Genomic DNA, 115,343 nt, shown 5'->3' on the forward strand with positions numbered 1-115,343 from the left:
GTCGATGTTCGGCGTGATGTGCGTCGTGCCGTTGCCGCCTTCCTCGCCGACCGGCACGCCGTCAATCGTCGTGTTCTTGTTCAGCGAGTTGCCGCCGTTGATGCTCAGGTAGCGGCCGGAGTCCCACGCTGCGTAGTCGCGGCTCGCCTTGGAGTCGATGACGCCCGGCAGGATCTTCATCATGCCGAAGATGTCGCGCCCCTTGACCTGCACCGAGACGAGCGTGTCGCCCGTGATGTTCTTGGTGAGCTGGCTCGTCGCCGTCTGCACCGGCGTCACTTCCGCCGTGATGGTCACCGATTCCGAGACGCCGCCGGCCGACATGGCCAGCTTGCCGAGGTCGCGGATTTCGTTCGCGAGCAGGTTGAACTCCGCGATCGTCAGCGGGCGGAATCCATCCATCTCCACCTTCACCGTGTAGCGGCCAGGCGGCAGGGCGGGAATACGGAACACGCCCTGGTCGTTCGTCACACCCGTGCGGACCACGTTGGTCTGCGCTTGGGTGGCAGTCACGGTTGCACCCGGGACGACGCCGACGTTGTCGGCGACCGTGCCGGTCAGTGTGGCACTCCCGGTCTGCGCGGACGCGATGCCCGTGCCGACGACGAGGAGCAATGCGGAAACGCAGGCCCAGACCCGCGCTCCCATCCTCAACCTTCCATCCATTTGCGGCTCCTTCTCCGGTGGTTTCCCACCGCAGAGTGAAACGATCAGCCCCCAGCTAATCCGGTACTGGCCTTAGATTGGCGACAGATCGCGGCCACTCTAGCACCGAAACGCCAGTATGCAAAGGCCACAGAAGACAGTAGGACATCTTGAGATGCTCGGGGGCATCAGCCGGGGGCCTCGACGGTAGCGCCAGGCAGCAGATCACGGGCACGGTTGGCCAGAATTGCCGCAGAAAACCGGCGGGCCGCGTGCGGATTGACAGCCAGGTGCACGCGCGGCTATGGTCGACCCGAACCGCGGGCAGTCCGGACCGCCGCCGCTCCCCCAACGGCAGGCGCCCGTGACGGCGCGCGAGGAGCCGTCCGAGCCTCACGAATTCCGGCTCGAGCGGGTCCGCGTCGCGCTACACTGTTCTGGGTTCGCTTTCCTCACCCTCTGGATTCATTGGTTCGAGGTGGACGCCGCCGCGTCTGCCGGGAGTCTGGTCCATGCCCGTCATGGTGCCGCCACGCGTCTCTACATCGCGCCGGGTTGCCGCCCGGCATCTCGTTCCGTTTCTGACGATCGCGCTCGGCTTGGTGGCCGTGGCCGCGCCGCAGGACACCGTCTTCCGGTCGGCCGTCGATCTCATCGCGGTGGACGTGCAGGTCGTCGATCGCGACGGCATCCCCGTGGGAGAGATCGGCCCGGAGTCGTTCACCGTCTCGATCAACGGCGCGCCCAGGCGCGTCATCTCCGCGCAATTCGTCCGCCAGGCGGAGTCGAGCACCGTCGGCCTGAAGGGCGCGAAGGCTATGCCGCGCGCGGCGGTCGACGTGGCGCCCGTCTCGGAAACGGGCCGCACCTTCATCCTCGCGGTGGACAACAGCAGCTTCGCACCGGGCACCACGGGGCCGGCGATGGAAGCCGCACAGCACTTCATCGACGCGCTGGATCCGCACGACAAGATCGGGCTCTACGTCTATCCCTCCGGGCCGCGGCTCGAGCCGACGACCGAGCGCGCCAGGATCCGCTCGGACCTGGCCCGGGTGACGGGCGAGAAGTGGATGCCGCACAGCCGGTTCAACCTCGCGCCCTCCGAGGTCATCGACATGACGGCGGCGCTCGGGATGGGGATCCAGACCCGCCAGAACGTCATTGCGCTCGACGGCACCATCCCGGGTGCACCGGGGTCGGGTCAGCAGAGCACGCTCATCCCGCCGGACTGGGACACCGTCGTCCGCGTCATGCGCCGGGAATGCCCCGGCCAGGCCGACTGCGCGTCGAACATCCTCAACGACGTGGCGTCGCTCGCGCCGCACCTCGAGAACCAGGCGGCGACGAGCCTCAACGGCCTGGGCGCGCTCTTGCGCGGCCTTGCCGAGATGCCAGGACGCAAGGCGGTGGTGCTCGTGAGCGCCGGCGTGCTCGTCAGCGACCGCAAGGATGGTCGTCCTGACGTCGGCGACATGTCGCGCGTGCTGGGGCAGATCGCCGCCATGGCCAACGCGACCGTGTATTCCGTCCAGGTGGAGAGCGCGAGCTCGATGTCGATCGCGTCGACGCGCCTGGCGACGTCGGCCAACAACCGCGACCGGTTGCTCTACGGCAACTGGCTCGACGAGTTCTCGGCCGCGGCGGGCGGCACGCGAATCTACGTCCCGGTCGGCGCGGGCGGGTTCGCGTTCGACCGCGTGCTCCGCGAGACGTCCGCCCACTACCTCTTGGGCGTCCAGCCCGAGGAATCCGACCGCGACGGCCGCCCCCGCCAGTTGAAGGTGAAGGTCGCGCGTCCCGGCGTGAACGTCCAGAGCCGGCAGTGGGTGGTGATCCCGGCGAAGAACCGGGCCGACTGACCGCAGCGCCGCTCAGGGGCCGGCCGTCCGGCCGCTCCTGGTATCCCCCGCGACGGCAAGACGGTAAGGGCTGAAGAAGGGGACTCCCACTCCGATGTCGTATGGAGTAGGATTCACGCCACCGGATCACCCCGATGACCGTTGTTGGCGGCCCGTCCACTGCTGCCCGAGACGCGGGCACACCTCTCTGGCGACGACGCCCGACCATCCTGTCGGTGCTCGTCGTTGCCATGATGTTGACGCTGGGCGGCTGGCTCTTCACCGGCTACTCGTTCCTCCAGCGGGTCCGTTTCCTCGAAGGCGAAGCCGAGGCCGTCACCGCCAGGTACGCGGCGGCAGAGGCCCTGCTGACCGACGTCCGGCATGATCTCGACCGCGCCGCCATCACGCTTCGCGACGCGCTGATCGATACGCGCCCGGGCCTTCAGCACTACCGCACCCAGGTCGATGCCGCGCTCGAGACGGCCGACGGGCGGCTCGCGGCGTACGAGCCGGTCCTTGGCTCGAACGCCGAGCGCGAGCACATCGGCCGGCTGCGCACCGGCATCCAGCAACTGCGGCGCGCCAACCATGACTTCCTGGCGATCGACGCCGGACAGTGGGGCTCGACGACGGCCGCCGAGCTGCTCGATCGGGTGACGCCGAAGCGCGACGCCGCGATCCGCGTCTCCAACGATCTCCAGCGCCTCAATCGCGACGCCTATCTCGCGCACCAGGCCGAGATGGCGCGTCTGCACGGCGCGATGCAGCAGCGCTCCTGGCAGGCGCTCGTGTTCGGCGCGCTCGTCGGCATCGTCATCGGCCTCGTCGCGACGGTGCGCGTCGGCCGCCTCGAGCGCCAGCTCCGCGCGCGGCAGCAGCAGGACGCGGCGACCGCCGCCGCGCTCCAGGATCTGTCGGCGCGGCTCGTCAACGCGCAGGAAGAGGAGCGCCAGCACATCGCCCGCGAGCTTCACGACGGCGTCGGTCAACTGCTGACCGCGCTGAAGCTCGAGTTGGGGCAGGCGGAGCGCCGCGGCGCGGGTGCCGTCTCGCTCGGCGACGCGCGCGCCCTCGCTGAGGAGGCGCTCACCGCGGTCCGCGACGTGTCGCACCTGCTCCATCCGCCGGAGCTCGACCAGCTCGGCCTGATCGACGCCATTCGCGCGTACGTACAGGCGATCGCGCGGCGCCAGGAGATCGCGATCGAGTTCACCTCTCTGCCCTTGGGACAGCGGCTTCTGCCGCCGACCGAGCTGGCGGTCTATCGCATCGTGCAGGAAGCCGTGACGAACGTCCTGCGTCACGCGTCCGCCACTCGCTGCGGCGTGTCGCTCTCGCCATCGGGAGAGAACGCCGTGCTCACGGTCTCCGACGATGGCGTGGGGTTCCAGCCGGATGCTGGTCCGGACGGCCCGCGCTCGGGTCTCGGCCTCACGGGCATCCGCGAGCGCGTAATCCAGGCGGGCGGCGTGTTCACCGTCAAGAGCGCTCCCGGCTGCGGCACGATGTTGATCGCGGAGCTCCCGCTTCCCGGCGCTCAGCCCGACGCTACGGTCGGGAGCGCGCCCGTGCTCGCTCCCGTTCAGACCGGCTAGCCGTATGTCGAAGAAGCTCAAGATCCTCATTGGCGACGATCACACGCTGGTGCGCCAGGGCATCAGGAAGATCCTCGAGGAACGACAGGAGTGGTCGGTCGTTGGAGAAGCGCGCGACGGGCGCGAGGCCGTGCGGATGGCCGTCGACCTGCAGCCGGACGTGGCCATCGTCGACGTCTCGATGCCCGAGATGAACGGCATCGACGCGGCCGCGCAGATCACCCGCAAGGCTCCCGGCACGAACGTGCTGATGCTCAGCATGCACGCCGACGAAGGGTCGATCATCCGCGCGCTCCGCGCGGGCGCGCGCGGCTACCTCGTGAAGGACTCCGCCGACACCGATCTCATCCGGGCCGTGCTGGCCGTGTCGGCCGGCGAGTCGTTCTTCAGCCCCGCGGTGGCGAGCATCATGCTCGACGACTACGTGCGGCACCTCGCCGAGAAGGGGGCCGGTGACCGCTACGAGGCGCTGTCGGAGCGTGAGCGCGAGATCTTCCAGCTCGTGGCCGAAGGCAAGAGCAACAAACGCATCGCGGAGCTGCTCTGCATCAGCCCGACCACGGTCGAGACCCATCGCTCGCACATCCTGCAGAAGCTCGATCTCCACAGCACGGCGGAGCTGGTGTTGTACGCCGTGCGGCGAGGCGTGATCTCCTGATCGCGCCGCGTCGCCGGGCCCACGGCTGGCCGGCCGCCGCAGCCGGCCGAGGCTCAGGCGGGCTATAGTTTCCAGCAGCCGTGCGACAGCACGCGAGGAGGGGCCGGCGGCTCACCGTGGAGCCGGCCCGCTTTTGACGCAGGAGGGGTCGTGAAACTCAAGGGCAAAGTGGCGCTGGTGACAGGAGCCAGCCGCGGGATCGGCCGTGGCATCGCCGAGGTGTTCGCCGAGGAAGGCGCCGACGTGGCAGTGAACTACTTCGCGACGCCGGGCGGCGCGGAGGACGTCGCCAGTTACGTCCGGAGCAAGGGGCGTCGCGCGATGACGGTCAAGGCCGACGTCGCCAATCGCCAGCAGGCCGAAGCGATGTTCGAGGCCGTGACGAAGGAGTTCGGCCACATCGACATCCTCGTCAACAACGCGGGCATCGAGACGATCACGCCGTTCCTCGAGCTGACCGACGATCAGTGGACGCGGCTCGTGGACATCAACCTCCGCGCGTGCTGGCTGAACGCCCAGATCTTCTGCCGCCGCAACATCGCGGCGGGCCGGCCCGGCAACATCGTCCACATCGGATCGGTGCAGGCGCACAAGTCGCTGCCCGGGCGGACGCACTACGCGCCCACGAAGCTCGGCCTCGAGGCGCTCACGCGCAACATGTCCCTCGAGGTGGCGGCGCACGGGATCCGGGTGAACTGCGTGCATCCGGGGTTGATCGAGACCGACATGACCGACTGGGTGATGAAGTCGGCCGAGATCCTGCCGCAGGTGCTCGCGCAGATCTCGCTCGCCCGCGCCGGCCAGCCCCGCGAAGTGGCGACGGTCGTGGCCTTCTTCGCCTCCGACGAGTCTCAGTACGTCACCGGCCAGTCGCTGCTGGTGGACGGCGGCTTCGCCGGCAAGTAGCCCCTCGGCGGCCTGCGGCGCCGGGCCCTCGCACGACGTGCGGGCGGTTCGGCGCCGCGGCTACCTCGCGTGCATGCCGAGGTAATCGAGCGCCAGGCTGGCCATCGCGCGGACGCCGGTCGGCAGCGCGCCCTCGTCCACGAAGAAGAGCGGCGAGTGATTCTCGGCGACGCTGGCCGCAGCGGCGCCCGGCCGGTTCACACCCAGGTAGAAGAACAAGCCCGGCACCTTCTGCTGGAACTTCGCGAAGTCCTCGGCGAGCGTCCGCGGCTTGGCCGTGAAGAAGCGGTTGCCCGAGACGCGGCGGAGCGTGGGTGTCATCAGATCCGTGAGCGCCGCGTCGTTGTAGAGCACCGGCGCGGTGTTGATCTCGAGCTCGACCTCGGCGCGGGCGCCCGCGCTCTCCGCGACCAGTTCGGCGGTGCGCTTGACTCGTGCGTGGATGTCGCGCTGCACGTTCGGATCGAGCGCGCGGATGGTGCCTTCCATCTCGACGGTGTCGGGGATGATGTTGAACCGCACGCCGCCCGTGATCCTGCCGATCGTCACGACGGCCGGCGCCTCCGTGAGATCGATCTGCCGGCTCACGATCGTCTGCAGCGCCGTGACGATCTGCGCGCTGACGGTGATCGGATCGACGCCGCCCCACGGCGCCGCGCCGTGCGTCTGCTTGCCGTGGACGACGATGCGCACGCGGTCGGAGCTGGCCATCAGGCCGCCGGCTCGCGACCAGAGCGTGCCCTGTTCCAGCGGCATCACGTGCAGGCCGAAGATCGCATCGACCGGCGGCTCGTCGAGCACGCCCTCGGCGACCATGTCGCCCGCGCCGCCGGTCTCCCCGGCGGGCGGCCCTTCCTCCGCCGGCTGGAAGATGAACTTCACCGTGCCGGGCAGCCGATCTTTCATCGACGTGAGCACTTCGGCGACGCCCATCAGCATCGCCACGTGCGCGTCATGACCGCACGCGTGCATCACGCCGACGGTCTGTCCGTTGTACGTCGCCGTCTCGACGGACTTGAACGGCAGGTCGCCGACTTCGGCGACCGGCAGCGCGTCCATGTCGGCGCGCAGCGCGACCACCTTGCCCGGCCGCCCGCCCCGGAGAATCCCGACGACGCCCGTCTTCGCCACGCCCGTGCGAACGTCCAGGCCCAGCGCGCGCAGGTGAGCGGCCACGAGGCCGGCCGTCCTCACCTCGCGGTTCGACAGCTCCGGATGCTGATGGATGTCGCGACGCCACGCGATCACCTTGGGCATCACCGCCTGGATTCTGGCGTCGATCTCCGCGGACTGCTCCTGCGCCGGCGTGCTGCCGGACGCGACGACGACCAGGGCGAGCACTACGCCACTCCATCTCATGTCGAACCTCGCTGTCGTGGGACGCTCACACGGCGGTCCCGCTGCGTCGCACCGTGCTCAGTGTAGTATTCGTCTGCCGAACGGGTGCCTGCCGCCCATTGTTGGCCCAAGGAGTCGACGATGAAATTGCAGTTCTACGCAATGACGCTGTTTCTGGGAGTGGTGTTGACGGTGCATCTGGCCATGAACGGCATGGTCGGCGCCGCTATCGGCAATCCGCGAGTCGCGAACGCGTTGTTCTGGTGCATCGGCGCGGTCACCGCGGTCGTCGTCGGGATCACGGGCTGGAAGCCCGGAGCGTTGAGCGGTCTCGGCCAGGTCAACCCGCTCCTCTTGACGGCCGGCGTGGCGGGCGCGCTGCTCGTCTTCGCAATCGCCAAGACCGTGCCGGAAGTCGGCGCCGGTCCGTTCTTCGTGCTGCTGCTCGCCGGCCAGGTGCTGTCGGCGATGGTCATCTCCCACTTCGGCTGGTTCGGATCGCCCGTGCAGACCATCTCGCCGATGCACGCCGTCGGCGCCGTCGTGATGGTGGTCGGCGTGTACCTCACCACGAAATAGGATCGCGCTGAGAATCTGCAGTCGTCCTGGCTGCAGATTCTCAGCGCCGGTCGTCCGCGTCGAACAGCACGGCCGCGCGGTGCCGATCCTCGACCGGCACCAGCGGAAACCCTTCCAGCACCACCGCGAATTCCTCCCTCGCCACGCCGTACATCCGGGCCACCTGCGCCTGAATCGCCGCGTTCAGCCGCGGATCGCTGGTCCTCCGCCGCCGGCGGGCGAGCCGCGCGATCCGCCGGTACCGCCGATCTCGGCCATCCGGCACCGGCAGATGTTCGACGAGTGACGTCGTCAGATGGCTGCCCATCAGCATCCGAACAATCGCGTTGATGACGTACGAGTTGAACACGGCGCAGAGGAAGTGCAGCGCTTCGTCCGAGAGCGCCGTGCGAAGACAGAAGAGCGTGTGCGTGGTGACGACGTCGGCGGGCACGATCGCGGCGATGAGCGACTGGCGGTTGCCGTGTCCGGAGACGTCGCGGTACGCGAGCCGCTGCCGCTCGAACCGGCCGTCCGGCATCAGCGTCAGGGCCGCGTCGCGGCCGATGCGCGTCGTGGACTCCGTCTCGCGCGTGCGGAACGGCTCGATGTGCTTGCCCTCGATCACGGGCAGGCCGGCCGGGCCGAATGCCTGACGGTCCTCGGTGGCGTTCAGCTCCCGGCCGAAGCGGCCGTTCCAGGCACCACCGCCGAACGGCGGGAACTGCGCGGCGAGCCGATCCGCCATCGCGAGCTCGGCGCGCCGCTGCACGAACGGAATCCGGAGGGAAGCGCCGCCGACGCGCGCCACCTGCACCGCGGACAGCCGCACGTCGTCGTCGCGTGACGGCTCGCCGGATCGGTCGCGGGCGAGGAGCTGATCGATCTGTCCGGGCGTGCGGAGGCCGAAGCTCGCGCGGACGTCGGTGGTGGCGCCGCCGACGCTCGCGGTCAGGGCGAGGAAGCGCACGCCTCGATGGATCGGGAACAGCCCTTGTCCGTTGTCGAATCCGACGAGCGTCCGGATTCGGCAATTGCGGAACAGGCGCTGACGCAGCCGCGCAGAGCCGTCGTCCACCGCGACGCCCCACGGAAGGATCAGGCCGACGTGGCCACCCGGCCGGCAGAGCCCGAGCGCGCGCTCCAGGAACGGCTGGTACAGGTTGAGGTGCCCGCCCGCGCTGTCTGCGTAGATGCCGGAATCGCGGATGAACCGCAGGAGATGGCGCGTGTGTTCGTGCGTTCGGCGCTCGCGGTCCTCTGCCGGATCACGGCGCAGCATTTCCCATGGCGGATTGCCGAGCACGGCATCGAACCCCGCACCGGCACGCGCGGCGCCGGGCTGGTCCGAAAAGACGTCGCTGAACTCGAGCGGCCAATGAAAGAACGCGTGCATCTTCGCGGCCGCGGAGGCCTGGGCGAGACGGCGCGCGACACGTTCCTGCGGCAGCGTTCGATCGCCGTTGAGCGCAGCGGCGAGGACCGCGCGAACTTCGGCGGGCGACGGCACACCGTCGCCGTCGTCGGGCCAGAACCACTGCGCGCACCAGAGATCGGCCGCGCGACGCCATGGATGCAGCGACGAGCACTCGCCGTTGAGCGCTGTCCAGAGCCGCTCCTTCGCGCGAACGTCGGCGACGCCGTCGTCGGACCGCGTCCGGAGCACGGCGAGCGTGGCGAGCGCGTCCCGCGTGGCCAGATCGAAGTCGTGCTGGTCGAAGAGCGGCAGGACGGGTGCCGCCGAGCGGCGCCGGTTGGGGAACCTGGAGAGGTCGCCGGGCGACGCGCCGACCAGGCTGTTGCCGACCCGCAGCCGGTGATCGAGGAAGCCGAGCGGCTTGCCGCGCGTGAGCGTGGTCAGCCACAGCGACAGGCGCGCGAGCTGCACGGCGACCGGGTTGACGTCCACGCCCGCGAGGCAGCGTTCCGCGACCAGACGCCGGATGCCGGCGCGCTCGTCTTCGTCGAGATCGACGGGCGAGGCCCGCCCCTCGTCGAGCAGGGCACGCTCGTACGCGGCGGCGAGGTACCGGCACGCACAGACCAGGAAGGCCCCGCTGCCCATGGCCGGATCGACGATCCGCAGTGTGAGGATCTCGTCGGCGCGGCGGCCGGCGACGAGCGGTGCCAGCGTGCGCGCGACGAGGAATTCCGTGAGGGCCTGCGGCGTGTAGAACGTGCCGGTCCGTTTGCGCGCATCGCTGTGCCGCCGAGCCGCGCGCTCGCGGCGCGCCGTCGAGGACGGTCGGCCATCAGCCAGCTCATCGGGCGCGAAGTCGAGCACGCGTTCGTACACCGAGCCGAGCTCTTCGACCCCGAGATCGCCGAAGCTGAGCTCCTCCCTCCCGTTCGCCGTCTGGCGCGTCCCGAGCGACAGCAGCGCAGCGCGGATCGCGGCATCTCGCCGCGCGGAGGCCGCATTCGGACGAGCCGGATGCCGGCGTTCGAGCGCCGGTGCGGACGATCGCCGGAACAGCTCGCCGTTGAACGGCGGAAGGATCAGGCTCGCGGTTCGACAGCCTCGACGCGAAAGCCGCGTCGCCGCCGCGAGCCCGTCCCACAGGCCACGGGCATCCTCGCGCAGCGCCTCGCGGCAGAGTCCCGTCATCGAGTAGCTCTGCGCGTACAGCGGGTGGTCCACCGGCACGAGGTCGCGGGACTCGACGAACTTCAGGAAGAGCACACGATAAACGAGCGTGAGGGCCTGCGCGACGCGCTCGTCGGCGCGCCGGCCTTCGAGGACGCCGCCCATCGCCTGCAGCGCGCGGACGACGCCTCGCCGCAGATCGCCGCGGACGCGGTCCTGTCGCCGCATCGCCTCGGCGAGCAAGCCGTCGATTGGCGCGGGCGCCTGGCCATCCGGTGCGTCGAAGCTGGCCGCTCCGGCCAGCAGCCGGAACACCGGGGCTGCACTGCCCGGCAGCGCTTCAGAAAGGTCGAACTCGACGCTGCGGCGCACGACGTGGCCGCGCGTATCGACGAGCGAGAGGAACGGCGGCGCCAGCACGAAGCACCAGCGCGAGCCGGCGGCTTCCGCTGTCAGCCAGACGTCCCGCCAGGCCGTCGACGGCCGGGTCGCCCACGGCAGCACCATCAACCCGACGGTACGGCCGCCGCGGGTGCGCAGCATCGCCTGCGCGCGGTGGCGTTCGAACCGCGCATCGTGCGCGCTGAAGCCGAGAATGCCGAAGAGCGGCATCGCGGCGACGTCGAACAGCAGGCGGAGTGCCGACGCCGGGCTACACCTGGCGGTGACTCGCGGCCACCATCGTCGCAAGTGGGCGCCAGCGGCATCAGCGGGACGATTCGACTGGAGCGCGCACGCACGCGCCGCGACGTCACGCAGGAACCATTCAGGGAAGAGCGTGCTGGAGATGCCCGGAAGCGACGTCACCGGATCGGTCTCAGCACGAGCTCGATCCGTGCCGCCGCCACGCCGAGAGCAAGGGCCCGCCGCAGCAGATCCAGACGTGCGGCGACGTCGGCCTGCTGCGCGTGCTGCCGGCGGCGGTCGTCCTCGAATGCGCGTTCGCCGGCGCGATCGAAGAGGCTCAGCGCGAAGGGCGCGTGCGTGCGCGCCCGGGCGGACTCGGCGGCGATCGCGAGCTCGGTGCCCACCTCGCGTGCGGCGACTTCGCGCGTGAGGCGCTCGAGCCTTCGTATTCGCGCCCGCACGCGGCGTGCGTACAGGGGCATCAGATCGACACCCGACCGGAGCAGAAGATCCGGGGGGGTCGAGTTGTCGCCGTCGAACCTCAACGGCACGAGCAGTTGTTCGACCTCCGCGCCGGTATCGTCGAGGAGCGAGACCGACACGAGAAGCAGCGCGTTCCGGTGATCCGACGGACGCGAGGCGATCCACGGCCTGCCGATGATCGGCTGCGGCGCGCGCCAGTGCGCCATCAGCACGCGGCGCCGCGAGAGCACGCGGCTCACCGCGCGCGCCGCTCGCATCCACCGGAGGCCGCTGTCGCGAAGGGCGTCCGGCGGCGACGGGTGGAGCGGCTCGCCTGCGATCAGGGCGGCGGCCACGGCCGCTTCGCTGGGCGGGATCGCACGCGCCAGCGCCTGGTCGCCCAGCGACCGGCGTGCCGTCAGAACCCGCCGGAGCACGTGCGAGAGCAGCCGTTCCTCCGCGGGATGGCGTGCGAGCAGCAGCGTCAGATGTACGCGTCGCCGCTGGCCGATCCGTTCGACGCGGCCGATGCGCTGCTCGAGCTTCAGCGGATTCCACGGCAGGTCGACGCTCACGACCCAGCGCGCCGCGTGCTGCAGGTTGAGGCCTTGCCCGGCGACGTCGGTCGCGAGCAGCACCGTGGCTCGGCCCGAGACGAAGCGGGCGAGCGCCTCGGCGTGTTCCGCGGGAGATTGGCCGCCGTGCATTGCCGCGAGGACGCGGCATCCGGAGAGCTGCCTCTCCAGCGCTTCGAGCGAATGACGGAACTCGGTGAAGATGACGACCGGCTCGCGCGTTCGCGAGAGCAACCGCCGTACGTGCGACACCCGGCTGTCGACGGCGACGAGCGCGAGCCGTCGCAGCCGCTCGAGCCACCGACGCTCGTGGTCTCGCGGCAGCCCGCTGTCGGCCTCGAGCGCGTGCTCGTCCTCGCCGACGTCATCGGCTGAAAACGGCAGCGGCGCCTGGCGCCAGGGGTCGAGCGCGTCAGTGCCCGCGCGGTCGAGGATCGCCAGGCGGCGCGCGAGCGTCGCTGCCAGCGCGCTCATCGTCGACAACGCGCGCTTCCGAAACACCGACAGCAGGAGAATCGCGGCGTGGCCCGATGGCTCGGCGCGGCGCAGCACCTGGGCTTCGAACGCCAGCAACGCGTCGAGCACGCGCCTGTGCGTCGGCGTGAGCGCCAACCGCCGCCAGCACGTCCGCCGGCCGAGGTCGAGGCCGGCGTCCTGCTGTGTGCGCCGGAATACGAGCAGATCGTCCTTCTCGGACGGCAATCGGCCCAGGCACGTCAGCCGATCGAAGCGCGCCTCGTCGCCCGAGTGTGGCGTGGCGGTGAGGAGCACGAGCCGGCGGGCGCGCCGGCCCATGGCGTCGCACGCCTCGTGGCGATCCGTATCGCCGCAGACGTCGTGCGCTTCGTCGACCACGACGAGGTCCCATGGCCGCTCGGGAATCGTGGCCAGCACGTGCGCCTGCTTGAGGTAGTCGATCGAGACGAGCCAGATGCCCGGCCGCATCCACGGCGACTCCCGGAGGGCGCCCGCTCGCGCGTGCCCGGCGAGCGACTGGCGATCGATGCTGGCCGTGCCGAGGCGGAATCGACGGCCGAGCTCGTCCGCCCATTGGGCCTGGAGCGTCTTCGGCACGACGAGCAGCACGCGGGCGCCGCCGTCACGTCGCACCAGTTCCGCGACCAGCATCGCCGCCTGGATGGTCTTGCCCAGACCGACATCGTCGGCGACGAGCAGTCGTCGCCAGCCGGCCAGCGACGCCAGCGCCGGAGCGATCTGATACGGAAGCAGGCCGATCCTCGCGTCGAGCAGCGCGACCGGCAGGCGGAAGGACGATCGGCGCGCGACGAGCCAGGCGCAGCGGGCACACGCGCGTCGGAGGCGCACGCGTTTCGCCCGCCGGCGCGGGTCGGGCGCCTGTGCCCGGTCGAATGGCAGGAGAAACGCGCGGCGTTCATGACGGCCGGCCACGTCGACGCGGATGATGCCGCGTTCGAGGCTGATCTGCTCGACGATCCATCGTTGCTGACGGATCCACAGGATGGCACCAGGGCGAAGCCCGGGGCCCGCCAGGCAGGATTCGCGATCCGGATCGCCGGCCGGCGCTGCAGAATCTGCGACGTCGGGCTGAGAAGTCTCTCGAGAATCGAGCACGGGGCAACGCGGAGCAAGCGGGATGCCACGCGGCCGGCAGACAGCGGGAATTCAGATCATTTGGCGGCCGGTTCGATCAGCCGGGCGATGGTCGCGCCGAGATGAGAGTGCCTGTCGTCCTCGAACTCGGCTACGAGCGGATGGCGCTCGAGCGCGGCCTGCACGATGCCGCGCTGGATGCCGCGCCCTCTCCCGTGGACCAGCCTCACCTCGCGAAGGCCTGCCTCGTGCGCCTGCGTCAGGTACGCGTCGACCGCGTCCGGGATGTCGCGCGGCGCGAAGGCGTGGAGGTCCAGCTCCGGCTCGAGCGGCACGATGTGGACGTCGTCCACGATGCCGAGGCGGGCTCAGGACGGATGGGCGGCGTCGAACGTCGCCACGACCGTCGTCGTGATGCCGCCGCGAGCGGTGAAGGCGCCCGTCACGCGCATCCGCCGCGGCCGGCAGGCGGCGACCAGATCGTCCAGGATGCGATTGGTGGCCGCTTCGTAGAAAATGCCCTGATTCCGGTAGGCGAGCAGGTAGTACTTGAGCGACTTCAGCTCGATACACGCCGAGTCCGGCACGTAGACGATGGCGATCTCGCCGAAATCCGGGAGCCCGGTCTTCGGACACATCGAGGTGAATTCCGGACAGCGGATCTGGATCTCGTAGTCCCGTTCGGGCCTCGGATTGGGAAACGTCTCGAGCGTCGCCGCCATCGCTGTCATTCTAGTCTTCGATTCCATCGGATCTTTCATTGACATCGTTTCCGGCACAGGGCTACGATGACCCCCGATTTTATTGGGTTTGCTGTCGGACCGTTGCGCGCGCGGTTCTGAAGACAGTCTCCTGAAACGCGCGCCCTAGCCAGGGAGAAGAAGGCATGGCAGACGCCCGGCGCATGGGCAAGATGGAACTGTTCGCGCACTTCGCGGACAAGTTCGAGATGAAGCGAACGCAAGTCCGTGATCTGTTCGACGAACTGAACCGGTTGTCCGAAAAGGAACTGAAGCGTTCCGGCGAGTTCGTTCTTCCGGGGATCGCCAAGCTGGTCGTCCAGAAGCGCAAGGCTCGTGAAGGCCGCAACCCGGCCACCGGCGAGCCGATCAAGATTCCGGCCAAGACCGTGGTCAAGGCGCGGATCGCGAAGCAGCTCAAGGACGCCGTTCTTCCCCGCAAGTAGCGTTGGAGCAGGCGGCGGGTCGAGCCCGCCGCCTGCGTCGGTCCGTCCCCTCACGCCGTTCCCACCCTTGCTCGCAGTACACTGAACGCCGCCCGCATGCCGGCGCGCGACGTCGTGACGCCCGCCATGCGTGCCGGGAGTGCTTCGGTGGCCGAAGGCTACGATCTCGTCGTCATCGGGTCTGGTACGGGTGGCTACGTCACGGCCATTCGTGCGGCCCAGCTCGGGTTGAAGACTGCGCTCGTCGAACGTCAGCCGGCGCTCGGCGGCACGTGCCTGAACCTGGGCTGCATTCCGACCAAGGCGCTCGTGGAGCACGCGCACGCGTTCACGCGGGCTCGGCATGCCGCCGATTGGGGGATCCGCTTCGGCGGCGGCACGGGCGAGCCGTCGATCGACCTCGGCCGCGTGCACGAGCGGAAGAACGCGATCGTCGCCGGGCTGACGAAGGGCGTCGAGTACCTGTGCCGCAAGCACAGGATCGACGTCGTGCGCGGAACCGGCCGGTTCGCGGCGCCGGGTCTGATCGAAGTCGCCGGCGACGCGCCGCGCGAGCTGTCGGCGCGCGAGGTCGTCATCGCCACGGGATCGGCCCCGCGGCCGCTTCCCGGCATCGAGATCGATCGCCGGATCGTCATTACGAGCGACGAGGCCATTCATCTCTCGGCGGTGCCGTCGTCTGTGGCGATCGTCGGCAGCGGCGCCGTGGGCGTGGAGTTCGCGTCGATCTTCCGTCAGCTCGGCAGCGACGTGACGCTCATCGAGCTGCAGCCGCGCCTCGTGCCGGGAGAGGACGAGGCGGTGTCGGCGCTGTTGGAGCGCGCGTTCAGAAAGCGCGGCATCGGGGTGCGCACGTCCACCACGATCGAGTCGGCGCGGGTGGAGGCCGATCGCGCGCATCTCCAGTTGAAGGACGCCGCGGGCGCGATCGTCACGCTCACCGTGGAGACGCTCCTCGTCGCGGCCGGGCGCCGGCCGGTCACCGACGGGTTGGGCGCTGAAGCGGTCGGGATCGCCCTGGAGGACGGGTTCATTCCCGTCGACGAGTGGTATCGCACCGCCGTGCCTGGCGTCTCGGCGATCGGCGACGTGATCGCGATTCGCGGCCGGCGGCACCCGCAGCTCGCGCACGTGGCCTCGGCCGAGGGGATTCTCGTCGCGGAACGCCTCGCCGGGCGCGAGCCGCAGCCGCTCGACTACGATCAGGTGCCGGTGACCACCTACTGCGATCCGGAAATCGGCAGTGTCGGTCTCTCCGAAGCCGAAGCGGCCGCGCGCGGCCGCGAAGTCAGGGTGGGGACCTTCCCCTTCTCCGCCCTCGGCCGGGCGAAGCTCGCCGGCGAGACGGACGGCTTCGTGAAGATCGTCGCCGACGCGGAGTACGATCAGGTCCTTGGCGTGCACATCGTCGGTCCCCGCGCGACGGAGCTGATTGGCGAGGCGGTTGTCGCCATCCGCCTCGAGTCCACCGCCGAGGAGCTCACCCGGGTCGTGCACGCGCATCCGACGATGTCGGAGGCCATCGGCGAAGCCGCGTACGCGCTGCACGGCGGCGCCATTCACCTGTGAGGCCGCACGTGCCCGGAGCCGCGAACGTCCTGATGCCGCAGATGGGCGAATCGGTCGCCGAAGGAACGATCGTCCGCTGGATCAAGCGGGTCGGCGATGCCGTCGAGAAGGACGAACCGCTCTTCGAGATCTCGACCGACAAGGTGGATGCCGAGATCCCCTCGCCCGACGCCGGCGTCGTCCTGGAAATCCGCGTGGCGGAGGGCGAGACGGTGCCGGTCCACTCCGTCGTCGCCGTGATCGGGACGGAGGGGCAACGCGTGCCGCCCGCGATGAGCACGGCGCCGGGTGCGCGCTCTGCGCCAGTGCCGCCGCCGGCCGAGACGTCCGGCGCGGGGGCCGGAGCGCCTGGCGCGACGGTCTCGCTGCTCACGGCAGCGCCGCTCCGAGCCGTCTCTGCCGATGACCGGCTCCGAACCCGATCGTCGCCCGTCGTCCGGAAGATTGCGCAGGCGCGCGGGATCGACATCGGTCAGCTCACCGGGACCGGCATCAGGGGACGCGTGACCCGGCGCGACATCGAGGCGTACATCGAGCGCGGTCGCACCCGAGCCCGTCCGTCGCTGCCGCCGGCCTACCAGCCTGGCGACAACGTCCGGCTGGAGAAGATGTCGGTGATGCGGCGGAAGATCGCCGAGCACATGCTGGCGAGCGTGCAGACGGCTCCTCATGTGTACTCGGCGTTCGAGGTCGATTTCAGCCGGGTCGACGCGCTTCGCGCGGCGCGCCGGGCCGAGTACGAGTCGGCGGGCACGCGGCTGACCTACACGGCCTTCATCGCGCGCGCGACCGTCGAGGCGCTTCGCGAGTGCCCGTGGGCGAACGCGTCGGTGGACGGCGAGACCATCGTCTACAAGCACGACATCCATCTCGGCATCGCCGTCGCGCTCGAACAGGGGCTGATCGTGCCGGTCATCCGGCACGCGGATCGGCTGTCGATGATGGAACTGTGCCGGGCGATCCAGGATCTGGCCGCCCGCGCCCGCGCGAAGCAGCTCAAGGTGGACGACGTGCAGAATGGCACGTTCACGATCACCAATCCCGGCGTGTTCGGCGCGGTGTTCGGTCTGCCGATCATCAACCAGCCGCAAGTCGCGATCCTCGGCGTCGGCACCGTCGACAAGCGCGCCGTCGTCGTGGACGATGCCGTGGCCGTGCGGCCGATGTGCTATCTCACGCTCGGCCACGACCACCGGCTCATCGACGGCGCGGAGGGCGCCAGGTTCCTTCAGACGATCAAGAGCCGGATCGAAGGCTTCGACGCGTCACAGCTCTAACGCGGCGTGGAAGAGCACCGCTCGCTCGACGTTCGCCGGCTGGGCCTCCTGCCTTACGACGAAGCGCTCGTCCTCCAGCGCCAGCTCGTGGAGGCACGGCGGTCGGGCACGATCGGCGACACGCTGCTGCTCGTCGAGCACCCTCCGGTGATCACCCTGGGCGCCAGGAACCGGACGGGCCCCCAACACATCACGGCGTCGCCCGAGCGGCTGGCCGAGCTCGGCGTCGTGGTCGCCGACGCAGGCCGGGGCGGGGACGTCACCTACCACGGGCCCGGGCAGCTCGTCGGATATCCGATTCTCGATCTCCGGCCGGATCGCTGCGACGTCCATCGCTATGTGCGCGATCTCGAAGAAGCGCTGATCATCGCGCTGGGTGCATTCGCCGTGGCGGGCGGGCGCGTTCAGGGGCGAAGCGGCGTGTGGGTCGGACCGGCGGGACAGGAAGCCAAGATCGCGGCCATCGGCGTGCGGATCAGCCGCTGGATCACCTCGCACGGCTTCGCGCTCAACGTCGCCACCGACCTGCAGCACTTCGACCTGATCGTGCCGTGCGGCATCACGGATCGGGGCGTGACGTCGCTCGAGCGCGTGCTCGGCCGTCAGGTGGAGATGGCCGACGTCGAGCGCGCGATCGTGGACGGCATGCAGCGCGTGTTCACGTAGCCTGCTCGCGCCGGAGCGCGGCGGGTCTCAGCGCTCCGTCAATCGATGCGCCGGCCGCCGTGACGATCCCCGGCAGCGCCAGGACGTCGTCGTGCCCGGTGTGGAAATTGACGATGCAGGCGCGCAGCACGTAGCGGTCTCCGATGACGGCGTTCGAAACGAACGCCCGCCCCGAGCGCTGCAGATCGTCGAGCAGGGCTTCATTGAGCTGGTTGAGGTACTCCGCGACCGCCCGTTCGCCGCGCCTGGCCCCCAGGTCCGGTGGGATGAACCGGAAGGTCGTGATGCTGAGCGACTGCGTGACGAGCTCCAGGCTTTCGTCCGCGGCCACGGCGTCGGCGAGCGTACGCGAGAGGCTGATGTCGTCGCTGATCATGCGACGGTAGCCGTCGGCGCCCGCGTGTTGCAGAGCGAGCCACACTTTGAGGGCGCGGAACCCGCGCGAGTTCTGCGGCCCGTAGTCGACGTAGTTCGTGACGTGCTCGTCGAAGTGGTAGTACGGCGGGTGATACGAGAAGGCGCGCCGGAGATCGTCCGGGTCGCGGACGAGTGCGCAGCCGGCTTCGAGCGGCGCGTACAGCCACTTGTGCGGGTCGACGGCGACCGAGTCCGCCGAGGCGAGCGCGCGAAGGTCCGGAGGCGCATCGACGGCGGCTGCCGCGAAGCCGCCGTACGCGCCGTCCACGTGAAACCACAGTTGTTCGTCGTGGCACAGTTGCGCCAATTCCCGGAGCGGATCGATCGCGCCGGTGCTCACCGACCCCGCGGTGCCGACGACCAGGAACGGGATGTCGCCGGCGGCCCGATCGCGGGCGAGCACTGCCGTCAGCGCGGCGAGATCCATTCGCAGATCGGCGCCGGTGGGCACCCACCGAATCGCATCGGTGCCGAGGCCCGAGAGATCCGCTGCCTTCTGAATCCAGGTGTGCGTCTCACGGGAGGCGTACACGCGAAGCGGTCGCCGGCCCGTGCCCTGCGCGCGGACGTCCCACGGCGCGCGGGCTGCGCGCGCGGCGAAGAACCCGACGAAGTTCGCCATGTTGCCGCCGCTGACGAGCAAGCCTCCGCTCGCCGGGCTCGCACCGATGAGCTCCGCGATCCACCGGACCGTCTGGGCCTCGACTTCGCTCGCCGCCGGAGACAGGCGCCAGCTCCCGACGTTCGGATTGAGGGCCGACGCCAGGAAATCGCCCAGAATGCCGATGGGCGCCGGTGGCGCCGTGATGTACCCGAAGAACCTCGGGTGTGCGTTGAACAGCGAGTGCTCGAAGAGTGCCGGCGTGACCCGCGCGAGCAGCTCCGCTGCGTCCGTGCCCTGACGCGGCAGCGCACGGTCGAGATCCAGCGCCTCTCGCACCGACGATGGGCGCTCGTCGTGCGTGACGGGACGTCCGGGGATCCTGGCCAACTCGTCGGCCAGCAGGTCGACGAGCCGATGCGCCGCGGCGCGGAACTCGTCCGCGCTCATCGCGAGCGGCGCGCGACGTGCCCCGCGGCCCTCGCCGCCGTTCATCGCACGCCCTCGAAGAGATCGTGTTCCACCGCGCGTCCTCCGTTGACGAAGCTGAACACACGATAGAAGGACTGCGAGCCCCAGAGCGCCTCATGACGCTCAGGCGAGAGACGCTGCAGGCCTTCGTACGCCGTGACTTGCGATTCGTGACAGGCCACCGCCTGCCTCACGCGCTGCCAGTGGGCGCGCGTGTCGATGGCCGTGGTCAACTGCCAGTCGGGCCACGGGATCGCCTGGCGGGCGACGCCGTCGACCGTGGAGACGAGGCGCCGGAAGGCTTCCTCGTAGACGTCCCAGGTCGACTGCGGCCAAGCGATGTAGTACAGCTTGTCCACCCGGTGCGGAGCGACGGCGCTGCCGGCATCGAACGCGTGGTCTGCCGCGCCGACGACGGCCGCCGATGCGAGCTGCGAGATCGCGATGTGATCGGGATGGCCGTACGCGCCGTCCGGCGGAAACGTGACCACGACGTGCGGGCGAGCTCGCCGCAGCTCGGCGGCGATTCGCGCGATGGCCTCGCGCGGATCCGCTCGGTCAAGTTCTTGATCCTGATAGTCGAGCACGGTGACGTCGCGGATCCCCAGGATCGAGGCGGCAGCACGTAACTCGGCTTCGCGGATGCGGCCGAGCGCGTCCGGGCCGGGATGCTCCGGAGGGTCGCGATGGCCGCGGTAACGCCCTCGCTGGCCGCGCGTGGCCACGACAATCGCCGTTTCGACGCCCTCGGCGGAGTACTTGGCCAGCGTCCCTCCCATCCCGAGCGTCTCATCGTCGGGATGAGCCAGCACGGCCATCAGGCGGAGCGGCGGCACAGCCGGATTGTAGACCGCGGACGTCGTCAGCCGGCGACGCCCAGACCGTTGACGAGCTGCGTGCGCTCTTGCGGGCTGAGCGAAGGCGGGAGCCGGCTGAGCACACGAAGACGTCCAAGCTCGAGCGGCAGGAGGACGCCCGCTCCGCGCGCCTCGACGCCGTCGTCGATGATGGCCGTTCCCGGAATCGGGACGCGGCTCCCCGATATCAGCCCTTCGACGATGCGCGCCGTCGCAGATGCGATCGCGTAGGGGCCTGCGGGCCAGAGCCTCGCTACCGACCGGCCGATCGCCGCCAGGCGATGCGGCGGGATGCGATCGGTCAGCAAGGATCCTCCGACGCACGCGCTCGACCAGCCGATCACGAACTCCGGCGGCCGGCCCACGACGGCCACCTGCACGCCGGCGGCGTTCAGTTCGAGTCCAGCAAGGGCCTGGACGGCGCCGACGATGGCTGCCGGAGCGCTGCCGACCAGCCGCGCCGCCGGAACGGACAGATCGCGATGGACGGCTTCCATCAACGGCGTCTGCTGCGGCCCTGCGAAGACGAAGGCGGCCGACGTGCCCGCGCGCACGAGGCGTCGAATCAGCGTCAATCCCCGGTCGCCGGTCCACTCGCCGTCCTTGATGTCGTCGGCCATCACGACGACCGAAGCGCCGCACGCGGCGAGCACGTCCGGCGTGGCGGTGACCGGCGTGTCGGATCCTTCGATGGGGCCCGCCTGGCGGATGTCGAGCGCCTTGCCGGCCGCGATCGCATCGGCGGCGTCGATGAGCACGATGGTGGGCGATGGCTGCGGCCGCTGCGTCAATCGATGCGCGATCGCCGCGCCGATCGGGCCCGCGCCGACAATGGCGACGAACGACATGGCGGTATTCTAAAGGGGCCGGAGGTGCGATGCGTCGAGCGATTGCCACGGGTGGAACGCGCGGGATCGGACGATCGATTGCGAGGGCGATCCTCGCGTCCGGCGGGCGGGTGATGATCACGGGCGTCGATACCGGCCGGATCGAACAGGCCGTGCGCGTGCTGGGCGAAGACAGCGGCCGGCCCGACGACGTCGCGGGCGCGCTCGCGGACGTCCGCGATCCGGTCGCGGTCGACCGCGCCGTGCAGGAGGCCGTCAGCCGGTTCGGCGCAATCGACACGCTCGTCAACAACGCGGGCATCGGCGTGTTCAGCGAAGTGGCCGCGATGACCGATGCCGACTGGCACCGCGTGATGAACACGAACCTGACCGGCGCGTTCTATTGCACGCGCGCGGTGATTCCGGCGATGCGGCGCGCCGGCGGCGGCTGGATCGTGAACATCGCGAGCCTGGCCGGCCGCAACCCGTTCGCCGGCGGCGCCGCGTACTGCGCGTCCAAGGCGGCGGTCATTGCGTTCAGCGAAGCGCTGATGCAGGAAGTCCGCTACGACGGCATCCGTGTGACGGTGGTCATGCCGGGTTCGGTCGCGACCGAGTTCTCGGGGCGGATGGTCACGCCGGAGGACGCCTGGAAGCTGTCGCCAGACGACGTCGCCGAGGCCGTGATGGACCTCTTCCGCCATCCCGGCCGGAGCCTGCCGAGCAGGATCGAGATCCGGCCCGCGCAGCCGAAGAGCCGGTCGTGAGCGCGCGGGTGCCCGCGTGGCGCGGCGCCGCCAGATGATCGTCACGACCGCAGCGGTGCCGCCGTTCTTCAAGAACGGCTATCTCGTCGCGTGCGAGGAAACGCGGGAAGGCGTGCTCGTCGATCCCGGCGACGAAGTCGACGAGCTGCTGGCCGCAGCCCGCTCCTCCAGGACGACCGTCAGGCACATCCTGCTGACGCACGCGCACCTCGACCACATCACGGGCGTCGCGCGCGCCAAGACGGCGTTGGGCGTGGACGTCTGGCTCCATCGGGACGATCTGTTCCTGTACGATGCGCTCGTCCAGCAGGGCGTGATGTTCGGCCTCGTGCTGCCGCCCGCGCCGCCCGTGGACGCCTTCTACGACGTTCGCGTCGCGCTCACGTTCGGACGCTACGTCGTGGAGATCCTGCACACGCCCGGGCATTGTCCAGGAGGCGTGTGCCTGGCGATCGGACGTGCCGGAACCACCGCGCGCGAGCTCTTCGTCGGCGACACGCTCTTCGCGGGCTCGATCGGCCGCACCGATCTGCCCGGCGGCGACCACGAGACGCTGATTCGATCGATCCGCGACGTCCTGTTCGCCTTTCCGGACGACACGGTCGTGCACTCCGGGCACGGCCCTGTCACCACGGTCGGCGTCGAACGCCGGACGAACCCGTTTCTGACGGCAGGGCGCTAGCGCCTGGGTGGGCTGTGCTTCCACTTCGATGCGGCCGATCGTTCCGGTCGCCCGCCGCGGCGCGCGCGCCGCGGCGGCCGTTCGTGCTCTCCAAGCTCTCGACGACTCGCGGGTCGAATCGATCGGCGATGGGGCGGCCGAACGTGATCGGCGTGTCGGAACTCTGGAGAATCACGCCGGCTGCGGGCTGTCCCGTTCCGCGTTCGCCGGCGCACGTGCTATCCCGACAAGCTGCGCGACCGGTTCCATTTCCGCCGCAGGTACCAGATCTCGCTGAAGAACCGCATGTACCGCGCGTTCTCGATCCCCTCGTGGAAGTACTGCCAGAAGTTCCTGGCCACCCGCCCCGGACGCATGACGAACGAGATGACGTAGAAGTTCGTGTACATCCAGATCATCCTGAGGTACAGCTCGCGCGGCGAGACGTTCGGCGTGTACGACTTGCCGCGGCTCGAGTAGAAGTCGACGACGCTCTCGAGCTCGTCGGCCGCCGCGTCCAGCTCCTTACCGGGAAAGAGCTGTCTGAAATAGGCCGTACCTGGATAGGGTGTGAACTTGGCCACGGTCACATCGTGCACGCCCATTACGGCCAGCTTCCGGATGAGCTGCAGGGTGCGGCGCATGCCCGAGCGCGTGTCTTCCGGGAAGCCGATGACGAAGAAGCACGCCACGGTCATCCTCGTACGAAGGACGACGCGCACCGCCTCGAGCAGGCGAGGCAGGCTCACCTGCTTCTTCACCGCTTTCAGCGTCCGCTCGTCGCCCGACTCCGGCGCGAACGCAAAGTTCCTCAAGCCCGATCGGTCGAGCGCCACGGCCAGCTCCGCGTCGAACGCCTCGCACCGCGTGCCGGCCGGGAGTTGATAGTGGATGCCGAGATTCCGGCGGAAGAGCTCGTTCGCGAAGTCCAGCGTCTTCTTGCGGTTGACGACGAAAGTGGAATCCATGAAGGTGAAGCCGGTGACGTTGTACCGGGCCTGCATGTGGGCCATCTCGTCGACCAGCCGCACGGGATCGCGCATCACGTAGCGCTGCGTCCACATGTCGGGGTTCGAGCAGAACGTGCACTCGAACGGGCACCCTCGGCTGCCGAGGATCGGCATCGATCGTCCGAGGTTGACGCCGGTCACCTGGTGCGCGGCGATGTACGCCTCGATGCTCCATGCATCCCAATCGGGATACGGCAGGTCGTCGATCTCCGTGATGCGCCGCCGCGCCGGCGTCGAGAGAACGGAGCCGTCAGGCGCCGAATAGGCGATTCCGGCGACGTCGCGCCACGAGCGGCCGGCGTCGACGCGCTCGACCAGCTCTCGAAAGGTCTCTTCGCCCTCGCCGAGGACCGCGACGTCGAACAGCCGTGAGGCCAGGACGCTCTCTGGCAGAGCGGTGGGATGCTCGCCGCCCGCGACGAACAGGGCGCCGGGAAACCGCGGACGCAGCGCGCGCGCGAGATCCACCACGAGCGGCCAGCAATGGCTGAACAGGCACGTGAACCCAAAGACCCGCGTGCTCATCGGGACGCGCGCCACGACCTCGTCGACCGTCAGTCCCTGGATCAGGATCGGTTCGCTGCGGATGTTCCGATACGGGCGGATCCGATCCAGCGCCTCACCGCAGGCGTCGATGGCGGTGTACGTGTAGCCGTGCCTCTTGAGGAACGCGCCGATGTACGCGAGACCGAGCGACGGCGACGGCGTCTGAATCTGCAGGCCGCTCGCGGTCTTGAGACCCTGATGATTGATGAGCGTGATCACGGTCAGGCCACCGATCTCTCGTGTCCATCAGGGATTGACGACGAGCTCCCGCAGGACCGATGCGCCCGTTCGCCACGCCAAGGTGAACGTCGCAGCCGTCCTCTTGTGGGCCCCGCCCAGCCGCCGCAGCTCGTGGGTCGGAAACTCCTTCACCCGCATCCCGAGCTTCGCCGCGCGAATGGTGCTCTGGATCTCGATCTCATGAAGCGGCGCATCCAGCCGCATGCGCTTCATGGACTCCAGCTTGTAGCCCCGGAACCCGTTGCAGGCATCATACACACCAGTCCGCCAGACCAACCGCGCGATCGCGCTGTAGGTCATGCTGCCGTAGCGCCGGATCAAGAACCGGTCGTCGCTGTTGTCACTGCACGACCCCGGGAGCACGAAGCGGCCGGCGATGACCATGTCGTAGTCTTGATCGAGAAATGCGAGGATTTTCGGCAGATCGTTCGGATCCTCGTTCCCGTCGGTGCTGAAGAAGACGAGCCGCTCGGTGTCGCAGAGACTCTGGGCGTGGAGAAAGGCGTTGCCCCGGCCTTTGTTCGGCTGGATGACGCAGGGGATGCCGGCGTCCTTGTAGAGCTCGAGCGTGCCGTCGGACGATCCCGGATCGATCGCGACCACGCGATCGAACAGGGACAGCGGGATGAGCGGCATCAGCTTCTCGAGCGCCTCTCGCTCGTTGTAGGACAACAAGTACAGGGTGGTCGACTTCACGGCTATCTGATCGAGCGATGGGCGGGGCCCGCACCAGCGCGGATTGCACCGGCAGGCCCGCGCGACACGAGTTGGTCGTGGATCCAGCGAAACGTCCACGCCATTCCCTCGCGGAGCGGCGTCGACGGCTGCCATCCGAGCAGCGTCTGAATCCGGCTGTTGTCGCTGTTGCGGCCGAAGACGCCGTGCGGCGCGGTCCGGTCGTATCGGCGGAGAAGCCTGACGTCCGCCATGTCTTCGACGAGGTCCACCAGCTCGTTGATGGTCACCGACTCGGAGCTTCCGATGTTCAACGGTTCGGCGACGTCGCTCTCCATGAGCAGGCGCGTGCCGTGGATGCAGTCGTCGATGTAGGTGAAGCTCCGAGTCTGCCGACCGTCGCCCCAGATCTCGATCGAGTCCTCGCCGACGAGCTTCGCCGTGATGACTTTGCGGCACACGGCCGCCGGCGCCTTTTCGCGCCCGCCCTCGTACGTCCCGTGCGGGCCGTAGATGTTGTGATACCGCGCCACACGCGTCTCCAGGCCGAAGTCCTCGCGGAAATGGCGGCACATCCGCTCGCTGAACAGCTTCTCCCAGCCGTACCCATCCTCCGGCATGGCCGGGTAGGCGTCGCTCTCTCTCAGCGGCGGCCCGTTCGGTGTGCTCTGGCGCGTCGCGTTGTACACGCAGGCCGACGAGGCGAAGAAGTACCGCCGCACGCCGAGCTCGGCGGAGGCCATCAACAGGTGGGTGTTGATGAGCACGTTCAGCATGCAGAGCGCCCGGTTGTGCTCGATGAAGCCCATGCCGCCCATGTCGCAGGCGAGGTTGTACACGTCAGCCACGCCACGTACCGCCTCATCGCAGGCCTCTCTCGATCGCAGGTCGAGCCGGCGGTTGTCCGCAGCCGGGTGACGCTGGTGCCACTCCTGGAACGGTTTGAGATCCACCGCTCGAACCGCGCGAGACTCCTGCTCGAGCAGGTGACGCACGAGGTGTCCGCCGATGAATCCGCCCGCCCCACAGACGAGCACTGGTGCATCAGCCATGGTCGACCAGCACCTCGGCTTCCGGGGGCAGCAGGCTGAACGCCCATCGGTGAACGAGGGCATATTCCGTGGCGAGATCCAGCCGCCGCATCAACCCGAGGAGATTGATGATCGAGCCGGGCAGGAGGCGCCGGATGCTCTGCTCATCTGCATGCCGCAGCGCGGCCCTGAGTTGCTCTCGCGCGTAGGCCGGGTCATTCGCCAACGCCATCACCATCGCGAGCGCCACGGCATCGTCGAGATGCATCCGGCCGGCGCTCGCGGGATTGGCGCGAATGTGCGCCACCGTCTGCGCGAACTCCTCGATCTCGCCGCGGGCATACTGCGCGCGGGCCTGAGAGACGAGCGCGGGCAGGTAGCTGGGCGTGCGCGTGAGGAGCGGCTGCAATTGCCGCGACGCGGCTTCCGGCTTGTCCGTCGCCAGGAAGTACTCCGCGAGACGAACGATGGCCTCCTCCTGACTTTGATCGGGTACGACCTCGAACAGCCGGACATACTGCGTTGCGAGCTCCATGTCGGACGGGATGGCGTACGGAATGGGCCGGAGCCAGTTCGGGAGGCTCCCCGTCTGCAGGAGCCGCGCGATGAACGCATCTGGCGGGGCATCCTCCGAGCGGCTCAACCCGTGCCAGAGCTTCGGGTACTCCTGCGCGAAGGCATCCCACGAGAAGATGGCGATGTGCGTGACGCCGTGTCGCTTGCACAGCTCGAGCGCCGTCTCGGGCGAAGGCGCGCTGTAGATCTCGGCGACGGCCTTCAGCCCGTCCAGGTTGTCCGAATACAGGGTGCCGAGGCCTTTGAAGCCGCCGAAGTACGTCATCCATGTGGTCGTGCTCGGCCCGCTGAGGATCACGCCCGGCTCGCTTCCCAGCCGTTGCCGGAGACGATACGAGGCGTCGCGCGTGATGATCTGCGTCAGATCGGCCTGCGTCAGCGGCGCTTTCAGTCCGGTCTGACGCCACTGTGCAATGGCAGAGGCCGGAAACGGCACGAGCAGCAGCCCAACGAAAGCGGCTGACGCCATCCGGACGCCTCGGCCATGCACGCCGACCGAGGAATAGAGCAAGGCCATCACGACGAGCAACGCGAGCCAGACGGCGCAGCTTGTCGCCAGCCACCGCGACTGGTGGATCGCAAGAGCCAGCAACACGAGCGACGGCGACAGGACGACGCCGAGCAGGCCCTTCCAAGGCGTGGGAAGCTGCGGCACGCCTCCAGCGGAAGAACGACGAAACAGAAGCACGACCGCGAACAGGAGCAGCACCGGCAGAAGAAGCACCGCGCTCATTTGCCCCAGCAGCCGTGCCGGATCCATTCCGGCGAGCCGAGCGAGCAGCGGTTGGTTCTCGACGATGTAGTCCCGGCAGAGTTGCCACAGGAAGGGATCGACGGTGACGAAGGTGGTTCGCGCCGTGAACGCGACCGTGACTGGCAGCGCCGCCAGCATCAGCAGGTCGGCGACCATCAGGAGCGCGGTGCGCTGCCGGCTGACCTCGTGCGGAGCGACGCCGCCGCGCAGCCTCCACTCGCAGATGCGGCACATCAGGTCGCCGCCCCCGAGCCACGCCAGCGCGTACAAGGGGTGATTCACCTGGAGGTTCCATCCGAAGTGGCTGGGGAAGTACTCGAGCAGGTAGAAGGCGAGACTCGTCGCGGCGCCGACGAGCCCCCATGTCCGCCAGAGCGTCGGGTCGAATCGCCACGGTGAGTCGACCGTGGGCCGGGGAGCCAGCGCCACCGTGCCGATCGTGATGCCGAGCCCCAACGCGACCAGCACAGGCGCTTGCGACGAGGCGCTCTCCCAGAGGCCGGTTCCTCCAGCCATCGCCGACGCCACGAACCAGCGCTGCGCCTGCCGGCGCGGCGGCAGCCAGTGCCACAACCGTCCTTCAGCCGGCGTGAGGCGCGAGAGGTCCGCGTGGTTCGAGCGCAGCCACCCGCCGCCGCCCGCGATGAGGAACAGGATGGTGAAGAGAACCCACGTCGCCGCCAGACCGTGATGGTCGAGGTAGCCGACGCTGAACGACTCGTACAGCGGATGAACGGCCACGAAGCCCAGTGCCATCAGCGACGCGGGCATCGAGCCGAATCGCCAGGCGATGAGCGGCACGCTGGCCGCGATCACCAAGACGAGCGTGACCGTGTTGGTCCACGGCGCGACACGCTCGATCGCGAGATTGATGGGCAGCCCGGTCGGGCGGTAGGGGCCGAACATGAAGTCGCGAGCGCGGCCCACCCTGCTCTGCGCAGGCAACTCGATCGTCGTCAGGTGGGTGGCCAGCCATGCCATCGCGGCGACCTCCCAGTGGAGGAAGCCTCCCCACTCCACACCGCGTCCATCCGGCGGGTGATCGTAGTCGACGTGCCTCACCCGCCAATCTTCCGTCCCCGCAACCATGCGCTCGGTCTGCATGATCCAGTGATAGCCATCCACGCCGACCGAAGGGACAACGAGGCGGTGCTGGTTGGCGACGTAGCCGCTGAGGGAGGAGCGGTCTTCCTGCAACCTCGGCGAACCGAATATCCGCACATCCGTCGCCTCCCACACGGCTCGCAAGCGCGCCGTGCTGTCGAGAACGCAGAACGTCACGCCCACCAGGAGCGCGACAATCCACAGGTATCGGACCAGCTCACCGCGGCGTTCCACGGCAGCGTCGCGATTGTGGCGAACCCGTGGAAACGGCTTCTTCATCCGGCGAAGATCTTCCAGGTGACCAGAACGTCCGGCGGATGCCGACCGTCGACGCGATGGAGCACGCTCCACGGGAAGGCGGCCGAAAGCCGGGGACGCGGCACGGCCGTCGGCTCACCCGGAGGGCAGTGTCCAACAGAGCGGCTTGGACACTTCAGCACATCATCTGAACAGGGCTGAGGCCGTCCCGGTGAAATTGGCGGAAAGCTCCTGACAACATCTGACAGGACCTCCACTGAGCCTTTCCAAGCACCATTTGCCTTACGGCGGAGAGGATCTGGAGGTCACTCGCGCAGCCTTGGGCAGGCTGCCGCGGTCAAGTCGCCGGGTGGGCGCCAGGGGTCGCCGGGAGCCGGACAGGCTCGACGGTTTCGCGAGATGGATGACGGTGGAACGGTCGCCGAGATCGCCTGGCACCCATCACGAGGACGAGGGGTCGGAGGCGTCCTGGTCTGCTCGAGTGGCGGGGTCGGTCAGTCCGAGGGCTGCACCTGGAACTCGATGCGGCCGATCGTCAGCCGGTCGCCTGCCCGCAGCATGACGCGCTCCACGCGGGCACCGTTGACGAGGGTGCCGTTCGTGCTCCCCAGATCCTCGACGACGAGTTGGTCGGATCGATCGGCGGTGAGCCGGCAGTGGATGCGCGAGATCAGCGCCGCGTCCACGATGAAGTCCGCACGGGCGGTGCGGCCGACCGTCCGGACGCTGCCGGGCGGCAGGCGGAACGTGATCGGAGGGTCGAGGCTTTGGAGGATCCAGCCGGCCACGAGCTATCCGACCCCGACCGGCTGCCGCAGCCGCGGATGCACGATTTGGCCGTCGCGAGTGACCAGGAACTCGCGGGTAATCTCGTCGTTGACGTCGACTGCGAGCGCGGGCGCGCCCGTCGCCTTGCCGTCCGCGCCCTTGTCCCGCCGCACGAGGTGCTGGACGAGCGTGACCACGTTGCGCGCGTACAGCTGGCTCGCGTGGTAGGGCACGTCGGACACGAGATTCGTCGGTCCGAGGATCGTCACGCCGTGCCGGTTGACGACCTCGTCGCGCACCGTCAGCTCGCAGTTGCCGCCCCGCTCGGCCGCCAGGTCGACGATGACCGATCCCGGTGCCATGCCGGCCACCATATCGCCGGTGATCAGCACGGGAGCCGTGCGGCCGGGGATGGCCGCGGTCGTGATGACGACATCGCTCGCCGCCACGGTCTTGCTCATCATCTCTCGCTGCCGGCGGTAGAACGCCTCGTTCTGCGCGGTGGCATAGCCGCCCGAGTCCTGGGCTCCCGCGGCGTCGATCGGGAGCTCGACGAAGCGCGCGCCGAGGCTCTGCACCTGCTCCTTGACGGCCGGCCGGACGTCGTACGCTTCGACTCTGGCACCGAGCCGGCGCGCCGTTGCGATCGCCTGCAGGCCCGCGACGCCCGCGCCGACGACGAACACCCTGGCCGCCGCCACCGTGCCGGCGGCCGTGTTCAACATCGGAAACATCCGCGGGAGAACGTCAGCCGCGATCAGCACTGCCTTGTAGCCCGCGATCGTCGCCATCGACGAGAGCGCATCCATGCTCTGCGCTCGCGTGATGCGCGGGACCAGCTCCATCGCGAACAGCAGCGCTCCCCGCGCCGCGATGGCCTGCATAGCGGCGTGAGCGGTCAGCGGCTCCGCGAAGCCGATGAGCACCTGCCCCTGCCGCAGCAGGTCGACGTCGGGCGCGCCGGCCGACGGATTCGCGCCAGGCGTGCGGACCATCGTCACGACGTCGGCCTGGAACACGTCGGCGCGGGATCCGAGCGTCGCGACCGCCTCATAGTCGGCGTCGGGAAAGCCGGCCGCCACGCCGGCGCCGCGCTCGACCACGATCTCGATCCCGAGCTTCTTCAGCGGCGCGGCGGCCGCGGGCACGAGCGCCACGCGCCGCTCGCCCGGGAACGTTTCCTTCGGGACGCCGAGCTTCATCGCAGGAAGTGTAGTCGAATCAGCGTTTGACGCCGATGCCGCCCAGCCAGCGCACGAGGACGCGCGCGACGTCCGGCGAGACCTCGCGTGAGGCGAGCGTGACGTACTCGTCGATCTCACCCGTCTCGGCGGGCACGAGGAGATGGTTGACCCCGGGGAGCACGGCCTTCTGCGTCAGCGCGGCCGGGGCCTTCCGCGCGGAGCTCAGCGACTCCAGCAGGTCGGCGTGAGCGCTCGGCAACTCCCGATCGAGCGCGCCGTGCACGATGAGCAGCGGCCGGTCGATCTTCTTGATCGCGTTGGCGGGCGAGAACTCGATCCAGCTCCGGAACCATGGCGAGTCGAACTCGGCTCGCAGATCGCGCGGAAGTGCGTCCCAACCTCGGCCGGTCAGCACGGCATCGACGACGCGCGTCTGCAGGTCGATCTTCTCGCGGCGCGCAGCGTCGGAGATCGCCAGGCTCTCGAGCAGGCGCTCTTGTTGTTCGAGCGTGACGGCGCGGCCATCGCGCCCTGGCGCGGCCAGCAGCGCGACGCCCCGAATGTTCTTGTCGCGCGCGGCCGCCGTGAGCGCGATCGGCCCGCCGTCTCCGTACCCGACCGCGACCACGCGGTTCGCGTCCACGTCCTGGCGTTTGCGCAGCCAGGAGACGACCGCGATCGCATCCTCCGCGTACTCTGCCATCGCAGCGCTCTCCGTGCGTCCGCCCGTCTGGCCCACGCCGCGGGCGTCGTAGCGCACGATGGTGTATCCGGCCGCCGCGAGCCGCCCGGCAATCTGGCCGAAGATCGGAATGCCGTACGACATGTGCTCCCGGCCCTGCGGACCGGGGCTGGCGACGAGCACGACGGCGCCAGTCCTGCCGGCCGAGCCGACCGGCCGCGTGAGCGTCGCGGCGAGGCTGAAGCCATTGGCCGGGATGTAGACGCTTTCGTCGCCGGGATTCCTGACCGGTTCCTCGCGGCTCATCACCGAGGCGAGGTCATCGCGCAACACGACGATCGACACGGCAGGCAGGACGACGCGCGCGAGACGCGAGCGGCTGTCCACCCACACTTCCAGCGGCACCGGACCAGCAGGCCCGGCCAGCGTGAGGGCGTAGTCCTGTACCTCGACCGTGCCGTCAGGCGTGAGAATCCGGCGCGGCGTCACGCGGTTCACCGTCGCCTGGACCTCGGTGTCCGGCGCGCCGAACACCGGCAGCACCGTGCCGGATGTCGCACCCTGCAGACGCACAGCCAGGGCCTCGTAGGCTCCGAAGAAACTGTTCGGCAGCACGACCGTGCCGGGCGAGATCCGCACCGTGCGCGACGCCGTCTCCTGGCCTTGCTGGATCGCGCTCGTCGCCATCCCCTCGCCGAACGTCGTCGTGAGCGAGAACGCTTCGCCGCGAACGCGCGCTTCGATCGCGAGCCGGCGCGGACGCCAGTCCGCGTCGTAGGCGACCTCGAACTTCGTTGTCGCGAGATCGACCGGCGGATCGAGACGCCCGACGGCCGAGATCAGCCACTCGCCGCCCGGCCTCGTCACCTCGACGTTCTGGGAGCCGATACGGGCGCCGCGGAGAAAGACCGTGAACGATGCCGAGCTGCTGCCCGCGGATTGGGCGGGGGCGTGCGACGCGACGATTGTGAGCGCCAGAACGGCGAGACTAAGATGGCGGAAGATCGCCCGCATGTCGTTTCTCACAGACGAGTATCGCACCATCCTTTCCGGCGCCGGCTGGGCCGAACGGCGGCATCTGGGGCACATCCGCTTCAGAGGCCGCGACGTCCTCACGTTCTTGCAGAGTCTCGTGACGAACGACGTCGCACGGCTCGCGCCGGGTCAGGGCGCGTACGCCGCGTATCTCACGCCGCAGGGGCGGATGGTCGCCGATCTGGTGCTCCATCGCCGTGACGACGAGGTCGTCGCGACCGTCGCGGCGGGCCTCGCCGCGTCGCTCGCCTCGCGATTCGATCAACTGGTGTTCTCGGAGGACGTCGAGGTGGCGGACGTGTCCGCCGAGCGGAGCGAATGGCTGGTCGTCGGACACGGTGCGGCAGCCGCCCTCGCGGCCGCATTCGAGCTGGAGGAGGCGCGGCTGTCGGCGCTCCAGGAACTGTCGCACGTGAACTGGTCGCATGGCTTCATCGCGCGCGCCGGCGAGGCGCTGCTGCCGTCGTTCGCGATCGTCGCGCCGATCGATGCTCGGGCCGAGGTCAGCGATCGTCTGGAGCGATCGGCGATGGTGCGCGTGTCCGACGGGCTGGTGGACGCGCTGCGGATTGAAGCAGGACGGCCCAGGTTCGGCGTGGACATGAACGAGGACACGATTCCGCTCGAGGCCGGACTGCTCGAGCGGGCAATCAGCACGACGAAGGGCTGCTACGTCGGGCAGGAGATCGTCATTCGGATCCTGCACCGAGGCGGCGGCCGCGTGGCTCGACGTCTGCTGACCTTCAGCATCGAGGCACAGGATGTGCCGGCTGTCGGCGCCGAGCTCGTCAGCGATGGGAAGACCGTAGGCGTGCTGACGAGCGTCGCCGGCGCGCCTTCGGGAAATGGGCTGATCGCGCTCGGGTACGTTCACCGAGATGTCGCGGAAACGGGGAAGGTGTTTGCGATCGCCGGTTCGCCTGGCGCGAACGTGGTCGCGACCGGCTTTGCGCGATAGACGGCCTGCTCACGAGGTCAGCAGATCGATCAGATCCCGGTCCGCGGCGGGGAAGGTCAGCGTCCGCAACAGGTCGCGAGCGACCCAGCGAAGTTCCTGGCCGAGCACAGGCCGCGGTTCCCCTTCGATCGTGCACCGCCGGAAGTGCAGGCGAACCGTGCGTTCCGGGTAGGCGTGCTGCGTGACGAGGATCTCGTCTCCCACGCGCGATGCGACGCCGAGCTCCTCGACGAGCTCGCGTGCGAGGCACGCGTCGTGCGCTTCGCCCGGCAGGCACTTGCCACCTGGAAACTCCCACAGGCCCTCGAGGTGCGTGCCCCGCAGGCGCCGCGCGACCAGGAACGCGCCGTCGCGTTCGACCACTGCCGCGAGCACGACGATCGGTGCGGCGGAGGGGTCAGCGTGCATGTCCCGCGGTCCTGTACGTCAGGCAGCCCCGGCGCATCGGGCACTGCCGGCAGGCCGGTTTTCGCGCGGAGCAGACGAGCGCTCCGAGGTCCATGATCGCCTGGTTGAAGTCGAACACGGCCCGCCGCGGCAGCACCGCCCAGGAGAGCGTCCACAGTTGAGTCGCGGGTGGCGTCCGGCGACTCGGGCCGACGAAGACGCGGGTGAGGACGCGGGCGACGTTCGTGTCGAGAATCGCCGCGCGCTTGCCGAAAGCGAAGCTCATCACCGCGCCCGCGGTGTAGGGTCCGATCCCGGTGAAACCGAGCAGCGCGTCCTCGTCGCTCGGGAGCTCACCGCCGTACCGTCCGACGGCTTCGCGGGCGATTGCCTGCAAGCGCCGCGGCCGGATGTTGTAACCGAGCGGATACCAGGAACGGACGACCTCGTCCGTGTCGGCGGTGGCGAGCGCCTCGAGCGTCGGATATCGGTCGAGCCATTCCTCGTACTTCGGCCGCACGCGGTCGACCTGCGTCTGCTGCAGCATGACCTCCGACACGAGGATGCGATAGGGGTCGCGCGTCTCCCGCCACGGCAAACGCCGCCCATGCCGCCCGTACCAGTCGAGCAGCCGCCGGCGGAACCAACGGCGGCGAGACGACGAGGGGAGGCGCAGCCGGGCGCGTCGTGGCACGGTGCCATAATAGGTGACTCGTGTCCCGCATCTACACGCGCACGGGCGACAGCGGCGAGACGGCACTGTTCGACGGCACTCGTGTCTCGAAGGCCGATCCCCGCGTCGAGGCGTGCGGCGACGTCGACGAGCTGGGATCATGGCTCGGCCTGGTCCGCCGCTCGATCGATGCGGCCGATCTCGCGGAGATCCTCGACGCCGCGCAACGCGATCTCTTCGCCCTGGGTGCGCTTCTCGCGGACCCTCAGCACCGCATTTCGCCGCGGATCGAGAAGGCGGCGATCGGTCCAGATGCCGTCGTGCGTCTCGAGGGCTGGATCGATCGGCTCGATGCGGAGCTGCCGCCGTTGCGCCGGTTCATCCTGTCCGGCGGATCGGAGGTCGGCGCCTCGTTGCACATTGCACGTGCCGTGTGCCGCCGGGCTGAACGGCGGATCGTGAGCGTCGAGCCTGACGCGGTCCGCGATCTGGCCGTGACGTACACCAACCGCCTGTCCGACCTGCTCTTCACGATGGCCCGTGCGGCGAATCATCGCGCGGGCGTGCCCGAAACCGAGTGGTAGATCGCGTCGCCTACGCCGCCTGTCTCCGTCTGGCGCGACAGCACTACGAGAACTTCCCGGTGGCGTCGTGGCTGCTGCCCGCAGCCAGCCGGCCGCACATCGCGGCGATCTACGCCTTCGCTCGCACCGCGGACGATCTCGCCGACGAGGGAGCTCTGGCGGCAGACCGCCGGCTCGCGCTGCTCGATTCCTGGCGCGCGCAGCTCCACGGTGCCGTGCAGGGCCGCACTCCCGCCGACCCGGCATCGGACGACGGGTTGATCCTCCGGGCGCTGGCCGAGACGATTCGGACGTGCCGGCTGGACGTCGGGCTGTTCGATGACCTGCTCAGCGCGTTCCGGCAGGACGTGACGACCCATCGGTACGAGAGCTGGGACGACGTGCTCGACTACTGCCGTCGATCCGCGAATCCGATCGGCCGGCTGGTTCTCAGGGTCGCCGGACATCGCGAGACGGTGCTCGACGCCCACGCGGACGCCATCTGCACGGCGCTGCAGTTGACGAACTTCTGGCAGGACCTGGCCCGCGACTGGACGATGGGGCGGCTGTACGTTCCGCTCTCGCTCGTCCGATGCGCTGGCGCGGACGAGTCGGATCTTGGGCGCGGGCAGATCTCGGCGGCGTGGCGTCGCGTGCTCTTGGACGTGAGCGGCCGCACGCGAGCGTTCTTCGCGGCCGGCCGTCCGCTGGCCCGCCTGGTCGGCGGCCGCCTCGGATGGGAGCTCCGTGCGACGTGGGCCGGTGGCGTGCGTGTGCTCGATCGCCTCGAGGCGGTCGGCTTCGACGTGTTCCGGGCCCGCCCTATGCTCGGCTGGGGCGACGTCGTGCCGATTGGCCGGACGATGCTCCGCGGGTTCTGACCGTGGCGCGCAAGTCCAGCTTCTACTACGCGTTCCTCGTCCTGCCGGCTGCTCGGCGCCGCGCGATCCTGGCGGTCTTCGACTTCTGCCGCGCGGTTGACGACAGCGTCGACTTCGCCACCGACTCGGCGACCGCCGCGGCGGCGGTGGCGCAGTGGCGGCGTGAGGTCGCCCTCGTCTTCCAGCGGGGACAGCCCGAGACCGCCGAAGGTCGTGGGTTGCAGGCTTGCGTCGTCCAGTTCGGTCTCGAGCGCGAGCACTTCGACGCGCTCGTCGACGGCGTAGAGATGGACCTCGCGCCCCGCGAGTACCGGACGTTCGCGGACCTCGAGCAGTACTGCCATCGCGTGGCCTCGGCCGTGGGCTTGATGTCGATTCCCATCTTCGGCTGTACGAGCCCGGCCGCGCGTGAGTACGCGCGCGATCTCGGCGTCGCGCTTCAGCTCACCAACATCCTGCGGGACGTTGCCGTCGATTACCGTCGAGGGCGCGTGTACCTGCCGGTAGAGGATCTGGAGCGGTTCGGGTGCTCGGTCGAGCACATAGATCGGGAGGTCGCCGCGCCGGGCGCCGGCGTACGGAGCGAGCCGTTGCGCCGCGTCCTGGAGCACCAGGCGGCGCGCGCGCGCATCTTCTTCGCTCGCGCGGCCCGCGCCCTGCCGCGCGACGAAGCCCGCGGGTTGTTGCCGGCCGAGATCATGCGCGCGATCTACTGGAACCTGCTCGAGCGGATCGAGGACGCGCAGTGTGACGTGTTCGGCCGGGTCATCCGCGTGCCGAAGCCGGTGCAAGCCCGCATGGCGATTTCCACGTGGTGGGCTCTTCGAGCTCGCGCGTCGCGGCCGTGACCGCTGACGTTGCAGTCATCGGCGCCGGGTTCGCCGGGCTGAGCGCGGCCGTTCGGCTGGCCACGACCGGCTATCGCGTGCTGGTCGTCGAGGAAAAGCCCAGGCTCGGCGGACGGGCCACGGCATTCACCGATCGAGAGACGGGCGAGCGCGTCGACAACGGCCAGCACGCGCTCTTCGGCTGCTACCGCGAGACGTTCGCCTTCCTCGAGGCAATCGGCACCGCGGATCTGGTGCAATTGCAGCCGCGGCTCAGCCTGCTCATGGCGAGCGCGGGCCGCGCCTATCGGCTCGCGTGCCCGCCGCTGCCGCCGCCTTGGCATCTGCTGGCCGGCGTCCTGCGGTGGCGCGCGCTGTCGGGCTCTGACCGATGGGCCGTCCTGAGGATGCGCAACGTTCTGCGGGACGCCAGGCGACATGGCGCGGCCGCCGCGGCGGCGCGCGTCAGCCCCGATCTCACCGTCACGGCGTGGCTTCGCCAGGAGCGCCAGCCGCCGCACCTGTGCCGCTGGCTGTGGGAGCCGCTCGCGATTGCGGCGCTGAACCAGGCGCCAGACGAGGCAGCCGCCCAGCCGTTCGTCCGTGTGCTCGCGGAGCTGTTCGGCCCACGCGCGGCCGACTCCACAATCGGGTTGCCCAGCGTCCCCCTCGACGAGTTGTACGCCGGTCCATCACAGCGAAGGATCGAGGCACTTGGTGGGCGGGTGGTGCAGCGGGCGCGCGCGCGGCTGCGGATTGGCACCGACGAGCGACTCGAGCTGTCGATCGACGGCGAGCACCAACCGGTCGCGGCAATCATCAGCGCCGTGCCGTGGCACGACCTCGCCAGGCTCTGGGCTGCTGACGTGCCTGGCACCCTCCATGGGCTCGTCGAGCGCGCGAACGCGATGGTGAGCTGTCCGATCGTGACGGCCAACCTGTGGTTCGATGCGCCGATCACCACGAGCGCGTTCGTCGGGTTGGTCGACGGGCCGATGCACTGGGCATTCGACAAGGCCGTGCTGTACGGTCGCGAGCGCCCGGCACATCTGGCTGTCGTGGCGAGCGGAGCCCGCGAGCTGGCGGCGCTGGACAACGCGGAGGTCGCGCGCCGCGCCGTCGGCCAGCTCGCCGACGCTCTTCCGAACGTCCGCGCCCGCCGGCTCGTTCGATCGGTCGTGGTGCGCGAGCACCGGGCGACGTTCTCGGTCGCGCCCGGCGCTCCGCGGCGGCCCGGTACCGTGACCGCCGTGCCCGGTTTCTTCCTCGCCGGCGACTGGATCGACACCGGCCTGCCCGGCACGATCGAGAGCGCCGTGATCAGCGGGCATCGCGCGGCCGCAGCGGCCGCCGCCTATCTGCGCGAGCGCCCCACGGCGCCCGGAGCATAATCAGGCGAATGTCCGCCGTCGTCGTTCACTATGCGGAGCTCGCGCTCAAGGGGCGCAACCGCCCGTGGTTCGTTCATGCGCTCGTGCGAGCGATCCGAGGTGCGTTGCGCGGGCTCGACGTGCGGACCGTGCACACGCTGCTCGGCCGAATCATCGTCGAGTTGGGGGCGGCCGCGTCGTGGGAAGAGGTACGTGACCGGCTGGCGACGGTGCCCGGGATCGGCAACTTCGCGCACGCCGACCAGGTGCCGCTCGACGTCGAGTCGATAACGGAGGCGGTACGTGCCGGGATTCGTGGCCGGACCGTGCCGAGTTTCCGCGTCACCGTGCGCCGAGCCGACAAGCGGTTCCCGATGTCCTCTCCTGAGCTCGAGCGCCTGCTCGGGCGCCGCGTGCAGGAGTGGACGAGCTGGCCCGTGGATCTGTCGCATCCGGCGCTGGTCATCAGGGTCGAGACGCTGGCCGAGACGGCGCTGGTGTCGTTCGAGAAGCTGAAAGGCGTTGGCGGGCTGCCGGTGGGCACCGGCGGCAGAGTGATGGCGCTTCTGTCCGGAGGCATCGATTCGCCAGTCGCCGCATGGCGTCTCATACGGCGAGGGTGCCGCGCAGACTTCGTGCACTTCCACAGCTATCCGATCCTCTCGCGCACGTCTCAGGAGAAAGCCAGGGCGCTCGTCGAGCGGCTCACGCGGTATCAGCTCAGATCGCGGCTCCACCTCGTGCCGTTTGGCGCACTGCAACAGCAGGTCGTGCTCGCGGTGCCGCCGCCGGTTCGCACGGTGGTCTATCGCCGCCTGATGCTTCGCATCGCTGAACGGCTCGCGTTGCAGGCCGGGGCGCAGGCGCTCGTCACGGGCGATGCCGTCGGCCAGGTCGCATCGCAGACGCTCGAGAACCTCGCTGCGGTCGGTTCGGTCGTCTCGATGCCGGTGTTGCGGCCGCTCGTCGGCATGGACAAGGAGGAGATCACGGCAGACGCGCAACGCATCGGCACTTACGAGATCTCGATCGTGGAGGACGAGGACTGTTGCACGCTGTTCACTCCGCGGTTCCCCGCGACGCGCGCGTCCGCCGAGCGCGTGGACGTGGCCGAGCGGACGCTGGATGTCGCCGACCTCGTGGAGCGCGCGCTCGCCGGCGTCGTGCTGGAGAAATTCAGTTTTCCGATGCTACAATCCGGATCTTTTGTGAGGAAAGAGGGACAAGAGTGACGCTGACACCCGGAAAACTGGCAGGCATCAAGGCGGTATCGAACGCGCGGGGCGTGATTGCGGCTGCCGCGATGGATCAGCGCGGCTCGCTGCGCAAGGCGCTGGCGAAGGAGCGCGGCGCGGAAGTCTCCGACGCCATGCTCGAGGAGTTCAAGGTTCTGGTCGCCGCGGTGCTGACACAGCACGCGAGCGCGATCCTGCTCGACCCTGAATGGGGCCTGCCGGCTGCTCGCAGCCGCGCCAAGGGGGCGGGGCTGCTGCTCGCGTACGAGAAGACGGGCTACGACGCGGCCACGCCGGGACGTTTGCCGGATCTGCTCGACGACTGGTCCGTCCGGCGGCTGAAGGAGGCCGGCGCGGACTGCATCAAGATTCTCCTGTACTACACGCCGACGGACCCGGAATCGATCAACCGCCGGAAGCACGCCTGGGTCGATCGCATCGGCGACGAGTGCGCCGCGAACGACATCCCGTTCTTCCTGGAGCTCATCGGGTACGAGGAAGGGCTCGACGAGAAGGGCATCGAGTTCGCGCGAAAGAAGCCGCAGATCGTGGCTGAGAGCATGCGTGAGTTCTCGAAGAGCCGCTACGGCGTCGACGTGCTCAAGGTCGAGGTGCCGGTGAACATGAAGTTCGTCGAAGGGGCGAGCGTTTGCAAGGGGCCGGCGGCCTACTCGAGAGACGAAGCCAAGAAGCTCTTCCTGCAGGCGGCCACGGCGACGAACAAGCCGTTCATCTACCTCTCGGCCGGCGTGAGCAACGAGGAGTTCACCGAGACGCTGGCGCTCGCCGCGGAATCCGGCGTGAAGTACTCGGGCGTGTTGTGCGGCCGAGCGACGTGGAAAGACGGCATTCCCGTCTATGCGAAGGAGGGCGCGGCCGCGTTTCGGCGCTGGCTCGAGACGACCGGTGTGCAGAACATCGAGAACGTCAACGCCGCGCTCGAGGCGGCAACGCCCTGGTATCCGATCTACGGCGTGAAGGGCTGAGGACACGACGTCCGCCCCGCATCGGTCCTTCTGCGGGGCGGAAGCGCGCGCGCTACGACTTGACGAGCACTTCGGTGCCGGATATCGGCCCCTGGCAGCTGTCGCCCGTGTAGGTCAGCGTCAACTGGTTCTCGGCGATCGTGCCTGTACCCGCGAGCGTGATGACGCACGCGCCGTTCGCGCTGGCGCTTGCCGTCCAGGTGATCGTCGAGCCCGCGATCGTCGCCTGGACGGTTCCCGTCACCTGGAACACTTGAAAGCAGGTCGCCGAGAAGTTGCCGGCGAGCACCGTCGCGGTCTTCTGCGTGGCCTGCCACTGGAAACCGGCGCAACTGTTGAGCAGTGCGCCGCTGTCCGGCGTCTGCGACCTCCAGGTGCCGCCGAACATCGTGATCGTCGGGTTCGGATTCGTGATGGCGCGATCGACGAACTCGAAACAGCCCGTGACCCCGAGCGAAGCAGCGAAAACGAGCGCAAGAGCAAGTCGTCGTGGCACGGCGTCGGTACTCCTGAGCGGAGTATCGGATCGTCCTGCTGTGACGATGAGAGGGTTGTTGTCATAATCCGCGTATGGCGATCCTGAAGGTGGCGCGCCTGGGGCATCCGGTGCTGCGCGCAAAGGCAGCACCAGTCGCCCCGGCGGACATCAAGTCCTCGCGTATCCAGCAGCTCATCGATGACATGTTCGAAACGATGGGTGAATACTCGGGGATCGGCCTCGCCGCACCGCAGGTGCACGAAGGGCTTCGCATCTTCGTGGCCGGAGTGCGCCGCGCCGACGTCGTCACCCCGATGACCGACGAGGTGGACATGCCGCTCATCGCGGTGATCAATCCTGAAATCCAGCCGCTCGGTACCGACACGGAATCGGGCTGGGAGGGATGTCTCAGCATCCCGGACATTCGCGGCAAGGTGTCCCGCGCCCGGACGGTCCGGGTGCGAGCGTACGATCGGACCGGGCGCCGGATCGAGTTCGTCGCCGACGGTCTGCCGGCGCGCGTCGTCCAGCACGAGACGGATCACCTGGACGGGGTCGTGTTCTTCGATCGCATGCCGTCGTTCGAGACGCTCAGCTTCATGGACGAGTTCCGGCGCTACTGGGCCAAGGACGACGAGGCATGAGCGCTGGGGCGTCGGGCGAGTTCACGGCGGAAGAGGCCGCTGCGCTCGCGCCGTTCTTCACCAACGTCGATCGGCCGATCTTCGCGCTCACGAACCTGCCCGAGACGGTCAAAGGGGCGCTGTTCGCGCGCTACTCGCGATCGGCGAAATCCCTCAGGCGCCTGTTCCTGGACGAGTTCTACGCTGACGTCGATGCGGCGCCGGTGGCCTCCGACGTCGGCGTCGCGCGCGCCGAACGGCTGTACGCCAAGGTGTTCAGCGACTACGGCGACGACTCCGTCGCGCAGCTGGGCGGCGCGCATCTCGCCGTCGAGGGCGCGTCCAACATCCTCACCAAGGTCCTCGAACGCGGCCGCTTGATGGCCTACCTCGAGCAGTCCACACGCTATGTGCCGTACACCGAACGGCGCGACGAGCGCTGGCGGTACCTTGTTCCGGCCGAGCTCGACGGCCATCCCCTGCGGGCGCAGTACGTCGAGACGCTCGACCGTGCGTTTGCGACCTATGCGCGGTGGATCGAGCCGATGCGCGCCTGGTTCGAGCGGAGATACCCGCGCGCCGACCGTGACTCGGAGGCCGTGTATCGTGCGGCGATCCGGGCGAAGGCGCTCGATACGCTGCGCGGCCTGCTGCCGGCAGCGACGCAGTCGAACGTCGGGATCTACGGCACCGGGCAGGCGTATGAAGCGCTGTTGCTGCGCATGCGCGCGAATCCGCTCGCTGAAGTGCAGGCCTGCGCCGGCGCCATGCTGGACGAGCTCCGAAAGGTGATTCCCGCGTTCCTCACGCGCGTGGACCAGCCGGAGCGGGGCGGCGTGTGGGCGCGATATCTGGCCGAGACCCGCGAGCGCACCGCGGCGATCGCCGCGGCGCTGGAACAACAGGGCGGACCGGCCGACCGGACGCCGGAAGTGACCCTGGCGGACTTCGATCCGGAGGGCGAGATCAAGGTCGTGGCCGCGGCGCTCTATGCCAACTCGATGCGATCGGACCGCGAGCTGGTCGAGCTCGTGCGTGGCATGACGCCAGAGGAATGCGCCGGCGTGCTCGCCGCGTACGTGGGCGCGCGTGGTAACCGCCGCCACAGGCCAGGGCGGGCGTTCGAGCGGACGAGCTACCGGTTCGACGTGCTCACGGACTACGGCGCGTTCCGCGACCTGCAGCGGCATCGCCTGCTCACGATCGACTGGCAGCCGCTGACCGCGCTCCACGGGTACGCGGAGCCCGACGCGATGATCGAGGCCGGCGGCTCGAGCGACTGGCGGGAGGTGATGGATCGATCGGCGGACGTGGCCGCGGCGCTCGACGCGGCGGGGTTGCCGGCGGTCGCGTCCTACGCGGTGTGCATGGCGTATCGCGTGCGCTTCGTGATGGACATGAACGCGCGTGAGGCGATGCACGTCATCGAGCTTCGGACGGCGCCAGCCGGCCATCCCGCCTATCGGCGCGTCTGCCAGCAGATGCATCGATGCATCGCCGACGTCGCCGGGCACCGCGCCATCGCGGCCGCGATGACGTTCGTCGATCACTCGACCGTCGAGCTCGAACGGCTGCAGGAGGAGCGCCGAATCGAGGCAAAACGCAAGATCCCGCGGTGAGCCGACGCCGCGGTTGACACTTTGTGAAACATTTCACATAATTGGCACGGTCGTTCCCGGCCCCACTTCCCGTGGTAGACGACCCTCACGGCCCTCTGTTCCCAGGTGCCGTTCTGTCACCGCAAGTCTTGCTCTCCTTTCCATCTTCCTCGTAGCTCTCTTCCTGAATTCGGGGCCGGGAACGAGCTACGTCCTCGCTTTCTCACACGCCCCGAGCGTCCGCACGCGGATACGCGCGCCCGCGCGTGCGTTGCCACGCGCCCGGTCGCGCGGTAGGCTGCGGCCCGTGCACCTGTGGGATCTGTTCGATCTGTCGCTCGTCGGCGCCGAAGAGGCGGTCGGGCTCGAGTTCGAGAGTGCCGACCATCACGTGTCGGCGTGGACCTTCGGAGAGCTCCGGCGGCGGGCGCTCCGCATGGCGCAGGCGCTGAAGGCCCGCGGCGTTCGACCGGGCGATCGCGTCGCCGCGTACCTGCCGAACGGTATCGAGTTCATCGACGTGTTCCTCGGCACGCTCCGGTGCGGGGCCGTGTTCACGCCGATCAACGTGCTCTATCGGGAACGCGAGCTGTCGCACATCGTCGCCGATGCCGACCCTGCGCTGACCGTTGCGGGGCCGGGCGCGCTCGACATGTTCAGCGGGATGACCGACGTGGTGCCGGTCGATCGCCTGGCGGCGGAGGCCGAAGCGGCCGCAGTGGAGTCCGCGCCGATCGCGCTCGACGGCGACGCGCCGGCGATCATCATCTACACGTCCGGCACGACCGGTCGATCCAAGGGCGCCGTGCTCAGCCACAACAACGTGCTGACCAATGCGGCGAACATCGTCACCGCCTGGCGCGTCACGTCAGCCGATCGCTATCTGGCCGTGCTTCCGCTGTTCCACGTGCACGGGCTCGCCAACGGCGTCTGCAGTTGGCTGGCGAGCGGCTGCCGGATGCGCCTGGTCGAGCGCTTCGACCGTCATCACGCCGCCGGCCTCTTCGAGGCCTTCAGGCCGACGCTCTTCTTCGGAGTGCCGACCGTGTTCATCCGGCTACTGGCGCTCGATGCGGAGGTCGCCCGTCGGATCGGTCAGCACATGCGCCTCTTCGTCTCGGGATCGGCGCCGCTTCCGCCGCAAGTCTTCGCCGATTTTCGTGAGCGGTTCGGGCACGCCATTCTCGAACGTTACGGGATGAGCGAAACGCTGATGCTCGTGTCGAACCCGTACGCCGGCGAGCGAAGGCCAGGGACGGTCGGCTCGGCGTTACCGGGCGTCTCGATCCGCATCGTGGGTGAGGACGGCCGCGACGTCGCTGTCGGTCAGCCGGGTCAGATCCTCGTGCGCGGCTCCAACGTGTTCCAGGGATACTGGCGGAACGACGCCGCGACCTCGGCGGCCTTCGACGGCTCGTGGTTCAGGACCGGCGATATCGGCGAGAAGTCCGCCGACGGCTACATCACGCTGCGCGGGCGCGCGACCGAGCTCATCATTTCCGGTGGCTTCAACGTGTATCCTCGCGAGATCGAGGACGTGCTGCTCGAGGCTCCTGGGATCCGGGATGCGGCAGTGCTCGGCCGGCCCGATCCGGTTCGCGGGGAGGTGCCGGTCGCCTACGTCGTGACCGACGATCTGTTCGAGGAGGAGGCTGCCAGGGCACACTGCTCCCGCGTCCTCGCTTCCTTCAAGGTGCCACGGACGTTCGTCAGGGTCGACGGCCTGCCGCGCAACGCGCTCGGAAAGATCCAGAAGCACCTTCTGCCGAGCGACGGACGAGAGGCTGAGAAGCACGTGGCTTCGCGACCCGGTGATACCGTCTAGGCGGACATGGATGGCGGGGTGAGCCCGACGGAGCCGCCGGCGCTCAGCATGCTCGACCGGTTCTTCCGCCTGTCGTCGTCGGGGACCACGGTCAGGACGGAGTTGCTCGCGGGAGTGACGACGTTCTTGACGATGGCGTACATCATCTTCGTCCAGCCGGCAGTGCTGTCTGCTGCCGGGATGGATGCTGGCGCCGTCCTCACGGCCACCTGTCTCTCATCCGCAGCGGCAACGTTGATCATGGCGTTCGCGGCGAACTACCCGATCGCCGTCGCGCCGGCAATGGGGCACAACTTCTTCTTTGCCTTCACGGTCGTGCTGTCGCGCGGCGTGCCCTGGCGCGTGGCGCTCGGCGCCGTGGCGATTGCGGGAATGATCTTCGTCGCGACGGCGGGGTTCGGTTTGCGCGAGCGCGTCATCCGTGCCGTTCCCGAGCCGCTCACTCACGCGATCGGCGTCGGAATCGGCCTGCTCATCGCGCTGATCGGGCTCGAATGGGGCGGCATCGTCGTCGATTCGCCGGCGACGCTCGTGTCGCTCGGGACCTTCACGTCGAGACCGGTGCTCCTGGCCGTCGGTACGCTCGTGTTGATGGGGGTGCTGATGGCGCGGCGCGTCAGTGGGGCCATGCCGATCGCGATGACGATCTCCACGCTCGTCGCCTGGGTGCTCGGTCTCGCGACGTTCGACGGCGTCGTGTCCGCCCCGCCATCGCTCGCGCCGACGTTCCTGCAGCTCGACATCGCGGGCGCCCTGCACCCGGCGCTCTTCGACGCCGTCATCGTGTTCTTCTTTCTCGCGTTGTTCGACTCGATCGGCACGCTGATCGGCCTGGCCGGCCGGATCGGGCTGATCGAGGACGGCAGGCTGCCGCGCGCCCGTCCCGCGCTGCTGGCCGATGCGATCGGCACCGTGATGGGCGCCTGCCTCGGAACCTCGACGCTCACCGCGTACGTCGAAAGCTCCGCCGGTGTGGCGGCGGGAGGACGGACCGGGCTGACCAGCGTGGCGACCGCTCTGCTGTTCCTCGTGGCGCTCTTCTTCTTTCCGCTGATCAAAGTGATCGGCGGCGGATACACGACGCCGACCGGCTCGACGCTCCACCCGAACCTCGCGCCGGCGCTGATCCTCGTCGGCGCGATGATGATGCAGGGCGTCGGCAGGATCCGCTGGGACGATTTCACCGATGCCGTCCCGGCGTTCCTGGCGATCGTCGTGATGCCGCTGTCGTTCAGCATCACGGACGGGCTCGCCTTCGGTTTCATCGCGCACGTCGTGCTCAAGACGGCCGTGGGCCGGCGCCGCGACGTGCACTGGCTGACGTACGTCATCGCTGCGCTGTTCGTGTGCCGGTACGCGTGGCTGTAGCGGCCGTTGCCGCCGATCCGCGCATAGGGAACGCATCATGGCTCACACGTCCGATCTGCTCATCACGCCGCAGGCGCTCGCCGAGGAAATGGCGGGGCAGCGCCCGCCGCTCGTGATCGACGGCCGCGCCGCCGATCAGTTCGCCCGCGGCCAGATCCAGGGAGCGGTGCACCTGGATGTGTGGGGAATCAGCCTCATCGACACGAGCGACGCGCCGCTGCGCGCCTTCATGTGGATGATCGGCCATCTCTTCTCGCTGAGAGGCGTGACGCCGGAACGGCCCGTCGTCGTCTACGAGCAGGACTCCGGGCTGCGGGCCGCGCGGCTGTTCTGGCTGCTCGAGTACCTCGGCCACGATCACGTGCGCGTGCTCGATGGCGGCATTCGCCGCTGGACGGCCGAGGGTCATGCCGTCGTGCTCGATCCCGTGGCGCGGGTGGCACGGAGAGGGTCGTCGGGAGCGGCTGGCCACGTGGCAGGACGTGCAGGCGCGGCTCGGCTCGCGCGAGACGACGATCGTCGACACGCGCAGCGAGGACGAGTATCGCGGCCGGCTCGTGCGGGCCCGTCGCGGCGGCGCGATCCCCGGCGCCGTTCACCTCGAGTGGACGCAGAACCTCACGCCAGAAGGCGAATTCAAGGCGCCGGAGGATCTGCGGGCGCTGTACGCCCGCCACGGGATCACGCCCGACCGCGAAGCGGTGACGTACTGTCAGGGCGGGTATCGCGCCGCGCACACCTACCTCGCGCTGCGGCTGCTCGGGTTTCCGCGAGTGCGCAACTACACCGGTTCGTGGAAGGAATGGGGCGATCGCGACGATCTGCCGATCGTGCATGCGTCGACCGGCGATGCCGAGACGCTGCGTTGACAAGCCGCGGCATCGCCCCTAGACTGCGATTTTCGCCCGTCGCGGGCCGCGTTGAGGCAGTCATCGAGACCACGAGCCGCCCGCGTCGCTACCTCGTCCAGATCGTTCCGGCTTGCTGCGCTGAACGCCCTGCGCCGCGGCAGGCCGCGGTCAGGCCCTGCCGACGCCGGACGCGCTCGCGCTCGGCCTCACGAGGAACTTCGTAGAATCGACGGACATGCTTCGACTCCGCTACGAAGAACAGGGCGTGCAAAAGCACTACACCTTGAAGCCGGGCGTCACGACCGTCGGGCGCCTGCCCACCTCGGACCTCGTGCTCTACGACACCAGCGTCTCGCGCCAGCACGCGTCGCTGCGCGTCGACGGGGCGGCGGAGTGCTTCGTCAAGGATGCCGGCAGCCGGTTTGGCACCTTCCTCAACGGCGAGATGGTCCGTGAGGAAGCGCGCGTTGCGCCCGGCGATTCGATCAAGCTCGGCGAAGTCACGCTCGCGCTGGAGCAGCACGTCGCCGAGCAGGATCTGCTCAGCGAGAACCACGAGATCTCCGAGGGGCCCGGGACGATTCTCCGGCCCATCGCGGCGCTCCAGCCGACGAGCGGCGACAACCATCTGATCCGGCTCCTCTCGGACGTCAACCGCACCCTGCTGTCGTCGCAATCGCTCGCCGACGTGTTGAACAAAGTGGTGGATTTGGCGTTCACCGCCGTGCCGGCGGAACGGGCGTTCCTGCTCCTGCGCGAGTCGGCGGAAGAGGCGCTGACCGCACGCGTGCTGCGCCACCGGGACGGCTCCGTGCCGGCCAATCCGACGCTCAGCCGGATGGTCGTCCGCCGCGTGATGCGCGAGCGCGTCGCGATCCTGGCGATCGACGCCACGACGGATCCCGGACTGGCGACCGACAGCATCCTGCGCTTCAACATCCGCTCGTTCATGTGTGCGCCGCTCTGGAGCCGCGAGGAGGTCATCGGCGTGCTGTACGTCGACAGCTCCCGGACCGCGCAGTTCACGTCCAAGGATCTCGACGCGTTCACGGCGCTCGCCAACGCGGCAGCCGTCGCCATCGAGCATGCGCGCCTCTCGTCCCAGCTCCTCGAAGAGACGAAGCGACGCGAGCGGCTGCAGCGCTATCACTCGCCTGCCGTGGTCAGCCGCATCATCCATGGCGCCGAGGAGTCCGGGCCCATCGCGCAGGAACGCGACGTGACCGTCATGTTCTGCGACCTCGTCGGATTCACGACGATGTGCGAGAAGATTCCGCCGGCGCAGGCGGCGGCGACGTTGAACGCGTTTCTCACGCGGATGACCGATGTCGTCTTCGAGCACGAGGGGACGCTCGACAAGTTCCTCGGCGACGCGCTGCTGGCCATCTTCGGCGCGCCGTTCGACCAGCCGGAGCATCCGTGGAAGGCGGTCCAGGCGGCGCTCGCCATGCGCCGCGCGCTGGCCGACATGAACCGGCAGGAAGGCCCCAAGCTGAACATGCGGATCGCCATCAATTCGGGCGTGGCGATCACGGGCGATATCGGGTCGCCGAAACGGCGCGAGTTCACCGTGCTCGGGGACGTGGTCAACACCGCGGCGCGTATCGAGAGCGAAGTGGCCGGGCCCGGCGAGATCGTGATCTCCGGGTCGACCTATGCGCGCGTCCGCGATCGGGTGATGGTGCGATCGCTCGGAGCGCGCGTCCTCCGCGGCCGCGAGACGGCGCTGGATCTGTACGCGGTGGAGCGCTGATGCGAGCGGCCGCTGTGGCACTGACGGTCGATTGACAACGTCGTGGAGCGGAGCCTAGACTGCGGGGTTTTCGGGCGCAGGCATGGTAGGGCAGAACATCGGCAAGTACCGCGTGTTGGACCGCATCGGCCGCGGTGGGATGGGCACCGTGTACCGCGCCGTCGACGAGACGCTGCACCGTGACGTCGCCATCAAAGTCCTGAACGCGGAGCTCAACGATCCGGAGATCGCGAAGCGGTTCCGCGCCGAAGCGATTACGGTCGCGCGCCTCAGCCATCCGGGCATCGCGACGATCTACGAATTGTTCCAGCACGAAGGCCAGTGGCTCATGGTCATGGAGTTCGTGCGCGGCGAGACGCTCGAGCGTCTCGTCGAACGCTCGGGGCCGCTCGCCCCTGAGCGCGCCGCCGAGCTCTGCATGCAGGCGCTCGCGGCGCTTGCGCACGCCCACAGCATGGGCGTCGTCCATCGCGACCTGAAGCCGGCCAACATGATGGTCACCGAGGCTGGCGCCATCAAGGTGATGGACTTCGGCATCGCGCGCGTCGCCGGAACCGAGCACCTCACGAGCGCGGGGTTCATGATGGGCACGCCGGCCTACATGGCGCCCGAGCAGGTGATGGGCAAGGAGATCGACGCTCGCGCGGATCTCTATGCGATCGGCGTCGTCTTCTATCGGCTGACCGCTGGCAAGCTGCCGTTCAAGGGCGATACGCCGTTCGCCATGGCGCAATCGCAGGTGAACGACCTGCCCGCGCCGATCGGCGAGATCCGGAGCGACCTGCCGGCATGGGTCGAACAGGTTCTCGCCCGCGCCCTTGCCAAGAACGCGGACGAGCGATTCCAGTCGGCCGTCGAATTCCATGAGGCGTTCGCCAGGTGTCTCGACGGGCTGCCAATGCCGCCGCCGTACAGCTCGTCGGCGCCCACCGAGATGCTTCGCACGCCGTCGCGGGCCATGCCCACCGGCAACATCGTCCGGTCGACGGCGTCGTCGTTGCCGCCGCTGACCGGCCGGACGCCCGATCCGACGCCCCTCGTGGGCGCGGCGCAGGCGCCTGCTGAGCTCGAGCCCACGGTGCTCGCTTCGAAACCCGCCGCTGCGAGTGCCCCGACATTCGCGGCGCCGGCAATGCAGACGCCCGCCACGGGCATGACGCCGCCAGAAGCCTCGCGCGCCGTCCCGGTCCCGTCGCCGGTGATGGGCGGCACCTCCCAGGTCAGCACTCCGGAGGCACAGGCCCCACCGATCCTGCCGTCGAAGCCACCTGTCGCGGCCGCGCCTCCGGCGACGGCCCGAAAGCCGCCGGTGCTCGCGATCGCAGGCGCGGCGATCTTGGTTGTCGGCGTCATCGGCTGGTTCGTGATGCGAAGTCCGTCATCGGACGCGCCGCCGCCTGCCCCGCCCCTGGCCGCGGAGAACGTGACACCGCCGCCTGCTGTCGCGCCTCCGCCGCCGCCAGCGACGAGCCCCGAGGCGCCGCCGACAGCGCCGCCGGCGTCCGAGGCATCCAGTTCGACTACGCCGGCTGCCCCCGCCGTGCCGCAGCCGTCAGCGTCGTCCTCATCGCCAACGGCCTCGACCACCGCGCTTCCGAAGCCGGCGGCGAGGGCATCGCGCGGCGCTCCGCCCGCCGGACGTGCGGCAACGGCCGTCGTTCCGGAAGAGGCGCTCAGCATTCCTGACGTCAAGCTGTTCGTGGTCACCGACCGGAACAAGACCAACGATCAGGATGTCACTTTGAACTTCGCGGATGGCACGCTCGCGGCCGTGGCGAAGCGCGGCGGGGCGGTGCTCGCATCGATCCCCTACTCCGCCGTCGTTCGCGCGACCTACGTCAAGGCGCGGGATCCCAAGTGGGACACGACCGTGCCCGGCCCGCCAACGAACATCGACGTCGGCGGCATGCTGCGGACGGCCAAACACTGGATCGTCCTGCAAGGCGTCGATCGCTACCTGGTCCTCCGTTTCGAGGATTCGAACTGGCGCCGCGCGTTCGACACCATCCGCACCCGAACGGGGCTGACGATCGACCTGCCGGCCAGCAACGACAAGTCCTGACGTCGCCAGGCGACGCCGACCGCTGGTGTATCCTGCGGCGATGCTGCAGGTCATCGATCACATCCAGGCCAATCGCGATCGCTACGTCTCGGAACTGAAGACTTACCTGGCGATTCCGTCGGTGAGCGCGCTCCCGCAGCATCAGGCGGACGTGCGGCGCTGCGCGGAGTGGACCGCCGGCGAGATGCGCCGGATCGGTCTCGAGAACGTCCGGCTGATCGAGACCGGCGGCAACCCGATCGTCTACGGCGACTGGCTCCACGCCGCCGGCGCACCGACGATGCTGTTCTACGGACACTACGACGTTCAGCCGGTCGATCCGCTGAGCGAATGGCAGAGCCCGCCGTTCGACGCCACGGTGCGCGATGGCGAGATCTACGCCCGCGGCGCGGCCGACGACAAGGGCCAGGTGTTCATGCACCTGAAGGCCCTCGAAGCGCATCTCGCGATCGCCCGCCGCCTGCCGCTGAACGTCAAGCTCATCATCGAAGGCGAGGAAGAGGTGGGCTCCACCCATCTCGACGACGTCATCCGCGGAGAGAGAGCCGCGCTGGCGGCCGACGCGGTCGTCATCTCGGATTCGGCGATGTTCGATCGTGGCGTGCCGTCGATCTGCTACGCCCTGCGTGGGCTCGTGTACTTCCAGCTCGACGTGCGTGGTACCGCGACGGATCTACACTCCGGCGTGTTCGGCGGCGCCGTTGCGAACCCGGCGATGGTCCTCGCCCAGGTCCTCGCGCAGATGCGCGATCGCAGCGGCCGCGTGAAGATTCCCGGCTTCTACGACGACGTGCGCCCGCTGCAGGACGAGGAACGGGCCGCATGGCGTGCGCTGCCCTTCAACGAGCGGAAGTACCGGAAGGATCTTGGCGCCCCGAAGCTCTTCGGTGAATCGGGCTACAGCGTCCTCGAGCGCGTCTGGGCGCGGCCCACGTTCGAAGTCAACGGCTTGCTGAGCGGGTTCACGGGCGACGGCGCGAAGACCGTCATCCCGGCCGTGGCGATGGCGAAGGTCAGCATGCGTCTCGTGCCCGATCAGGATCCGGACGTCATCGCGTCGCGCTTCGAGGCGTACGTCAGGAAGCTCACGCCGAAGACCGTGGAGCTGACCGTCACCCGCATGCACGGCGGCCGGCCGTGGATCGCGTCGTACGACAATGCCTTCGTGCGCGCGGCCGCGCGTGCCATCGAGCAGGGCTTTGGCACCGCGCCGGTGTTCTGCCGCGAAGGCGGATCGATTCCGGTCGTGTCGACCTTCCAGCAGGAATTGGGTGCGCCGGTCGTGCTGTTCGGTGTCGGCCTGCCCGATGAGAATGCGCACGCGCCCAACGAGCATCTGGACCTTTCAAATTTCCACAACGGCATCATCGCCGCGGCTGTCCTGTACGACGAGATCGCGCGATTGCACACCGTCGCCTGATCACGATTACAAAGACGCACATCGTCCGACATTTCTGAAAGCGGCGCGCGCGCCGACGTCGCGACGCGGCGCTCGGTGTTCCACCGGGGGCGTCGGGCGGCGAGTTTCGTCCGGGGGCGCGGCCGGTGGTATGAGACATGCACCCTCGGCCCGCGAGATGTGGCGCGATTACGTCGAGGCGCTTCGCGGGCGGTTCACCCGAGAGCAGACCCTGCTGGTCTCCACCGCCATCGCATACATCGTCACGGGCGAGGTCGGCTTGAGGCTGGCGTACGGCTATCCGACGGCGAGCCTGGTCTGGCCGCCGTCGGGCATCGCGCTCGGCGCGATGCTGCTCGCCGGCTACCGCATCTGGCCGGTCGTGTTCGCCTCCGCGACGGCGTTGTACGCGTACGAGATCGGCGTGGCCGCCGCGGTGACGGGCCGGGCGGCGGGAGACACGCTGCAGGCGCTGCTCGCGGCGTACCTGGTCAATCGCTACGCGGGCGGGCGGCACGCCCTGCAGACGCCTCGCAACAGCCTGCGGTTCGCCGGCGTCGTGATGCTCGCGAACACCACGATCGGCGCCATGATCAACACGCTCGTGCTGGTCATGACGGGCCTCGTTCCGTGGGCGGAGTACGGCGTGCTCTGGAGCACGCTCGCGCTGGGCAGCCTCGTGGGCATGCTGCTCGTCACCCCGCAAGTCCTGCTCTGGGGGAAGCTCTCGCTCGCGCGCGTGCAGGTCGCGCAACTGGCGGAAGCGGCGGCAGCGACGTTCGCGATCGGGGCCGTGGCGGCGCTCGTGTTCTTTCCGGTGCCGCTCGAGCTCCGCGGATTCCCGATCGAGTTGCTGTGCCTGCCGTTGCTGCTGTGGGTCGCGTTCCGCCTCGGGCGACGCGCCGCCGCCGCGGCGCTGGTCGTCATCGCCGTGTTCGCGATCTACGGCACGCTGAACGGCAACGGCCCGTTCGTCCGATCCACGCCGTTCGTCTCGCTGGCGGTGGTGCAACTGTTCGTCGGCGTCAACGCCGTCATCGCGCTGTCGCTCGCCGCGCTGGCCTCCGAGTACGAGGTCGCCGAGCGTCAGCTCCGTGAGCTCGTCGTGACCGATCCGCTGACCGGCTTGCCGAACTACCGCCGGCTCGTGGAAGTCATGACCGACGAGATCGCCAAGGCGGATGAACAGAAGCGCGAGCTCGCGGTGGTGTTCTTCGACATGGACGGGCTCAAGGAGATCAACGACGGGTTCGGCCATCTCGTCGGGAGCCGAGCGGTCTGCCGCGTGGCCGAGACGCTGAAGGCCGGATGTCGCATCAGCGATACCGCCGCCAGGTACGGCGGAGACGAGTTCGTCGCCGTGCTGCCGGACACCGACGAGCGAGGCGCCTGGGCGGTCGTTCAGCGCATCATGGATCGGCTGCGCGAGGATCGGGATCAGCCCGCGATCTCGGTGAGCGCCGGGGTGGCCGTGTACCCGCGCGACGGCCGGACGCCGACGACGCTGCTCAGCGCCGCGGATCGCAAGCTGTACGCAGCGAAGGCCGATAGGCCAGCCAGCCGTGTGAAGGTCGTCGGCATCCGCGACAGGACGCCTGCTGCTTCGATGCCGTTCAGCCGCTAACATAGCGGCATGTCGACTCCGCTCCCCCTGGCCCGTACGCACGACGGCCGTGACCTCGCGCTGCTCGCGGGGCTCGCGAACCGGCACGGTCTCATCACCGGCGCGACCGGCACCGGCAAGACGGTGACGCTCCAGGTGCTCGCCGAGCGCTTTTCGTCGATCGGCGTGCCGACGTTCATGGCCGACGTCAAAGGCGATCTCGCCGGCCTCGCCGCCGCCGGCACGTTGTCTCCCAAGCTGGAACAGCGGCTCGCGAGCCTGAAGATCGACGCGCCACAGTGGGCGGCGAGTCCGGTGACCTTCTGGGACGTGTTCGCCGAAGCGGGCCACCCGGCGCGCACCACGATCTCCGACATGGGGCCGCTCGTGCTCGGCCGGCTCTTGAACCTGAACGAGACGCAGCACGGCGTGCTGGCGCTCGTGTTCAGGATTGCCGACGACAACGGCCTGCTGCTGCTCGACGTGAAGGATCTTCGCGCGATGCTCCAGTTCGTGGGCGACAATGCGAAGCGGTTCACCACGGAGTACGGCAACGTCTCGGCGGCGTCGATCGGCGCCATCCAGCGGTCGCTGCTCGCCCTCGAACAGCAGGGCGCCGACCGGCTGTTCGGCGAGCCCATGCTCGACATCGACGACCTGCTGCAGACGGTCGACGGCCGGGGCATCGTCAACATCCTGGCCGCCGAGCGGTTGATGACGGCGCCGAAGGTGTACGCGAGCTTCCTGTTGTGGCTGCTCTCGGAGCTGTTCGAGCGCCTTCCCGAAGTTGGCGATCCCGACAAGCCGCGCGTCGTGTTCTTCTTCGACGAGGCGCACCTGCTCTTCGACGACGCCCCGGCCGCGTTCGTGGAGAAGATCGAGCAGGTCGTCCGGCTGATCCGGTCCAAAGGGGTTGGCGTGTACTTCGTGACGCAGAATCCGCTGGACGTGCCCGACGCGGTCCTGGCGCAGCTCGGCAACCGCGTGCAGCACGCGCTGCGCGCCTTCACGCCGCGCGATCAGAAAGCGGTACGGACCGCGGCCAGCACGCTGCGTCCGAACCCGTCGCTCGACGCCGAGCGCGTCATCACCGAGCTCGCCGTCGGCGAAGCGCTGGTGTCCCTCCTGGACGAGAAGGGCACGCCGTCGGTGGTCGAACGCGCCTGGATTCTGCCGCCGGGTTCGCGGATCGGACCACTCAGTGCGGACGAGCGCAAAGCCGTGCTCCGGAGCTCGGTCGTGCGCGGTCACTACGAGCAGACCGTCGATCGCGAGTCGGCGTTCGAGAAGCTGAAGACCGCAGCGGCGACCGCTCCGGCGGACGTGCCGTCCGGCGCACCGCCGCCGGCAACCGCTGGCGCGGGATCCCAGGGGGGCAGCCTCACGGATCTCATCTTCGGGAAGACGGGACCGCGCGGCGGACGCCACGAAGGGATCCTCGAATCGGCGGCCAGGAGCGCGGCGCGCAGCATGGGCTCCGGCCTCGGCCGCCAATTGCTGCGCGGCGTGCTCGGCTCGCTGCTCGGCAGCCGCCGTTGATCCAGCCGCATGGCACGCGTCGTCCTCGCGTGCTGGGGGTCCTATGGTGATCTGTTTCCGTACCTGGCCATAGCCAGGAGGCTGCGAGCGCTCGGCCACGAGCCGGTGCTCGCCGCTCCGGAGTACTACCGCAGCAAGGCGGAGTGCGAGGGCGTCGAGCTCACCGCGCTACGCCCGGATGTCGACCCGACGGATACGGCGACGATCCGCCGCCTGATGGATCCCGCCCGTGGGACCGAGGCGGTCATCCGGGAGCTGATCGTTCCCGTTGTCCGTGGCGCGTTCGACGATCTCGCCTCCGTCGTCGCCGGCGCCGATTTGGTCGTGTCTCACCCGGTGACGTTCGCGGCGCCGCTGGCCGCGGAAGCGGCCGGCGTGCCATGGATATCCAGCGCGCTCGCGCCGGCGTCCTTCTTCTCGTCGTACGACTTTCCCGTGCTGCCTCCCCATCCGCGTGTTCTTCGCGTCGTGCGGCGATCGCGCTGGCTCGCGCGCCTGTTCCTCGGGCTCGCGCATCGCATCACGGGGCCGTGGACGGCGCCGGTTCGCCGCTTCCGGCGCGAGTTGGGCTTGCCGCCGGCAGGCGATCCGCTCTACGAAGGCCAGTTCTCGCGGCGGGGCACGCTCGCGCTCTTCTCGCCGGTGTTCGGTCCTCCGCAGCCTGACTGGCCCGCCGCGACGGTCGCGACCGGGTTCGTGTTCCACCGCAGCGACGCCGACGTGCTCCCGCCCGATCTGGCGGCCTTTCTCGACGACGGCCCGCCGCCGATCGTCTTCACGCTCGGAAGTTCCGCCGTCGGAGCGGCAGGCCGCTTCTACGAGGAGAGCGTCGCGGCCGTTCGGATGCTGCACGAACGTGCCGTATTGCTCGTCGGGTCCGACCCGAGGAATCGCTCGGCCTTGCCGTCGGTGCCTGACCTGCACGTCGCCGAGTACGTGCCGCACTGGCTGCTGTTTCCCCGCGCGGCAGCGATCGTTCATCACGGCGGTATCGGCACGACAGCGCAGGCGCTAGCGGCGGGCCGGCCGATGCTGGTCGTCCCCCATGCGCACGATCAGCCGGACAATGCCCATCGCGCCGAACGGCTCGGCGTCGCGCGCGTCGTCGACGCTGCGCGGTACGCGCGCGAACGCGTCGTTTCCAATCTTCGCGCGCTCCGTGGCGCGGAGTACGTGGTGCGTGCGCAGCATCTCGGCTGCCGCCTGGCCGCAGAGGACGGGCTCACGTCGGCGTGCCAGACGATCGAACGGACGCTCGCCGAGATGCCGACGAGTGCGCGCGCTTGACCTGCGGCGCCGCGGCCGGGCACCATCGCAGGCCATGGTCCCGCGCGTCTTCGAGCCGCCGAGCTTCGACGAAGCGACGAGGCGGCTCGCGGAAATCGGCCGTCGGCTGGATGGCCGGAATTGGGTGCTCGGTACCAGCGGCAACTTCAGCGCCGTGCTCTCTCGCCGTCCGTTGGCGTTGGCGATCACCGCCAGCGGCACCCACAAGGGCCGCTTGACGCGACGGCAGTTCCTCACGGTGGATGCGGACGGCCGAGTCGTCGGGCGAAGCGGTGCGGGCCGGCCCTCTGCCGAGACGCTTCTTCACCTCGAGCTCGCGCGGCGCGGTGCCGGCGCTGTCTTGCACACGCATTCGGTTTGGGGCACGATCGTCTCCGATCTCCATGCGGATGCGCGTGGCCTCGCGATTCAAGGCTACGAGATGTTGAAGGGGCTCTCCGGCGTCGTTTCTCACGACCACCGCGAGTGGCTGCCGATCGTCGAGAACGACCAGGACATGGAGCGCCTTGCCGGCGTCGTCCACGAGGCGCTCGAGGCGCATCCCGCCGCGCACGGCGTGCTCCTGCGCCAACACGGTCTCTACACGTGGGGCACGACGCTCGACGACGCGGCGCGGCATGTGGAGGTTCTCGAGTTCCTGCTCGAGACCGTCGGACGGAGGAGCGCGCCATGGCACGAGTGACCATCCCCGAGTTGGAGCGCACGATCGAGGATCCCGACGAGATCCGCGAGTTTCTCGCCGCCAACGGCGTGGATTACTGGCGGGCTGCACCGGACGTTCCGGTGCCGTCAGACGCTCCGGCCGAGGCCCTGCTCGAAGCCTACAAGGCCCGGATCGACGAGCTCAGCGCGCAGGGTGGTTACGTCACCGCCGACGTGATCGACGTCTTTCCGAACACGCCCGGGCTCGACGCGATGCTCAACAAGTTCAGCGCCGAGCACTGGCACGACGAGGACGAGGTCAGGTTCATCATCGAGGGCCGCGGGGTCTTCCACGTCCATCCTCCTGGCCAGCCGGTGTTCGCGATCGAAGTCGGGCCGGGCGATCTAATCCGCGTGCCACAGGGGACGCATCACTGGTTCGATCTCTGCGCCGACCGCCGGATCCGCGCCATCCGGCTGTTCAAGGACAAGGCCGGGTGGGCGCCGCGCTACACGGAGACCGGCATCGACCAGCAGTTCCAGCCTCTCTGCTTCGGGCCAGCGTACCTGCCGCCGTCGCTCGCGCGCTCGTGAACCGCTCGTGAGCGTTGGACTCGCCGAACGCGGCGTGGCCGCGGTGCTGCTCGACATCGAGGGCACGACGACGCCGCTCGCGTTCGTCCGCGACGTGCTGTTTCCGTTCGCGCGGGCGCATCTGACTGGCTGGATCGCTCGCCACCACGACGATCCCGAATTCCGCGACGTCGTCTCGCGGCTGGCAGCGGAGCACGCCGCCGACCGGCGTGACGACGCGTCCGTACCCGATTGGCGCGATCCGACGCCGGCCGCGCTCCACGAGTCGGTCGACGCCTATGCCCGCTGGCTCATGGATCGCGATCGCAAGTCGCCGGGCCTGAAGCTGCTGCAGGGCCTGATCTGGGAAGAGGGGTTCAAGGCTGGCGAGCTGCGTGGGGAAGTCTTCGCCGACGTCCCGCGGGCCCTGCGGCGCTGGCGTGCTGCCGGCCTGATCGTCGCGATCTACTCGTCGGGCAGCGAGCTCGCGCAGCGTCGCTTGTTCGGATCCGCCGGAGACGGCGACCTCTCGCACTGCATCGCCGCGTACTTCGACACCGCCGTGGGATCCAAGCGCGACAGCTCCAGCTTCACGCGCATCGCCAGGCTGCTCGGAACGACGCCCGGCGCGATGCTGTTCGTCTCGGACATTCCGGCCGAGCTCGCCGCGGCGCGTGCCGCCGGCTGCCAGGTCGTCCTGAGCGTCCGGCCCGGCAATCCTGACGACGGCGATCGCGCCGGCTACGAGCAGATCACCACGTTCGACGGCATCGCCTGAGCCGATAATCGTCGTGATGATCGCGGGCCGGCTCGTCATCCTCCTTGCCCTGGCGCTCCGTGCCGCCGAGCCCGTCGGCGAAGCCAGACCGCGCGGCCTCGAACAGTCGGCACCCGAGCGGTTCACCGTCGTGTCGGACGGCCACCCGCTGGCCGTGTGGGCCAGGCGTCCGGCGTCGCCGCGTGCGGCCATGGTGCTCGTGCACGGCCGGACGTGGAGCAGCCTGCCGGACTTCGATCTCCAGGTGCCCGGGCTCCAGCGGTCCACCCTGGCCGCGCTCGCGCGGAACGGCATCGCCGCGTACGCCGTCGACCTCCGCGGCTACGGCGAGACGAAGCGCGACGCGACGGGCTGGCTGACCCCGCGGCGCTCGGCGGCCGACATCGTCAACGTGCTGAATTGGGTGGCGCAGCAGTATCCCGGATTGCCGAAGCCGGCGCTGCTCGGTTGGTCGCGAGGCGCCGTGGTCTCGATGCTGGCCGCGCAGACGGCGCCACGGAGCCTCTCGGCGCTGATCGTGTACGGCTTCGCCTTCGACCCCGATCTGGACTTCGTCGATGCCGATCCGCCGGCCAAGCCCGCGATGATCAGGAACACGGCCAAGGACGCGGCCAGCGACTTCGTCTCACCCAAGGTCACGCCGCAGGCCGTCGTCGACGCCTTCGTGGCGCAGGCGCTTCGAAGCGATCCCGTGAGCATGGATTTGCGCAACGACGGCGAGCTGAACGCGATCGACCCGGCGCGAATCGCCATGCCCACGCTCCTGATCTTCGGCGAGCGCGACGTCAACGTGCCGCCGATGGACGGCGCGAAGCTGTTCGCCAGGCTCGGCACGGCGGACAAGCAGATGGTGGAGCTGCCGGGCGCCGATCACGTCGCGCACCTCGAAGACACACACGACGCGTGGATGGCGGCCGTGGTCAATTTCGTCACGCGCCCGGCCGTGCGGCGCTGAGACCGCAGCCGCATGTCGCGCCTTCCGCACCCGGTGATCGTCCTCATGGCCGGTGTGGTCTTCGCGGCCGTGCTCACCTGGTGGATTCCGGCCGGCGAGTTCGAGCGGCGTGACGATCGGGTCACCGGCCGCGTCGTCGTCGTGCCGGGCACCTATCACCGCGTGGACGCGCATCCGGTTGGCGCCTTCGCCGCGCTCGTCGCCATTCCTCGCGGGTTCGTGGAAGCGGGCGACGTCGTCGCGGTGATCCTGTTCGTGGGCGGCGCCTGGGTCGTGCTCGACTCGCTCGGCGTGCTGGGCCGGCTCGTCGCCGCGTTCGCGCAGCGGTTCCGGCGCCGGACGCTCGGGGCCGTGCCGCTCGTGGCGGGCGCGTTTGCGGCGATGGGCGCGCTCGAGAACATGCAGGAAGAGATCATCCCGCTCGTGCCCGTGCTGCTCCTGCTGGGAAGGCGGCTCGGGATCGATGCCGTGTCGGTCGTCGGGATGAGCGCGGGCGCAGCGATGATCGGCAGCGCGTTCGGTCCGACCAACCCGTTCCAGGCCGGCATCGCGCTCCAGCTCGCGGAGTTGCCGCCGCTCTCCGGCGCCGGCGTCCGGCTTGCGGCGCTCCTGGCTGCGACGTCTTTGTGGACGTGGTGGACGATGAGGTACGCGCGTCGACGCCGGCTCGCTGCCGTCGATGACACCGGCGGCGTGGAGATGCCGGCAACGGCGCGCGATCTCTCGATGCTCGCGGTGATGCTGCTGCCGATGGCCGCATACGTTTACGGCGCGTCGATGCTCGGCTGGGGATTCCACGAGCTGTCGGCCGGATTCCTCGCCGGCGGCATTGCGGCCGGCCTGGTCGGCGGCCTCGGCATCGGGGGGACGTTGAACGCCTATCTCGAGGGGATGAAGACGCTGCTGCCCGCGGCCGTGATGGTGGGCGTCGCGCGGTCGATCTCGCTCGTGCTCAGCGACGGGCTGATCATCGACACCATGCTGGCCGGATTGAGCGCGCCGCTCGGTGCCTGGCCTCCGGCCGTCGCCGCGGCGTTGATGGTGCCCTTCCATGCGGCCCTGCACGTGCCGGTCTCGAGCGTCAGCGGTCACGCCGTCTCGAGCCTGCCGATCCTCGTGCCGCTCTCCGACCTCGTCGGTGTGTCGCGTCAGGTCACCGTGATGGCGTATCAAGTGGGCGCGGGGCTGACCGAGCTGCTGACCCCTACCAACGGATCGCTGATGGCCATCCTGCTCGCCGCCGGCGTGCCGTACTCCGCATGGGTCCGCTTCGCGGCCGGCGGCACGTTGCTCGCGGCCGTCGTCGGTGCGGCGGCCATGGTCGCGTTGAGCTGAACGCGTCGCCGCGAGCGATGGATGCTCGCCACTTCCCACGCCTGCCAGACCGCCCGCGACGACGTCGCGACGAACAATCACAAGGCATCGTGCGTCTCGTTCGAGTGGATGACGTCGAGACGCGTCACGTTCCGCGCAGCGCGAGGGCGGTCGGACGACTTTTCGTGGTGGGGCCTTCGCAACGGGATGGCACGTCGTTACCCATTTTTTCCTACGTCCAACCTTCGCTCGCGATCGGTGCGAATGAACAGGCGTCAATTGATACGTTTCGTCGTATTCTGAGACTGCAGTGCTGTTCGTCCTTACTTGGAGGTTGTTGTGCTCATTCGGTCAGTGAAGGCATTCGTGATGGCCACGGCGCTCGTCGCAGCGTCGGCGGCGCCGGCGTTCGCGCAGGGGTCGGAGGGGATCGGCAACGTTGCCGTGGGCCTCTCGTTCCTCGGCGACGAGGGTGGCGTCGGTGTTCAGGCGGCCGTCTCGAATCGGCTCCGGTCCCTCGCCAACGACAAGATGTTGTCCTGGATTGTCGATGGAAGTTTCCACCACAACGGCGAAAGCCTGCTGGACGTCAGCTGGAACAGCCTGTTTCTGCAGGGCGGCGTTCAGGTCAGCGGGCCGCTGTCCGACAAAGCCCAGTGGTTCGCCCACGGGATGATCGGCATCTGGCGCGTCAGCGGCGACGTTGGGGCGTTCGGCGATCTGTGCGATGCGCTCGCCGTCGACTGCGGCACGAGCGACACCAGCATCGTGTTCACGCCTGGCGCAGGCATCTCCTACGCCTTGAACGACAAAGCCAGCGCGTACGCGCAGCTCGACCTGCCCATCAGCGACGGCAACACGACCCGCTTCACGATCGGCGTCAAGTTCAGCCGGTAGTCCGCGCGGTTCCGTGCACTTCTGGGCGGGCGCGCTTTCGCGCCCGCTTTTTCTTTTTCGCAGCGGCGGCCGATGCTACACTTTCGGCCTTCGCCGTGGTACCACCCTCGCGCTCCGCTGCGGTTTTCGTCGCCATCGCGCTCGTCGTGTGCTGCCGCGCATCGTCGATCGTCGCGCCCGCACCGGCGCCGGCCGTCGACGTGCACCTGGCGCCGGATGCGACGACGTTCGAGTCCGTGGTGCCGAGAAACGCGACGCTCGAGAGCCTGCTGCGCCAGCAGCTCCCCGAGGAACTGTCCCGCTCGATCGTGAGCGCGGTGACGTCGGTGTTCAATCCGCGCGAGCTGCGGGCCGACCGCGTCTATCAGATCACAAGGGGACTGGACGGGCTGTTCCGCGAATTCCGTTATCAGATTGATGCCGATCGGCTCCTGCGCGTCGTGTTCCGGCGCGAGGCCACCGAAGTGGCCGATACGCTCGACGTCGCCGTCGTCGAGATGCCCCGGGAGTACGTCGGTGCTGCGATCGAGGCGAGGATCTCACCGGATCACGACTCGCTGATCAACGCGTTCGACGCCGCCGGCGAGAACATCCAACTGCCGCTCCGCGTCGCCGAGATCTTCGCCGGCGAGGTCGACTTCAACGCCGAGCTGCGCCGCGGCGACGGCGTCGAGGTTCTGTTCGACCGCGCGATGCGCGACGGAGCGTTCGTCGGATACGGCGACGTCAAGGCCGCCGTGCTCTCCGTCCGCGGACGCCGCCTGACGGCCGTTCGATTCACCGGCCCGGACGGGCGGCCCGCGTTCTACGACGAGCAGGGGCGATCGCTCCGCCGGCAGTTCCTCAAGTCGCCGCTGCCGTTCAGCCCGCGCGTCACCTCAGGCTTCTCCACGAACCGTTTCCACCCGGTGCACAAGGTGCGGCGCGCCCACCTCGGCGTGGACTACGGGGCGCCGTTCGGCACGCCCGTGAACGCGGTGGCCGCCGGCACCATCGTCGCCGCCGAGTGGGCCGGCGAGGCCGGCCGCATGGTCCGGATCCGGCACACCGGCAACCTAGAGACGGCGTACCTGCACCTGTCGTCGTTCGCCCCGGGCATCCGGCCGGGCGCTCGCGTCGAGCAGGGCGAGATGATCGGTCGAGTCGGCCAGACCGGCACGGCGACCGGACCGCACCTCGACTTCAGAGTGATGAAGAACAACGTGTACCTGAACCCCGTGACAGCCTTCAGCCGGATGCCGGCTGGCGAGCCGATCCCGTCGGAACGGCTCGACGAATTCCGTCGCGTCCGCGACGAGATCCTTCGTGAGCTGCAGCAGCAACTGTCCGGCGGCGCGCGCACGTCCAACGCCGCGACCGCGGCCGGTTAGCTGCGATGTCAGCGCTGTTTCCGTTCCGCGCGCTTCGGCCCGATCCCCGAGCGGCGGCCGACGTGGCCTCCGTGCCGTACGACGTGGTCAGCACCGAGGAAGCCCGCGCGCTCGCCTCGGATCGGCCGCTGAGCTTCCTGCACGTCACGCGCTCCGAGATCGACCTGCCGGCCGGCACCAACCCGTACGACGCGCTCGTCTACGATCAGGCCGTCCGTAACTTCGAGCACCTCGAGCGCGCCGCGCCGCTCGTCCTCGACGACGAGCCGTCGCTGTACTGCTATCGGCTGCGGATGGGGCCCCATCAGCAAGTGGGCTGGGCGGGATGCTTCGCCGTCGACGAGTACGAGCGCGGGACGATCAAGAAGCACGAGAAGACGCGCCAGGACAAGGAAGACGACCGCACGCGACACATCCTCGAGCTCCGCGCGCAGACGGGCCTGGTCTTCCTCACCCACCGCGCCACCCCAGCCATCGACGCGATTGCGCGCCAGGCCGCGGCCGCCGCGCCGCTGTACGACCTCACCGCCGCCGACGGTGTCCAGCACACGATCTGGCGCGTAACCGGCGCGGCGTGCGATGAGCTCGTCGCGGCGTTCGGGCGGCTCGACGCGCTCTACATCGCCGACGGCCATCATCGCGCCGCGAGCGCCGCGCGCGCCCGGCAGGCCCTGCCCGGCCGCGCCGAAGCCTCGCGCTTCGTCGCCGTCGCGTTCCCGCACGATCAGATGCAGATCCTTCCGTACAACCGCGTGGTCAAGGATCTCGGCGGTCTGAGTGCAGCGGCGTTCCTCGACGCGTTGCGGCAGGCCTGCGAGGTCGGCGCCGGAAGCCCGCGGCCGGCCGGCCGCGGCGAGGTGACGATGTACCTCGACGGCCGTTGGCATGGCCTTCGTCTGCCTGCCGCCGCTCCAGGCACGGCGCCCGCCGATGGCCTGGACGTCGAGGTCCTCCAGCAGCGCGTGCTCGGCCCGCTCCTGCAGATCGGCGATCCGCGGACCGACAAGCGCATCGACTTCGTCGGCGGGATCCGCGGGCCGGAAGAGCTGGAGCGGCTCGTCGCGTCCGGACGCGCCAGCGTGGCCTTCTCGATGTACCCGGTGAGCATCGACGACCTGATGCTCATCGCCGATGAAGGCGGCATCATGCCGCCGAAGTCGACCTGGTTCGAGCCGAAGCTTCGCGACGGCCTGCTCGTCCACCTCATCTGATCGCGCCAGCGCTGGCGCGTCGCCGCACTCGCGGCGCGCCGACGATCCGTGAAATCATGGAAGGCTCAGATGGCGCCGTCCGCGCGCCAGACAAGCGAGGTTCCCGTGACGACCCGTCTCTACAATTTTTCCGCCGGCCCTGCGGTGCTGCCCCTGCCGGTGCTCGAACAAGCCCAGCGCGAGCTCGTGACGCTGCCGGACGTCGGCATGTCGGTCATGGAGATCAGCCACCGCTCGAAGCCGTTCGACGACATCATCGATGCCGCCGAGGCGGACCTGCGCGAGCTCGGCTCGATTCCCGCCAACTACAAGGTGCTGTTCCTGCAGGGCGGCGCCAGCCTGCAGTTCCTGATGGTGCCGATGAACCTGCTCGCCGCCGGCTCGACCGCCGACTACATCGTCACGGGTGAGTGGTCGAAGAAGGCCCTGTCGGAGGCGAAGCGCGTCGGCACGACGCACGTGGTGGCGACGGGAGAGGCCGGCAACTTCAAGCGGATTCCCGCGCAGCACGAGCTGGCGCTCACCGCCGGCGCCGCCTACGTCCACATGACGTCGAACAACACGATCTTCGGGACGGAATGGAAGCAGGTTCCCGACGTCGGCGAGGCCCCGCTCGTCTGCGACGCGTCGTCGAACATCTTCTCGCGGCCCGTCGACGTCTCGAAGTTCGGCCTCATCTACGCCGGCGCGCAGAAGAATCTCGGGCCGTCGGGCGTGACGGTCGTCATCGTGCGCGAGGACCTGCTGGCGCGATCGGCCGCATCGCTCTCGCCGATGTTGAGCTACAAGGTGCAGGCCGACAACGGGTCGCGCTACAACACGCCGCCGACCTTCGGCGTCTACATCCTCGGGCTCGTGCTGAAGTGGCTCAAGCGCACCGGCGGCCTCACGGCCATCGCGGCGATCAACGATCGGAAGGCACGGATTCTGTACGACGAGCTCGATCGCACGCCCTTCTGGCGTCCTCATGCCGAGCCGGACAGCCGTTCGGCGATGAACGTGACCTTCCGGCTGCCGTCCGAGGAGCTCGAGAAGCTGTTCGTCAAGGAGTCGACGGCCGCGGGCTTCGATGGCCTCAAGGGCCATCGGTCGGTCGGTGGGCTTCGAGCCTCGATCTACAACGCGTTCCCGGAAGAGGGCGTGCAAGCGCTCGTCGAGTTCATGCGGGAATTCGAGCGGAAGCGCGGCTGAGCCGCGGGCGCGGCGGAGGTCAGACCTCGGGACCGTGGCTTCGGCGCCGCCTCCGGCGTCGCCGGCGGCGGCGAGACGGCCGCGCCGCGCCTTCGTCTGGAAGCCCTTCGGCGGCTTCGCCGTGCGGCGGCGCGACGCGCCGATGCTGAACCTGCCGCCACGTCTCGACGACGTCCGGCGCCTCGGCATGGATGTCCAGCCAGGTCACCGCGTCGGCGAATGCCGGTCGATGCGGGAGGCTTCGGACGACGCGCGGCGGCAGGCCGGGATCGATCAGCCGGGGTGCCAGGTCGGTGATCTGGCGCAGCCGTTCCAGATCGCGACGCGCCACCGGCAGGATGCCGAAGCTCACGCGATCGGCGTGTGCGCTCGCGCCGCGGCCGTGCAGCGGTTTCGACAGCACGCCCAGCGGCTGCAGCAGCGAGCCGAGGAGCAGCGGCGTGGTCAGCTCGTCTGGCGCTGACGTGAACCGCTGCCGGTAGCGATCGAGCCGCGCCAGCGCGTCCCAGAGCGCATCGGGCGGCGACTGGAGCTCCGGCGTGACGAGCTCGAGCAGACGCGCGCGGGCGAGCGCGCGGAACGTCGCTTCGGCGGCGCCGGCGCGAAGGATCTTGAAGTACTCCTCCAGGAGCCTCGCCGGCGATGCGCTGGCGATGAGGCCGCGGTGCTCGGCGATCGCCTCGGTGACGAGCGGATCGAGGTCGAAGCCGAGCCGCGAGGCCATGACGATCGCGCGCAGCATCCGCACCGGATCCTCGACGAACCGCACGGAGGGATCGCCGATCGATCGCACGACGCGCTTCTCGAGATCGTCGAGGCCGCCGACGTAGTCGATCACCGAGAACGTCCCGATGTCGTAGAACAGGCCGTTGATGGTGAAGTCGCGCCGGAACGCGTCTTCCTCGGGCGTACCGAACGTGTTGTCTCGGGAGAGCGGCCCGAGCCCGCCGGGCGAGGGTGTCGCATCGGCGACCACCGGCTCGTCGTCGGGCCGCGCCGGCTCGGTCACGATCCGGCGGAAGGTGGCGACCTCGATGGTCTTCGTGCCGAACTTCACGTGCGCGAGCCGGAACCGCCGGCCGATGATCCAGCAGTTCCGGAAGAGCCGCTTGATCTGGTAGGGGTGCGCGTCGGTGCCGATGTCGAAGTCTTTCGGCCGCCGTCCCAGCAAGAGATCCCGGACGCTGCCGCCGACCAAGTACGCCGTGAACCCGTGCTCGCGGAGGCGGTAGAGAACCTTCAGGGCATCGGGGTCTATGTCACGCCGGGAGAGGTTGTGCGCCTCGCGGCGGACAATGACCGGTTCGACCACGGAAGAGATTATAGAAGGGCCGGCCGAGGCTGCCGACGGGTCATCAGGGTTTCGCCAGCGTCCAGTTGTCACCGACCCCGACGTCCACCGTCAGCGGGACGTCGAGCGGGAAGGCCCGTTCCATGACGCTCTTGACGAGCGCGGCGACCTCCGCCGCTTCGTCGGCCGGCGCTTCGAAGAGCAGCTCGTCGTGGACCGTGAGAATCATCCGGCTGGCATGGCGCCGGCCCGCGTTTCGCTCGGCGAGCGTGTCGTGCACGGCGATCATGGCCTTCTTCAGGATGTCGGCGGCCGTGCCCTGGATCGGCATGTTCACGGTTTCCCGCTCCGCGGCGGCGCGAATCTGGCCGTTCTTGCTGAGCAGCTCGGGCACGAGACGCCGGCGTCCGCTGATCGTCCGGACGACGCCAGTGGCCCTCGCCTCTGCGAGCGTGCGATCGATGAAGGCGCGGACGCCCGGATAGCCGGCGAAGTAGGCATCGATGAACTGCTGCGCGGCCTGCTGCGACACGCCGATGTCCTTCGCCAGCGTGAACGCCGTCTTGCCGTAGAGCAGGGCGTAGTTGATGATCTTCGATCGACGTCTCAGCTCGTGCTTGTCGAGCCCGAGCGGTCCGCCTGGGCCGCCGAACACGCGCTCGGACGTCTGGTCATGGATGTCGATGCCCTGGCGGAAGGCGTCGGCGAGCGCCTCGTCGCCGGACAGGTGCGCGAGGACGCGCAGTTCGATCTGCGAGTAGTCCGCCGAGATCAGCCGGTAGCCCGGCTCGGCCACGAACGCCGCGCGGATCTGGCGGCCGAGCGCGGTGCGCACCGGGATGTTCTGCAGGTTCGGATCGCTGCTGCTCAGCCGTCCGGTGGCGGCCACCGCCTGGTTGAAGGTCGTGTGGACGCGGCCCGTCGCCGGCACGACGAGCGATGGCAGCGCGTCCACGTAGGTGCCCTTGAGCTTCTGGATCTCGCGCCAGCGGAGAATCAGGGCCGGGAGCTCGTGGACGAGCGCCAGCTCCTCGAGCACGTCGCGGGCCGTCGAGACCGCGCGCGTCTTGCCGGTCTTCTTCGTGGCCTGGAGGTTGAGCCGTCCGAACAGGACGTCGGCGAGCTGCTTCGGCGAGTTGATGTTGAACTCGCAGCCGGCGTGCCCGTAGATCGTACGGCACAGCTCGTCGAGCTCGGCCTGCATCGTCGCGCTGAGCGCCGCCAGGGCGGCAGTGTCGATCCGGACGCCCGCGCGCTCGATGTCGGCGAGCACCGGGATGAGAGGCCGTTCGAATTCCTCGTAGACCCGGGTCAGGTGCTCGCGCTCGAGATCCGCCGTGAGGCCGGCCGACAGCGCGAGCGGGAGGTCCGCCCGCTCACACGCGAACGCCGTGAGCGAGGTGGCCGGCACGCGGTCGAGCGGCACCGCCTTCGCGCCCTTGCCGGTCACGTCCTCGATCGTCATGGCGCGGTAGTTCGAGCGCTCGAATGCCAGGCCTTCGACCGAGTGGCTCGATCGCGTGGCGTCGACGAGATAGCTCATGACCATCGTGTCGAAGAGCGGGCCGGCGAGCGTCAGCCCGGCGCGCCCGCAGGCGATGTCCACGAACTTCAAGTCGTGGCCGACCTTCTCGATTGCCGGGTTGGCCAGCACGGGTCCGATGATCCTTGCGACGTCGGCTGGACCCGCGTTCGGCGGATCGGTCAAGCCCACGTGGCCGGTCGGCACGTAGCGCGCGTGTCCCGCGGTGCTCGAGAACGCCCACCCGCTGACGGCGGCCGTCGTCGCCGACGTCGAGTCGCTGAGCGCCGCGATGGCGACGCGCGGGGCCTCGTTCAGCGCGCGCCCGAGCTGCTCGAGCTCGTCGATGGATGCGATCGTGGCGTAGTCGCGCGCCGACGTCTCCGCCGTCGGCGCGAACTCCTGCACGAGCGATCGGAAGCCCAGCGCCGCGAACAACGCGTAGCAGCGCTCGCGCGACGGACCGCCGTATCGCAGCGCCGCCGGATCGAACCCGACCGGCACGTCGGTGCGGATGCGCGCCAGCTCGCGGCTCGACCGCGCCGAGTCGGCGTGCGCGAGCAGACCCTCGCGATAGCGCTTCTGCTGGATCGTGCCGGCGGCGGCGATGAGCGCCTCGAGCGATCCGTGCGTCTGAATCAGCTCGCGCGCGCCCTTCTCGCCGATCCCGGGAACGCCCTTGATGTTGTCGATCGCGTCGCCCATGAGCGCGAGCACGTCGACCACCTGATCGGGCCGCACGCCGAACTTCTCGATCACGCCGCGCTCGTCGTACCACGTGCCCTCGTCGCGCGGGTTGAAGACGCGGATGCCGTCGTGCACGAGCTGGAAGAAGTCCTTGTCGCCCGTCACGATCGCGACGTCGAACCCGGCGGCCACCGCCTTCGTCGCGAGCGTGCCGATGACGTCGTCGGCCTCGAATCCCTGGACGGTGAGGACGGGCACGCCCAGCGCCGCCGACGCTTCGAGCACGAGCGGCACCTGCTCGGCGAGATCGGACGGCATCGGGGCGCGATTCGCCTTGTAGTCGACGGCCATCGCGTCGCGGAACGTCGGGCCGGCGAGGTCGAACGACGCGGCGATGTACTCGGGCTGCTGATCGGTGATCAGCTTTCGCAGCATCGTCGTGTAGCCGTAGACGGCGTTCGTCGATCGGCCGTCCGGTCCGGTCAGCCCGCGGATCGCGTGGTAGGCGCGATACATCTGCGAACTGCCGTCGATGAGAAACAGACGAGGCACGTGAAGCTCGGATGGTGGGCGGTCGTGTGAGCCCGGGGGAGCGCAGTATATCATTCGACCGATGCGCGGGCCGGCAAGACGGATGCTCGCGGTCGTGCTCGCGTTGACCGCGGCGATCGGCTGCGGTAACCCGTTCGGCCGCCAGTACGAGTACGAGGAGCAGATGTATCTCGGCGTCGATGGCTCCGCCACCGTGGTGCTCGACGCCTCGATCGCGGCGCTCGTCGCCCTTCGCGGCGTGCCGCTCGATCCGTCACCATCGGCCCCCGTCGATCGCGAGCGGGTCGCCGCGCTGTTCGCCGGCCCGGGATGCGAGGACGTGCGCGTCGGCCAGCCCTGGGTCCGCCATGGACGCCGCTACGTGCAAGTGAGGGTCTCGGTCGCCGCGCTCTCCGATCTACAGCACTGCGGACCGCTCTCGTGGTCGTCGTACACGTTCGAGCGATCCGAGGACACGATCCGCTTCGTCCAGGATGTCGGTCCGCCGGCGGAACGTGCCGTCGTGAACGCCGGGTGGAACGGCGCGGAGCTCGTGGGGTTCAAGCTCCATGCGCCGAGCCGCATCTACTACCACAACGTGAAGCGGCTCGAGGACGGCGCGAACGGCGAAGCCGGCCGCGGCAACGTGCTCACCTGGGAGCAGACGCTTGCCGACAGGCTCGCCGGCCGGCCGATGCGGTGCGAGGTGCAGATGGGGGCCTCGTCGATCCTGTTCAGAACGCTCTGGCTGTTCGCCGGTGCGTTCACCGCGGCCGTGGCGGTGCTGGCGGCGCTGATCTGGTGGACGATCCTGCGCGCCAGGCGGCGACAGGCTACCTCCCGGCAGCCAGCCTGATGTCCTGCGTCTTCTTCTCACCGTCCGCGAGCGACACGCCAACCGACGCCGGCGCAAGCTGCGCCAGGAACGACGGGTCGTACCACTCGCCGGGCTCGACGTCGGTCACCGCGGTCAGGCGGTAGTCGCCGGGCGGCAGCCCGCGAATCGCGAACCGCCCGTCCGTGCCAGGCTGCGTCGACGTGATCCGCCGCGATTGAGCCGTCCAGTACCGCCGATCGGACGGGAAGACGATGATCGTGTAGTCGGCCGTCGGCCGCCCGCTCACGTCCTGAATCATGCCGGACAGCTCCTGCGTGCGATCGGTGAACGTGAGCACGGCGCTCGTCACGTCCGCATTCGAGCCGAGCTCGAGCGGGAAGTCCAGCGTGTCGACGCCGTTGACGATCGCCGACCGCAGTTGCCAGGTGGTGTTGGCGTTCTGCGCGAACGGTCCGGGCCCTGATCCGCCGCGACCGGCAGGCGGCTGCGGGCTCGACGGCACCGATGTCGAGAAGGCGTACCGACCCGGCGGCACGCCCGTGATCTTGAAGCGGCCGGACGCGTCGACCTGCGCCGGTGGCACGCCGCCGATCTCGAAGGGCTGCGCTCCCCTCGTGGACAAGTTCACGCGCGCCCGGCTGAGGTCCGCCGGCGGCGCTGCCGTGCCGTCGAACTCCATCCGGCCGGATACCGTCATGCCAGGCTGCAGCGTCAGCATCAGGCCAGAGACATCCTGGCCGTTCACGAACACCTCCGACGAGGCCCACAGCACCTGCGCGATCGCCCCGCCGGCCATCCCGCGGCCGCCGCGGACCGGACCAGGCGGCTGCGCGTTGCCGGGTTCACCTTCGCGGAACACGTTGGCCCGCGTCTGGATCACGTACTGACCGGGCGTGACGTTCCTGAAGGAGAACTGGCCGCTGGCATTCGCGCGCGCGTTGTTCGCGCTCAGGCCAGGGATGCTCGGCAGCCCCGCGCGCTCGGCGGAGACGAGCGCGATGTTGGTGGCCGCCGGGAGCGGGCTGCCGTCGGGCATCAGCACGACGCCGTCGATCCGCGAGGTCGCGACGAGCTGCAGCCGGAAGTCGATGCCGCTTCGCTCCTCGCCGGGACCCAACGTGACCGTCGCCGCCGACGCCAGCGTCGTCGTGCCGGGATAGTAGACCGGCGCGTACGCGCTCGACTGTTCCTGTTCGGCAGCCGTCAGTTGCAGTTGCAGCTCGTTGGCGCGGGCGACGAGCGTCTGGGCCGCGGGCCCACCGGCCAGTGCGCCAACGCCTCCACCCGGTGCGCCGCCAGCGCGGGCCTGGCCGGCCTGTTGGAGCAGGGCCGCGACCTCGGATGCGATCGCTTCCCGCATGTTCCCGACGGTCAGGTTGCGCGGCACGGCATTCAGCACGTACTCGCCGGGCTGGAGCTGGAAGATGCGGTAGATGCCGCGATCGTCGGTCTGATCCTGCCCGGCCGCCTGCAGCGAGCGCTCGCCGGTGCGCATCGCGTAGCGGAACGCACGGACCTGGGTGCCAGGCTCCGGCTCGCCGTTCTCGTCCACGACCATCCCGGTGAGCACCCCCCCGCGCGGGAGCGTGATGGCCACGCTCTCGAGCTTCTGTCCCTCCGCGAGCTGAATCGGCGTGCCGGGTCGCCCGGCGCGCTTGGCGCCGAAGCTGGCGTCGACGTAGCCGGCCTTGCTGGCCGTCAGCGTGAACCGTCCGGCGGGCAGCGCCTGGAACACGAACCGCCCCTGATCGTCCGTGAGCGTCGACCGGCCGCCTTGGGGCCCCTGACCGCTCAACGTGACGCGCGCCCGCCGCACGGGAAGCCCTGTGCCTTCGGTCAGCACCATTCCCGTAATGGTCGCCGTGCCGAGGCGCGTGGAGGCGACGACATCTCGCGTCGCGCCGCGGCTCGCGCCGGGAGGCCCGCCGGCCATACCGCCGGGCCCGCCGCGGCCTGGTCCGCCCGGGCCCTGCATCGACGCCACGCTTCCGAGCGCGAGCGCGATGGCGAAGGCAATCCAGGCGTGAAGGGCGCGCGGAGCGAGGGGAGCCATGGTGTTATTGGACGACGGCCGTCACTGAATGGTTACGCCGAGCGCCGGACCGTAGTTTCGGATCATCGCCGGTCCACGCGGATCCGATTCGTCACGCCGAGCGTGCCGCCGACCTGCGCCAGCGTCGCGGCCATCGACTTCTGCACCTCGCTGTCGGCCGCGCCCGTCAACGTGATCCGGCCTCGTTCCACGACGATGTGGATCGGCGGCACGGGCATCTGCGCGTACACCCAGAACATCGGATGGCCGTAGATGGCGTGCGCGATCCGGTACCGCAGCTCGTCGTCGGCGGGCGACACCGGAAGCACGCCGATCTCGTTCGTGACGTCGCGGATTCCGTCGATCTTGCGGACGCGCGCCTCGATCTCGTCGCGCTTCTTCGGCGTCGTCACCCGGCCGGCGAGCAGCACGGAGCGGTCCGTGACCTGGATTTCGATGCTGTCGAAGACCGTGTAGTGCGGGTAGGCGCTGATCGTCTGCGAGATGCGTTGCGCGAGATCGCGGTCGCTCATCTGCGCCGCACCCGTGGCGGCGCAAGCCGACAGCACGACCGCGGTGCGCAGCAGCAGGGAACGCGATCTCCTCCACATTACGGGCGTCCGTCGGGCAAATGCCTGGAGTCGAGCAAAGAGAGTACCAGAGCTTCGCAGGGCAGGCCCGTTTCTGTCCAGCGTCAGCCGGCGGAGGAGCGTACTCGGCGCCGGACACGCCGCGCCGGGAGCATCGCCGTGCCCGCGTTACAGCATCGCAATCGTGAGCAGGCCCGCCGTCATGAGGATCACCTGGCGCACGGCGTTGCGGTCGAGCGTTCCGCGGTGCAGCGTCGGGATCAGGTCGACCATGGCGATGTAGAGGAAGCTGCCGGCGGCGAACGCCAGCACGTACGGCACGACGAGCGGGACGCCGGTCCCGAAGAGCAGCATGGCCGCCGCGCCGAGCACGCCCCCCGTGGCCGACGTCAGGTTCAGCAGGACGGCACGGCGGCGCGAGTAGCCAGCGGCGAGCAGGATGGCGAAGTCGCCGGCCTCCTGCGGCACTTCGTGCGCGACGATCGCCACGGCCGTCGTGACGCCGAGCGGCAGCGAAATCAGCACGGCCGCGGCGATGACGACGCCGTCGACGAACGTGTGGATCGCGTCGCCGGCGATGAGCAGCGTCGCCGTGCTCCGATGGACATCGCACGCCTCGTCGTCATGCCAGTGGTGCCAGAGCACGAGCTTCTCGAACAGGAAGAACGCCAGCACGCCGGCGAGCAACGCGGCGGCGGCTCGTCGCGGCTCGAGCGAGATCAAGGCCTCGGGCAGCAGGCCGAGCAAGGCCGCACCCAGCAAAGTTCCGACGGCGTACGAGACGAGCCAGGGCACCGCTCGCGTACGGGCGTCGGTCCGCACGAACAGAATGACGGACGACACGAGCAGGCCGCCGGCGCTCCCCAAGACCGACAGGCCCAGGGCGGTCACCCAGCGAAGCACGCTGCATGCTAGCCCGGATCCTCGGGCCGCGACAGGCGTGCCGCGGCCCAGCGCCCGTCAGTTGGCGACGAAGCCCTTGCGCGCGCGCACGGTGTGGGCTCCGTGATGGACGAGACGGACGTCGATGGTGTGCCAGCGCCCGTCCTTCGCCGCCGACGAGCCGTACCCGATGAAGTACTGGCGGCTCAGCTCGTCGGCGATGTTGGCAGTCGCCGGGGCCAGGTCTCGTGCCGAGACGATGAGCTCCGTGCGGCCGCCGGTTTCGTCCGTGATGCGTTGCAGCGTGCCGAGCTGCTCCTTGGACTTCGGATGAGACGGCCTCGATGGCGACGCCGGCCGCGCGGGAGGCAGCGGCGCGCCGGGGAACGGCGACGGTGTCCGCGCGGGCGCGGCCGCCGCCGCCGGACGCTGCATGCCGCCCGACGCATCGATCCCGATCGCGTAGACGAGCACTTCGGTCGCGCGAATCATGCTCACGAGATCGTCGAGCGAGCGCCTGCTGCTCGTGTCCTGGCCGTCGGAGATGACCACGACGGCCTTCTTGCGCCGGCTGCCGTTCTGGGCCATCGGCACGGCAACGGCGACGGCATCGTAGAGCGCCGTGCCGCCGTTGGGCTGCATGGTGCCGAGGTGGCGGCCGATCGCGAACCTGTTCGGCGTCCACCCTTCGACCAGCAGGGGACGGCTGTCGAAGCGATAGAGGAACATCTCGTCCTGGTCGCCGAGCAGATCGAAGACGAACCGGCTGAGCGCCGCGTCGGCGGCGCGAATCTTCTCACCCGCCATGCTGCCGCTCGTATCCAGCACCACCCCGAGGCTGACCGGTACCCGTTCCGCTTCGAACTGCTGGATGGTCTGCTTGACGCCGTCTTCGTAGACTTCGAAATCCTGCGCGCGTAGATCGGGCACGAAGCGCCCGTCCTGATCCGTGACGGTCGCGGCGATGTTGATGAGCTGTACGCCGGTGCGGAACGAGAAGCCCTGACGCTCCTGGGGCGCCGCCGCCTGCGTCGCCGCGAGGCCCGCTGCGAGGAGCAGGAGAACGGCCGTCGCGATCGTTCGCATCATCATCGTGGGCTGCCGTCGACCGTGGCGGCTCTCGTGGATCCGGCGGCGCGCGCAGGCGCGACCACGTCGGGCTGGACGTCAAGGACATCCCCCGTCGTCCCTTCGGGGAGCCGTCCGCGGTGATCCACGTGCGCGACCGCCCGCCCGTCGGCACGCCGGAACCCCACGCGGTATCGGCTGATCGTCGCCGCCGTCGGCACCTGGACGACGAAGGCGGACTCGTCGCCGGGGCCGAGCGTGGGGATATCGATCGGCGCCCGCGCGCTCGTCAGGAACTGGCCGGTCTCGTCGAAGAGGTAGAGCACTGCCTCGACTTGCGCCAGCTCCGCGGCCGAGGCCGGATTCTGCACGAGGCCCGTCACGGTGAACGATCCGGCGGGGTTCGTGGCGTGTCGCAAGGACAACAGCTCGAGCGGCGTGCCGTTCACGGCCGGCCGCCGGCCGTCGGCCGAGCTCGACGCTGAGAGGACCGCCAGCAGCGAAGACGACCGGATGAGGACCGCTCCGCCGATCAGCACGGCCGCGACCGCCACCATGGCCACGATCGCCAGCGAGCGGCGTGCCGCGATGGGTTGCACGGCGGGCTCGTCGAACAGCGGGCGAGCCTGCAACAGCCCACCATCGAGCTGGGCTGTCGCAGCAACGGCCGGCGTCGGCAACGGTCGCGGTGCCGCTGGCCACCGCTGGGGCTGCTCGCGTCCCGCATCCGCGCCATCAAGCCCCAGCGCGGTATCCCACGCCGGGTTCACGTCGTGCGCCGCCGGCGGATCCGAAGGCGCCGCGGCGGCGTGGGCGATCGCGGCGCGCGGTTCCGTCAGCTCGGCGCTCGGCCGGCGCGAGAGCGCGCTCTGCTCGGCCGATTGCGCGGCCGAGGACTCGGAAAACGCCATCGCTTCGAGCGCCTCGATGCGCGCCGCGCTGCGATCGCGGTCGCGCCGCAGCAGGTGCCAGGCGACCGCCGACATGGCGATCGCGAGCGCCAGCGACACGACGGTTGCACCGATGAACAGCCATTCCACGGGTCACCTCAACTTGAATTCGACGGCGACGTCCACGGTCACGTCGACCGGCACGCCCTTGCGGCTCGCTGGCCTGAAGCGCCACTGCCGAACGGCGTCGATCGCCTTCTGATCGAGACCGGCGCCCAGGCTCTTGACGACGCGTACGTTGCCGACGCTGCCGTCGCGAAGCACGACGACCTGCAGGCCGACGTTGCCTTCGAGCCCGCGCCGGCGCGCTTCGTCGCTGTAGGTCGGGCGCACTTCGCGAAGCACCGCCGGCGGCTCCACACCGCTGCCGGGACCATACAGTCCGCCGCCAGCCCCGCCACCTTCGCCTTCCCCGATGCCTGATCCGCGGCCCTCGCCGAGGCCGGTGCCGGCGCCGAATCCCACGCCGCCGGCGATTCCCGGGCCGCTGCTGTTCACCGTCGTCTTGGCGGCGAGCAGCCCCGGCGTCGAGACCGGATCGGCTGGTGCCTGCGCGACCGGCGCCTGGACCACCTGCGCTGGCGGGGGCGCCGGGACGTCGATCGGCTTGGGCACGACCCGCGGCGGTTCTGCGGGCCGCACGAGCCTGGCTGTCGAGCGCACCGGCGGATCCCGCCGGACTCTCACGATCGGGCTGGACATCAGGGGGCGGCGCGGCGGGGCCTCCCGCTTCGCCTGCGGCGGGGGCGCCGGCATCTGCAGGCCGCCGCCTCCGCCCCCGCCGCCCGGACCCGGATCGATCAGAAAGACGAGGCGGGCCGCCTGCGGCTCGAAGACGTGCTGGGAGGTGTCGGTCGCGAAGAGGCCCACGGCTCCGGCCCAGATGAGCAGCACCAGGCCGGCCGCGTGCATCAGGGCCGAAGCCGCGACCGGGCCGGCCCGGCGCGCCCCGGCGAGGTGCAGCGTCGTCAGGGGCGAGCGGTCCGCCGCGCGCAGTTCTCCCCGGCGGAGCTGCCTCACGAGCCTTGCGGCATCGGCTGGCGCGACGTAGCCCCTGAAGGCGACAACATGGCCCGCGTCGATCAGCGCGCGCACGGCGGCCGGCGGGACGCCGGCGGCTGTCGCGATCTCCGAGGCCGAGAACAGCTCGTGACGAGTTGTCGGATGTGCGCTTGCCTGCATCTTCCAGCAAGCGTTGTTTCGGCCGGACGCGGCCGATAGATGAGGGCGGAGGGGACTTTTCTGAAATCCGGCTACTCGCGGCGGCCCTCGTAGAACGCGACGCCGTCGACGTCGGCCAATTGCCGTCGCGCGCGGGTGCCGGCCCGGTCGAGCAACCGAAGCGCCGCGTCGCTCGGCAGCCGCGGGCGCCCGCGCCGGAATCCGCCCAGCAGGCCGCCCTTGCGCTCGCCGTCGACGATCACGATCCGGCCGCCCGGACGGAGCACGCGGACGGCCTCGGCGACGATTGCCGATTGCGACGCCTCGTCGAGCTCGGCGAGTGGGCTCAACACGACGACGATGTCTCGCGAGGCGGCATCGAAGGGGAGCGCGGTGGGCGGTGCCGGCGCGAACTCCACGAGCGCGCCGGCGTCGGCCGCGGCCGCGTCGACGCGCTCCGCCGCGCCGTCCTCCGAATCGCAGACGATCGTCTGTCCGGTGAGCGCCGTCACGCGCGCGATCTCCGCGGCGAGCGGCGCATCGTGCGCGCCGACGATCGCGACGAGATCGCCGGCCTTCGCGCCGACCATTGCGAGCGCGGTGTGGTGAGGCGAGAGTCCCTTCTTGAGCCAGCTCGGCATCGGAGGTGCGCGCAACCCGGATGATATAGTTTTCGGCCGTGATGAAGAACGTGTCTATTGCACCTGCCAGCGGCAAGCTCGGCGTGCTGCTGGTCGGTCTGGGCGCCGTCAGCACGACGACGATTGCCGGCGTCCTCGCGATCCGCAAGGGGCTCGCGAAGCCCATCGGATCGCTGACGCAGATGGGCACCGTCCGGCTCGGCAAACGCACCGAGGGACGTTCGCCGCTCATCAAGGACTTCGTGCCGCTCGCCGATCTGGATCACGTCGTGTTCGGTGGGTGGGACATCTTCGAGGACGACTGCTTCGAGGCGGCGAAGCACGCCGGCGTGCTCGAGGACAGGCTGCTCGATCAGGTCAAGGACGAGCTGGCCGCCATCAAGCCGATGTCCGCCGTCTTCGATCGGCAGTACGTGAAGCGGCTCGACGGTCCCAACGTCAAGAAGGGACGGACCAAGAAGGATCTGGCCGACCAGTTGGTCGCCGACATCCGCAGGTTCAAGGCGGAGAACGGGTGCGATCGGCTCGTGCTGATCTGGGCCGGGAGCACCGAGATCTTCATGCAGGAGGCGCCGTGCCACCAGTCGCTCGCGGCGTTCGAGCGCGGCCTCTCCGAGAACGATCCGGCCATCGCCTCGAGCATGATCTACGCCTACGCCGCGATCAGCGAAGGGATTCCCTACGGCAACGCGGCGCCGAACCTCAGCGCCGAAGTGCCCGCCCTCCAGGAGCTGGCGGCGAAGACCGGCGCGCCCGTGTGCGGCAGCGACATGAAGACGGGCCAGACGCTGATCAAGACGATCATCGCGCCCGGGCTGAAGGCGCGGCTGATCGGCGTGAGCGGCTGGTACTCCACGAACATCCTGGGGAACCGCGACGGCGAGGTGCTCGACGATCCGGAGTCCTTCAAGACGAAGGAGGAGAGCAAGAAGGGCGCGCTCGACTACATCTTCCAGCCGCACCTCTACCCGGATCTCTACAAGGACATCGCCCACGTCGTCCGGATCAACTACTACCCGCCGCGCGGCGACAACAAGGAAGGCTGGGACAACATCGACATCTTCGGCTGGCTCGGCTATCCGATGCAGTTGAAGGTGAACTTCCTCTGCCGCGACAGCATCCTGGCCGCGCCGATCGTGCTCGACGTTGCGCTCTTCCTCGACCTGGCGAAGCGCGCCGGCATGAAGGGCATCCAGGAGTGGTTGTCGTTCTACTTCAAGAGCCCGATGTACGCGCCGGGACTCTACCCCGAGCACGATCTCTTCATCCAGTTGATGAAGCTGAAGAACACGCTCCGCTACCTGCGTGGCGAAGAGCTCATCACGCACCTCGGCCGGGAGTACTACGACTAGCCGATGAGCCGCTTCCAGCCCGCGCTGCTCGGGGGACTGTTCATCGGCGTGCTGTCGTCGCTGCCGATCGTCGGCTGGGCGAACACCTGCTGCTGCCTCTGGGTGGTCTCTGGCGGCGCGCTGACGGCCTACCTCCTGCAGCAGGCGACGCCGGCGCCGATCCAGGCCGCCGACGCGGCGCTCCAGGGCCTGCTCGCCGGCGCGCTCGGCGCGATCCTGTACCTCGCGGTGTTCTCGCTGATCGTCTCGACCGACGCCGGCGTCGAGTTCGAGGAGCGGCTGCGGAGCGCGCTGGAGAGCAACCCGCAGGTGCCGATCGAGGTGCGCGATCGCGTGCTCGGCATCTTCGCCGGCGGCAGCTTTCTGTTCCTGTTGAGTCTCGTGACGATTCCCGCGTACGCCGTGGCCAGCATGATCGGGTCGCTCCTCGGCATGCTGGTCGTCCGCAAGAAGACCCCGCCGTCGCTGCCCGCCTGACGGCGCCACCGCTCCGGAGGACCGATGGCCGAGACGACGAAGATCCTGCTGGCGATCGACGGCTCCGTCCACTCCGACGCCGCCGTGGACGCGCTGATCGATCGGTTCCGACCCGAGCGTGCCGAGGTTCGCGTCCTCCACGCCGTCGAATGGCTGAAGGAGCTGCCGGCCTCGTTCCGGTTCGGAGAAGGCCCGACGTACGCGAACGACATCCTCGCCAGCAAGAACAAGAGCTTCGACGAGGCCGCCCGCCTGATCGAGCGCACCGCCGAACGGCTCAGGACCGCCGGATTCCAGACGACCACGGCCATGCCGGACGACGACGCCCGGCACGCGATCCTCGAGGAGGCCGAGAAATGGACGGCCGATCTCATCGTGATCGGCTCGCACGGCCGGCGGGGCCTCGATCGCCTGCTGCTCGGCAGCGTGGCCGAATCCGTCGTCCGCCACGCGCGGTGCTCGGTCGAGATCGTCAGGGTCCGGCAAACGGCGTCACGCTGAGGAGGGCGCTCTCGCTCCCGTGCCGCAAGAGGTATAGTGCGGCAGAGCCAGCCTATGAGCGCACGGACCCCGGATCACACAGCGATTGAATCCTCGCTGCAGGAGCAGCGCCTGTTTCCAGCGCCGCCGCCAGGCGCCGTCGGCTTCTCTCACTGGCACGTCGGGTCGCTCGACGAGTATCGCGCGCTGCACGCGCGCTCTCTCGCGGATCCTGACGCCTTCTGGCGCGAGGAAGCTCGTCAGCTTTCCTGGTTCGCGCCGTTCTCGCGCGTGCTCAGTTGGGACCCTCCGGACGCCAAGTGGTTCGTCGGCGGCCAGTTGAACGCCTGCTACAACTGCGTGGACCGGCACGTCCAGGCCGGCCGAGGCGAAGACATCGCCATCGTCTGGGAAGGCGAGCCGGTGCGAGAGGATGGACGCGGTCCCGAGATCCGCCGCCTCACGTACCGCGAACTGCAGATTCAGGCGAGCCGGCTGGGGAACACGCTCAAGGGCCTCGGCGTCAAGAAGGGCGACGTCGTCACCATCTACATGCCGATGGTGCCGGAGCTGGCGGTCGCGATGCTCGCGTGCGCGCGCATCGGGGCCGCCCACTCGGTGATCTTCGGCGGGTTCGCGCCGCACGCGATCAGCGAGCGCGCCCAGGACGCGCACAGCCGCGTGATCGTCACGGCCGACGGCGGGTACCGTCGCGGCGACGTCGTGCCGCTGCTGAGGAACGTCGCCGATGCGTGCCGGCAGCTCGCCGGCCACGGCCACATCGTCGACCACGTGCTCGTGCTGCAGCGCACCGGCCAGGACTCACCGGATGCGCGCTTCGTGACGGGCGAGCGCCCGGCCGGCATCGATCACGGGACGCGGTTCCACTGGTGGCACGACGTCGTGGACGCCGCGTCCGATGCGTGCCCCTGTGAAGCGATGGACAGCGAGGACATGCTGTTCCTGCTCTACACGAGCGGCTCGACCGGAAAGCCGAAGGGGATTGTCCACACGACGGCCGGGTACCTCGCGTTCGTGACGATGACCGCGCGGCTCGCCTTCAACCTGCAGCCGGACGCCGGCCAGCTCTTCTGGTGCTCGGCCGACATCGGCTGGGTGACGGGCCACTCGTACGTCCTCTACGGGATCCTGGCGAACCGCGTCCCCTCGTTGATGTACGAAGGCGCGCCGAACTTCCCGCAGAACGATCGATTCTGGGACATCATCGCGCGCCACGAGGTCACGCAGTTCTACACGGCGCCGACCGCCATCCGCACGTTCATGAAGTGGGGACAGGACTGGCCCGCCCGGCACGACATGTCCAGCCTTCGCCTGCTCGGCACGGTGGGAGAGCCCATCAATCCGGAGGCGTGGATCTGGTACCACAACACGATCGGCAAGGGCCGGTGCCCGGTCGTCGACACCTACTGGCAGACGGAAACGGCCGGCCACGTCGTGACGCCTCTTCCCGGCGCCATTCCGACGAAGCCGGGCAGTTGCACCCTCCCGATGGTCGGCATCGACGCGGCGATCGTCAACGAACAGGGGCACGAGCTTCCGCCGAACAAGGGCGGGCTGTTCGTCATCCGCAAACCGTGGCCCGGCATGCTGCGCGGCGTGTACGGCAACCGCGAGCGGTTCGTCACGAACTACTGGGGGCGCGTGAAGGATCCGGTCACGGGCATGCCCTACTACTTCTCCGCCGACGGTGCCAGGCGCGACGAAGACGGATACTTCTGGATTCAAGGCCGCATCGACGACGTGATCAAGGTGTCGGGCCATCTGTTGGGCACGATGGAAGTGGAGTCGGCGCTCGTCTCGCATCCTGCGGTGGCCGAGGCCGCCGTCGTCGGCTATCCGCACGAGATCAAAGGCAACGCCATTTGTGCCTTCGTCACGCTCCGCGGCAACTGGGCGGCGACGCATCCGGGGCGGTTGCCGGACGACGCGCTTCGGGCCGAGCTCACGGCGCACGTCGCCAGGGAAGTGGGCGCGCTCGCGAAGCCCGACCGCATCCGCTTCGCCGAGAGCCTCCCGAAGACGCGGTCCGGCAAGATCATGCGCCGCCTGCTCCGCGACGTCGCCGCCGGCGTCGAGACCATCACCCAGGACACGACCACGCTCGAGGACTTCAGCGTCGTCGCGAAGCTCCGCGAGGACGAGGAGTAGGGCGGCGAGCCCGCGCGCGGCGGCACGTTCGAGGTCGCCGCGCCGCGGCGGGCGTGAAACCGAACGCCTTCTGCGGTGTTCACGTATCCTTGAGAGCGTGTTTCGAGAACTCGGCGAGCGCGGGTCCTGTCGCCGGACAGCCCCACGTGGTGCTCGGCACCACGCGCGTGATTACGGGCGTCGCCTGAGCGCCGCGCGGGGGCCCCGTCCGGCGCCCCCCCCGTTGCGGGAGTTGTGAAACGCACGCTGAAGGGCTGTCGGCCTGGTGACGGAGCCCACCTCCCTGGAGCCATCCATGGCGCTGATTGAGACCGTCGATCTCTGGAAGACCTATCAAATGGGCGCGGAGGAGGTGCACGCGCTCCGCGGCGTCTCGATCCAGATCGACCGCGGCGAGTACGTGGCGATCATGGGACCCTCCGGCTCGGGCAAGTCGACCCTGATGAACCTGATCGGCTGCCTCGACACGCCAACGAAGGGCAGCTACTTGCTGAACGGCAAACAGGTCAGCCAGATGAACGACGACGAGCTGGCGAGAATCCGGAACGAGGAGATCGGGTTCGTGTTCCAGACGTTCAACCTGCTGCCCCGCGCCACCGCGGTGCACAACGTCGAATTGCCGCTCATCTACGCGGGCGTACCGGCGAAGGAGCGCGCCGAGCGGGCGGCGGAAGCGCTGAGCCGCGTCGAGCTGACGGATCGGAAGAACCATCGGCCGAACGAGATGTCGGGCGGCCAGCGGCAGCGCGTGGCCATCGCGCGCGCGCTCGTGAACAACCCGTCGATTCTGCTCGCCGACGAGCCGACCGGCAATCTCGACTCGAAGACCGGCGTGGAGATCATGGCGCTCTTCCAGCGGCTGCACGACGGCGGCAACACGATCGTGCTCGTGACGCACGAAGCCGACGTGGCCGCCTATGCGGCGCGCGCGATTCACATCCGCGACGGTCAGGTCGAGAAAGACGTGCGCCGTGCGGCATAATTGGCCGGTATGCCTCCGCACGCGCCGTCCGTGAACGTCTCCGCCCTGCTCGAGGAATCCGAGCGCCGATACCAGCAGTTCAAAGCCCAGGGGCTCAAGCTCGACATGACGCGCGGCAAGCCGTCAGCCGAGCAGCTCGACCTGGCGGCGCCCATGCTCGACAACGTGAGCGGCCGCGATGTCCTGGCGTCGGACGGGACCGACACGCGCAACTACGGCGGCGTGGATGGGCTTCCCGAGATGAAGGCGCTCATCGCCGAGATGCTCGAGACGACGCCGGGGCACGTCGTGGTCGGCGGCAACTCGAGCCTGCAGATGATGCACGACGCGATCGTGCGGGCGCTCCTGCACGGCGTGCTCGACGGCGGCGCTCCGTGGAAAGCGCACCCCGCCAAGTTCCTCTGCCCGACACCTGGCTACGACCGGCACTTCGCGATCTGCCAGCACCACGGGATCGAGATGATCAACGTGGACATGGACGACGAAGGTCCGGACATGGACCAGGTGGAGCGGCTCGTGGCCACCGACCCCGCCGTCAAAGGCCTCTGGGCGGTGCCCAAGTACAGCAACCCCACCGGCATCACCTACAGCCATCGCGTCGTCGAGCGTCTGGCGCACATGAAGACCGCGGCGCCGGACTTCCGTCTGTTCTGGGACAACGCGTACGTCGTCCACGACCTGTACGGTGCGACGGATCCGCTCACGAACATCCTCGATGCGTGCGCCGCGGCCGGGCACCCGAACCGGCCGCTCGTCTTCGCGTCGACGTCGAAGATCTCGTTCGCCGGGGCGGGCGTGGCGGCCGTCGCGTCGAGCGCCGCGAACGTCGCGGACATCAAGCGCCACACCGGGATCCAGACGATCGGTCCTGACAAGATCAACCAGTTGCGCCACGCGCGGTTCTTCGGGCACCTGGCTGGCGTGCGCGCGCACATGGCGAAGCACGCGGAGCTGCTCCGGCCGAAGTTCGACGCCGTGGCGGCCGTCTTCGAGGCCGAGCTCGGCGGAAAGGGCGTGGCCACCTGGACGAAGCCGCGGGGCGGATACTTCGTCAGCCTCGACACCCTCGACGGCTGCGCGGCCGACGTCGTCCGGCTGGCCGACGAGGCCGGCGTCAAGCTCACCGGGGCGGGTGCGACGTTTCCCTACGGCCGCGATCCGCGCAACCGCAACATCCGGATCGCGCCGTCGCTTCCGCCGCTGTCGCAGGTCGAGCAGGCCATGCGGGTCGTGGCCGTCTGCGTGCAGCTCGTGAGCGCCCGCGCCCTCGCGCGCTAGAACGCAGCGCGTGCGGCTGCTCGAGTACGAGAACGTCACCATCTACCGCGGCGACCGGATCGCGCTCGACGGCGTCACGTTCTCGCTCGACGTGGGCGAGCACGTCGCCATCCTCGGCCCGAACGGATGCGGCAAGTCCACGCTCATCAAGACGATGACGCGTGAGTGCTATCCGTACCTCGGGGCGGGGCCGACGGGCCTTCGCATCATGGGCCGCGAGACGTGGAGCGTCTTCGACCTGCGCGTCCTGCTCGGGATCGTCACGAACGACCAGGTCGCGGCCTGCACGCGTCACGTCACCGGACGTGAGACCGTTCTGTCGGGGTTCTTCTCGAGCGTGGGGCTGTGGCCGCACCTCGAGGTCACGCCGGCGATGGAGCGGAAGACCGACGAGATCCTCGCGCTGCTGGAGATCCCCCATCTCGCCGAGCGGTACGTCGACGAGATCTCGTCTGGAGAAGCGCGGCGGCTCGTGATCGGCCGCGCGCTCGTCCACGATCCCAAGGCGCTCGTGCTCGACGAGCCGACCAACAGCCTCGACGTGCGGGCGACCTACGAGCTTCGCGACATCGTGCGCAAGATCGCCAGGGCTGGCACCACGATCGTGCTGGTCACGCACCATCTGCCCGACATCGTTCCGGAGATCGATCGCGTCATCCTCCTGCGCGCCGGCCGCATCGTCCGCGACGGGCGCAAGCCGGACGTGCTGACGCCCGCGGCGCTCACCGCGTTGTTCGGCGTGCCGCTCGACGTCGAGGCCCGAGGCGGGTATTACCAGATCTGGTAGGTGATATCGTGTTCCGACCGGAACCAACGCAAGCAACGTGCTCGGGCGCGGGCTCGAATCCGGCGCCCGCGGCGCAGGAGGACGCACGATGTTCGCACGATCGATCGGAGGAGGACTCGTGCTCGCGGCCGGCGTCGTCATGGCCATCGCCGTTGCTCGAGCACAAGCGCCCTGCGGCGGACGGAGCAGCCAGCCGCAGGCGCCCTGCGACGACGACGTCAAGCGGATGATCAGCGTGCTGCCGGCGAAGGCGCCGGCCGCGCCAAGGCAGCCGCGCCGCGTGCTCGTGCTGGCCGCATCGCAGGGCTACGTCCACTCGTCGATCCCCCTCGCGGCCAGGACGATCACCGAGATGGGCGCGAAGACCGGAGCGTGGTCGACGGACGTCACCTACGACGCCGCGTCGGTGACCGCCGGCAACCTGAAGCCGTACGACGCGATCTTCTTGGACGGCACGACCGGCACGTTCCTCGATGCCGCGAACGACGCGGCGGCGACCGAGGCGCGGCGATCGGCGCTGATCGAGTTCGTCCGCGGCGGCAAGGGCCTGGCGGGCATTCACGCGGCGGCGGATTCCTATCACGGCGGTGCGCCGACACCCGGGACTATGAAAGCGCAGCCGCGCACTCCGGGCACCCCCTGCGTCGGCACCGCGTCGGGAGGCAATGGCGGCGGCAGTCCGCTGTGGCCGGAGTTCAACAGGGCGATCGGCGGCTATTTCAAGTGGCACTGGCTCTACCCGACGCCCGTCACGGTGAAGATCGACGATCCCGCGAGTTCCATCAACGCGGCGTTCAAAGGACGGCCGTTCAACACGATCGACGAGATCTACACGTTCAACGAGGAGTCGTTCTCGCGACGGAACGTCCACGTGCTGACCAGCATCGACTACTCGTTGATGACCGACTGCGACAAGGCGTTGGAGGCGCGGCCCAGAAGCGATCGGGACTACCCGCTGAGCTGGATCCGCCGCGAAGGGAGCGGCCGGGTCTTCTACGAGGCCCTCGGCCATCACGAGTCGATCTACTACAACAACCCGGCGCTGCTCGAGCACATCCTCGCGGGGATGCAGTACGTGCTCGGCGATCTCGCCGCTAACGACCGTCCCGGTCCGGCCGCGATGCGCGGCCGCTGAGGCCGTTGGCAACACGCGCCGCCGGCTGCGCCCAATCGATCAGGACAGCGCCGCGTAGTGCTGCGGCGCGATCTCTCGCAGCGGCAGCCTCTCGAGTGACGCCGGATCGTAGACGACGCGATCGCGGTGCGCTCCGGCCTCGAGGACGGGCATCGCCGACAACAGCGCGCGCGTGTACGGGTGCGCCGGGCGCCGGAACAGCGCGCTCGCCGGCGCGAGCTCGACGATGCGTCCCCGGTACATCACGGCCACCCGGCTGCAGATCTGACGCACGAGGCGCAGGTCGTGGGAGATGAAGAGATAGGTCAGGCCGAGACGCTGCTGGAGATCGAGCAGCAGGTTCACGACCTGGGCCTGCACCGAGACGTCGAGCGCCGAGACCGGTTCGTCGGCGACGATGAACGACGGCTCGAGCGCCAGGGCGCGCGCGAGGCCGATGCGCTGCCGCTGGCCGCCGCTGAACTCGTGCGGGAACTTCGAGGCCGCGTCGGCCGGAAGCCCGACCAGATCGAAGAGCGCGCGCGCGCGAGCGGCCCGCGACGCCCTGTCGCCGATGCCGTGGATGGCGAGCGGCTCTTCGACGATCGCGCCGGCGCGCATCCGAGGGTTCAGCGACGAGTACGGATCCTGAAAGACGATTTGAAAGTGCCGCCGCGCGCGTCGCAGCTCGGCTGCCGACAGCGCCCGCACGTCGAGATCCCTGAACCGGATGTCGCCCGACGTTGGCTCGACGAGCCGAAGGAGGCAGCGCCCGGTGGTCGTCTTGCCGCACCCCGACTCGCCGACCAGCCCGAACGTCTCGCCTTCGGCGATCGTGAACGAGACGTCATCCACGGCGACGGCCGGTGGCCTGCGCCCGAGCCGCAGGCCGGGCGTGCCGTAGACCTTCACGAGGTGCCGGACGTCGAGGAGCGGCGGCGCAGCGGGCATCAGCCGGACGCGAGGATGCAGCGGACCAGATGGCCGGTGCCGCCGAGGTCGAGCAGATCCGGCAGCGCGTCGCACGCCGCGATGCGCCGCGGGCATCGCGGCGCGAACGGGCACCCTGGTGGCACCTGTCCCAACGCCGGCACGCTGCCGGCGATCGCGTGCAGCCGCGGCCCGTCCGTCACGCCCGGCACCGAGCTGAGCAAGGCCCGGGTATAGGGGTGCTTCGGGGAGCGCAGCAGCGAGGCGACGGGCGCCTCTTCGACGAGTCGTCCCGCGTACATCACGGCGACCCGCTCGGCCATCTCGGCGATGACGCCGAGATCGTGGGTGATGAGCAGCACCGAGAGGCCGAGCTCGGCTCGAAGCTGTCGAAGCAGGTCGAGGATCTCGGCCTGGACCGTGGCGTCGAGCGCGGTCGTCGGCTCATCGGCGATGAGCAGCGCCGGTTCGGCGGCGAGCGCCAGCGCGATCATCGCGCGCTGGCGGAGTCCGCCGCTGAGCTGGTGCGGGTACTCGCCAGCCCGGCGTGCAGGGTCGGGGACGCGCGCCGCGGCCAGCAGTTCCACTGCACGTCGACGTGCGCTGGCCCCGCGGGCGAGTCCGTGAACGGCAAGCGTCTCTTCGATCTGACGTCCGACCGTGTAGACCGGATCGAGCGCGACCATCGGTTCCTGGAAGACGAAGCCGATCCGGCGTCCGCGAATCCGCTGCATGTCGCGCTCGTCGATCTGGACGAGGTCGCGTCCGTCGAGCCAGACGTGGCCGGACGCCACCCGGCCTGGTGGCGGTACCAGCCGAACGATCGACAGCGCTGTCACGGACTTGCCGCTTCCCGACTCGCCGACGAGGCCGAGCACTTCGCCGCGCCTGACGTCGAACGACACGTCGTCGACGGCCGCCGCGTCGACGCCGGGCCGCACGGGGAAGACCGTCCGCAGGCCGCGCACCGCCAGCAGCGGGGCATCAGGCATGCGGGTCTCGGTACTCGCCGAACACCCCGCGAAGGACGTCGGCGATCTCGCCGACCGTCGCATGCGCCTCCACCGCGCCCAGGATGAACGGCATCACGTTGACGCCGTCGCGCGCCGCGCTGGCGAGCGCGTCGAGGGCCGACTGCCACGCCGCGGCACCGCGCTGAGCACGCAGCGCCCGGACCGCTGCAATCTGGCGGCGTTCGACCTCGGGGTCCACGCGAAACGGCTGAATCACGGGTCTCTCTTCCTGAAACCGGTTCACGCCGACGACGACCCTGGCGGCCGAGTCGACGGTCTGCTGGTCACGGTAAGCCGCTTCCTGAATCGAACGCTGGACGTGCCCGCGTTCGACGGCGGCCACCGTGCCGCCCGACGCGTCGATCTCGGCGATCAACGCGCGAGCCTGCGTCTCGATCGCCTCGGTTCGCCGCTCGATCTCCCACGCGCCGCCCAAAGGATCGGCCGCCGCCGCGACGCCGGTCTCGTGCGCGATAATCTGCTGCGTCCGGAGGGCCAGCGTGGCGGCGGCCTCGCTCGGCAGCCCCAGCGCTTCGTCGCGGCTGTTGCAGTGGAGCGACTGCGTGCCGCCCAGCACGGCCGCGAGCGCCTGGAGCGCGACGCGGACGACGTTGTTGTCCGGCTGCTGGGCGGTGAGGGTGCTGCCCGCGGTCTGCGTGTGGAAGCGGAGCTGGCAGGCGCGGTCGTTCGAGACGCCGAAGCGATCGCGCATGAGATGCGCCCAGAGCCGCCGCGCCGCCCTGAACTTCGCGATCTCCTCGAGGAAGTCGTTGTGCGCGGCGAAGAAGAACGAGAGGCGCGCGCCGATGCGGTCGAGATCGAGACCGGCGTCGCGGGCAGCCTCCACGTAGGTGACGCCGTTGGCCAGCGTGAAGGCGACCTCCTGCGCGGCGGTCGCGCCCGCCTCACGCATGTGGTAACCGCTGATCGAGATGGGATGCCACTGCGGCAGCTCGCGATCGCACCACGCCATGACGTCGGTGACGAGCTGGAGTGCGCGGCGCGGAGGGTAGATGTAGGTGCCTCGCGCGATGTACTCCTTCAGGACGTCGTTCTGGATCGTGCCGGCCAGCCGCGCGGGCGGCACGTTCCGGCGCCTGGCCAGCGCCACGTAGCAGGCGAGCAGGATGGCGGCGGTGGCGTTGATCGTCATCGACACCGAAACGCCGTCGAGCGGCACGGCCTCGAAGAGGGCCGCCATGTCGTCGAGCGAGGCGATCGACACGCCCACGCGTCCCACTTCTCCGGCCGCGAGCGGATGGTCGGGGTCGAAGCCCATCTGCGTGGGCAGGTCGAACGCGACGCTGAGGCCGGTGACGCCCTGGGCCAGCAGAAAGCGAAATCGGCCGTTCGACTCCGCTGCGCTCCCGTAGCCGGCGTACTGCCGCATCGTCCAGAGCCGATCGCGATACATGGTCGGCTGGACGCCCCGCGTGAACGGGAAGAGGCCGGGCTCCAGGTCTCCGGGCTCGAACGGACGCCTCACGTCTTCCGGCCGCGCGAACGGGCGAGTCATCGACGCATTCTAAACAACCGTGAGCCGGCGAGAGTACGCGGCCGGCGCGACTTTCGTCGCGCGACCGGAAGAACGAGTGTATCGAAAACACCCCATTTTCTCGGCGCAAAAGAACGCTTTGGCGTTTGACACCCTCGCCGAGCGCCTTCTACAATTGCTTCGCCGTCCCGGAGTCAGGAGGTTCGGATGGATGCGCTCGTGAACCAGTTGGCTCGTGAGTTGTCTGCCGCCATCTCGCAGGCAGTGGCTCAGGACCCGCGCGTCGACGCGTGTCGCGAGAAGGCTCGCGCGGCGGGGTTCGACCTTCGTGTCTCGCTCGAAGCCGTCATCGGCTTCGCCGATCGATCGGCGACCGGGCAGGGGAAGGCGAATGCGGCGCGCCGGCAGGGCCAGCGCGCCGGCGTCGAGATGAGCGCCAACGATCGACGCTTCCTGAAGTCACTCCGAATCTCCGCCGACGAGGCCGCCGAGAAGGAAGTCGAGTAGCGCCTTAGCGGCCGGACGCCTTGGCCTGCTGAGCGACCGCTGCCGCCGCCCGCGCGGCGGCCTCCGGATCGCCCAGGTAGTAGTGCTCGATCGGCTCGAGCGACGCGTCGAGCTCGTAGACGAGCGGAATCCCCGTCGGGATGTTCAGCTCGACGATCTCCTCGTCCGACATGCCATCCAGATACTTCACGAGCGCGCGAAGGCTGTTGCCGTGCGCCGCGATCAGCACCCGCCGGCCGCGCTGGATCTCGGGCGCCAACGTGCCGGTCCAGTACGGGACGACGCGCGCGACGGTGTCCTCCAGCGACTCGGTGGCGGGCAGCTCGCCGCTCGAGAGCCCGGCGTACCGGCGGTCGAACCGCGGGTGGCGCGGGTCGTCGACGTCCAGAGCCGGCGGCGGGATGTCGTAGCTCCGGCGCCAGATCTTCACCTGCTCCTCGCCGTGCTTGGCGGCGGTCTCGGCTTTGTTCAGCCCCTGGAGCGCCCCGTAATGGCGCTCGTTCAGACGCCAGTGGCGCTCGACCGGAAGCCAGAGCAGGTCCAGCTCGTCGAGCACGATCCAGCAGGTGCGAATCGCCCGCTTCAACACGGACGTGAACGCGACGTCGAAGGAGTACCCCGAGTCGCGCAGCAGCACGCCGGCCTCACGGGCCTCGACGAGCCCGCGCTCGCTGAGATCGACGTCGGTCCATCCCGTGAACCGGTTGTCCTTGTTCCAGGTGCTTTCGCCGTGACGGAGCAGAACGAGCGTGTACATGGCGCTAGGCGAGCTGTTTGACCGCGCCCCGGCCGGCGTAGCGGGCGGCGGCGCCCAAGGCCGATTCGATGCGCAGCAGTTGGTTGTACTTGGCCGTGCGGTCGGCCCGGCTCGCCGACCCGGTCTTGATCTGGCCGGCGCACGTCGCGACGGCGAGATCGGCAATCGTCGTGTCTTCCGTCTCACCCGACCGGTGGGAGATGACGCTGGCATAGCCGGCCTGGCGCGCCATTTCGACGGCGGAGAGCGTCTGCGAGACGGTGCCGATCTGGTTCAGCTTGACGAGCAGCGCGTTGCCGACCCGCTGCTCGATGCCCTGTCGCAGGATCGCCGGATTCGTCACGAACACGTCGTCGCCGACGAGCTGCACCTTCGAGCCGAGCTCGGCCGTGAGCCGCTGCCAGCCGGGCCAGTCGCCTTCCGCGAGGCCGTCTTCGATCGAGATGATGGGGTACTGCCGTACCCAGTCCTTGTACATCTCGATCATGTCGAGGCTGGACTTCGTGCCCTCCCCTGACTTCTCGAGGACGTAGTGCTTGGCGTGTTCGTCGAAGAACTCGCTCGACGCGACGTCGAGCGCGACGAACATGTCCTGGCCGGGCGTGTAGCCGGCGGCGTGGATGGCTTCCAGCACCAGCTCGACGGCTTCGCGGTTCGAGGAGAGGCTGGGCGCGAAGCCGCCTTCGTCGCCGACGCCGGTCGCCAGGCCGCGCTTCTTCAGCAGCCCACGAAGCGCATGGAAGGTTTCGACGCCGGCACGGAGCGCTTCCGAGAAGCTCGGAAGACCGGCCGGCATGACCATGAACTCCTGGAAGTCGACGTTCGTGTCGGCGTGAGCGCCGCCGTTCAGGATGTTCATCATCGGCACCGGCAGCAGCGGGCCGGACGCTCGCGCGGCGGGCGGGACGAGCGTCGCCAGATACTCGTAGAGCGGCTCGCCGGCGGCGGCCGCGGCCGCGTGGGCCGTGGCCATCGAGACGCCCAGCACGGCGTTCGCCCCGAGACGGGCGAGGTTCGGCGTGCCGTCGAGCGCGAGCAGGCGCTCGTCCACGGCGCGCGGATCCGCCGGCATGCCGGCGAGCGCGCCGGCGACCTCGTCGTTCACGTGGCCGACCGCTTTGAGCACCCCCTTGCCGCCGTACCGATGCTTGTCGCCGTCGCGCAGCTCGAGCGCCTCGCGCGTGCCGGTCGACGCGCCCGACGGCACCGCGGCGCGGCCTGTCACGCCCGATTCGAGAACCACCTCGACTTCAACGGTCGGATTGCCACGCGAGTCGAGGATCTCGCGGGCCTGAATGCTTCGGATGTTCACGGTATCGCTCCAGGTGCGCCCGCGCCGCGGGCCTGCTGCGGCAGCCAGACGAACCGACTGGGGCCGGCACGCCGCCGGCAAAGCCCGCCATGATACCACGCAAGCGCGCTCGATTCCCGGCACCGCGCCTGCTAGGATCGGCTCACGCTTCTCCCCCAAGCGCGTTCAGACGATCGGTCTGCTGACATCGGCACTCACGTGAGAGGTGTATGTCTGCCTGTCTGCTGAGGTCGCTTGCGCTCATCGCCCTCCTGGGCGTGCCGCTTCCCCTCGATGCGCAGTCGTTCGCCGGTGCGCTCCGTCGACACGACGCGGACGCGCCGGGCCACCTGCTCGGCGCGGTGCTCGACGAGCGCGGCGCCGCCATCGTCGGTGCGAGCGTGCTCGTCGTCGGGACGACCGTGGCCGCCACGCTCACGGACCGTCACGGCCGGTTCAGCGTCGCGCTGCCCGCCGGACGCTATCTCATCCGGGCGGTTCGCGATGGCTACGTGCCCGCGATTCGGGGCGTCATCCGTATCGGTTCGGATGGTCCGGTCGAACGCCAGATCACGCTGGTCAAGGAAGACGCGAACGACATGGAAGCGGAGACGAACCAGAGCGAGATCGCCTGGCGCCTCCGCCACCTGCCGCGCACCGTCCTTCGCGACGTCGGCCACGGCATCGCCGAGGCGACCGAGCACGCGGCGGCCGAGGAGGAGCCGCGCCGAGCCGCTGTCGGGGTGTCCGCCGCAGGCCCGTTCGACGCCGTCAGGGCGATGCTGGACGATGGGCCGCTGACCGGACAGTTGAGCCTCTTCACCACGACGCCCGTGTGGCTCGAGGGCGTGGGCGTCGATCGGATGACGTGGCCGGGCGGCAGCGCGGATCTGACGATCGGCGCGCCGCTTGGCGTGTTGGGCGACTGGCAGGTCAGGGGCGCGATGTCGTCCGGCACGTCGGCGTTCTGGCGCGTGCTGGGAGAGTACCGGGCCCGGGAAGGCCGGAAGCACGGGCTCCACGTCGTCGCCGCCTATGGCAGCCAGCCTGCGGCGTGGGCGGCCGACGGCGCACTCCGGGACATGCAGCCGCCGCCACACACGACCGCGTCGATCCGCGTGTCGGATCGCTGGACGGCCCGACCCTGGCTGGAACTGCGGCACGCCGTGCGCATCGATCGCGACGACACGCTGGCTGCGCCGGCGCTGCTCAGCCCGGAAGTGGGCGTCCGCGCCGCCCTCTTCCCCCGGACCTTCGTGTCGGTCGGCGCGGCGCAGACCGAGACCGGCCCAGGGACGGGCGCGCTCCTGCCCGAGGCCAGCGGGCGCCCGTGGATCCCCTCGTCGCCGCCGTCCGCGTCTGCCGTTGGCTGGAGGGCGAGCCTGCCGCCGCAGCGCGTGCGGACATCGCGAGTCGGGCTCGAGCGAGAGCTCACTCGACGTGGGCGCGTCTCGGGAGCCGTCGAGTGGTTCACGCAGTCGATCCAGGATCAAACCGGGATCGTGTTCGGTGCGGCCACGACCACGACGGGCGAGTACGACGCCGTGTCGGTCGGCGACGCCCAGGTTTCGGGCTGGCGCGCCCGGTTCTCCAGCGCTCCCCATGACGGCCTGCTGGCGACGATCGAGCTGGCCGTCGCGGACGCGCAATGGACCGCGGGTGCTGTCCGCGCCAATTCCCACGGCCTGGCCCGGCAAGGCTCGGATCGAGTCGGCGACGTCAGGACGTCGGTGCGCTGGACGGCACCCCGGACCTCCACGTTCATCCAGTTCACGCATCGGCTCAGCCGCGTGCGGCCGGCGAGTGCGGGAACCGCGGCCCTCCGGCGCCAGCGAGTCGCGCTGGAGGTTCAGCAACGCGCGCCGTTTCAGCCGCTTCCGGCCGGGATCGTCAGCTTCTTCGTCGATCTCCGGACGGCCTTCCACGACGGCGACCCGGCCTCGTTGTACGACGAGGTGCTGATCGTTCGGAACCCTGCGCGCATGACGGGCGGCTTGCAGGTCCAGTTCTGACGGTCGTTTCTCGTTTGCCGAGCGCCTGCTTCACAATAGCCGGCGGCGTCGGATGGTCCTTGCGGGGCCGGCGCCCGATCAAGTGATGTCGCTGTCCAGTCTGTTGCGGCCGTTCGTGCGCGTCGGTCTGCCGGTGGCCGTGGCCGTCGTCCTCGTCTGCCTGGCGGTGGTCAACATCGCGCTCATCAAGACCTGGAACGGCGACGCCGAGGACGGCGTGCTGTGGCGGCAGTCGGCGCAGGGCGTCGCGGCCGTCGAGATCGCGCCGTCGATGGCCGGTGCGCGCGCGGGGATCGAGCCGGACGACCTGCTGGTCTCGATCGATGACGAAGAGATCGAGACGCCTGCCGAGGCGCGGCGCGTCGTGCGGAGTGCGCCGGCCGGGCGCCCGCTCTCGTACCGCATGCGACGTGCCGGCGTCGATCGCATCCTGCAAGTGGTTCCTCGTCCCGTGCCCGGGGTCGCCCGAGGCCTGTACTACTCGCTCGCGCTCGTCGGCATCCTCGCGCTCGCCATCGGTACCTCGGTGCGGCTGCGACGGCCCCACGATCAGGCGACGCTTCACTTCTTCTGGCTCGGCGTCGCCTTCTTCGGTGTGCTCTCGTTCTCGCCCAGCGGCCGATACGATCGCCTCGACTACTTCTTCGAGTGGGCGGATGCCGTGGCCCGTCTGGTCTTGCCGCCGCTCTTCTTCCACTTCGCGCTGGTCTTTCCCGAGCGCCCGCATTCCTGGATCCGCACTGCCGTCGGCCGGCGATCCTGGCCGGTGATCTACCTGCCGGCGCTGGCGCTCGGCGTCCAGCGGATTCTCATTCTGACGAACCGATCCGGCGTGGCCTCGCCGCTCGCAGCGCTCGAGCGGATCGAACGGCTGGCCTACGTGTATCTCGCGGTCTGCCTGCTCGGCGGATTGCTGCTCATGGTGCGAGCGCTGACGAGGCTCCGCTCGGTGACGGCGCGTCGTCAGCTTCGCTGGATCGTGTGGGGTTCGGCGGTCGGGGCGGTGCCGTTCGTGACCGTGTACATCCTGCCGCTCCTCCTGGGCGAGGTGCCGCCGTACGCGCCCTACACCGCGGTGCTGCTCGGCGGCATTCCGCTCGCCTTCGCGTCGGCGCTCGTCCGCTACCGTTTGATGGACATCGAAGTGCTCGTCAAGAAGGGCCTGGCGGGCGCGGCGGTCGTGCTCGTGCTGGCGGGCATCTACAGCGGCACGCTGCGCTTCGTCGGGCTGGTGCTCGGCGCCAGCAACGAGAGCGGCAGCTTCTGGGCGCTGTTCGCGACGCTCATCGTCGCGCTGGTCGCGCCGGGGCTCCGCCGCGCCATCCAGTCCGGGCTCGACCGCCTGTACTACCGCGATCGCTACGATTACCGCCGCGCGCTCGTCAACTTCGCGCGCGAGCTGAACAGCGATCTCGATCTGGATCGGCTCAGCACGCGGCTCGTCGACCGCATACGCGACACGCTCGGCGTCGATCGGATGGCGCTCTTCCTCCACCGCGGCGATGGCGGCTACACGGCAACGGCAGCGGCGGGCGCCGACGCGGCGCTCGTGCCGCGGATCGACCCGGCCTCTGCGCTGGCCGCGCGGCTGCGCGCCGGACAGCTCTCGGCGGTGGACGATCCGGTGCCTGCGCGGCGGCTGACGGGCGACGAGGCGGCACCCTGGCGCGACGCGGGGTTGTATCACTTCGTACCGTGCGTCTCGAACGAGTCGGCCATCGGCGCGATTGCGGCCGGCCGCCGCCCGCGCGGCGAGCCGCTCAACAGCGAGGACATGACGCTGCTCGCGGCGGTCGCGGCGCAGGCCGCCACCGCGCTCGAGAACGCGCGCCTCTATCACCAGCTCAGCGGCAAGGCGGAGGAGATCGAGCGGCTGCGCCAGTTCAGCGACAGCGTTATCGAATCGCTGACCGACGGGATCGTCGTCGTCGACATGCAGGACCGCGTGTTGCGCTGGAACAAGCGCATGGAGGCCTTGCTGGGCCTGCCGCGGCAGCAGGCCATCGGCCAGCGCTTCGAGACGTTGTTCAGCCCCGCGTTCGCGGATGCGCTGATCGGTGCGCGTCGCGAGTCGCCGTCCGGCACCACGCTGTTCCGCGTGCCGATCGAGGCGCGGCGCGATCGCACGCACCTGCTCCTGAACGCCGCGATCTGTCCCTTCCGCACCGCCGACGCGGGCCAGGCAGGCTGGATCATCGTGCTCGAGGACATCACCGCGCGGGCCAACCTCGAGGAGCAACTGCAGCTTTCCGAGAAGATGGCCGCCATCGGGCTGCTCGCCGCCGGCGTCGCCCACGAAGTGAACACGCCGCTCACCGGCATCTCCAGCTTCACGCAGATGCTGTTGGAGCAGGCGGACCCGGCCGATCCGCGCACCGGGCTCCTCGAGAAGATCGAGCAGCAGACGTTCCGCGCGGCGAAGATCGTGAGCAGCCTGCTGAACCTCGCGCGTCCGGCTGGAGGCGAGACCGGCCCGGTGGACGTGAATGCGACGCTGACCGACGTCCTGGCGCTGCTGGAGCACCAGTTCAAGGTCAGCAAGATCCAGGTTCGGCGGCAGCTCTGGGCTGAGCCGCTCATCGTCCGCGGCATCGAGTACAAGCTGCAGCAGGTGTTCCTCAACCTCTTCCTCAACGCACGTGACGCGATGTCCAAAGGCGGCTGGCTCTCGGTGACCTCCTCGGTGCAGCAGCACGACGTCGTGGTCGAGGTCGCCGACACGGGCGTGGGGATTCCGGCCGAGCACCTGTCGCGCATCTACGATCCCTTCTTCACGACGAAGGCGGAAGGCCGGGGCATCGGCCTCGGGCTATCGGTGACCTATGGCATCGTGCAGGAGCATGGCGGCACCCTGACCTGCGAGAGCGATCTCCACAAGGGCACGCTGTTCCGGCTGGTGCTGCCGCTCATCGATCGAACCAGGACGGAGGCGGCCGGTGCGCGTTGACCCTGCCCGGTCCGGCGCAGAACAGCCGGGCACGATTCTCATCATCGACGACGAGGAGATCATCCGCGAGGCGCTCGAAGCGCTGCTGACGGGCGAGGGGTACGACGTCGTGAAGGCGGCGACGGCGGCCGAAGGGATGGAGCAGCTCGGGAACCACCCGGTCGACGCCGTCCTGCTCGACCTGATGCTGCCCGACAAGAACGGGCTCGAGGTGCTCGACGACATCCGGCGCGTCGACGAGGACCTGCCGGTGATCATGATCACGGCGTTCGGCACGATCGAGAGCGCGGTGGCGGCGACGAAGCAGGGCGCCTTCTACTACTTCACCAAGCCGTTCAAGAACGACGAAGTGCTCGCCGTCCTGCGCAACGCTGCGGAGCGGCGGCGGCTCGTGCTGGAGAACCGCGAGCTGCGCAGCCGGCTGCGGTCCGACACGCACCGCTTCGACGAGATCATCGGCGGCAGCGCCCGCATTCGCGCCGTCTACGATCTCATCGCCCGTGCGGCGCCGAGCCGCGCCACCGTGCTGATCCAGGGGGAGAGCGGCACCGGCAAGGAGCTCGTCGCGCACGCGCTGCACCGCCGATCGGCGCGCGCCGACAAGCCGTTCGTCACCGTGAATTCCGGCAACCTGCCGCCCGATCTGCTCGAGTCCAATCTCTTCGGCCACGTCAAGGGTGCCTTCACCGGCGCCGTGTACCCGAAGAAGGGCCTCTTCGAGGTGGCGGACAAGGGGACGATCTTCTTCGACGAGATCGGCAATATCCCTCTCGACACCCAGGCGAAGCTGCTCCGCGTGATCCAGCAGCGGGAGTTCATGCGCCTCGGCGGCGTCGACACGATCAAGGTCGACGTGCGGATCATCGCGGCCACGAACGTGGATCTCCGTTCGATGGTCGAGGCGGGGGACTTTCGCGAGGATCTGTTCTATCGGCTGAACGTGATCTTCATCCAGTTGCCGCCGCTGCGGGATCGCAAGGACGACATCCCCCTGCTCGTCCAGCACTTCCTCGAGAAGTTCGTGGAGGAGAGCCGGAAGCCGCCCCTCGTGGTCACGCCCGAGGCGATGGATCGGCTGATGGCCTACGACTGGCCGGGCAACGTGCGGGAGCTCGAGAACGTCATCGAGCGCGCGGTCGTGCTCTGCGGCGACCGCGAGATCGGCCCCGACCTCATCCCCGATCACGTCAGCGCGTCACCGGCGCGCGGCGTGCCGGAGGTCGTCATCCCGGCCGAGGGCATTCACTTCCGCGAGGTCATCATCGGACACGAGCGCCGGTACATCGAGGCCGCACTCGAGGCGGCCGGCGGCGTCCAGAAGAAGGCCGCCGAGCTGCTGCACATCAAGGCGACCACGCTCAACGAGATGATGAAGCGCTACGACATCCGGCCGCGCCGGAAGCGGGGGGCTGGCGACGGCGACGAGCCGGCCGGGGAGGGGGCGGAGGACCCGTAACGCCCGGCGTCAGCGACGTTCGCGGCGGCGTTCCCGATCGCCGTGGAAACGCCGGCGATCCGCCTGGCCGCGCGGGCGTGAGCGCAGCCGATCGCGGTCACGCCGCTCCCGATCCTTCGCGACCGCGCTCGGCCGCTCTGCGGCATCCTCGCGCGACTCGCGCAGGCGCGCGAACAGCCGCTCGTACTTCTCCAGGATCAATCCCCATCGATAGTGGCGGCCCACGTACTGCCGGCCGTTCGCGCCCATGCCGGCGCGGAGCGTGGCGTCGCGCTGCAGGAGCTTCAGCGCCTCGATGAACTCCCAGCGGTCGGCGTAGTACAAGCCGGCGTTGCTGCGGCGGCAGTGCTCGACGAGCACCTCCGCGCGGGCGTTCGCCAGGACGGGCGTCCCGGCCGCGAATGCCTCGAGCGCCAGCAGCGACAGGCTCTCGTGCGGCGACGGGACGACCACGACGGTCGCGGCCTCGAGCGCGTGCAGGCGCTCGGCGTCTGGCAGCAGGCCGGCGAAACGGACCTGCGGGTCCTCCGGCAACGGCATGAGCTTGGTGCCCATCAGCATCAGCGTCATGTCGCCGCCCTCTTTCACGTAGCTCTGGAAGTACTCGAGCAGCTCCTCGCATCCCTTCCCTGGATCGATCCGGCCGCCGTACAGAACGAACGGCGTGTGGATGCGGTGCCGGCGCCGGAACGCGTTGGCCGGACCTTCGAGATGGGGCGCGAGCGCCTCGCGGCTCGGCGGCGCGACGACGATGTGCTCGCCGTCCTGCGGATCTTCGCCTTCCGGCAAGTCGACGCCGCAGCCGACGACGTCCTCGACGAGCGTGCCCAGCCGGAACATCGAGGAGACGAACCGCCGCTCGACGTCCGTGTTCCATGCGATCGCCGCCGCGCTCGCGAAGACCTCCTCGTAGATGCCGAGGCGGATGGCTGGCTCGTCGTGGGCGGTCGGCACGAGCAGGCTCTTCCACGGCGCGATCCGGATGCCGAGCACCGTCGGGGCGTAGAGGTACGTGAAGAAGATCAGGACGTCGTACTGCTGGTGCTGGCGCTCGAGGTACTCAATCAGTGCCGGCGACCATGGGCCTTGCTGCTTGAGCCACTCGAGCTCCTCGGCGCGCCCGTGGCGGTTCGAGAAGATCCAGTCCGAATAGCGGTTGAACGCGTCGATGTCGCGGGTCCTGGCCGTGGCGAAGCGGCGAACCGTCACGCCGCGCAGTCGGTCCGCGCCTTCGGCGTACTCGTTCTTCCACGTCACGTAATCGCGCGCGCAAGTGGTCAGCACCTCCACCTGGTGCGACTCGGCGAGGCGCTCGGCGATCAACCGGCAGTGATACTCGGCGCCGCCGAGGATCTCGGCCCCGTAGCGTTGGACGATGAATGCGATCTTCACGTGGCTCCTGTCTCGGGCGCGCGTCAGACGCCGGCGGCTTCCAGTGCCGCTTCCACCATCGGCTCCACGCGTTCGGGGGCGAAGGCGTCGAGACGCCGACGCTGGCCGTCGATCACGCGATCGCGGACGGCCCGATCGTAGACGAGCGTGCCGAGCAGCTCCGCCGCGACTTCCAAGTCCTTCGGCGAGAAGGCCACGCCGGCTCCGCCCAGCGTCTCGGGCACGGCCGCGGCGGCGTAGGCGAGAACCGGCACGTCCATCGCCATCGACTCGACGAGCGGCGCGCAGAAGCCCTCGTGCTCGCTCAGCGACACGTAGGCGTGCGCGTGCCGGTAGTAGGTCGCCAGCTCGGCCGTCGGAACGGCGCCCACGAACCAGAACCGTTCGGGCAGCATGCGGTACTCGGCCACGAGCGCCCGCACCGCGTCGTAGTAGCGCGGCACGGCGTCGGTCTTGCCGACGAAGATGAAGCGATAGTCGCTGTCGACGTAGCGCTTGTACACCTCGGCCAGCCGGATGTGATCCTCGATCTTCTTGTTCGGCGCGACCCGTCCCACGAACAGGATGTTGGCGAGGCCGTCGTCGAGCAGGCGTTCCAGCGGTCTGACCCGCGGCGCCGCGGCGAGCCGCGCCGTATCGATCAGGAGTGGCAGGACGCCCGTATTCGAGAACCCGAGCGCGTCGAGCTCCCGGCGGTTGTACTCGGAGACGCCGAACGCGAGGTCGACCCGATCGGCGAGCGAGGCGAGCTCGCGGCGGCCGATCAGCGCGAGCCGCGCCATCGCGGCGTCGAACGGCGCGAAGAACGACGCCGGCGTCACGTTGTGATAGCAGAGCGCCCGCGTGCCGGGCAGGGTCGCGAGCGCCGCGGTCATCGGCGACGGCACCGCGAAGTGCAGGATCGTGACGTCTCCATCACGCGCCTCGGGATGCGACCACGGCCTGACCTCGTCGCGCAGATCGTCGTCGATCGTGAGCGCGTAGATCTCCGACTCGAGGTCCCAGCGGCGGAACAGATCGCGGAGACCTCGGGCGTTGTCGCCCACGGCATCGCCGCGATGCGCGGCGGGGATCCATTGGTTGACGATCACGCGCGATGTCCCAGGTCCGCGATGGCGCCGCGCTCGTCGGGCGGAAGCGGCAAGGCGCGGAACGCCGCCGGCCTCGTCTGCCGGATCTCTTCGAGCGTGTTCGCCAGCGTGAACTGGTCCCAGAATCCAGGTGCGACCAGAGGCCGAGACGTCCGGCGCGGTTCCGAGAGCGCGTCCTCGACGAAGCGCACGACGAGGCCGGAGAAGTCGCGGGCCAGCAGACGAGCCAGCGCGGCGTCCTGCCGCGCCAGGACGTCGTCCTCCACGTCGGCGGACGCCACGACCTCGTGCACGATCGCGGCGACGCGTCGCGGGTCCGGCGCGTCGTACAGGATGCCGCCGCCGTCCATCGTGGCCGGCACGGCCGTCGAGGCCAGCGCGACGACCGGCACGCGCTTGTGGAAGGCCTCGATGAGCGGGACGCAGAAGCCCTCGTGCTCGCTCGCGCAGAGGAACACGTCGGCGACGTCGTAGTACGCCGTCAGCTCCTCGTTGGACACCTGGCCCACGATCTCCACGTCGGCGACGCCCAGGCGGGCGATGAGCCCGTGCAGTTGCGCGAGGTACTGCTCGAAGCCGCCGTACGAGCCCGCCAGGATCAGACGCGAGCGCGGGTTGTACAGCGTCTTGTAGGCATGGAAGATTCGAATGAGGTTGTCCGGCCGCTTGTTCGGAATCAGTCGGCCCACGAACAAGAGATTCGTCCAGGCATCGTCATACGCGTCGAGGATGCGCTGGTCGGCTGGCACCGACAGATGCGTGAAGTCGGGGACCACGGGCAGGACGGCAGTGCGCGGGAAGCCGAGCGCTTCCAGCTCCTGCCGGTTGAACTCGGAGTCTCCCAGCGCCAGCTCGCACCGTGACCGGTAGGGCAGCAGTTCGCGGCGGCCGTGGTAGCACTGCCGGACGAGTTGATCGTGCACGCCGAGGAAGTACTCGGGCGGTGTGATGTTGTGGTACACGAGCAGCATCCGGCTCGGGACCGCGAAGGCCGTGCGCGACGCGCGGGATCCAAGCGAGAAATGGTGGACGAGCAGATCGTCTTCCGCGAGCTCGTTCACCATGTCGCGGTAGTCCACCGTGAGGTGCTCCAGCCGCGGATCGGCAGTCTCGACGATGATCTCCGAATCGAAGCCCGCGCGCAGAAGGGCGCGGCGGATGCCGAGGACTTCGTTGCCGATCGCATCGCCGTAGCCGAGCGTGGCGAGGATCTGGTGAACGCGCCGCCTGCTGCCGGTCCGTTCCGTCATGCGAGCACCGGGCCTGCCGGGATCTCGGCCAGCACCTCGTCTGCGGGGCGCACGAGGCGCCGCCGGCGGGCCAGCCATCCCGGCAGCGGCTCCATCGCGGGCGCGGGCTCCCGCGTGAGCCTCGCGAACATGTCGAGGTACTTGCGCTCGATGACGGGCCATGTGTAGTGCCGGCGGAAGTAGTCGCGGCCCGATCGCCCCAGCACCGCTCCGAGCGGGCCCGTTCCCTCCAGCAGATACAGCGCCTCGGCGAACTCCTCGAAGTTCTCGTAGTACAACCCGCCGTTGCTTCGGATCACCTGACCGCGCAGCACGTCGCACCGCCCGTTGGCGAGGACCGGCCTGCCGAGACCCCAGGCCTCGAGCGCGACCATGGACAGGCTCTCGAACTGCGACGGCATGATGAGCAGGTCCGCGCCGGCGAGCGCATCGAACTTGTCTTCATCCGGAAGGAAGCCCAGATGACGGATGCGCGGATGTGACGGCACGGGCAGTACGCTCGACCCGATGAGCACGAGGTCCAAGCCGTGCCGTGCGCCGGCCGCGTAGCGCTCGAAGTACGAGAACAGCTCCGCGCACCCTTTGTTCTCGTCGATCCGCCCGATGTACAGCGCGTAGGGACGGCGGACGTCGAACCGCTTCCTGAATCGCGATGGCTGTGTGCGGTCCGGGATCTCCGATCCGACACCGACGACCACGCCCGGGCCTTCGCGGCCGCTGACGTGCTGAATCATGGCGCGCTCCTCGAAGGAGTTGAACATGATCGCGCGGACTCCGCGAAACACGGGTGGAAAGATCGCGAGCCCGATAGCGGGATCCCGTTCGGCCGTGGGGACGAGGACCGCGCGGCCGGCGGCTGCCCGTGCGCCGTGGAACGCGTGATAGTAGCGGTAGCTGAAGAACAGGAAGAAGTCGAACGTCTCCGCGGCGGCCGCGACCGCGTGTACGAGCGCTTCGCTCTTCGGCCCCTCGCTGTCGAGCCATTTCAGCTCGTCGGCGACCGAGTGGACGCGTTCGAAGACTCGAGTCGATCGCCGGCCGAAGTCGTGGGGATCACGCGGACGGCTGACTTCGAACCGGCGTACCCGGATGCCGTTGATCGTCTCGGTGCCGGCCGGCAGCTCGTTGGCCCACGTGACGTAGTCGCGCGCGCACGTGGTGAACACGTCCACGTCGGCGTGGCGCGCCATGCGTTCGGCGATGTAGCGGGCGTGCAGCTCCGCGCCGCCGTTGATGTCCGCGCCGTAGCGCTGGACGACGACCGCCAGCTTCACTGCGCGGCGGCGTCGGCGTCGTCCGGCCCGTCGCCACCGTCCGGCCCGTCGTCGCCATCCGCTCGATCGTCAGGCTCCTCTGCAGACCCGCCCGCCTCCGATGGCGAGCCGCTCCCTGACACGCCGTCGGCGAGCGTGCGGCCCGGCCGGCGACGACGGCGGCGGCGCCGGCGGCGCCGTTCGCCTGACGCATTGTCGCCCGCATCCGGTGCGGCTGCGCTGTCGGCGGCCTGCGGCTCGGTCGCGGCGGCCGGCGTTGCGACGGCGGCAACCGGCTGGCGTGAAGGCTGCGGCTTGAACTGGACGGTGCTCTCGAGCGATCGCGCCCGGCGTTCGTCGAAGTCCAGCCGGCTCGACAGCGACTCCACGCGCATCCGGAGGTTGTGCGTTTCGATGCCGAGGCGCGTGACTTCGACCGTGAGGTTGTGGATGAGCTCGTAGTAGAGCGGCTCCCGATCCTCGAGCCGGCGCAGCCGCTGCTCGGCCTGCGTGTTCACGCGAGCCTGGACGTGGAGCGCCGAGGTGATCTTGTCGGGGTTGAAGAACAGCTTCAGGATCGGGCGCAGCAGGCGACGCAGCGCGCGGAGCGGACCCCGGTGCGTCTCGAACAGCGTGTCTTCCTCGAACTCGTAGTTCGGCGGCGCCGGCGCCACCGTGCGTTCGGCTCGAAACCGCTCGACGAGGTCGGAGCGGACGCCGCGCGGATCGAGGAACGTCTCCAGCTTCACTTGCGCGAGCTGCTGCAGCTCGGCTTCCGTGTAGTCGACGCCGCGTTTCTCCCGGATGCGGGCGCGGATCTGTCGCATGATCTGCTCGACGTCGATCGCATCGGCCCGCACGTTGATCTCTCCCATGGTCCTCGCTCCCGGCGCGTGTGGCGCTAGGTGGTCTGCCGGTGGCGGCGGCGGCTCCCGAATTCCGGCGCTTCCTTGATGCAGGTCGCCAGAATGGCGCCGGACTTCGCCAGCGCGCGCCAGCCGGTACGCTTGATTTCGGCAGGCTCGCCGGGAATCCGCGGATACCCGCGGTCATCCGGCGTCACCTGCTCCCAGTGCTGGAAGAGCCGCCCCCACGGGCTCGCCAGCACGTCGTGCATCATCGTCCGCGCCTTGACGGGGTACCAGAAGCTGTCGTGATAGACCACGCTGGCGATGTAGGCCCAGGGAGCGAGCACGGTCTTCAGCGACCACTCGATCGGCTTCTTCATCGGCCCCCAGTAGATCTTGTGCTGCATTCGCGAGGCGAAGGTCATCTTCCGGAACGGCCCCGCGAAATGCCAGTTCTCGGCGGCAGCCGCCGCGTCGCCGACGATCTCGATCTCGCGCGGGTCGCCGCAGCCGAGGCCGAGATCGTGCGCGAGCCGGATGAACTTGATCGACAGCGGATCGAAGCCCATGAGCTTCGCGGCCACCGCGTCGATCGCCACCTGATCGCGGCTCGCGAGGATGACGTTCTTCGCGTACGGCACCATGCACCGCGGTCCCGGACCGTCGCCGGCGAACGTGCCGTCCATGACGGCGAACACGCCGCGATGGATCTTCTTCTGGATCATCAGCAGGTCCACGAGCGTCTCGTGGATCACCGGGTGCGTCCAGTGACGGCGTTCGTTGAGCAGCCCGCCGAACGCGTTCTTCATCGCGCCGGTGGTCGTGGTGAAGACGTGGGTCTTCACCGTCGGCAGGTGGATGATGTTCTCGCCGATGAACCGGCGGGGAATCATGAACCCGTCCGGGTAGACCTCGTTCAGACAGAGGAACTTCTTCGTCAGATCGCCGACGGCGTCCCTGATGTTGATCCAGTCTTCGTTCCCCTCGTAGAGGTGCACGTTCCGGAGGCCGTGCGCTTCGACGACGTTGACCTGCTTGTTCTCGCGTTCCCCGAAGTGCGCGTCGATGACGACCGTCCGGTTGTGGCAGGCATGGATCAGCGCCGGGTCGTAGCCGTCCCGCGTCATCGCCCGGATGACGCCTTCGAGCTGCCACGGCGTCGTCGAGCAGCCGGGGAAGAAGAAATGCCAGGAGATGTTGACCTTCAGCGCCGTATCGGCGTCGCGGGCGATCTCCTGCTGGTAGTCGGCGAGGTTGAGCAGCCGGTGATAGTCCTCGAGAACCGTTGCCGGCGTGGTGCGAAGCAGTGCGACCTTTGAGCGTGCCATGGGCCTCGTTGTCCCGGCCTATCGCCAGGGACCGTAAAGAATCAGGATCACCGCGGCCCCCCAGAGCGCGACGCACCCGAGGATGGGGCGATCGGTCAGGAGCGTCTCCGACGGGTTGCCTCCGCCCGACCGCTGATGGACCAGGTAGAGGTACCGGAGGATGCCGTAGAGCGGGAACGGCACCGTCCACAGCAGCCGATCGGTGCCGAACTTCCGCACGGTGTCAGGATCGATTGTATAGAAGGCGTAGGCGAGGAGCGTCGACGCGGTGACGACGCTGATCATCTGGTCGAGCAGATACGGGCTGTACTCGGCAAGGATGCGCCGATGGCCGCTGGCGTCCTGCGCCAGCGTGACGAGCTCGGCGCGCCGCTTGCTGAGCGCGAGGAACAGGGCGAGCAGCAGCGTCAGCAGGAGCAGCCAGTGGCTGAACGAGACGTCGATCGCCACGGCGCCGCCAATCGCGCGCAGCACGAACCCGACCGCGATCGTGAGCACGTCCAGGATGACGATGTGCTTCAGGGTTGCGGAGTACAGGCCGAGCAGCACGAGGTAGATCGCCGCCACCAGGCCGAACGGGCGGCCGATGAGAAACGCCGTCGCGACGGCCGCCGTCGACAGCACCGCGGCGGCTCCCACCGCGACACGCTCCGGCAGGGCGCCCGACGCGATCGGCCGTCTGGACTTCACCGGGTGCCGGCGATCGGCATCGGCATCACGGACGTCGTTGATGAGGTAGACGACGCCGGACAACACACAGAAGACGGCGAACGCCAGCACCGCGCGAGCCACCGCCTCGGTGTCGCTCATCGTGCTGGTGTGTTCCGTGTCCGCCAGCCCGAAGATCAGGCCGGCGAACACGATCAGGTTCTTCGTCCACTGGTGCGGGCGAAGCGAACGGAGCAGGTGCACGGCCAGGGCGGCGTTGCCCGGCCGGGCCGACGTGATGGTACCTCTCGCCATGAGCGGGGCAGACGCCCCTTCATAGTCTATGAGAAGGTCTTGAGTGCGTCGGCTTCGGAATCGAAGGTCTCGAACACCGTGAGGAGCTTGGTGATCGAGAGCAGGTCCGTGATCCGCTTGGTGAGGTTCACCAGCTTCAACTGGCCACCCTGACGGCTCACGGTCGTGTAGGTCCGGACGACCTCGCCGAGGCCGGCGCTGTCGATGTACGGCACCTGGGCGAAATTGAGCAGAATCCGGCGGCGGTCCTGCTGGACGAGCGAATTGATCTTGTCCTTCAGGGCTTCGTCGCCTTCACCGAGCGTGATCTTGCCCTTCAGGTCGAGAATCGTCACACCGTCGACGACTCGTTCCTCGATCTGCATGCGAAACTCCTCTACCGCAGCCGCTTCAGCGCCGCTGAATCATTGACCGCGCCGGCATCCCGCAGGGACGGGGACACTCGACACCGCCCGACCATTGTCGGAAAAAACGCCCTCAGTCTAGGGGCTGTGCGGCAATTCCACAAGGCCCCCAGCTGGTGCCCGCTACTCCAGCTCTCGCCGCTGTTTCTTGCGGGAGCGCTTGCGCGCGAGCGCTTGCTTCGCGCGCCGCTTGTCGCCGGGCTTGAGGTAGAACGAGTGCTTCTTGATGTCCTTGATGATGTCCTCCTGCTGAACCTTGCGCTTGAAGCGCCGGAGGGCACTCTCGATGGACTCGCCTTCCTGGATCTTGACTTCCGCCACGGTACGACACCCCCTTTCCCGCTGGACTGGCTGGCCCGCTGATGACACGGGCAGCACGGTAGGTTACCACGGCGCCCCCGTGCTGTCGTCCGCGCCCGAAGAGCGCCGGACGGGCCGGCGGAACCGTGCGTCCGGGCTAGAATCGTCGCCGTGAGAGTCCTCGTTCTCGGAACCGGTGGGCGCGAGCATGCATTGGCGTGGCGGCTCCGCCAGGACCGGGAGGTCTCGGAAGTCATCGCTGCGCCTGGGAACCCGGGGATTGGGGAGGTCGCCAGGCTGCGGCCGGTCGATACCTCCGATCCGGCGGCCATGCTCGGGCTGGCGGAGGCAGAAGCCGTCGACCTCACCGTCGTGGGGCCCGAGGCCATCCTCGATCGTGGGACGGCCGATCTCTTCCGCGCCCATGGCCGTCCGATTCTTGGACCGTCGCGCCAGAGTGCGCAGCTCGAGTGCTCGAAGGCATTCGCCAAGAACTTCATGGCCAGGCATGGCGTGCCGACGGCGCGATTCCGCGTCTGCGACTCCGCCGGTGCCGCCCGCGCCACGCTCGCGAGCGGCGAGTTCGGCTACCCGGTCGTGTTGAAGGCGGACGGTCTTGCCGCAGGCAAGGGTGTCGTCGTCGCCATGGCGCGTGAAGAGGCGGATGCGGCGGTGGATGCCGCGATGGTCGAGCGGCAGTTCGGCGACGCTGGCGCGCTCCTGGTGATCGAGGAGTGCCTGGCAGGACCGGAGGTGTCGTTTTTCGTCCTGTGCGACGGCACGCGGGCCGTGCCTCTCGGCACCGCCCAGGATCACAAACGGATCTGGGACGACGACCGGGGGCCGAACACGGGGGGGATGGGCGCGTTTGCGCCGAGCCCGCTCGTGTCGCCTGATCTTGCCGCGACGATCCAGGCGCGGATTGTCGATCCGGTCCTCGAAGGCATGCGCCGCGAAGGCCATCCGTTCATCGGCTTCCTGTATGCGGGGCTGATGCTGACGCCTGCCGGCCCGAAGGTGATCGAGTTCAACGTGCGGTTTGGCGATCCTGAAGCCCAGGTGATTCTGCCGCAGCTTCAGGGACCGCTGGCCTCGACGCTTCTTGCGGCGGCGAATGGCTGCGTGCAGGGTGGCACGCTCGCCCCGTCCGTCGATCGCTTCGTCGGCGTGGTGGTCGCGTCCGGCGGATATCCGGCGAGCGCCGAATCGGGCCAGCCGATTGACGGGTTGCGGCGCGCGGCCGCGGTTCCGGACGCGCTCGTTTTCCATGCCGGCACGCGGCAGATGGACGGCCGAATCGTGACCGCGGGCGGACGGGTCCTGACGGTCGTCGGCCGCGGCGCGACGTTTCGCAGCGCGATGGAGACGGCCTATCGGGCCGTCGGCGAGATCCAGTTCAACGGGATGCAGTTTCGGCGCGACATCGGGCGCAAAGCCGTCGCCGCCGAGTCGGAGGTTCGCGCGTGACGCGAGTGTTGATTCTCATGGGGTCCGACTCGGACGCGCCGGTCATGTCGGCGGCGGCTGATGTCCTGACGGAACTCGGGATCGAATCCAGCATGACGGTCGCCTCGGCGCATCGTTCGCCGGCGCGCGTGCTGCGTCTGGTCGACGAGGCCCATCAGCAGGGCGTGCAGGTGTTCATCGTCGGCGCCGGCGCCGCGGCGCATCTGGCCGGCGTCGTGGCGGCGCACACGACGCTGCCGGTGGTCGGCGTGCCGATCGATTCGTCCGCGCTGAAGGGCCTGGATGCGCTGCTGTCGACCGTGCAGATGCCGCCCGGCGTGCCGGTCGCGACCGTGGCGATTGGCAAGCCGGGGGCGACCAATGCCGGCGTGCTCGCCGCGCAGATGATTGCGCTCGGCGACCCGGCCGTTGCCGAGCGCCTCCGGACGTACAAACGTCGCCTCGAAGAGAAGGTGGAGCAGGCGGCCCAGCGGCTCGATGCGGCGCGGCGCTAACGCGGCGACGTCGCCAGCCGCGCCGCCAGCGTCTCGCCGGCCGACGCGCGGTGACCTTCCACGATGAGTTGACCGCACGCGGCCCTGATGTCACGCCCGCGGCTCTTCCGGACCGAGACCGTGACGCCGCGGCCGGCGAGGATCCTCGCAAACGCGTTGACCCGATCGTCGGACGGCCGCCTGAACGGGATGCCGGCGGCCTCGTTGAGTGGCAGCAAGTTGACCTTGGCCCTGATGCCGTTGAGCAGCCCGACGAGGCGGCGCGCGTCGTCGGGTGAGTCGTTCACGCCGGCGAGCAGGACGTACTCGAACGTAATCCGGCGGCGGGCCTGCAGCGGGAAGCGGCGGCAGGTCTCGATCAGCGCGGAGAGGTCGTGCCGGCGGTTGATCGGGACGAGCTGATCGCGCTGCTCGTCCGTCGTCGCGTGCAGCGAGATGGCGAGATTCGGGATTTCGGATTCCTTCGCCAGCCGCTCGAGCGCGGGCACGACCCCGACGGTCGAGAGCGTGATCCGCCGGAAGGGCACGGCCATCCCCTCGGGATCGCCGAGGATTCTCAGCGCCTTCATCGTCGCGTCGTAGTTGTGCAGCGGCTCGCCCATGCCCATCAGCACGACGTTGAACGACGCGCCCGCCAGCGACGTCGCCCGGGCGAGCGCCTCGACCTGGCCGACGATTTCCCCGGCAGCGAGATGGCGAACCAGGCCCATCTTGCCGGTCAGGCAGAATCCGCAGGCCATGGCGCAGCCGACTTGTGTCGAGATGCAGAACGTCTGGCGCGGTGTGTCGGGGATGTACACCGCCTCGATATGGCGACCGTCGTTCAACCGCAGCCTGAACTTCGTGGTGCCGTCGCTGGACCGCTGCTCGGCGTCCACGATCGGGCGGTCGATGCAGTGGGTCGCGGCCAGCGCCGATCGCATGGGGGCCGGCAGATCGGTCATCGCCTGGAAGTCGTCCGCGGCACGGCGGTGAATCCACCGGAAGATCTGGCGGCCGTGAAACGGTTTGCCGCCAAGGGCCACCGCCGCCGCTTCCAGCTCCAATCGTTCGAGGGCCGCGAGATTCATGACGGTGGAAATGGTCCCTGAGCTCATGGTATCATCGAGCTCTTGAGGGCGTCTCGTAACTCTCACTCTATGAACAATTTAGCGTCTCTGCTGCCGTGCGGCGCCGTCGTTCGGCCGGCCGACCCGTCCCGATGGTGACCGCCGAGACGTTGCCGAATGGCCTGCGTTTGACGACGGAGGCCATGCCTCACGTCCGTTCGGTGAGCGTCGGCGTCTGGCTCACGCGTGGATCGCGCCACGAGTCGGACGTCGAGAGCGGCATGGCGCACTTCGTCGAGCACATGCTCTTCAAGGGCACGACCAGCCGGTCCGCCCAGGTCATCGCTCAGACGATCGATTCGATCGGCGGCCAGATGGACGCGTTCACGTCCAAGGAGTACGCCGGCTACTACATCAAGGTGCTCGACGAGCATCTGCCGCTCGCCATCGACCTGCTCAGCGACCTCGTGATGCGGCCCGCCTTTGCGTCCGACGACGTGGCGCGCGAGCAGAGCGTCATCTTGGAAGAGATCAAGATGGTGGAGGACGCGCCGGACGATCTCGTTCACGAGGTGTTCGCGCAGCAGTTCTGGTCGCGTCACCCGCTCGGCCGGCCCATCCTCGGCACGCCCGAGACCGTGGAGTCGTTCGACTCGACGCGATTGCGAGACTACTTCGGGCGAACCTACGTGGCGCCGAACCTGGTCGTCGCCGCCGCGGGGCACTTCGAGCACGCCGCGCTCCGCACGCTGGTCGAAGACGCGTTTGCCCAGGTACCAGCCGGCGGGCCTCGGCTGGGTGACACGCCGCCTGCCGTCACGCCCGGCGTCGTCGTCAGGCACAAGGAAATCGAGCAGAGCCACATCTGTCTGGGCACGCCCTCGTATGAACAGGCACATCGCGATCGGCATGCGTTGTACGTGCTGAACACGATTCTCGGCGGCTCGATGAGCTCGCGGCTGTTTCAGCACGTCCGCGAGGATCGCGGGCTCGCGTATTCGGTCTTCAGCAACCTCACGAGCTACAGCGATGCGGGCGCGATCACCGTGTACGCCGGGTGCGCGACCGAGAAGGTCGGCGAAGTGGTCGATCTGACGCTGGCGGAACTACGGCTCCTTCGACAGGATCCGGTCCCGGCCGAGGAGCTGCAGCGGGCGAAGGATCACTTGAAGGGCAGCCTCATGTTGAGCCTGGAGAATACGTCCAGCCGGATGTCCCAGCTTGCGCGGCACGAGATCTACTTCGGCAGGCACTTCTCGCTCGACGAACTGCTCGCGGCGATCGATGACGTCTCGCGTGATGACGTGCGGCGGGTGGCGGCGGATCTCTTCCGTGAAGGCGAGGTCATGGCGACGGTCGTTGGACCGCGCGACGCCGGTCTCACGCTCGACCGGCTGCAGGGGCTGGGATGATTCCTCGATACACCCACCCGGAGATGGGGGCCGTCTGGACGGAGACGCGCCGCTACGACGCGTGGCTCGAGGTCGAGCTGGCCGCGACCGACACCCTGGCGGCCCTTGGCGTCGTGCCTGCCGAAGACGCGCGGACGCTGCGCGAGCGCGCGGCGTTCGACGTCGCGCGCATCGAGGAGATCGAGAAGACGACTCAGCACGACGTCATCGCCTTCACGACGGCGGTGGCCGAGCGCGTCGGGCCTGCGGCGCGCTGGCTGCACTTCGGCCTGACCTCGTCGGATGTCGTCGATACCGCGCTGGCGCTGCAGATGCGGCAGGCGTGCGACGTCATCCTGCGGGATGTCGATCGCCTGATGGAGGCCGTGGCGTGCCGCGCGGAGGAGCATCGGCGGACGCCGATGATCGGGCGCACGCATGGCGTGCACGCCGAGCCGATGACATTCGGCGTGAAGCTCGCGCTGTGGCATGCCGAATTGCAGCGGGACCGGCGTCGCGTGGTTCAGGCGCGCGAGACGGTCTCGGTCGGCAAGCTGTCGGGCGCCGTGGGCATGTTCGCGCATCTGGACCCTGAGGTCGAGGAGGCCGTATGCCGGCGGCTCGGGCTGACGCCAGCGCCCGTGTCGTCGCAGGTGATCCAGCGTGATCGACATGCGGAGCTCGTCACAGCGCTGGCCATCCTCGCGGCGTCACTCGAGAAGTTCGCGCTCGAGATTCGCGGGCTCCAGAAGACGGAGATTGGCGAGGTCGAAGAGCCGTTTGCTCAAGGGCAAAAGGGTTCGTCCGCGATGCCGCACAAGCGGAATCCGGTTGGTTGCGAGCAGATTTCTGGGCTGGCCCGTCTCGTCCGTGCCAACGCCCTGGCCGCGCTCGAGAACGTCGCGCTCTGGCACGAGCGCGACATCTCGCACTCGTCGGTCGAGCGCATCATCCTGCCCGACAGCTTCATCGCGCTCGATCACATGCTTCGCCGGTTCACCCGCATCGTGACCGGCATGGTGGTCTATCCGGAGCGCATGCTGGAGAACCTGCGGCGATCGCGGGGCGTCGTCTTCTCGGGGTCCGTGTTGCTCGAGCTGGCCAAGCACGGCATCTCCCGCGAGCAGGCCTATGGATGGGTGCAGCGCAATGCGATGCGTTCGTTTCACGAGCAGCGGGACTTCAAGGAGCTGCTGCTCGCCGATCCCGACGTGCGGGCGCACGTCTCACCCGGCGTGATCGAGGATGCGTTCGACCTGTCGGTGCAGTTGAAGAACGTCGACGCGATCTTCCGGCGGGTGTTCGCGGGCGAGGTTCAACCCGCGGAGGCGCTGCGCTGACCGGTCCGACGATGCTGCCGGCATGCGACCGGGCGGGCGTGGTGCCGCGGCGGCGACACCGGCGCCAGGGGGGCTGGCATCTCAACTGATGGCTATGGACAAGTTCCGTGAGGAGTGCGGCGTCTTCGGCGTCTACGGGCATCCCGAAGCCGCGAATCTCACGTATTTGGGCCTGTACGCGCTTCAACACCGCGGCCAGGAGAGCGTGGGGATCGCCACGTCCGACGGCGAGCGGCTGCAGATCCACAAGGCTGTGGGCTATGTCGCGGACAGCTTTTCGGAGGAGACGTTCGCCCGGCTGAACGGCACGAGCGCGATCGGCCATGTGCGCTACTCGACGGCGGGCGAAAGCGGGATCAAGAACGCGCAGCCCATTCTGATCGACTGCGCGCACGGGGAGATCGCCATCGGGCACAACGGCAATCTCGTGAACGCGCAGGACCTGCGGGAGCACCTCGTCCGCCAGGGCTCGATCTTCCAGACGACGAGCGATACGGAGGTCCTGCTCCATCTGTACGCGCGTTCGAAGGCGAAGACGGTCGAGCAGGCGCTCGTCGAATCCGTCTCACAGGCGCAGGGCGCGTTCTCTTTGGTGCTGCTCACGAAGGATCGGCTCATCGCCGTGCGGGACCCGCACGGCTTCAGGCCGCTGACGCTGGGCCGCCGCGGCGATACCTACATCGTGTCGTCGGAGACTTGCGCGCTCGACTTGATCGACGCCGAGTGGGTGCGAGACATCGAGCCAGGCGAAATGCTGGTCATCGGTCCGAACGGCCTGAGCTCTCATCGCCCGTTCCTGCCAGCCCAGGCCGCGCACTGCATCTTCGAGCACGTGTACTTCGCTCGGCCCGACTCCTACGTTTTCGGCCAGAGCGTCAACGAGGTGCGGACCGAGCTCGGACGTCGCCTGGCCCGGGAACAGCCCGCGCCCGCCGACGTCGTCGTGCCGATTCCGGACTCCGGCGTCTGCGCGGCAACTGGATTCGCCGAGGAATCGGGTGGCCCCCTGCGCATGGGGCTGATCCGGAACCACTACGTCGGCCGCACGTTCATCGAGCCGCATCAGTCGATCCGGCACTTCGGCGTCCGTGTGAAGCTGAATCCGGTCAAGAGCATCCTGCAGGGCAAGCGCGTTGTCCTCGTCGACGATTCGCTGGTGCGTGGCACGACGAGCCGCAAGATCGTCAAGATGGTGCGATCGGCCGGCGCGGTCGAAGTGCACATGCGCATCAGTTGCCCGCCCACCATCTCGCCGTGTTTCTACGGCGTCGACACGCCGAGGCGGTCGGAGCTCATCGCCGCGACCCATTCGCTCGAGGAAATCCGGCGGTACATCGGTGCCGATACGCTCGGCTATCTGAGCCTCGAAGGGCTGCTGTCGGCAGTCGGATCGAAGCGCTCGTCCTACTGCACGTCGTGCTACACGGGCACGTACCCCGTGGCGTTCCCGCAGGACGAAGCGGCCTACCTGCAACTGGCGCTCAAGCTGGCGGAGTGAGCGTCGTGCGCGTCGCGGTCGGCATTCTGCTCCTCGCCAGCGTCTCGCTCGTTCCTGCTCATGCGCTGCCGACTGGCCAGCCGGAGGTGGCGACTGCGATCGACCGGCTCGGCGCGTACGACTTTCAGGTGCGCGTTGATGCGGCGCGGACGCTTCGTCGCGCGTCGGCGGCCGTGGCCGTCCCCGCGCTCGAACGTGCCGCTCGGTCTCACCGCGACAGCTACGTGCGATTCCGCGCTCTCGTGCTCTTGAGTGGCCTCGACGAGACGGCCGCTGGCCGCGTCACGCGCGATCTGCTCGCTGATTCGAACG

The 115,343-nt window shown here is 69.2% G+C and carries 100 protein-coding genes and 1 pseudogene (1 of these 101 running past the window's edge); 58 read left to right on the plus strand and 43 right to left on the minus strand.

Annotated elements, in window-relative coordinates; genetic code table 11:
- The coding region (locus IT184_00005) for a carboxypeptidase regulatory-like domain-containing protein (protein MCC7007176.1) at positions 1–648 on the minus strand (648 nt) is incomplete at its 3' end.
- Positions 649–1,157: 509 nt separating this feature from the next.
- Between IT184_00005 and IT184_00010 the strand changes: the two genes are divergently transcribed.
- The 4 genes from IT184_00010 to IT184_00025 all read left to right on the plus strand — a co-directional run bounded on the left by IT184_00010 (position 1,158) and on the right by IT184_00025 (position 5,645).
- On the plus strand, positions 1,158–2,504 hold the full coding sequence (locus IT184_00010; protein MCC7007177.1) for a VWA domain-containing protein: 1,347 nt from the start codon (positions 1,158–1,160) through the stop codon (positions 2,502–2,504).
- Between the two features lie 134 nt (positions 2,505–2,638).
- Positions 2,639–4,081 carry a sensor histidine kinase gene (locus IT184_00015; protein MCC7007178.1) on the plus strand — a complete coding sequence of 481 codons (1,443 nt, stop codon included), beginning with the start codon at positions 2,639–2,641 and terminating at the stop codon, positions 4,079–4,081.
- A gap of 4 nt (positions 4,082–4,085) precedes the next feature.
- A complete protein-coding gene (locus tag IT184_00020; GenBank protein MCC7007179.1) occupies positions 4,086–4,739 on the plus strand; it encodes a response regulator transcription factor in 654 nt (217 codons plus the stop codon).
- Positions 4,740–4,889: 150 nt separating this feature from the next.
- Positions 4,890–5,645, plus strand: coding sequence for a 3-oxoacyl-ACP reductase FabG (locus IT184_00025; protein ID MCC7007180.1), 756 nt, complete (start codon positions 4,890–4,892; stop codon positions 5,643–5,645).
- A 60-nt stretch (positions 5,646–5,705) separates the two neighbouring features.
- Here the strand turns inward: IT184_00025 and IT184_00030 are convergent, their stop codons facing one another.
- Positions 5,706–7,004, minus strand: coding sequence for an amidohydrolase (locus IT184_00030; GenBank protein MCC7007181.1), 1,299 nt, complete (start codon positions 7,002–7,004; stop codon positions 5,706–5,708).
- 120 nt (positions 7,005–7,124) lie between these two features.
- Here IT184_00030 and IT184_00035 point away from each other — a divergent pair, with 120 nt between their 5' ends.
- Positions 7,125–7,562: a DMT family transporter gene (locus IT184_00035; protein MCC7007182.1), complete on the plus strand. Its 438-nt coding sequence runs from the start codon at positions 7,125–7,127 to the stop codon at positions 7,560–7,562.
- A gap of 40 nt (positions 7,563–7,602) precedes the next feature.
- Here IT184_00035 and IT184_00040 read toward each other — a convergent pair whose 3' ends face one another.
- The 4 genes from IT184_00040 to queF are packed head-to-tail and all read right to left on the minus strand — an operon-like array spanning position 7,603 to position 14,095.
- The gene (locus tag IT184_00040; protein ID MCC7007183.1) at positions 7,603–10,935 is read right to left on the minus strand and encodes an N-6 DNA methylase; all 3,333 of its coding nucleotides are present in this window, start codon (positions 10,933–10,935) and stop codon (positions 7,603–7,605) included.
- Complete coding sequence (locus IT184_00045; protein MCC7007184.1) at positions 10,932–13,385, minus strand: DEAD/DEAH box helicase family protein; 2,454 nt, start codon at positions 13,383–13,385, stop codon at positions 10,932–10,934. The genes IT184_00040 and IT184_00045 overlap by 4 nt, the downstream gene beginning before the upstream one ends.
- Before the next feature lie 56 nt (positions 13,386–13,441).
- Entirely contained in the window at positions 13,442–13,720 is a 279-nt protein-coding gene (locus tag IT184_00050) for a Smr/MutS family protein (protein MCC7007185.1), read from the minus strand.
- A gap of 12 nt (positions 13,721–13,732) precedes the next feature.
- Positions 13,733–14,095: an NADPH-dependent 7-cyano-7-deazaguanine reductase QueF gene (gene queF / locus IT184_00055; GenBank protein MCC7007186.1), complete on the minus strand. Its 363-nt coding sequence runs from the start codon at positions 14,093–14,095 to the stop codon at positions 13,733–13,735.
- A 155-nt stretch (positions 14,096–14,250) separates the two neighbouring features.
- On the opposite strand from queF, the gene IT184_00060 reads away from it, so the two are divergent.
- From IT184_00060 to lipB, 4 genes are all read left to right on the plus strand, one after another.
- Positions 14,251–14,550: an HU family DNA-binding protein gene (locus IT184_00060; GenBank protein ID MCC7007187.1), complete on the plus strand. Its 300-nt coding sequence runs from the start codon at positions 14,251–14,253 to the stop codon at positions 14,548–14,550.
- 126 nt (positions 14,551–14,676) lie between these two features.
- On the plus strand, positions 14,677–16,119 hold the full coding sequence (gene lpdA, locus IT184_00065) for a dihydrolipoyl dehydrogenase (protein MCC7007188.1): 1,443 nt from the start codon (positions 14,677–14,679) through the stop codon (positions 16,117–16,119).
- Between the two features lie 32 nt (positions 16,120–16,151).
- Entirely contained in the window at positions 16,152–17,396 is a 1,245-nt protein-coding gene (locus tag IT184_00070) for a 2-oxo acid dehydrogenase subunit E2 (GenBank protein MCC7007189.1), read from the plus strand.
- Positions 17,397–17,402: 6 nt separating this feature from the next.
- Positions 17,403–18,062, plus strand: a complete 660-nt coding sequence (lipB, locus tag IT184_00075; GenBank protein ID MCC7007190.1) for a lipoyl(octanoyl) transferase LipB — start codon at positions 17,403–17,405, stop codon at positions 18,060–18,062.
- On the opposite strand, the gene IT184_00080 is transcribed toward lipB, so the two are convergent.
- From IT184_00080 to IT184_00090, 3 genes are read right to left on the minus strand one after another with little or no spacing between them, the layout of a single operon-like run.
- Positions 18,055–19,575: an aminotransferase class V-fold PLP-dependent enzyme gene (locus tag IT184_00080; GenBank protein MCC7007191.1), complete on the minus strand. Its 1,521-nt coding sequence runs from the start codon at positions 19,573–19,575 to the stop codon at positions 18,055–18,057. The genes lipB and IT184_00080 overlap by 8 nt on opposite strands.
- Positions 19,572–20,387, minus strand: coding sequence for a PIG-L family deacetylase (locus tag IT184_00085; protein ID MCC7007192.1), 816 nt, complete (start codon positions 20,385–20,387; stop codon positions 19,572–19,574). Before IT184_00085 ends, IT184_00080 begins: the two co-directional genes overlap by 4 nt.
- Positions 20,388–20,413: 26 nt before the next feature.
- On the minus strand, positions 20,414–21,256 hold the full coding sequence (locus IT184_00090) for a hypothetical protein (protein MCC7007193.1): 843 nt from the start codon (positions 21,254–21,256) through the stop codon (positions 20,414–20,416).
- 29 nt (positions 21,257–21,285) lie between these two features.
- Between IT184_00090 and IT184_00095 the strand changes: the two genes are divergently transcribed.
- Both IT184_00095 and IT184_00100 read left to right on the plus strand, forming a co-directional pair.
- Positions 21,286–22,002: an SDR family oxidoreductase gene (locus tag IT184_00095; GenBank protein MCC7007194.1), complete on the plus strand. Its 717-nt coding sequence runs from the start codon at positions 21,286–21,288 to the stop codon at positions 22,000–22,002.
- A gap of 16 nt (positions 22,003–22,018) precedes the next feature.
- On the plus strand, positions 22,019–22,684 hold the full coding sequence (locus IT184_00100) for an MBL fold metallo-hydrolase (protein ID MCC7007195.1): 666 nt from the start codon (positions 22,019–22,021) through the stop codon (positions 22,682–22,684).
- 218 nt (positions 22,685–22,902) lie between these two features.
- On the opposite strand, the gene IT184_00105 is transcribed toward IT184_00100, so the two are convergent.
- From IT184_00105 to IT184_00135, 7 genes are all read right to left on the minus strand, one after another.
- Positions 22,903–24,438, minus strand: coding sequence for a B12-binding domain-containing radical SAM protein (locus IT184_00105; GenBank protein ID MCC7007196.1), 1,536 nt, complete (start codon positions 24,436–24,438; stop codon positions 22,903–22,905).
- A 27-nt stretch (positions 24,439–24,465) separates the two neighbouring features.
- Positions 24,466–25,155, minus strand: coding sequence for a glycosyltransferase family 2 protein (locus tag IT184_00110; GenBank protein ID MCC7007197.1), 690 nt, complete (start codon positions 25,153–25,155; stop codon positions 24,466–24,468).
- A gap of 2 nt (positions 25,156–25,157) precedes the next feature.
- Positions 25,158–26,186 (minus strand): NAD-dependent epimerase/dehydratase family protein, encoded by a 1,029-nt coding sequence (locus IT184_00115; protein ID MCC7007198.1) that lies wholly within the window; start codon positions 26,184–26,186, stop codon positions 25,158–25,160.
- A complete protein-coding gene (locus IT184_00120) occupies positions 26,179–28,878 on the minus strand; it encodes a hypothetical protein (GenBank protein MCC7007199.1) in 2,700 nt (899 codons plus the stop codon). The genes IT184_00115 and IT184_00120 overlap by 8 nt, the downstream gene beginning before the upstream one ends.
- A gap of 473 nt (positions 28,879–29,351) precedes the next feature.
- Positions 29,352–29,645: an FHA domain-containing protein gene (locus IT184_00125; GenBank protein ID MCC7007200.1), complete on the minus strand. Its 294-nt coding sequence runs from the start codon at positions 29,643–29,645 to the stop codon at positions 29,352–29,354.
- A 3-nt stretch (positions 29,646–29,648) separates the two neighbouring features.
- The gene (locus tag IT184_00130) at positions 29,649–30,827 is read right to left on the minus strand and encodes a Re/Si-specific NAD(P)(+) transhydrogenase subunit alpha (GenBank protein ID MCC7007201.1); all 1,179 of its coding nucleotides are present in this window, start codon (positions 30,825–30,827) and stop codon (positions 29,649–29,651) included.
- Between the two features lie 19 nt (positions 30,828–30,846).
- Positions 30,847–32,505, minus strand: coding sequence for an alpha/beta fold hydrolase (locus IT184_00135; GenBank protein MCC7007202.1), 1,659 nt, complete (start codon positions 32,503–32,505; stop codon positions 30,847–30,849).
- Here IT184_00135 and IT184_00140 point away from each other — a divergent pair.
- A complete protein-coding gene (locus tag IT184_00140) occupies positions 32,504–33,484 on the plus strand; it encodes a folate-binding protein YgfZ (GenBank protein MCC7007203.1) in 981 nt (326 codons plus the stop codon). The genes IT184_00135 and IT184_00140 overlap by 2 nt on opposite strands.
- A gap of 9 nt (positions 33,485–33,493) precedes the next feature.
- Here the strand turns inward: IT184_00140 and IT184_00145 are convergent, their stop codons facing one another.
- Together IT184_00145 and IT184_00150 are read right to left on the minus strand one after the other, a co-directional pair.
- Positions 33,494–33,892 (minus strand): (deoxy)nucleoside triphosphate pyrophosphohydrolase, encoded by a 399-nt coding sequence (locus tag IT184_00145; GenBank protein MCC7007204.1) that lies wholly within the window; start codon positions 33,890–33,892, stop codon positions 33,494–33,496.
- Positions 33,882–34,502 (minus strand): A/G-specific adenine glycosylase, encoded by a 621-nt coding sequence (locus tag IT184_00150; protein MCC7007205.1) that lies wholly within the window; start codon positions 34,500–34,502, stop codon positions 33,882–33,884. The genes IT184_00145 and IT184_00150 overlap by 11 nt, the downstream gene beginning before the upstream one ends.
- Positions 34,503–34,585: 83 nt before the next feature.
- On the opposite strand from IT184_00150, the gene IT184_00155 reads away from it, so the two are divergent.
- From IT184_00155 to IT184_00180, 6 genes are read left to right on the plus strand one after another with little or no spacing between them, the layout of a single operon-like run.
- A complete protein-coding gene (locus IT184_00155) occupies positions 34,586–35,128 on the plus strand; it encodes a cob(I)yrinic acid a,c-diamide adenosyltransferase (GenBank protein MCC7007206.1) in 543 nt (180 codons plus the stop codon).
- Positions 35,129–35,157: 29 nt separating this feature from the next.
- Positions 35,158–35,988 (plus strand): squalene synthase HpnC, encoded by an 831-nt coding sequence (gene hpnC, locus IT184_00160; protein MCC7007207.1) that lies wholly within the window; start codon positions 35,158–35,160, stop codon positions 35,986–35,988.
- A 2-nt stretch (positions 35,989–35,990) separates the two neighbouring features.
- On the plus strand, positions 35,991–36,836 hold the full coding sequence (locus IT184_00165; GenBank protein ID MCC7007208.1) for a squalene/phytoene synthase family protein: 846 nt from the start codon (positions 35,991–35,993) through the stop codon (positions 36,834–36,836).
- Positions 36,833–38,206: an FAD-dependent oxidoreductase gene (locus IT184_00170; GenBank protein ID MCC7007209.1), complete on the plus strand. Its 1,374-nt coding sequence runs from the start codon at positions 36,833–36,835 to the stop codon at positions 38,204–38,206. Before IT184_00165 ends, IT184_00170 begins: the two co-directional genes overlap by 4 nt.
- 8 nt (positions 38,207–38,214) lie before the next feature.
- Positions 38,215–39,417: a tRNA 4-thiouridine(8) synthase ThiI gene (gene thiI / locus IT184_00175; protein ID MCC7007210.1), complete on the plus strand. Its 1,203-nt coding sequence runs from the start codon at positions 38,215–38,217 to the stop codon at positions 39,415–39,417.
- Positions 39,414–40,406 carry a tagatose 1,6-diphosphate aldolase gene (locus IT184_00180; protein ID MCC7007211.1) on the plus strand — a complete coding sequence of 331 codons (993 nt, stop codon included), beginning with the start codon at positions 39,414–39,416 and terminating at the stop codon, positions 40,404–40,406. Before thiI ends, IT184_00180 begins: the two co-directional genes overlap by 4 nt.
- A gap of 52 nt (positions 40,407–40,458) precedes the next feature.
- Here IT184_00180 and IT184_00185 read toward each other — a convergent pair whose 3' ends face one another.
- Entirely contained in the window at positions 40,459–40,902 is a 444-nt protein-coding gene (locus tag IT184_00185; protein MCC7007212.1) for a hypothetical protein, read from the minus strand.
- A gap of 74 nt (positions 40,903–40,976) precedes the next feature.
- Between IT184_00185 and def the strand changes: the two genes are divergently transcribed.
- From def to serC, 21 genes and pseudogenes are all read left to right on the plus strand, one after another.
- Positions 40,977–41,528 carry a peptide deformylase gene (gene def, locus IT184_00190; GenBank protein ID MCC7007213.1) on the plus strand — a complete coding sequence of 184 codons (552 nt, stop codon included), beginning with the start codon at positions 40,977–40,979 and terminating at the stop codon, positions 41,526–41,528.
- Positions 41,525–43,126 (plus strand): FAD-dependent thymidylate synthase, encoded by a 1,602-nt coding sequence (locus IT184_00195; GenBank protein MCC7007214.1) that lies wholly within the window; start codon positions 41,525–41,527, stop codon positions 43,124–43,126. Before def ends, IT184_00195 begins: the two co-directional genes overlap by 4 nt.
- A 286-nt stretch (positions 43,127–43,412) precedes the next feature.
- Positions 43,413–44,930, plus strand: a complete 1,518-nt coding sequence (locus tag IT184_00200) for an AMP-binding protein (GenBank protein MCC7007215.1) — start codon at positions 43,413–43,415, stop codon at positions 44,928–44,930.
- A 48-nt stretch (positions 44,931–44,978) separates the two neighbouring features.
- Positions 44,979–46,298, plus strand: coding sequence for an NCS2 family permease (locus IT184_00205; protein MCC7007216.1), 1,320 nt, complete (start codon positions 44,979–44,981; stop codon positions 46,296–46,298).
- Between the two features lie 37 nt (positions 46,299–46,335).
- Positions 46,336–46,698: pseudogene (locus tag IT184_00210) on the plus strand (hypothetical protein).
- A gap of 7 nt (positions 46,699–46,705) precedes the next feature.
- Positions 46,706–47,167, plus strand: coding sequence for a hypothetical protein (locus IT184_00215; GenBank protein ID MCC7007217.1), 462 nt, complete (start codon positions 46,706–46,708; stop codon positions 47,165–47,167).
- Positions 47,168–47,384: 217 nt separating this feature from the next.
- Positions 47,385–48,902, plus strand: coding sequence for an FHA domain-containing protein (locus tag IT184_00220; protein ID MCC7007218.1), 1,518 nt, complete (start codon positions 47,385–47,387; stop codon positions 48,900–48,902).
- 82 nt (positions 48,903–48,984) lie between these two features.
- Positions 48,985–50,964, plus strand: coding sequence for a serine/threonine protein kinase (locus tag IT184_00225; protein MCC7007219.1), 1,980 nt, complete (start codon positions 48,985–48,987; stop codon positions 50,962–50,964).
- A gap of 40 nt (positions 50,965–51,004) precedes the next feature.
- Positions 51,005–52,384 carry a dipeptidase gene (locus IT184_00230; GenBank protein ID MCC7007220.1) on the plus strand — a complete coding sequence of 460 codons (1,380 nt, stop codon included), beginning with the start codon at positions 51,005–51,007 and terminating at the stop codon, positions 52,382–52,384.
- Between the two features lie 130 nt (positions 52,385–52,514).
- The gene (locus IT184_00235; GenBank protein ID MCC7007221.1) at positions 52,515–53,987 is read left to right on the plus strand and encodes a sensor domain-containing diguanylate cyclase; all 1,473 of its coding nucleotides are present in this window, start codon (positions 52,515–52,517) and stop codon (positions 53,985–53,987) included.
- Positions 53,988–53,996: 9 nt separating this feature from the next.
- A complete protein-coding gene (locus IT184_00240; GenBank protein MCC7007222.1) occupies positions 53,997–55,505 on the plus strand; it encodes a DUF853 domain-containing protein in 1,509 nt (502 codons plus the stop codon).
- Between the two features lie 9 nt (positions 55,506–55,514).
- Positions 55,515–56,792, plus strand: coding sequence for a glycosyltransferase family 1 protein (locus tag IT184_00245; protein MCC7007223.1), 1,278 nt, complete (start codon positions 55,515–55,517; stop codon positions 56,790–56,792).
- A 34-nt stretch (positions 56,793–56,826) separates the two neighbouring features.
- Positions 56,827–57,474, plus strand: a complete 648-nt coding sequence (gene mtnB, locus IT184_00250) for a methylthioribulose 1-phosphate dehydratase (protein ID MCC7007224.1) — start codon at positions 56,827–56,829, stop codon at positions 57,472–57,474.
- Positions 57,462–58,028: a cupin domain-containing protein gene (locus IT184_00255; GenBank protein MCC7007225.1), complete on the plus strand. Its 567-nt coding sequence runs from the start codon at positions 57,462–57,464 to the stop codon at positions 58,026–58,028. The genes mtnB and IT184_00255 overlap by 13 nt, the downstream gene beginning before the upstream one ends.
- 34 nt (positions 58,029–58,062) lie before the next feature.
- Positions 58,063–58,785 carry an acireductone synthase gene (mtnC, locus tag IT184_00260; protein ID MCC7007226.1) on the plus strand — a complete coding sequence of 241 codons (723 nt, stop codon included), beginning with the start codon at positions 58,063–58,065 and terminating at the stop codon, positions 58,783–58,785.
- A gap of 16 nt (positions 58,786–58,801) precedes the next feature.
- Positions 58,802–59,740, plus strand: a complete 939-nt coding sequence (locus tag IT184_00265) for an alpha/beta fold hydrolase (protein ID MCC7007227.1) — start codon at positions 58,802–58,804, stop codon at positions 59,738–59,740.
- Between the two features lie 12 nt (positions 59,741–59,752).
- A complete protein-coding gene (locus tag IT184_00270; GenBank protein ID MCC7007228.1) occupies positions 59,753–61,075 on the plus strand; it encodes a YfcC family protein in 1,323 nt (440 codons plus the stop codon).
- 318 nt (positions 61,076–61,393) lie between these two features.
- Positions 61,394–61,951: an outer membrane beta-barrel protein gene (locus tag IT184_00275; GenBank protein ID MCC7007229.1), complete on the plus strand. Its 558-nt coding sequence runs from the start codon at positions 61,394–61,396 to the stop codon at positions 61,949–61,951.
- A gap of 95 nt (positions 61,952–62,046) precedes the next feature.
- On the plus strand, positions 62,047–63,321 hold the full coding sequence (locus IT184_00280; protein MCC7007230.1) for a peptidoglycan DD-metalloendopeptidase family protein: 1,275 nt from the start codon (positions 62,047–62,049) through the stop codon (positions 63,319–63,321).
- A gap of 5 nt (positions 63,322–63,326) precedes the next feature.
- Entirely contained in the window at positions 63,327–64,532 is a 1,206-nt protein-coding gene (locus tag IT184_00285; GenBank protein MCC7007231.1) for a DUF1015 domain-containing protein, read from the plus strand.
- 69 nt (positions 64,533–64,601) lie between these two features.
- Positions 64,602–65,723 (plus strand): 3-phosphoserine/phosphohydroxythreonine transaminase, encoded by a 1,122-nt coding sequence (gene serC / locus IT184_00290; protein ID MCC7007232.1) that lies wholly within the window; start codon positions 64,602–64,604, stop codon positions 65,721–65,723.
- 19 nt (positions 65,724–65,742) lie between these two features.
- On the opposite strand, the gene pcnB is transcribed toward serC, so the two are convergent.
- Positions 65,743–67,035, minus strand: coding sequence for a polynucleotide adenylyltransferase PcnB (gene pcnB, locus IT184_00295; protein ID MCC7007233.1), 1,293 nt, complete (start codon positions 67,033–67,035; stop codon positions 65,743–65,745).
- Between the two features lie 43 nt (positions 67,036–67,078).
- Positions 67,079–69,775: a DNA polymerase I gene (gene polA, locus IT184_00300; GenBank protein MCC7007234.1), complete on the minus strand. Its 2,697-nt coding sequence runs from the start codon at positions 69,773–69,775 to the stop codon at positions 67,079–67,081.
- A 61-nt stretch (positions 69,776–69,836) separates the two neighbouring features.
- Between polA and IT184_00305 the strand changes: the two genes are divergently transcribed.
- Positions 69,837–70,610: a hypothetical protein gene (locus tag IT184_00305; protein MCC7007235.1), complete on the plus strand. Its 774-nt coding sequence runs from the start codon at positions 69,837–69,839 to the stop codon at positions 70,608–70,610.
- Here the strand turns inward: IT184_00305 and IT184_00310 are convergent.
- From IT184_00310 to IT184_00340, 7 genes are all read right to left on the minus strand, one after another.
- Positions 70,588–72,645: a carboxypeptidase regulatory-like domain-containing protein gene (locus tag IT184_00310; GenBank protein MCC7007236.1), complete on the minus strand. Its 2,058-nt coding sequence runs from the start codon at positions 72,643–72,645 to the stop codon at positions 70,588–70,590. The two genes, IT184_00305 and IT184_00310, sit on opposite strands and share 23 nt — an antisense overlap.
- 62 nt (positions 72,646–72,707) lie before the next feature.
- Positions 72,708–73,235, minus strand: coding sequence for a BON domain-containing protein (locus IT184_00315; protein MCC7007237.1), 528 nt, complete (start codon positions 73,233–73,235; stop codon positions 72,708–72,710).
- 147 nt (positions 73,236–73,382) lie between these two features.
- Positions 73,383–74,117 carry a ZIP family metal transporter gene (locus IT184_00320; GenBank protein ID MCC7007238.1) on the minus strand — a complete coding sequence of 245 codons (735 nt, stop codon included), beginning with the start codon at positions 74,115–74,117 and terminating at the stop codon, positions 73,383–73,385.
- 57 nt (positions 74,118–74,174) lie between these two features.
- Positions 74,175–75,188 carry a VWA domain-containing protein gene (locus tag IT184_00325; protein ID MCC7007239.1) on the minus strand — a complete coding sequence of 338 codons (1,014 nt, stop codon included), beginning with the start codon at positions 75,186–75,188 and terminating at the stop codon, positions 74,175–74,177.
- A complete protein-coding gene (locus IT184_00330; GenBank protein MCC7007240.1) occupies positions 75,185–76,204 on the minus strand; it encodes a hypothetical protein in 1,020 nt (339 codons plus the stop codon). Before IT184_00330 ends, IT184_00325 begins: the two co-directional genes overlap by 4 nt.
- A 3-nt stretch (positions 76,205–76,207) precedes the next feature.
- A complete protein-coding gene (locus tag IT184_00335; GenBank protein ID MCC7007241.1) occupies positions 76,208–77,296 on the minus strand; it encodes an energy transducer TonB in 1,089 nt (362 codons plus the stop codon).
- A gap of 71 nt (positions 77,297–77,367) precedes the next feature.
- Complete coding sequence (locus IT184_00340) at positions 77,368–77,916, minus strand: methyltransferase domain-containing protein (GenBank protein MCC7007242.1); 549 nt, start codon at positions 77,914–77,916, stop codon at positions 77,368–77,370.
- Positions 77,917–77,957: 41 nt separating this feature from the next.
- Here IT184_00340 and IT184_00345 point away from each other — a divergent pair, with 41 nt between their 5' ends.
- From IT184_00345 to IT184_00380, 8 genes are all read left to right on the plus strand, one after another.
- On the plus strand, positions 77,958–79,268 hold the full coding sequence (locus tag IT184_00345; GenBank protein ID MCC7007243.1) for an inositol-3-phosphate synthase: 1,311 nt from the start codon (positions 77,958–77,960) through the stop codon (positions 79,266–79,268).
- Positions 79,269–79,271: 3 nt separating this feature from the next.
- Positions 79,272–79,745: a hypothetical protein gene (locus IT184_00350; GenBank protein MCC7007244.1), complete on the plus strand. Its 474-nt coding sequence runs from the start codon at positions 79,272–79,274 to the stop codon at positions 79,743–79,745.
- 24 nt (positions 79,746–79,769) lie between these two features.
- Positions 79,770–80,246, plus strand: a complete 477-nt coding sequence (locus IT184_00355; GenBank protein MCC7007245.1) for a universal stress protein — start codon at positions 79,770–79,772, stop codon at positions 80,244–80,246.
- Between the two features lie 54 nt (positions 80,247–80,300).
- Entirely contained in the window at positions 80,301–82,394 is a 2,094-nt protein-coding gene (gene acs / locus IT184_00360) for an acetate--CoA ligase (GenBank protein ID MCC7007246.1), read from the plus strand.
- Positions 82,395–82,695: 301 nt separating this feature from the next.
- On the plus strand, positions 82,696–83,376 hold the full coding sequence (locus IT184_00365; GenBank protein ID MCC7007247.1) for an ABC transporter ATP-binding protein: 681 nt from the start codon (positions 82,696–82,698) through the stop codon (positions 83,374–83,376).
- Positions 83,377–83,385: 9 nt separating this feature from the next.
- Complete coding sequence (locus IT184_00370) at positions 83,386–84,654, plus strand: aminotransferase class I/II-fold pyridoxal phosphate-dependent enzyme (protein MCC7007248.1); 1,269 nt, start codon at positions 83,386–83,388, stop codon at positions 84,652–84,654.
- A gap of 10 nt (positions 84,655–84,664) precedes the next feature.
- Entirely contained in the window at positions 84,665–85,441 is a 777-nt protein-coding gene (locus IT184_00375) for an ATP-binding cassette domain-containing protein (protein MCC7007249.1), read from the plus strand.
- Between the two features lie 88 nt (positions 85,442–85,529).
- Positions 85,530–86,576 carry a ThuA domain-containing protein gene (locus tag IT184_00380; protein MCC7007250.1) on the plus strand — a complete coding sequence of 349 codons (1,047 nt, stop codon included), beginning with the start codon at positions 85,530–85,532 and terminating at the stop codon, positions 86,574–86,576.
- Positions 86,577–86,615: 39 nt separating this feature from the next.
- Here IT184_00380 and IT184_00385 read toward each other — a convergent pair whose 3' ends face one another.
- Genes IT184_00385 through IT184_00395 form a run of 3 tightly spaced genes read right to left on the minus strand, consistent with a single transcriptional unit; the run spans position 86,616 to position 90,014 of the window.
- Positions 86,616–87,506 (minus strand): ABC transporter ATP-binding protein, encoded by an 891-nt coding sequence (locus IT184_00385; GenBank protein ID MCC7007251.1) that lies wholly within the window; start codon positions 87,504–87,506, stop codon positions 86,616–86,618.
- On the minus strand, positions 87,506–88,477 hold the full coding sequence (locus IT184_00390) for an ABC transporter ATP-binding protein (protein MCC7007252.1): 972 nt from the start codon (positions 88,475–88,477) through the stop codon (positions 87,506–87,508). Before IT184_00390 ends, IT184_00385 begins: the two co-directional genes overlap by 1 nt.
- Positions 88,470–90,014 (minus strand): methylmalonyl-CoA mutase, encoded by a 1,545-nt coding sequence (locus IT184_00395; protein ID MCC7007253.1) that lies wholly within the window; start codon positions 90,012–90,014, stop codon positions 88,470–88,472. Before IT184_00395 ends, IT184_00390 begins: the two co-directional genes overlap by 8 nt.
- Positions 90,015–90,200: 186 nt before the next feature.
- Between IT184_00395 and IT184_00400 the strand changes: the two genes are divergently transcribed.
- The gene (locus tag IT184_00400; protein ID MCC7007254.1) at positions 90,201–90,500 is read left to right on the plus strand and encodes a hypothetical protein; all 300 of its coding nucleotides are present in this window, start codon (positions 90,201–90,203) and stop codon (positions 90,498–90,500) included.
- 4 nt (positions 90,501–90,504) lie between these two features.
- Here IT184_00400 and gpmA read toward each other — a convergent pair whose 3' ends face one another.
- Together gpmA and eno are read right to left on the minus strand one after the other, a co-directional pair.
- Positions 90,505–91,257 (minus strand): 2,3-diphosphoglycerate-dependent phosphoglycerate mutase, encoded by a 753-nt coding sequence (gene gpmA, locus IT184_00405; GenBank protein ID MCC7007255.1) that lies wholly within the window; start codon positions 91,255–91,257, stop codon positions 90,505–90,507.
- 4 nt (positions 91,258–91,261) lie between these two features.
- Positions 91,262–92,569 (minus strand): phosphopyruvate hydratase, encoded by a 1,308-nt coding sequence (gene eno, locus IT184_00410; protein ID MCC7007256.1) that lies wholly within the window; start codon positions 92,567–92,569, stop codon positions 91,262–91,264.
- 209 nt (positions 92,570–92,778) lie between these two features.
- Between eno and IT184_00415 the strand changes: the two genes are divergently transcribed.
- The 3 genes from IT184_00415 to IT184_00425 all read left to right on the plus strand — a co-directional run bounded on the left by IT184_00415 (position 92,779) and on the right by IT184_00425 (position 98,963).
- On the plus strand, positions 92,779–94,560 hold the full coding sequence (locus tag IT184_00415) for a carboxypeptidase regulatory-like domain-containing protein (protein ID MCC7007257.1): 1,782 nt from the start codon (positions 92,779–92,781) through the stop codon (positions 94,558–94,560).
- An 85-nt stretch (positions 94,561–94,645) separates the two neighbouring features.
- A complete protein-coding gene (locus tag IT184_00420; protein MCC7007258.1) occupies positions 94,646–97,507 on the plus strand; it encodes a GAF domain-containing protein in 2,862 nt (953 codons plus the stop codon).
- Positions 97,497–98,963, plus strand: a complete 1,467-nt coding sequence (locus tag IT184_00425) for a sigma-54-dependent Fis family transcriptional regulator (protein MCC7007259.1) — start codon at positions 97,497–97,499, stop codon at positions 98,961–98,963. The genes IT184_00420 and IT184_00425 overlap by 11 nt, the downstream gene beginning before the upstream one ends.
- A gap of 9 nt (positions 98,964–98,972) precedes the next feature.
- Here IT184_00425 and IT184_00430 read toward each other — a convergent pair whose 3' ends face one another.
- The 9 genes from IT184_00430 to IT184_00470 form a co-directional block, all read right to left on the minus strand.
- Positions 98,973–100,355: a glycosyltransferase family 4 protein gene (locus tag IT184_00430; protein ID MCC7007260.1), complete on the minus strand. Its 1,383-nt coding sequence runs from the start codon at positions 100,353–100,355 to the stop codon at positions 98,973–98,975.
- Between the two features lie 23 nt (positions 100,356–100,378).
- Positions 100,379–101,446: a glycosyltransferase gene (locus IT184_00435; protein MCC7007261.1), complete on the minus strand. Its 1,068-nt coding sequence runs from the start codon at positions 101,444–101,446 to the stop codon at positions 100,379–100,381.
- Positions 101,443–102,696, minus strand: coding sequence for a glycosyltransferase family 4 protein (locus tag IT184_00440; protein ID MCC7007262.1), 1,254 nt, complete (start codon positions 102,694–102,696; stop codon positions 101,443–101,445). The genes IT184_00435 and IT184_00440 overlap by 4 nt, the downstream gene beginning before the upstream one ends.
- The gene (locus IT184_00445) at positions 102,693–103,970 is read right to left on the minus strand and encodes a glycosyltransferase (GenBank protein ID MCC7007263.1); all 1,278 of its coding nucleotides are present in this window, start codon (positions 103,968–103,970) and stop codon (positions 102,693–102,695) included. The genes IT184_00440 and IT184_00445 overlap by 4 nt, the downstream gene beginning before the upstream one ends.
- On the minus strand, positions 103,967–104,824 hold the full coding sequence (locus IT184_00450; GenBank protein MCC7007264.1) for a hypothetical protein: 858 nt from the start codon (positions 104,822–104,824) through the stop codon (positions 103,967–103,969). Before IT184_00450 ends, IT184_00445 begins: the two co-directional genes overlap by 4 nt.
- A gap of 26 nt (positions 104,825–104,850) precedes the next feature.
- Positions 104,851–106,125 carry a DUF362 domain-containing protein gene (locus IT184_00455; GenBank protein ID MCC7007265.1) on the minus strand — a complete coding sequence of 425 codons (1,275 nt, stop codon included), beginning with the start codon at positions 106,123–106,125 and terminating at the stop codon, positions 104,851–104,853.
- An 18-nt stretch (positions 106,126–106,143) separates the two neighbouring features.
- Positions 106,144–107,088, minus strand: a complete 945-nt coding sequence (locus IT184_00460; protein MCC7007266.1) for a decaprenyl-phosphate phosphoribosyltransferase — start codon at positions 107,086–107,088, stop codon at positions 106,144–106,146.
- 26 nt (positions 107,089–107,114) lie between these two features.
- Positions 107,115–107,453 (minus strand): STAS domain-containing protein, encoded by a 339-nt coding sequence (locus IT184_00465; protein MCC7007267.1) that lies wholly within the window; start codon positions 107,451–107,453, stop codon positions 107,115–107,117.
- Between the two features lie 162 nt (positions 107,454–107,615).
- Positions 107,616–107,813 carry a 30S ribosomal protein S21 gene (locus tag IT184_00470; protein ID MCC7007268.1) on the minus strand — a complete coding sequence of 66 codons (198 nt, stop codon included), beginning with the start codon at positions 107,811–107,813 and terminating at the stop codon, positions 107,616–107,618.
- A gap of 150 nt (positions 107,814–107,963) precedes the next feature.
- On the opposite strand from IT184_00470, the gene purD reads away from it, so the two are divergent.
- Positions 107,964–109,259, plus strand: coding sequence for a phosphoribosylamine--glycine ligase (purD, locus tag IT184_00475; GenBank protein MCC7007269.1), 1,296 nt, complete (start codon positions 107,964–107,966; stop codon positions 109,257–109,259).
- Positions 109,260–109,276: 17 nt separating this feature from the next.
- Positions 109,277–109,753, plus strand: coding sequence for a 5-(carboxyamino)imidazole ribonucleotide mutase (gene purE / locus IT184_00480; protein MCC7007270.1), 477 nt, complete (start codon positions 109,277–109,279; stop codon positions 109,751–109,753).
- Here the strand turns inward: purE and rlmN are convergent.
- On the minus strand, positions 109,750–110,823 hold the full coding sequence (gene rlmN / locus IT184_00485; GenBank protein MCC7007271.1) for a 23S rRNA (adenine(2503)-C(2))-methyltransferase RlmN: 1,074 nt from the start codon (positions 110,821–110,823) through the stop codon (positions 109,750–109,752). The genes purE and rlmN overlap by 4 nt on opposite strands.
- Before the next feature lie 131 nt (positions 110,824–110,954).
- Between rlmN and IT184_00490 the strand changes: the two genes are divergently transcribed.
- The 4 genes from IT184_00490 to IT184_00505 form a co-directional block, all read left to right on the plus strand.
- Positions 110,955–112,214, plus strand: coding sequence for an insulinase family protein (locus IT184_00490; GenBank protein ID MCC7007272.1), 1,260 nt, complete (start codon positions 110,955–110,957; stop codon positions 112,212–112,214).
- Positions 112,211–113,533 carry an adenylosuccinate lyase gene (locus tag IT184_00495; protein ID MCC7007273.1) on the plus strand — a complete coding sequence of 441 codons (1,323 nt, stop codon included), beginning with the start codon at positions 112,211–112,213 and terminating at the stop codon, positions 113,531–113,533. Before IT184_00490 ends, IT184_00495 begins: the two co-directional genes overlap by 4 nt.
- Positions 113,534–113,621: 88 nt before the next feature.
- Complete coding sequence (locus IT184_00500; GenBank protein MCC7007274.1) at positions 113,622–115,031, plus strand: amidophosphoribosyltransferase; 1,410 nt, start codon at positions 113,622–113,624, stop codon at positions 115,029–115,031.
- 5 nt (positions 115,032–115,036) lie between these two features.
- Positions 115,037–115,343: the 5' end (the start) of a HEAT repeat domain-containing protein gene (locus tag IT184_00505; GenBank protein ID MCC7007275.1), read on the plus strand. Its footprint extends 845 nt past the window's final position; 307 of the gene's 1,152 nt are visible here — the first part of the coding sequence; its start codon is at positions 115,037–115,039; its stop codon lies beyond the right edge, outside the window.

The organism is Acidobacteriota bacterium, assembly GCA_020853395.1.
In the GTDB taxonomy this organism is placed as follows: Bacteria; Acidobacteriota; Vicinamibacteria; order Vicinamibacterales; family SCN-69-37; genus JADYYY01.

Bases quoted from the DNA above. Each gene is read 5' to 3' on its own strand.
- IT184_00090 (MCC7007193.1), bottom strand. From the start codon at position 21,256: ATGTCGTTCGTCGCCATTGTCGGCGCGGGCCCGATCGGCGCGGCGATC.
- IT184_00345 (MCC7007243.1), top strand. From the start codon at position 77,958: ATGAAGAACGTGTCTATTGCACCTGCCAGCGGCAAGCTCGGCGTGCTG.
- IT184_00060 (MCC7007187.1), top strand. From the start codon at position 14,251: ATGGCAGACGCCCGGCGCATGGGCAAGATGGAACTGTTCGCGCACTTC.
- gpmA (MCC7007255.1), bottom strand. From the start codon at position 91,257: ATGTACACGCTCGTTCTGCTCCGTCACGGCGAAAGCACCTGGAACAAG.
- purE (MCC7007270.1), top strand. From the start codon at position 109,277: ATGGGGTCCGACTCGGACGCGCCGGTCATGTCGGCGGCGGCTGATGTC.
- IT184_00010 (MCC7007177.1), top strand. From the start codon at position 1,158: ATGCCCGTCATGGTGCCGCCACGCGTCTCTACATCGCGCCGGGTTGCC.
- IT184_00310 (MCC7007236.1), bottom strand. From the start codon at position 72,645: ATGGCTCCCCTCGCTCCGCGCGCCCTTCACGCCTGGATTGCCTTCGCC.
- IT184_00455 (MCC7007265.1), bottom strand. From the start codon at position 106,125: ATGGCACGCTCAAAGGTCGCACTGCTTCGCACCACGCCGGCAACGGTT.
- IT184_00115 (MCC7007198.1), bottom strand. From the start codon at position 26,186: ATGGCTGATGCACCAGTGCTCGTCTGTGGGGCGGGCGGATTCATCGGC.
- IT184_00120 (MCC7007199.1), bottom strand. From the start codon at position 28,878: ATGAAGAAGCCGTTTCCACGGGTTCGCCACAATCGCGACGCTGCCGTG.
- IT184_00140 (MCC7007203.1), top strand. From the start codon at position 32,504: ATGTCGTTTCTCACAGACGAGTATCGCACCATCCTTTCCGGCGCCGGC.
- IT184_00370 (MCC7007248.1), top strand. From the start codon at position 83,386: ATGCCTCCGCACGCGCCGTCCGTGAACGTCTCCGCCCTGCTCGAGGAA.
- IT184_00265 (MCC7007227.1), top strand. From the start codon at position 58,802: ATGATCGCGGGCCGGCTCGTCATCCTCCTTGCCCTGGCGCTCCGTGCC.
- IT184_00070 (MCC7007189.1), top strand. From the start codon at position 16,152: ATGCCGCAGATGGGCGAATCGGTCGCCGAAGGAACGATCGTCCGCTGG.
- IT184_00500 (MCC7007274.1), top strand. From the start codon at position 113,622: ATGGCTATGGACAAGTTCCGTGAGGAGTGCGGCGTCTTCGGCGTCTAC.
- IT184_00215 (MCC7007217.1), top strand. From the start codon at position 46,706: ATGCCGTCGTGCTCGATCCCGTGGCGCGGGTGGCACGGAGAGGGTCGT.
- IT184_00225 (MCC7007219.1), top strand. From the start codon at position 48,985: ATGGTAGGGCAGAACATCGGCAAGTACCGCGTGTTGGACCGCATCGGC.
- IT184_00465 (MCC7007267.1), bottom strand. From the start codon at position 107,453: ATGCAGATCGAGGAACGAGTCGTCGACGGTGTGACGATTCTCGACCTG.
- IT184_00220 (MCC7007218.1), top strand. From the start codon at position 47,385: ATGCTTCGACTCCGCTACGAAGAACAGGGCGTGCAAAAGCACTACACC.
- IT184_00380 (MCC7007250.1), top strand. From the start codon at position 85,530: ATGTTCGCACGATCGATCGGAGGAGGACTCGTGCTCGCGGCCGGCGTC.
- IT184_00030 (MCC7007181.1), bottom strand. From the start codon at position 7,004: ATGAGATGGAGTGGCGTAGTGCTCGCCCTGGTCGTCGTCGCGTCCGGC.
- IT184_00440 (MCC7007262.1), bottom strand. From the start codon at position 102,696: ATGACGGAACGGACCGGCAGCAGGCGGCGCGTTCACCAGATCCTCGCC.
- thiI (MCC7007210.1), top strand. From the start codon at position 38,215: ATGTCCGCCGTCGTCGTTCACTATGCGGAGCTCGCGCTCAAGGGGCGC.
- IT184_00135 (MCC7007202.1), bottom strand. From the start codon at position 32,505: ATGCGGGCGATCTTCCGCCATCTTAGTCTCGCCGTTCTGGCGCTCACA.
- def (MCC7007213.1), top strand. From the start codon at position 40,977: ATGGCGATCCTGAAGGTGGCGCGCCTGGGGCATCCGGTGCTGCGCGCA.
- IT184_00335 (MCC7007241.1), bottom strand. From the start codon at position 77,296: ATGCAGGCAAGCGCACATCCGACAACTCGTCACGAGCTGTTCTCGGCC.
- IT184_00305 (MCC7007235.1), top strand. From the start codon at position 69,837: ATGCGCGGGCCGGCAAGACGGATGCTCGCGGTCGTGCTCGCGTTGACC.
- rlmN (MCC7007271.1), bottom strand. From the start codon at position 110,823: ATGAATCTCGCGGCCCTCGAACGATTGGAGCTGGAAGCGGCGGCGGTG.
- IT184_00245 (MCC7007223.1), top strand. From the start codon at position 55,515: ATGGCACGCGTCGTCCTCGCGTGCTGGGGGTCCTATGGTGATCTGTTT.
- IT184_00395 (MCC7007253.1), bottom strand. From the start codon at position 90,014: ATGACTCGCCCGTTCGCGCGGCCGGAAGACGTGAGGCGTCCGTTCGAG.
- IT184_00325 (MCC7007239.1), bottom strand. From the start codon at position 75,188: ATGATGATGCGAACGATCGCGACGGCCGTTCTCCTGCTCCTCGCAGCG.
- IT184_00420 (MCC7007258.1), top strand. From the start codon at position 94,646: ATGTCGCTGTCCAGTCTGTTGCGGCCGTTCGTGCGCGTCGGTCTGCCG.
- IT184_00145 (MCC7007204.1), bottom strand. From the start codon at position 33,892: ATGCACGCTGACCCCTCCGCCGCACCGATCGTCGTGCTCGCGGCAGTG.
- IT184_00270 (MCC7007228.1), top strand. From the start codon at position 59,753: ATGTCGCGCCTTCCGCACCCGGTGATCGTCCTCATGGCCGGTGTGGTC.
- IT184_00230 (MCC7007220.1), top strand. From the start codon at position 51,005: ATGCTGCAGGTCATCGATCACATCCAGGCCAATCGCGATCGCTACGTC.
- mtnB (MCC7007224.1), top strand. From the start codon at position 56,827: ATGGTCCCGCGCGTCTTCGAGCCGCCGAGCTTCGACGAAGCGACGAGG.
- IT184_00340 (MCC7007242.1), bottom strand. From the start codon at position 77,916: ATGCCGAGCTGGCTCAAGAAGGGACTCTCGCCTCACCACACCGCGCTC.
- IT184_00240 (MCC7007222.1), top strand. From the start codon at position 53,997: ATGTCGACTCCGCTCCCCCTGGCCCGTACGCACGACGGCCGTGACCTC.
- IT184_00490 (MCC7007272.1), top strand. From the start codon at position 110,955: ATGGTGACCGCCGAGACGTTGCCGAATGGCCTGCGTTTGACGACGGAG.
- IT184_00015 (MCC7007178.1), top strand. From the start codon at position 2,639: ATGACCGTTGTTGGCGGCCCGTCCACTGCTGCCCGAGACGCGGGCACA.
- IT184_00415 (MCC7007257.1), top strand. From the start codon at position 92,779: ATGTCTGCCTGTCTGCTGAGGTCGCTTGCGCTCATCGCCCTCCTGGGC.
- IT184_00390 (MCC7007252.1), bottom strand. From the start codon at position 88,477: ATGCCTGATGCCCCGCTGCTGGCGGTGCGCGGCCTGCGGACGGTCTTC.
- IT184_00385 (MCC7007251.1), bottom strand. From the start codon at position 87,506: ATGCCCGCTGCGCCGCCGCTCCTCGACGTCCGGCACCTCGTGAAGGTC.
- IT184_00130 (MCC7007201.1), bottom strand. From the start codon at position 30,827: ATGAAGCTCGGCGTCCCGAAGGAAACGTTCCCGGGCGAGCGGCGCGTG.
- IT184_00400 (MCC7007254.1), top strand. From the start codon at position 90,201: ATGGATGCGCTCGTGAACCAGTTGGCTCGTGAGTTGTCTGCCGCCATC.
- IT184_00235 (MCC7007221.1), top strand. From the start codon at position 52,515: ATGAGACATGCACCCTCGGCCCGCGAGATGTGGCGCGATTACGTCGAG.
- IT184_00450 (MCC7007264.1), bottom strand. From the start codon at position 104,824: ATGGGAGAGATCAACGTGCGGGCCGATGCGATCGACGTCGAGCAGATC.
- IT184_00035 (MCC7007182.1), top strand. From the start codon at position 7,125: ATGAAATTGCAGTTCTACGCAATGACGCTGTTTCTGGGAGTGGTGTTG.
- IT184_00495 (MCC7007273.1), top strand. From the start codon at position 112,211: ATGATTCCTCGATACACCCACCCGGAGATGGGGGCCGTCTGGACGGAG.
- queF (MCC7007186.1), bottom strand. From the start codon at position 14,095: ATGACAGCGATGGCGGCGACGCTCGAGACGTTTCCCAATCCGAGGCCC.
- IT184_00460 (MCC7007266.1), bottom strand. From the start codon at position 107,088: ATGGCGAGAGGTACCATCACGTCGGCCCGGCCGGGCAACGCCGCCCTG.
- IT184_00020 (MCC7007179.1), top strand. From the start codon at position 4,086: ATGTCGAAGAAGCTCAAGATCCTCATTGGCGACGATCACACGCTGGTG.
- IT184_00315 (MCC7007237.1), bottom strand. From the start codon at position 73,235: ATGTGGAGGAGATCGCGTTCCCTGCTGCTGCGCACCGCGGTCGTGCTG.
- IT184_00080 (MCC7007191.1), bottom strand. From the start codon at position 19,575: ATGAACGGCGGCGAGGGCCGCGGGGCACGTCGCGCGCCGCTCGCGATG.
- IT184_00350 (MCC7007244.1), top strand. From the start codon at position 79,272: ATGAGCCGCTTCCAGCCCGCGCTGCTCGGGGGACTGTTCATCGGCGTG.
- IT184_00195 (MCC7007214.1), top strand. From the start codon at position 41,525: ATGAGCGCTGGGGCGTCGGGCGAGTTCACGGCGGAAGAGGCCGCTGCG.
- IT184_00255 (MCC7007225.1), top strand. From the start codon at position 57,462: ATGGCACGAGTGACCATCCCCGAGTTGGAGCGCACGATCGAGGATCCC.
- IT184_00095 (MCC7007194.1), top strand. From the start codon at position 21,286: ATGCGTCGAGCGATTGCCACGGGTGGAACGCGCGGGATCGGACGATCG.
- IT184_00285 (MCC7007231.1), top strand. From the start codon at position 63,327: ATGTCAGCGCTGTTTCCGTTCCGCGCGCTTCGGCCCGATCCCCGAGCG.
- IT184_00355 (MCC7007245.1), top strand. From the start codon at position 79,770: ATGGCCGAGACGACGAAGATCCTGCTGGCGATCGACGGCTCCGTCCAC.
- serC (MCC7007232.1), top strand. From the start codon at position 64,602: ATGGCGCCGTCCGCGCGCCAGACAAGCGAGGTTCCCGTGACGACCCGT.
- acs (MCC7007246.1), top strand. From the start codon at position 80,301: ATGAGCGCACGGACCCCGGATCACACAGCGATTGAATCCTCGCTGCAG.
- lpdA (MCC7007188.1), top strand. From the start codon at position 14,677: ATGCGTGCCGGGAGTGCTTCGGTGGCCGAAGGCTACGATCTCGTCGTC.
- IT184_00205 (MCC7007216.1), top strand. From the start codon at position 44,979: ATGCTCGACCGGTTCTTCCGCCTGTCGTCGTCGGGGACCACGGTCAGG.